At 63.9% G+C, this 113178-nt stretch carries 111 protein-coding genes and 2 riboswitches (2 of these 113 running past the window's edge); of the genes, 58 read left to right on the top strand and 53 right to left on the bottom strand.

Features of this window, described 5'->3' with window-relative positions; translation table 11 throughout:
- The 6 genes from HCR84_RS05240 to HCR84_RS05220 form a co-directional block, all read right to left on the bottom strand.
- Nucleotides 1-1322 carry the 5' portion of an LCP family protein gene (locus HCR84_RS05240; RefSeq protein WP_235940793.1) on the bottom strand. It extends 37 nt beyond the left edge of the window, so only the first 1322 of its 1359 coding nucleotides appear in the window; the start codon lies at nucleotides 1320-1322; its stop codon lies off the left edge, out of view.
- Complete coding sequence (gene purE / locus HCR84_RS05235) at nucleotides 1319-1786, bottom strand: 5-(carboxyamino)imidazole ribonucleotide mutase (RefSeq protein WP_166984151.1); 468 nt, start codon at nucleotides 1784-1786, stop codon at nucleotides 1319-1321. The genes HCR84_RS05240 and purE overlap by 4 nt, the downstream gene beginning before the upstream one ends.
- A gap of 132 nt (nucleotides 1787-1918) precedes the next feature.
- A complete protein-coding gene (locus HCR84_RS05230) occupies nucleotides 1919-2596 on the bottom strand; it encodes a DedA family protein (RefSeq protein ID WP_166983938.1) in 678 nt (225 codons plus the stop codon).
- A 420-nt stretch (nucleotides 2597-3016) separates the two neighbouring features.
- Nucleotides 3017-3259: an addiction module protein gene (locus HCR84_RS05225; protein WP_166983939.1), complete on the bottom strand. Its 243-nt coding sequence runs from the start codon at nucleotides 3257-3259 to the stop codon at nucleotides 3017-3019.
- A gap of 56 nt (nucleotides 3260-3315) precedes the next feature.
- A complete protein-coding gene (locus tag HCR84_RS17730; protein ID WP_276511802.1) occupies nucleotides 3316-3441 on the bottom strand; it encodes a hypothetical protein in 126 nt (41 codons plus the stop codon).
- A complete protein-coding gene (locus HCR84_RS05220; protein ID WP_166983940.1) occupies nucleotides 3416-4114 on the bottom strand; it encodes a helix-turn-helix transcriptional regulator in 699 nt (232 codons plus the stop codon). The genes HCR84_RS17730 and HCR84_RS05220 overlap by 26 nt, the downstream gene beginning before the upstream one ends.
- A 97-nt stretch (nucleotides 4115-4211) precedes the next feature.
- Here HCR84_RS05220 and folE point away from each other — a divergent pair, with 97 nt between their 5' ends.
- The 6 genes from folE to HCR84_RS05190 all read left to right on the top strand — a co-directional run bounded on the left by folE (nucleotide 4212) and on the right by HCR84_RS05190 (nucleotide 9036).
- Nucleotides 4212-4796 (top strand): GTP cyclohydrolase I, encoded by a 585-nt coding sequence (gene folE, locus HCR84_RS05215; RefSeq protein ID WP_166983941.1) that lies wholly within the window; start codon nucleotides 4212-4214, stop codon nucleotides 4794-4796.
- 43 nt (nucleotides 4797-4839) lie between these two features.
- Nucleotides 4840-6054, top strand: a complete 1215-nt coding sequence (locus HCR84_RS05210; RefSeq protein WP_166983942.1) for an NAD(P)/FAD-dependent oxidoreductase — start codon at nucleotides 4840-4842, stop codon at nucleotides 6052-6054.
- 131 nt (nucleotides 6055-6185) lie between these two features.
- On the top strand, nucleotides 6186-7052 hold the full coding sequence (locus HCR84_RS05205; RefSeq protein WP_166983943.1) for a ketopantoate reductase family protein: 867 nt from the start codon (nucleotides 6186-6188) through the stop codon (nucleotides 7050-7052).
- Nucleotides 7053-7117: 65 nt separating this feature from the next.
- Nucleotides 7118-7759 (top strand): TetR/AcrR family transcriptional regulator, encoded by a 642-nt coding sequence (locus HCR84_RS05200; protein WP_166983944.1) that lies wholly within the window; start codon nucleotides 7118-7120, stop codon nucleotides 7757-7759.
- A 225-nt stretch (nucleotides 7760-7984) separates the two neighbouring features.
- Nucleotides 7985-8569, top strand: a complete 585-nt coding sequence (locus HCR84_RS05195; protein ID WP_166983945.1) for a winged helix-turn-helix domain-containing protein — start codon at nucleotides 7985-7987, stop codon at nucleotides 8567-8569.
- Between the two features lie 119 nt (nucleotides 8570-8688).
- On the top strand, nucleotides 8689-9036 hold the full coding sequence (locus tag HCR84_RS05190; protein ID WP_166983946.1) for a hypothetical protein: 348 nt from the start codon (nucleotides 8689-8691) through the stop codon (nucleotides 9034-9036).
- Nucleotides 9037-9133: 97 nt separating this feature from the next.
- On the opposite strand, the gene HCR84_RS05185 is transcribed toward HCR84_RS05190, so the two are convergent.
- On the bottom strand, nucleotides 9134-9604 hold the full coding sequence (locus tag HCR84_RS05185; RefSeq protein ID WP_166983947.1) for a hypothetical protein: 471 nt from the start codon (nucleotides 9602-9604) through the stop codon (nucleotides 9134-9136).
- Between the two features lie 221 nt (nucleotides 9605-9825).
- Between HCR84_RS05185 and HCR84_RS05180 the strand changes: the two genes are divergently transcribed.
- The 8 genes from HCR84_RS05180 to HCR84_RS05145 all read left to right on the top strand — a co-directional run bounded on the left by HCR84_RS05180 (nucleotide 9826) and on the right by HCR84_RS05145 (nucleotide 18494).
- Nucleotides 9826-11046, top strand: a complete 1221-nt coding sequence (locus tag HCR84_RS05180) for a sensor histidine kinase (RefSeq protein WP_218043617.1) — start codon at nucleotides 9826-9828, stop codon at nucleotides 11044-11046.
- A complete protein-coding gene (locus tag HCR84_RS05175; RefSeq protein ID WP_166983949.1) occupies nucleotides 11039-11668 on the top strand; it encodes a response regulator transcription factor in 630 nt (209 codons plus the stop codon). The genes HCR84_RS05180 and HCR84_RS05175 overlap by 8 nt, the downstream gene beginning before the upstream one ends.
- Before the next feature lie 69 nt (nucleotides 11669-11737).
- Nucleotides 11738-12958 carry a YibE/F family protein gene (locus HCR84_RS05170; RefSeq protein ID WP_166983950.1) on the top strand — a complete coding sequence of 407 codons (1221 nt, stop codon included), beginning with the start codon at nucleotides 11738-11740 and terminating at the stop codon, nucleotides 12956-12958.
- A gap of 188 nt (nucleotides 12959-13146) precedes the next feature.
- A complete protein-coding gene (locus HCR84_RS05165; RefSeq protein WP_166983951.1) occupies nucleotides 13147-14631 on the top strand; it encodes an FAD-binding oxidoreductase in 1485 nt (494 codons plus the stop codon).
- Between the two features lie 88 nt (nucleotides 14632-14719).
- Entirely contained in the window at nucleotides 14720-15610 is an 891-nt protein-coding gene (locus tag HCR84_RS05160) for a sugar phosphate isomerase/epimerase family protein (protein ID WP_166983952.1), read from the top strand.
- Between the two features lie 19 nt (nucleotides 15611-15629).
- Nucleotides 15630-16856, top strand: coding sequence for a Tm-1-like ATP-binding domain-containing protein (locus HCR84_RS05155; protein WP_166983953.1), 1227 nt, complete (start codon nucleotides 15630-15632; stop codon nucleotides 16854-16856).
- On the top strand, nucleotides 16853-17770 hold the full coding sequence (locus tag HCR84_RS05150) for a creatininase family protein (RefSeq protein WP_166983954.1): 918 nt from the start codon (nucleotides 16853-16855) through the stop codon (nucleotides 17768-17770). The genes HCR84_RS05155 and HCR84_RS05150 overlap by 4 nt, the downstream gene beginning before the upstream one ends.
- Before the next feature lie 43 nt (nucleotides 17771-17813).
- Nucleotides 17814-18494, top strand: coding sequence for a GntR family transcriptional regulator (locus HCR84_RS05145; RefSeq protein ID WP_276511818.1), 681 nt, complete (start codon nucleotides 17814-17816; stop codon nucleotides 18492-18494).
- A 4-nt stretch (nucleotides 18495-18498) separates the two neighbouring features.
- Here the strand turns inward: HCR84_RS05145 and HCR84_RS05140 are convergent, their stop codons facing one another.
- The 5 genes from HCR84_RS05140 to HCR84_RS05120 all read right to left on the bottom strand — a co-directional run bounded on the left by HCR84_RS05140 (nucleotide 18499) and on the right by HCR84_RS05120 (nucleotide 23275).
- A complete protein-coding gene (locus HCR84_RS05140; protein WP_218043616.1) occupies nucleotides 18499-19239 on the bottom strand; it encodes an ABC transporter ATP-binding protein in 741 nt (246 codons plus the stop codon).
- The gene (locus HCR84_RS05135) at nucleotides 19223-19987 is read right to left on the bottom strand and encodes an ABC transporter ATP-binding protein (protein ID WP_166983957.1); all 765 of its coding nucleotides are present in this window, start codon (nucleotides 19985-19987) and stop codon (nucleotides 19223-19225) included. Before HCR84_RS05135 ends, HCR84_RS05140 begins: the two co-directional genes overlap by 17 nt.
- A 71-nt stretch (nucleotides 19988-20058) precedes the next feature.
- Entirely contained in the window at nucleotides 20059-21333 is a 1275-nt protein-coding gene (locus tag HCR84_RS05130) for an ABC transporter substrate-binding protein (protein ID WP_166983958.1), read from the bottom strand.
- Nucleotides 21330-22418 (bottom strand): branched-chain amino acid ABC transporter permease, encoded by a 1089-nt coding sequence (locus HCR84_RS05125; protein WP_166983959.1) that lies wholly within the window; start codon nucleotides 22416-22418, stop codon nucleotides 21330-21332. Before HCR84_RS05125 ends, HCR84_RS05130 begins: the two co-directional genes overlap by 4 nt.
- On the bottom strand, nucleotides 22415-23275 hold the full coding sequence (locus HCR84_RS05120) for a branched-chain amino acid ABC transporter permease (RefSeq protein WP_166983960.1): 861 nt from the start codon (nucleotides 23273-23275) through the stop codon (nucleotides 22415-22417). The genes HCR84_RS05125 and HCR84_RS05120 overlap by 4 nt, the downstream gene beginning before the upstream one ends.
- A 304-nt stretch (nucleotides 23276-23579) precedes the next feature.
- On the opposite strand from HCR84_RS05120, the gene HCR84_RS05115 reads away from it, so the two are divergent.
- On the top strand, nucleotides 23580-23732 hold the full coding sequence (locus tag HCR84_RS05115) for a hypothetical protein (RefSeq protein WP_195706693.1): 153 nt from the start codon (nucleotides 23580-23582) through the stop codon (nucleotides 23730-23732).
- Between the two features lie 127 nt (nucleotides 23733-23859).
- Here HCR84_RS05115 and HCR84_RS05110 read toward each other — a convergent pair whose 3' ends face one another.
- Nucleotides 23860-24990: a 5-(carboxyamino)imidazole ribonucleotide synthase gene (locus HCR84_RS05110; RefSeq protein ID WP_166983961.1), complete on the bottom strand. Its 1131-nt coding sequence runs from the start codon at nucleotides 24988-24990 to the stop codon at nucleotides 23860-23862.
- A 103-nt stretch (nucleotides 24991-25093) separates the two neighbouring features.
- Here HCR84_RS05110 and HCR84_RS05105 point away from each other — a divergent pair, with 103 nt between their 5' ends.
- Nucleotides 25094-25630: a GtrA family protein gene (locus HCR84_RS05105; RefSeq protein ID WP_235940792.1), complete on the top strand. Its 537-nt coding sequence runs from the start codon at nucleotides 25094-25096 to the stop codon at nucleotides 25628-25630.
- On the opposite strand, the gene HCR84_RS05100 is transcribed toward HCR84_RS05105, so the two are convergent.
- The gene (locus HCR84_RS05100; protein ID WP_166983962.1) at nucleotides 25585-26118 is read right to left on the bottom strand and encodes a PH domain-containing protein; all 534 of its coding nucleotides are present in this window, start codon (nucleotides 26116-26118) and stop codon (nucleotides 25585-25587) included. The genes HCR84_RS05105 and HCR84_RS05100 overlap by 46 nt on opposite strands.
- 278 nt (nucleotides 26119-26396) lie before the next feature.
- Here HCR84_RS05100 and HCR84_RS05095 point away from each other — a divergent pair, with 278 nt between their 5' ends.
- The gene (locus HCR84_RS05095; protein ID WP_166983963.1) at nucleotides 26397-27323 is read left to right on the top strand and encodes a hypothetical protein; all 927 of its coding nucleotides are present in this window, start codon (nucleotides 26397-26399) and stop codon (nucleotides 27321-27323) included.
- A gap of 93 nt (nucleotides 27324-27416) precedes the next feature.
- Here the strand turns inward: HCR84_RS05095 and HCR84_RS05090 are convergent, their stop codons facing one another.
- Nucleotides 27417-28238: a biotin--[acetyl-CoA-carboxylase] ligase gene (locus HCR84_RS05090; RefSeq protein WP_166983964.1), complete on the bottom strand. Its 822-nt coding sequence runs from the start codon at nucleotides 28236-28238 to the stop codon at nucleotides 27417-27419.
- Between the two features lie 130 nt (nucleotides 28239-28368).
- Here HCR84_RS05090 and HCR84_RS05085 point away from each other — a divergent pair, with 130 nt between their 5' ends.
- The 3 genes from HCR84_RS05085 to HCR84_RS05075 all read left to right on the top strand — a co-directional run bounded on the left by HCR84_RS05085 (nucleotide 28369) and on the right by HCR84_RS05075 (nucleotide 32679).
- Nucleotides 28369-29973: an acyl-CoA carboxylase subunit beta gene (locus HCR84_RS05085; RefSeq protein WP_235940791.1), complete on the top strand. Its 1605-nt coding sequence runs from the start codon at nucleotides 28369-28371 to the stop codon at nucleotides 29971-29973.
- Complete coding sequence (locus HCR84_RS05080; protein ID WP_166984153.1) at nucleotides 29973-30233, top strand: acyl-CoA carboxylase subunit epsilon; 261 nt, start codon at nucleotides 29973-29975, stop codon at nucleotides 30231-30233. The genes HCR84_RS05085 and HCR84_RS05080 overlap by 1 nt, the downstream gene beginning before the upstream one ends.
- Before the next feature lie 382 nt (nucleotides 30234-30615).
- Entirely contained in the window at nucleotides 30616-32679 is a 2064-nt protein-coding gene (locus HCR84_RS05075) for a winged-helix domain-containing protein (protein ID WP_166984154.1), read from the top strand.
- A gap of 105 nt (nucleotides 32680-32784) precedes the next feature.
- Here the strand turns inward: HCR84_RS05075 and HCR84_RS05070 are convergent, their stop codons facing one another.
- The 4 genes from HCR84_RS05070 to HCR84_RS05055 are packed head-to-tail and all read right to left on the bottom strand — an operon-like array spanning nucleotide 32785 to nucleotide 37042.
- A complete protein-coding gene (locus HCR84_RS05070; protein ID WP_166983966.1) occupies nucleotides 32785-33792 on the bottom strand; it encodes a DUF8320 family protein in 1008 nt (335 codons plus the stop codon).
- Nucleotides 33789-35081, bottom strand: a complete 1293-nt coding sequence (locus tag HCR84_RS05065; RefSeq protein ID WP_166983967.1) for a sensor histidine kinase — start codon at nucleotides 35079-35081, stop codon at nucleotides 33789-33791. Before HCR84_RS05065 ends, HCR84_RS05070 begins: the two co-directional genes overlap by 4 nt.
- Nucleotides 35071-35742, bottom strand: a complete 672-nt coding sequence (locus tag HCR84_RS05060; RefSeq protein WP_166983968.1) for a response regulator transcription factor — start codon at nucleotides 35740-35742, stop codon at nucleotides 35071-35073. Before HCR84_RS05060 ends, HCR84_RS05065 begins: the two co-directional genes overlap by 11 nt.
- 55 nt (nucleotides 35743-35797) lie before the next feature.
- A complete protein-coding gene (locus HCR84_RS05055; RefSeq protein ID WP_166983969.1) occupies nucleotides 35798-37042 on the bottom strand; it encodes a class I SAM-dependent RNA methyltransferase in 1245 nt (414 codons plus the stop codon).
- A 10-nt stretch (nucleotides 37043-37052) separates the two neighbouring features.
- On the opposite strand from HCR84_RS05055, the gene HCR84_RS05050 reads away from it, so the two are divergent.
- From HCR84_RS05050 to HCR84_RS05040, 3 genes are all read left to right on the top strand, one after another.
- Nucleotides 37053-37739 carry a Maf family protein gene (locus tag HCR84_RS05050; protein WP_244972568.1) on the top strand — a complete coding sequence of 229 codons (687 nt, stop codon included), beginning with the start codon at nucleotides 37053-37055 and terminating at the stop codon, nucleotides 37737-37739.
- A 185-nt stretch (nucleotides 37740-37924) separates the two neighbouring features.
- On the top strand, nucleotides 37925-39694 hold the full coding sequence (locus tag HCR84_RS05045; RefSeq protein ID WP_166983970.1) for an acetyl/propionyl/methylcrotonyl-CoA carboxylase subunit alpha: 1770 nt from the start codon (nucleotides 37925-37927) through the stop codon (nucleotides 39692-39694).
- Between the two features lie 160 nt (nucleotides 39695-39854).
- A complete protein-coding gene (locus HCR84_RS05040; protein ID WP_166983971.1) occupies nucleotides 39855-40814 on the top strand; it encodes a type IV toxin-antitoxin system AbiEi family antitoxin domain-containing protein in 960 nt (319 codons plus the stop codon).
- 66 nt (nucleotides 40815-40880) lie between these two features.
- Here the strand turns inward: HCR84_RS05040 and HCR84_RS05035 are convergent, their stop codons facing one another.
- Entirely contained in the window at nucleotides 40881-42314 is a 1434-nt protein-coding gene (locus tag HCR84_RS05035) for an NAD(P)H-quinone dehydrogenase (RefSeq protein WP_166983972.1), read from the bottom strand.
- Nucleotides 42315-42350: 36 nt separating this feature from the next.
- Here HCR84_RS05035 and HCR84_RS05030 point away from each other — a divergent pair, with 36 nt between their 5' ends.
- Nucleotides 42351-43184: a purine-nucleoside phosphorylase gene (locus HCR84_RS05030; protein WP_166983973.1), complete on the top strand. Its 834-nt coding sequence runs from the start codon at nucleotides 42351-42353 to the stop codon at nucleotides 43182-43184.
- Complete coding sequence (locus HCR84_RS05025) at nucleotides 43184-44872, top strand: phospho-sugar mutase (protein ID WP_166983974.1); 1689 nt, start codon at nucleotides 43184-43186, stop codon at nucleotides 44870-44872. Before HCR84_RS05030 ends, HCR84_RS05025 begins: the two co-directional genes overlap by 1 nt.
- On the opposite strand, the gene HCR84_RS05020 is transcribed toward HCR84_RS05025, so the two are convergent.
- The 3 genes from HCR84_RS05020 to HCR84_RS05010 form a co-directional block, all read right to left on the bottom strand.
- Nucleotides 44869-45144, bottom strand: coding sequence for a PTS sugar transporter subunit IIB (locus HCR84_RS05020; RefSeq protein WP_166983975.1), 276 nt, complete (start codon nucleotides 45142-45144; stop codon nucleotides 44869-44871). The genes HCR84_RS05025 and HCR84_RS05020 overlap by 4 nt on opposite strands.
- The gene (locus HCR84_RS05015) at nucleotides 45141-45599 is read right to left on the bottom strand and encodes a PTS sugar transporter subunit IIA (protein WP_166984156.1); all 459 of its coding nucleotides are present in this window, start codon (nucleotides 45597-45599) and stop codon (nucleotides 45141-45143) included. Before HCR84_RS05015 ends, HCR84_RS05020 begins: the two co-directional genes overlap by 4 nt.
- 104 nt (nucleotides 45600-45703) lie before the next feature.
- On the bottom strand, nucleotides 45704-46834 hold the full coding sequence (locus HCR84_RS05010) for an adenosine deaminase (protein ID WP_166983976.1): 1131 nt from the start codon (nucleotides 46832-46834) through the stop codon (nucleotides 45704-45706).
- A 104-nt stretch (nucleotides 46835-46938) separates the two neighbouring features.
- Here HCR84_RS05010 and HCR84_RS05005 point away from each other — a divergent pair, with 104 nt between their 5' ends.
- Nucleotides 46939-47280, top strand: a complete 342-nt coding sequence (locus HCR84_RS05005) for an L-rhamnose mutarotase (protein ID WP_166983977.1) — start codon at nucleotides 46939-46941, stop codon at nucleotides 47278-47280.
- A 43-nt stretch (nucleotides 47281-47323) separates the two neighbouring features.
- A complete protein-coding gene (locus HCR84_RS05000) occupies nucleotides 47324-48043 on the top strand; it encodes a DUF998 domain-containing protein (protein WP_166983978.1) in 720 nt (239 codons plus the stop codon).
- A gap of 122 nt (nucleotides 48044-48165) precedes the next feature.
- On the opposite strand, the gene HCR84_RS04995 is transcribed toward HCR84_RS05000, so the two are convergent.
- The 8 genes from HCR84_RS04995 to HCR84_RS04960 all read right to left on the bottom strand — a co-directional run bounded on the left by HCR84_RS04995 (nucleotide 48166) and on the right by HCR84_RS04960 (nucleotide 58068).
- Nucleotides 48166-49464: a thymidine phosphorylase gene (locus HCR84_RS04995; protein WP_166983979.1), complete on the bottom strand. Its 1299-nt coding sequence runs from the start codon at nucleotides 49462-49464 to the stop codon at nucleotides 48166-48168.
- Between the two features lie 57 nt (nucleotides 49465-49521).
- Entirely contained in the window at nucleotides 49522-49929 is a 408-nt protein-coding gene (locus HCR84_RS04990) for a cytidine deaminase (protein WP_166983980.1), read from the bottom strand.
- Between the two features lie 8 nt (nucleotides 49930-49937).
- A complete protein-coding gene (locus HCR84_RS04985) occupies nucleotides 49938-51224 on the bottom strand; it encodes an ABC transporter permease (RefSeq protein ID WP_166983981.1) in 1287 nt (428 codons plus the stop codon).
- Entirely contained in the window at nucleotides 51221-52468 is a 1248-nt protein-coding gene (locus HCR84_RS04980; protein ID WP_166983982.1) for an ABC transporter permease, read from the bottom strand. The genes HCR84_RS04985 and HCR84_RS04980 overlap by 4 nt, the downstream gene beginning before the upstream one ends.
- Nucleotides 52465-53979 carry an ABC transporter ATP-binding protein gene (locus HCR84_RS04975; protein ID WP_166983983.1) on the bottom strand — a complete coding sequence of 505 codons (1515 nt, stop codon included), beginning with the start codon at nucleotides 53977-53979 and terminating at the stop codon, nucleotides 52465-52467. The genes HCR84_RS04980 and HCR84_RS04975 overlap by 4 nt, the downstream gene beginning before the upstream one ends.
- A 93-nt stretch (nucleotides 53980-54072) precedes the next feature.
- Complete coding sequence (locus HCR84_RS04970) at nucleotides 54073-55161, bottom strand: BMP family lipoprotein (protein WP_166983984.1); 1089 nt, start codon at nucleotides 55159-55161, stop codon at nucleotides 54073-54075.
- Nucleotides 55162-55422: 261 nt separating this feature from the next.
- Nucleotides 55423-56493: a BMP family lipoprotein gene (locus HCR84_RS04965; protein ID WP_166983985.1), complete on the bottom strand. Its 1071-nt coding sequence runs from the start codon at nucleotides 56491-56493 to the stop codon at nucleotides 55423-55425.
- Between the two features lie 57 nt (nucleotides 56494-56550).
- Nucleotides 56551-58068 (bottom strand): PucR family transcriptional regulator, encoded by a 1518-nt coding sequence (locus tag HCR84_RS04960; protein WP_166983986.1) that lies wholly within the window; start codon nucleotides 58066-58068, stop codon nucleotides 56551-56553.
- A gap of 126 nt (nucleotides 58069-58194) precedes the next feature.
- Between HCR84_RS04960 and HCR84_RS04955 the strand changes: the two genes are divergently transcribed.
- The gene (locus tag HCR84_RS04955; RefSeq protein ID WP_166983987.1) at nucleotides 58195-59082 is read left to right on the top strand and encodes an arginase family protein; all 888 of its coding nucleotides are present in this window, start codon (nucleotides 58195-58197) and stop codon (nucleotides 59080-59082) included.
- A gap of 33 nt (nucleotides 59083-59115) precedes the next feature.
- Complete coding sequence (locus tag HCR84_RS04950) at nucleotides 59116-60537, top strand: MFS transporter (RefSeq protein ID WP_235940790.1); 1422 nt, start codon at nucleotides 59116-59118, stop codon at nucleotides 60535-60537.
- Between the two features lies 1 nt (nucleotide 60538).
- Here HCR84_RS04950 and HCR84_RS04945 read toward each other — a convergent pair whose 3' ends face one another.
- The gene (locus tag HCR84_RS04945; protein ID WP_166983988.1) at nucleotides 60539-61927 is read right to left on the bottom strand and encodes an MFS transporter; all 1389 of its coding nucleotides are present in this window, start codon (nucleotides 61925-61927) and stop codon (nucleotides 60539-60541) included.
- A gap of 4 nt (nucleotides 61928-61931) precedes the next feature.
- The gene (locus HCR84_RS04940) at nucleotides 61932-63587 is read right to left on the bottom strand and encodes an ABC-F family ATP-binding cassette domain-containing protein (RefSeq protein ID WP_166983989.1); all 1656 of its coding nucleotides are present in this window, start codon (nucleotides 63585-63587) and stop codon (nucleotides 61932-61934) included.
- A gap of 320 nt (nucleotides 63588-63907) precedes the next feature.
- Here HCR84_RS04940 and HCR84_RS04935 point away from each other — a divergent pair, with 320 nt between their 5' ends.
- The gene (locus HCR84_RS04935; protein WP_166983990.1) at nucleotides 63908-64531 is read left to right on the top strand and encodes a nucleotidyltransferase domain-containing protein; all 624 of its coding nucleotides are present in this window, start codon (nucleotides 63908-63910) and stop codon (nucleotides 64529-64531) included.
- Nucleotides 64532-64545: 14 nt separating this feature from the next.
- Complete coding sequence (locus tag HCR84_RS04930; protein ID WP_195706692.1) at nucleotides 64546-64947, top strand: hypothetical protein; 402 nt, start codon at nucleotides 64546-64548, stop codon at nucleotides 64945-64947.
- Nucleotides 64948-64961: 14 nt separating this feature from the next.
- On the opposite strand, the gene HCR84_RS04925 is transcribed toward HCR84_RS04930, so the two are convergent.
- On the bottom strand, nucleotides 64962-66077 hold the full coding sequence (locus HCR84_RS04925; protein WP_166983992.1) for a mannose-1-phosphate guanylyltransferase: 1116 nt from the start codon (nucleotides 66075-66077) through the stop codon (nucleotides 64962-64964).
- A gap of 254 nt (nucleotides 66078-66331) precedes the next feature.
- Here HCR84_RS04925 and sdhC point away from each other — a divergent pair, with 254 nt between their 5' ends.
- The 4 genes from sdhC to HCR84_RS04905 are packed head-to-tail and all read left to right on the top strand — an operon-like array spanning nucleotide 66332 to nucleotide 69714.
- Nucleotides 66332-66664 carry a succinate dehydrogenase, cytochrome b556 subunit gene (gene sdhC / locus HCR84_RS04920; protein ID WP_235940870.1) on the top strand — a complete coding sequence of 111 codons (333 nt, stop codon included), beginning with the start codon at nucleotides 66332-66334 and terminating at the stop codon, nucleotides 66662-66664.
- A 14-nt stretch (nucleotides 66665-66678) separates the two neighbouring features.
- Entirely contained in the window at nucleotides 66679-67128 is a 450-nt protein-coding gene (locus HCR84_RS04915; protein WP_166983994.1) for a succinate dehydrogenase hydrophobic membrane anchor subunit, read from the top strand.
- A gap of 7 nt (nucleotides 67129-67135) precedes the next feature.
- Nucleotides 67136-68953: a succinate dehydrogenase flavoprotein subunit gene (sdhA, locus tag HCR84_RS04910; protein ID WP_166983995.1), complete on the top strand. Its 1818-nt coding sequence runs from the start codon at nucleotides 67136-67138 to the stop codon at nucleotides 68951-68953.
- A 2-nt stretch (nucleotides 68954-68955) separates the two neighbouring features.
- Complete coding sequence (locus tag HCR84_RS04905) at nucleotides 68956-69714, top strand: succinate dehydrogenase iron-sulfur subunit (protein ID WP_166983996.1); 759 nt, start codon at nucleotides 68956-68958, stop codon at nucleotides 69712-69714.
- Between the two features lie 108 nt (nucleotides 69715-69822).
- On the opposite strand, the gene HCR84_RS04900 is transcribed toward HCR84_RS04905, so the two are convergent.
- On the bottom strand, nucleotides 69823-70794 hold the full coding sequence (locus HCR84_RS04900; RefSeq protein ID WP_166983997.1) for an FHA domain-containing protein: 972 nt from the start codon (nucleotides 70792-70794) through the stop codon (nucleotides 69823-69825).
- Nucleotides 70795-70949: 155 nt separating this feature from the next.
- On the opposite strand from HCR84_RS04900, the gene HCR84_RS04895 reads away from it, so the two are divergent.
- On the top strand, nucleotides 70950-72092 hold the full coding sequence (locus HCR84_RS04895; RefSeq protein WP_166983998.1) for a YihY/virulence factor BrkB family protein: 1143 nt from the start codon (nucleotides 70950-70952) through the stop codon (nucleotides 72090-72092).
- A gap of 36 nt (nucleotides 72093-72128) precedes the next feature.
- Here the strand turns inward: HCR84_RS04895 and HCR84_RS04890 are convergent, their stop codons facing one another.
- Nucleotides 72129-73277, bottom strand: a complete 1149-nt coding sequence (locus tag HCR84_RS04890) for an epoxide hydrolase family protein (RefSeq protein WP_166983999.1) — start codon at nucleotides 73275-73277, stop codon at nucleotides 72129-72131.
- A 118-nt stretch (nucleotides 73278-73395) separates the two neighbouring features.
- On the opposite strand from HCR84_RS04890, the gene HCR84_RS04885 reads away from it, so the two are divergent.
- The 3 genes from HCR84_RS04885 to HCR84_RS04875 are packed head-to-tail and all read left to right on the top strand — an operon-like array spanning nucleotide 73396 to nucleotide 76044.
- Nucleotides 73396-74247 carry an exodeoxyribonuclease III gene (locus tag HCR84_RS04885; RefSeq protein ID WP_166984000.1) on the top strand — a complete coding sequence of 284 codons (852 nt, stop codon included), beginning with the start codon at nucleotides 73396-73398 and terminating at the stop codon, nucleotides 74245-74247.
- 43 nt (nucleotides 74248-74290) lie between these two features.
- Nucleotides 74291-75295 (top strand): tryptophan--tRNA ligase, encoded by a 1005-nt coding sequence (gene trpS / locus HCR84_RS04880; RefSeq protein ID WP_166984001.1) that lies wholly within the window; start codon nucleotides 74291-74293, stop codon nucleotides 75293-75295.
- Nucleotides 75292-76044: an HAD family hydrolase gene (locus HCR84_RS04875; protein WP_166984002.1), complete on the top strand. Its 753-nt coding sequence runs from the start codon at nucleotides 75292-75294 to the stop codon at nucleotides 76042-76044. The genes trpS and HCR84_RS04875 overlap by 4 nt, the downstream gene beginning before the upstream one ends.
- A 74-nt stretch (nucleotides 76045-76118) precedes the next feature.
- Here HCR84_RS04875 and glpK read toward each other — a convergent pair whose 3' ends face one another.
- The 3 genes from glpK to HCR84_RS04860 all read right to left on the bottom strand — a co-directional run bounded on the left by glpK (nucleotide 76119) and on the right by HCR84_RS04860 (nucleotide 80327).
- Nucleotides 76119-77633: a glycerol kinase GlpK gene (glpK, locus tag HCR84_RS04870; protein WP_166984003.1), complete on the bottom strand. Its 1515-nt coding sequence runs from the start codon at nucleotides 77631-77633 to the stop codon at nucleotides 76119-76121.
- Between the two features lie 67 nt (nucleotides 77634-77700).
- Nucleotides 77701-78459 carry an MIP/aquaporin family protein gene (locus tag HCR84_RS04865; RefSeq protein WP_166984004.1) on the bottom strand — a complete coding sequence of 253 codons (759 nt, stop codon included), beginning with the start codon at nucleotides 78457-78459 and terminating at the stop codon, nucleotides 77701-77703.
- Nucleotides 78460-78596: 137 nt separating this feature from the next.
- Nucleotides 78597-80327 (bottom strand): glycerol-3-phosphate dehydrogenase/oxidase, encoded by a 1731-nt coding sequence (locus HCR84_RS04860; protein ID WP_166984005.1) that lies wholly within the window; start codon nucleotides 80325-80327, stop codon nucleotides 78597-78599.
- Between the two features lie 210 nt (nucleotides 80328-80537).
- On the opposite strand from HCR84_RS04860, the gene HCR84_RS04855 reads away from it, so the two are divergent.
- From HCR84_RS04855 to ribH, 5 genes are all read left to right on the top strand, one after another.
- Entirely contained in the window at nucleotides 80538-81422 is an 885-nt protein-coding gene (locus HCR84_RS04855; RefSeq protein WP_166984158.1) for a sugar-binding transcriptional regulator, read from the top strand.
- A 49-nt stretch (nucleotides 81423-81471) separates the two neighbouring features.
- Nucleotides 81472-81616: riboswitch (FMN riboswitch) on the top strand.
- A gap of 63 nt (nucleotides 81617-81679) precedes the next feature.
- On the top strand, nucleotides 81680-82699 hold the full coding sequence (gene ribD / locus HCR84_RS04850) for a bifunctional diaminohydroxyphosphoribosylaminopyrimidine deaminase/5-amino-6-(5-phosphoribosylamino)uracil reductase RibD (RefSeq protein ID WP_434063552.1): 1020 nt from the start codon (nucleotides 81680-81682) through the stop codon (nucleotides 82697-82699).
- 3 nt (nucleotides 82700-82702) lie between these two features.
- Nucleotides 82703-83329, top strand: coding sequence for a riboflavin synthase (locus HCR84_RS04845; RefSeq protein ID WP_166984006.1), 627 nt, complete (start codon nucleotides 82703-82705; stop codon nucleotides 83327-83329).
- Nucleotides 83326-84612, top strand: coding sequence for a GTP cyclohydrolase II (gene ribA / locus HCR84_RS04840; RefSeq protein ID WP_166984007.1), 1287 nt, complete (start codon nucleotides 83326-83328; stop codon nucleotides 84610-84612). The genes HCR84_RS04845 and ribA overlap by 4 nt, the downstream gene beginning before the upstream one ends.
- Nucleotides 84609-85079, top strand: a complete 471-nt coding sequence (gene ribH / locus HCR84_RS04835; protein WP_166984008.1) for a 6,7-dimethyl-8-ribityllumazine synthase — start codon at nucleotides 84609-84611, stop codon at nucleotides 85077-85079. The genes ribA and ribH overlap by 4 nt, the downstream gene beginning before the upstream one ends.
- A 120-nt stretch (nucleotides 85080-85199) precedes the next feature.
- Here ribH and HCR84_RS04830 read toward each other — a convergent pair whose 3' ends face one another.
- On the bottom strand, nucleotides 85200-85631 hold the full coding sequence (locus HCR84_RS04830; protein WP_166984009.1) for a DUF2269 family protein: 432 nt from the start codon (nucleotides 85629-85631) through the stop codon (nucleotides 85200-85202).
- 237 nt (nucleotides 85632-85868) lie between these two features.
- Here HCR84_RS04830 and HCR84_RS04825 point away from each other — a divergent pair, with 237 nt between their 5' ends.
- Nucleotides 85869-87227 carry an MFS transporter gene (locus HCR84_RS04825; protein WP_166984010.1) on the top strand — a complete coding sequence of 453 codons (1359 nt, stop codon included), beginning with the start codon at nucleotides 85869-85871 and terminating at the stop codon, nucleotides 87225-87227.
- 143 nt (nucleotides 87228-87370) lie between these two features.
- Entirely contained in the window at nucleotides 87371-88246 is an 876-nt protein-coding gene (locus HCR84_RS04820) for a CPBP family intramembrane glutamic endopeptidase (protein WP_166984011.1), read from the top strand.
- Nucleotides 88247-88250: 4 nt separating this feature from the next.
- Here HCR84_RS04820 and HCR84_RS04815 read toward each other — a convergent pair whose 3' ends face one another.
- Nucleotides 88251-88628, bottom strand: a complete 378-nt coding sequence (locus HCR84_RS04815; protein ID WP_166984012.1) for a VOC family protein — start codon at nucleotides 88626-88628, stop codon at nucleotides 88251-88253.
- A gap of 62 nt (nucleotides 88629-88690) precedes the next feature.
- Between HCR84_RS04815 and HCR84_RS04810 the strand changes: the two genes are divergently transcribed.
- Nucleotides 88691-89134, top strand: a complete 444-nt coding sequence (locus tag HCR84_RS04810) for a MarR family winged helix-turn-helix transcriptional regulator (protein ID WP_195706691.1) — start codon at nucleotides 88691-88693, stop codon at nucleotides 89132-89134.
- A 50-nt stretch (nucleotides 89135-89184) separates the two neighbouring features.
- Entirely contained in the window at nucleotides 89185-90426 is a 1242-nt protein-coding gene (locus HCR84_RS04805) for an IS1096 element passenger TnpR family protein (RefSeq protein ID WP_166984014.1), read from the top strand.
- A 22-nt stretch (nucleotides 90427-90448) separates the two neighbouring features.
- On the opposite strand, the gene HCR84_RS04800 is transcribed toward HCR84_RS04805, so the two are convergent.
- From HCR84_RS04800 to HCR84_RS04770, 7 genes are all read right to left on the bottom strand, one after another.
- The gene (locus HCR84_RS04800) at nucleotides 90449-91270 is read right to left on the bottom strand and encodes an ABC transporter permease (RefSeq protein ID WP_166984015.1); all 822 of its coding nucleotides are present in this window, start codon (nucleotides 91268-91270) and stop codon (nucleotides 90449-90451) included.
- Nucleotides 91267-92109, bottom strand: coding sequence for an ABC transporter permease (locus tag HCR84_RS04795; protein ID WP_166984016.1), 843 nt, complete (start codon nucleotides 92107-92109; stop codon nucleotides 91267-91269). The genes HCR84_RS04800 and HCR84_RS04795 overlap by 4 nt, the downstream gene beginning before the upstream one ends.
- A complete protein-coding gene (locus HCR84_RS04790; RefSeq protein ID WP_166984017.1) occupies nucleotides 92106-93032 on the bottom strand; it encodes an ABC transporter ATP-binding protein in 927 nt (308 codons plus the stop codon). The genes HCR84_RS04795 and HCR84_RS04790 overlap by 4 nt, the downstream gene beginning before the upstream one ends.
- A 121-nt stretch (nucleotides 93033-93153) precedes the next feature.
- Nucleotides 93154-93645 carry a GNAT family N-acetyltransferase gene (locus HCR84_RS04785; protein ID WP_166984018.1) on the bottom strand — a complete coding sequence of 164 codons (492 nt, stop codon included), beginning with the start codon at nucleotides 93643-93645 and terminating at the stop codon, nucleotides 93154-93156.
- Nucleotides 93646-93668: 23 nt separating this feature from the next.
- Complete coding sequence (locus HCR84_RS04780) at nucleotides 93669-93986, bottom strand: winged helix-turn-helix domain-containing protein (RefSeq protein ID WP_166984019.1); 318 nt, start codon at nucleotides 93984-93986, stop codon at nucleotides 93669-93671.
- Nucleotides 93983-94414, bottom strand: a complete 432-nt coding sequence (locus HCR84_RS04775; protein WP_166984020.1) for a chemotaxis protein CheY — start codon at nucleotides 94412-94414, stop codon at nucleotides 93983-93985. Before HCR84_RS04775 ends, HCR84_RS04780 begins: the two co-directional genes overlap by 4 nt.
- An 84-nt stretch (nucleotides 94415-94498) precedes the next feature.
- Nucleotides 94499-95296 carry a DeoR/GlpR family DNA-binding transcription regulator gene (locus HCR84_RS04770; protein ID WP_166984021.1) on the bottom strand — a complete coding sequence of 266 codons (798 nt, stop codon included), beginning with the start codon at nucleotides 95294-95296 and terminating at the stop codon, nucleotides 94499-94501.
- A 178-nt stretch (nucleotides 95297-95474) separates the two neighbouring features.
- On the opposite strand from HCR84_RS04770, the gene galT reads away from it, so the two are divergent.
- From galT to HCR84_RS04755, 3 genes are all read left to right on the top strand, one after another.
- Complete coding sequence (galT, locus tag HCR84_RS04765) at nucleotides 95475-96668, top strand: galactose-1-phosphate uridylyltransferase (protein ID WP_166984160.1); 1194 nt, start codon at nucleotides 95475-95477, stop codon at nucleotides 96666-96668.
- Nucleotides 96665-97840: a galactokinase gene (gene galK, locus HCR84_RS04760; protein WP_166984022.1), complete on the top strand. Its 1176-nt coding sequence runs from the start codon at nucleotides 96665-96667 to the stop codon at nucleotides 97838-97840. The genes galT and galK overlap by 4 nt, the downstream gene beginning before the upstream one ends.
- Before the next feature lie 100 nt (nucleotides 97841-97940).
- Nucleotides 97941-100613, top strand: coding sequence for a phosphoenolpyruvate carboxylase (locus HCR84_RS04755; protein ID WP_166984023.1), 2673 nt, complete (start codon nucleotides 97941-97943; stop codon nucleotides 100611-100613).
- Between the two features lie 83 nt (nucleotides 100614-100696).
- Here HCR84_RS04755 and HCR84_RS04750 read toward each other — a convergent pair whose 3' ends face one another.
- The gene (locus HCR84_RS04750; protein ID WP_166984024.1) at nucleotides 100697-101413 is read right to left on the bottom strand and encodes an SDR family oxidoreductase; all 717 of its coding nucleotides are present in this window, start codon (nucleotides 101411-101413) and stop codon (nucleotides 100697-100699) included.
- 91 nt (nucleotides 101414-101504) lie between these two features.
- Here HCR84_RS04750 and HCR84_RS04745 point away from each other — a divergent pair, with 91 nt between their 5' ends.
- From HCR84_RS04745 to HCR84_RS04730, 4 genes are all read left to right on the top strand, one after another.
- Nucleotides 101505-102413, top strand: coding sequence for a LysR family transcriptional regulator (locus HCR84_RS04745; protein ID WP_166984025.1), 909 nt, complete (start codon nucleotides 101505-101507; stop codon nucleotides 102411-102413).
- Between the two features lie 246 nt (nucleotides 102414-102659).
- On the top strand, nucleotides 102660-103913 hold the full coding sequence (locus tag HCR84_RS04740; protein ID WP_166984026.1) for an acylneuraminate cytidylyltransferase: 1254 nt from the start codon (nucleotides 102660-102662) through the stop codon (nucleotides 103911-103913).
- On the top strand, nucleotides 103910-104779 hold the full coding sequence (locus tag HCR84_RS04735; RefSeq protein WP_166984027.1) for an N-acetylneuraminate synthase family protein: 870 nt from the start codon (nucleotides 103910-103912) through the stop codon (nucleotides 104777-104779). The genes HCR84_RS04740 and HCR84_RS04735 overlap by 4 nt, the downstream gene beginning before the upstream one ends.
- A complete protein-coding gene (locus HCR84_RS04730; RefSeq protein ID WP_166984028.1) occupies nucleotides 104776-106134 on the top strand; it encodes a DUF6716 putative glycosyltransferase in 1359 nt (452 codons plus the stop codon). The genes HCR84_RS04735 and HCR84_RS04730 overlap by 4 nt, the downstream gene beginning before the upstream one ends.
- 2 nt (nucleotides 106135-106136) lie before the next feature.
- Here the strand turns inward: HCR84_RS04730 and HCR84_RS04725 are convergent, their stop codons facing one another.
- The 4 genes from HCR84_RS04725 to HCR84_RS04710 all read right to left on the bottom strand — a co-directional run bounded on the left by HCR84_RS04725 (nucleotide 106137) and on the right by HCR84_RS04710 (nucleotide 110193).
- Nucleotides 106137-107018: a bifunctional methylenetetrahydrofolate dehydrogenase/methenyltetrahydrofolate cyclohydrolase gene (locus tag HCR84_RS04725; protein WP_166984029.1), complete on the bottom strand. Its 882-nt coding sequence runs from the start codon at nucleotides 107016-107018 to the stop codon at nucleotides 106137-106139.
- An 11-nt stretch (nucleotides 107019-107029) separates the two neighbouring features.
- The gene (gene glyA / locus HCR84_RS04720; RefSeq protein ID WP_166984030.1) at nucleotides 107030-108301 is read right to left on the bottom strand and encodes a serine hydroxymethyltransferase; all 1272 of its coding nucleotides are present in this window, start codon (nucleotides 108299-108301) and stop codon (nucleotides 107030-107032) included.
- Nucleotides 108302-108336: 35 nt separating this feature from the next.
- A riboswitch (ZMP/ZTP riboswitch) is annotated at nucleotides 108337-108510 on the bottom strand.
- 47 nt (nucleotides 108511-108557) lie between these two features.
- On the bottom strand, nucleotides 108558-109544 hold the full coding sequence (locus HCR84_RS04715) for a DUF2332 domain-containing protein (protein ID WP_218043615.1): 987 nt from the start codon (nucleotides 109542-109544) through the stop codon (nucleotides 108558-108560).
- A 1-nt stretch (nucleotide 109545) separates the two neighbouring features.
- Nucleotides 109546-110193: a pentapeptide repeat-containing protein gene (locus tag HCR84_RS04710; protein ID WP_166984031.1), complete on the bottom strand. Its 648-nt coding sequence runs from the start codon at nucleotides 110191-110193 to the stop codon at nucleotides 109546-109548.
- A 60-nt stretch (nucleotides 110194-110253) separates the two neighbouring features.
- Here HCR84_RS04710 and HCR84_RS04705 point away from each other — a divergent pair, with 60 nt between their 5' ends.
- The 3 genes from HCR84_RS04705 to HCR84_RS04695 form a co-directional block, all read left to right on the top strand.
- Nucleotides 110254-111711 (top strand): beta-N-acetylhexosaminidase, encoded by a 1458-nt coding sequence (locus HCR84_RS04705; RefSeq protein ID WP_166984032.1) that lies wholly within the window; start codon nucleotides 110254-110256, stop codon nucleotides 111709-111711.
- A 273-nt stretch (nucleotides 111712-111984) separates the two neighbouring features.
- Nucleotides 111985-112875, top strand: coding sequence for an SIS domain-containing protein (locus HCR84_RS04700; protein ID WP_166984033.1), 891 nt, complete (start codon nucleotides 111985-111987; stop codon nucleotides 112873-112875).
- Nucleotides 112872-113178 carry the start of an ROK family protein gene (locus HCR84_RS04695; RefSeq protein ID WP_166984034.1) on the top strand. It continues 629 nt past the right edge of the window, so the window shows 307 of its 936 coding nt (coding positions 1-307); its start codon is at nucleotides 112872-112874; its stop codon lies off the right edge, out of view. The genes HCR84_RS04700 and HCR84_RS04695 overlap by 4 nt, the downstream gene beginning before the upstream one ends.

The following is a 113178-nucleotide window of genomic DNA, read 5'->3' as shown; positions in this document are numbered from 1 at the left end:
ACGGCGTCAACGACGAGCTCATGGATGTGCTCGAAGTTGGGGTTGTCTTGGTCGGGCACCGTCGGCGGCGAGAGCTCAAGGTTGGTGATCTCGTGCTCGCGTGTCTTGAGCGCGAGATCGCTGAAGTAGCCGAGCATCGACTGCGGCACGTCGGTCTTGACGACCTGGGTACCCGCATCGGCAATCGCCTGAAACTTCGTGAGCACGTTGCCCGGAGTGAACTGGTGAAGAATCGCCTCTTGCAGCTCATGCTGCCTGCGCATGCGATCCCAGTCGCTCGTTGAGTGGCGCGAGCGCGCGTACCATTCGGCGTGGTAGCCATCGAGTTTCTGTTTTCCTGCCTCGATCCAGCCGTCGACGTTGTTGAGGTGCTCGTCGCCGCCAATGGGCAGGCGCTCCTTGACGTCGATCTCAACGCCGCCGAGCGCGTCGATCATCTGCGAGAACCCGGCCATGTCGATCAGAACGTAGAACTGCACGGTGAGGCCGGTGATGCCTTCGGCAGCGTCGCGCGTCGCCTCGATGCCCGGAGAGCTTCCCTGGCCCTCGGCATCCGGGTACCACTCAGGGTGCCGCAGCTGCGCTTCTGTGTACACCGAGTTGAGCTTGCACGCGCTCACATCGCAGTTCTGGTAACCATCAGGATACGCATCGTGGAAGGGGCCGTCGGAGAACGGAACGCGGAGCAGGTCTCGGGGCAGTCCGATGATGGTGGCCGCTCCGGTGTTCGCGTCGATGCTGACAACGGAGATGCTGTCGGGCCGAAGGCCCTCGCGGTCTTCACCGGCGTCGCCGCCGAGCAGCAGAATGTTGTAGCGCCCGTCGACAGGCGCTACGGGTGCTGAGTTGCCGAAGATGGAGCCGAGCGCGCCGCGCGCGATTCCCGCGTAGTAAGCGGCCCCGCCCGCGCTGCCGACCGACAGCACGAGAAAGATCACTGTCGCGGCGGCGATCCAGAAGCGAGCGCTCGGTGCCGCTTTGATGATCTTCAGCAACCGGAAGGTGTTCAGGGTGAGCACGAGCCAGAGCACGCCGTAGGCGAGGAGGAACGCCTGTGCGGCCAGCAGAAACCAGCCCTGCGTGACAACGCTGATGAACGGGGTGCGCATAAACGAGAAAAGCAGCACGGCGATGATCGCCGTCGTCCACATTCCCAGCGTCGCGCCCAGCCCGAAGCGTCCGAGCTTGCGATTTCCGGCCAGCACTTGTGCTGATCCGGGAATCACGAACCCCAAGATGAGAAGCCACCACGCACGCCGCGTCATCATCGGCGATGAGGCGGTATCCGGGTGCCTGATCGGATTTGCGACCAGTGTGCTCATAGAGAGTTTTTGAGATTCTCGTTCTTGACCTCAACCTGCGCGGCGAGATCGTGTGCATAGTCTTCGAGTCTGCTCTGCAGGTCGGGGTCTGACGTGCCGAGTATTTTTGCGGCGATCAGGCCGGCGTTCTTGGCGCCGCCGATCGAGACGGTGGCGACGGGGACGCCCGCGGGCATCTGCACGATCGACAGCAGCGAATCGAGCCCGTCAAGGGTCGCGAGGGGCACGGGAACGCCGACAACGGGAAGCGTGGTGACCGCGGCGAGCATGCCAGGCAGGTGTGCGGCGCCGCCTGCCCCGGCGATGATCACCTTGAGACCGCGTGACGCAGCATCCTTGCCGTAGGCAATCATCTTCTCTGGCGTGCGGTGCGCGCTGACCACTTCAACCTCATGGTCGATTGCGAAGTCGGTGAGCACCTGGCTCGCATCGCTCATGACGCGCCAGTCGGAATCGCTTCCCATGACAACGCCGACAAGCGGGCGCTCGGAATCGTGGTGTGGCATGCGCATAATGCTACGGCCGCTGCCTGAAAATCCACGGCTACGGCACGCTGTGCTGCAGGTTTTGCACCGACGCACAGCTCCTCGCAAGGATCAGACGTCGGCGGTTCCGCCCGAAGAATCGTCGGAGTTGGCTCGTGCGGAACGCGCGGCACGCACCCGGTAGATAATCCACACGGCGAGCGCGACAACGACTCCGGCAATGACGACGTACTTGAGAATGTCGGCGTACTGCTCGACGATGTGCCAGTTCTCACCGAGGTAGAACCCGGCGAGGATGAACACGGTGTTCCAGATGAGGCTCCCCGCGAGAGTCAGCGCGCCGAACCAGACGATGCTCATGCGCTCGACGCCCGCGGGAATCGAGATGAGGCTGCGAAAGATGGGCAGCATGCGGCCGAAGAAGATTGCCTTCTTGCCGTGTTTGGCGAACCACTTCTCGGCGCTTTCCACCTCGGACACTTTGACGAGCGGCATCCAGTCGGCGATTTTGATCAGCCGCTCTCGGCCCAGCCAGGCGCCCAGCCCGTAGAGCGTGAACGCGCCGACAAGCGAGCCCAGTGTGGTCCAGATGATCGCCTCGGCGAGCGACATGTTGCCCTGGCTCGCTGTGAACCCCGCGAGCGGAAGGATGATCTCGCTGGGAAGCGGCGGAAACAGGTTCTCCAGGGCAATCGCGATTCCCGCCCCCACACCGCCGAGTGCCTCCATGAGAGAGACGGCCCAGGCGGCAACGCCAGAGAGTGCGGTGTCAGAAGCGGAAATCAACATGAGGTTCACCGTAGCCGACGACCCCTGGCGAAATGCCGATTGTCCATCAGGCGGATGACGGCATCCTGTCGAAGATCAGTCGACAGAATGAGCTTATTCACTCGGTGAGATCTGACAGGCGTTTCTTCCAGTACCCAGGGCGACGACGCTCATGAGCGTATGCGACGACGACTATCTCGTCTCCACGCGTGAAGTAGACAATTCTGTACGGAAAGCCATCCAGCCCCTTGCTGCGAACGTTCCTCGCTCGGAGTCGGCCGGAATATGGCGGCGCGGCATCTGGCCACTCTCGTACGAATTAAATTCCTTCTGCGAATTTGTCTGCGAGGCGGTCACCAAGACCGGCCCCTTGGCCCTCATACCAGACGAGCGCATCCAGAAGTTCGGCACGTGCGAGATGATGCTCGCGCCAGCGAAACGTCATTCCTCTCGCTGGGCGGCCAACAGTGCACGCCCCATCGCGAGAGTCTCTTCACCGCTCACGAGTTCTACGTCGCCATTAAGAATTTCATCAATGCGCTCGTCAATGGTTCTGTCCCAGGCATCGTCAACCTCTGATTGCTCAGATTCGTCGACCTGTTGAAGGGCAAGAGCTGCGATTTCACGCTCATCGGCATCGAGCGACTTGCCCTCTTCGATGTAATCTCTCAGCCTCCGCGTCACACCTTGATTGTACGACGGCATACGGACAATCGACAGGGCATCACGGGCACCACCCCTCAGCGCTCGCCCTCGAGCCAGCGGCTGACGGCCTCGAACGAGTAGTGCTCCATCAGGCCGCGCGGGAAGTTGCAGACGAGCGTGCCCTCGCGCAGGTGCTCATTCCACCGCGGAGAGGGTGACACAGCATCGCCCGGGTGCCGGGTCAAGGTCTGCCCGCAGCACACCGGGCGCGACGCTCTCGGTGAAAGCACTCAGCATGTCGTGGTTCATGCCGCACACCAGTTCGGTGTGGGCTCCGGCAAGCCGATGGAACGGGCAGTTGGCCATCACGACGTGGTCGCCCTCGACGCGCGGCTCATACCCGAGGCCGCGCAACGTCGTCACGGCGAGCTCGAACGCCGTTGCGGCATCCGTCCCCGTCTTCTCGAGGCTCGCCGCGAGGCTCACGCCCTTCTCTCGCGCGACGTCGCGAAGCGCCTGCGCGATCTCGTCACCGTCTCGCGACGCCCGCGCAATGGCCTGCGCCATCAGCTCGCCGGCCAGCACGTAGTCTCGAGCGGGAAGTGAGACGTCGCGCTCGACGGCGGAGCGCTCATACAGTTTGGCGCTGCGCCCTGCCCCGGGACCTGACTTTCCGCTTGTGCGGGCGTACGAGGTGACGAGCAGCCCCGCGGCCTCGAGTTTGTCGAGATGAAACTTTGCCGTGTGCACGGCAACCTGAGCGGCTGCCGCTGCCTGATCTCGGGAGACCGGATGCGGCTGAGCGCAGACGTAGAGGTACAGGGAGCGCCTCGTCTCGTCGGCGAGCGCGCTCACCGCGGCGATGTTGCCTGTGAGCTTTGCATTGTTCGACATTGTTTCCTCTTTTCGCCGCCGTCATCTCGCCACCCTTGACGTGCCGACCGCAACGTTCTAACGTAAGCAATACTATCCGTTAGAAAGCAGATGCGCCATGACCCTCACGCAATCGACGACCACGACCGTGGAGCAGTCACTCCCCGATGTCGAGCGAGCGGCGCATCACGCGCGTGGTTTTCTCGAGGCGCTCGGCGTTGATCTGAGCGGGCCCGCTCGCCGGCAGAGCCCGATGCGCATGGCCACGGCATACCTCGAGATGATGTCGAGCGACCCGTTCGAGATGACCACGTTCGACAACGACGAGGGGTATGCGGAGCTCGTGCTCATGACGGATATTCCGGTGCAGTCGCTGTGTGAGCACCACTTTCTTCCGTTCACGGGCGTGGCGCATGTGGGATACGTTCCTGCAGACCGACTGGTCGGGCTCTCGAAGCTTGCACGCACCGTCGAGACGTTCGCGCACAGGCCGCAGACCCAAGAGAATCTCACGCAGCAGATCGCCGACCACCTCACCGCCGCGCTCGCTCCGCGCGGCGTCGGCGTCGTGATCGAAGCCGAGCACACATGCATGTCGCTGCGCGGCGTGCGCACAAGCGGTGCCCGCACCCGAACGTCGGCGTTCACCGGCGACCTGCGTGCAGCGGCCGCTCGCGCGGAGTTTCTGGCCGCACTGAACTGAGCACGGCACACACGCCGTCGACCGCGAAGAAAGAGGATCAGTCATGAGTACAAACGGAACAGTCATCGTTGGAGCAGGCCTCGCCGGCGCGAAGGTCGCAGAGGGACTGCGCACCGGCGGCTACGCCGACCCCATCACGCTCATCGGCGACGAGCCCGAGCGCCCGTACGAGCGGCCAGGGCTGTCGAAGGAGGTTCTGCTCGAAAAAGACGACGCCTCGTCGCTCTATGTGCACGACGCCGACTGGTACGCCGCAAACGACGTGACAACGCTCTTCGGCCGGGCCGCCGCGACGCTCAACCTCGACGACGCGACAGTGAGCCTCGAGAACAACGACGTCATCGGGTACGAGCACCTTGTGCTCGCCACAGGATCACGACCACGGATGCTGCCGCTCGACGGTGCCGACCTTGACGGCGTGCACACACTGCGACGCATGCCAGACACCGCAGCGATCAGGGCGCACTTCGGCGAGGGCAAGAAGCTCGTGATCATTGGCGCAGGGTGGATCGGACTCGAGGTGGCGGCAGCGGCGAAGCTTGCCGGAACCGACGTGACAGTGCTCGAGTACGCGGCCCTCCCCCTGCAGCGCGTGCTGGGCGACACCCTCGCCGCCTACATCTACGACCTGCACACAGACAACGGCGTCGATCTGCGCACCAACGTGAGCGTCACCGGGCTCACCGAAGCGAACGGTCATGTCACGGGCGTCGAGAGCTCGGCCGGGCACTTCGACGCCGACGCCGTCGTCGTCGGAGTGGGCGCCTCTCCGAACACCGCGCTCGCGGCATCCGCTGGCCTGACCGTCGACGGCGGGATCGTCGTTGACGAGCACCTGCGCACGGGCAACCCTGCTGTGCTCGCTGCGGGCGATGTGGCGCTTGCGCAGAACACCGCAACGGGCGGACCGCTGCGCGTCGAGCACTGGGACAACGCGCTGCGGCAGGGAAAGCTTGCCGCGCAGACGATTCTGGGTACGGGCGAGGTCTACGACTGGCAGCCGTACTTCTTCACTGACCAGTTCGACTTCGGCATGGAGTACGTGGGCCACGGCAGCTCCGATGACGACGTGCACATTCGCGGCGAACTCGCCTCGGGTGAGTTCATCGCGTTCTGGACAAACGACGGCCGGGTCACGGCGGCGATGAACGTGAACATCTGGGACGTCAACGACGAGCTGCGCGCGGTGGTGGGGCATGACGTCGCTCCCGCCCGGCTCACAGACGAGAGCGTCGCGCTCGAAGATCTTGTGTCGTGAGCTAAGTGGAATGACTGGTTCCGGTTGATGTAGAGTCTTACCGGAACTATGTGTTCCGCTTAATCGACCAGAGGAGCCCTCGTGCTTATGCTGAACCCGCAATCCGCTGCACCGCACGAAGCGACGCTGCAATGAAAATTCTCGTGTATGGCGCCGGCGTGCTCGGGAGCCTGTACGCCGCGCGCCTCCACGACGCTGGGCACGATGTCTCGCTTCTCGCCCGAGGCGACCGACTGACGTCTCTGCGCGAGCGTGGCGTGCTTCTCGCCGAGAACGACAGCAAAAAGATCACGCAGGTTCCCGTCCGCGCGGTCGAGAGCCCGGCCGGAAAGTACGATTTGATCCTCGTGTTCGTGCGCTCGCACCAGGTGGAGACCGTGCTCGAACAGCTCGTCGGAAACGACGGCGACGTGCTTTTTCTGGTGAACTGGGCCGGCGGCCCAGAGCCGCTTGCAGCAGCGATCGGACGGGAGCGGGTGCTTCTGGGCTTCGGCAATCAGGGCGGCACAATGGACGGGGATATCATCCGCTACGGGCGGAGAACGCTGCTGACGCGTCTCGTCTCGATGCCGATCGGTGAACTCGACGGCCAAACGACGCCACGAGTGCAACGGATTCTGCAGATGCTGCGCTCCGCGGGATTCACGGCGAAGGCGGAACCCCGCATGGATGCCTGGCTGAAGACGCACGCCGCATTCGAGGTGCCGCTCGCCCAAGCCGTGCACACGGCGGGAGGCCCCGACGCCCTTGCCAGCGACCGGGGTGCACTCCGTGGCATGATCGGGCTCATCAGGCAGAATCTCGAGGCCCTGACGACGCGACCGGTTCCGCGCGCTTTCAGCGCGGTGCGCATGCTTCCCGTCGGTGTGCTCGTTGCTCTTTTCCGGCTGCTTCTGCGCAGCACGGCCGCTGCACCGCTGGGCACAACGTCGGCTGCGGCCTCCGGCGAGCTCGAGCTGCTGACCGAGCAGGTGGGCGGCTTCGCGCGAGGCCGTTAGCCGATATGCACACCGACGGCGGCGACGGTCAGGGCGGGCGACCGATCAGAGACGATAATGATGTCATGTCCCTCGACGAACACCGCGTACGGCCGAAGCGAAGAGATGCGGCGCTGAACAACGAGCGTCTTGTGCGGGCGGCGCGCGAGGTGTTTGCGGAGCAGGGGCTCTCTGCGACGCTGGAGGACATCGCCCGGCACGCCGGAATCGGCGTCGGCACCGTCTATCGAAACTTCTCCAGCAAGAAGGCGATCGTCGAGAGCTTGTACGACGCGGCCATCGACTCCGCCTTGGCCGAGGCGCAATCGGCGTTGGAGATCGACGATCCGTGGCTCGCGATCGTCGCCTTCTTCGAGATCACGGCAGCAAATCAGGCCCGAGACCGTGGTCTCTGCGAGACATTTCTCGGAACCGACGGCTTCGGGCCGAACGAGCGCGTCGCCGAGAAACTCGTCGGCGTTCTCTCTCCCCTCTTCGACCGCGCACATGCGGCGGGAGTTCTGCGCGACGGCGTATCGGTCACAGACATCGGCCCGATCTTCGCGATGCTCAACAGCGTTTACCACACGAGCGACGACCATCCCGATCTCTGGCGACGATACCTGGCGCTCATGCTCGACGGCCTTCGCGCCAGCGACCGGCCAGCACTCCCCGTACCCGCAATGGATGCCACTGCGTTCGCCCGTGCGCTCACCACGCGCACCTGACGATCCCGCTCAGATCGGCAAGGACGTATGCTGGCGAGCCTCCTCATTGGAGTCGCCGTCCACAGCGCGGGGCCGCGTGCCAGTTATCCCCACATGGTGATTGCCGATCATTCTCCGCAGCGGGAATGCGTTTTACTCTGAGCATGAGGAACGCATTCTGTATCGTCGCAACCTCGCCATTGAACCAGTGGATATTTTCATATGACCTAATTTATAATAGGCGAAATGAAATCCTCAGCTGCTGTTCTCTCCCCGATCCTTCGCTCAGATACACAAGGACGTATGCTGGCGAGCCTCCTCCTCGATCCAGAGGTCGAGCTGACACTGACCGAGCTGGCTCGGCGGGCAAACGTTGCAGTTCCCACGATCCTTCGAGACGTGGATCGCCTCGTCGCTGGCGAGTATCTGCGCGACCGTCGAATCGGCCGTTCCCGCCTCATTCGCGCGAACACATCACACCCGCTCTTCGCACCGCTTCGGCAAATAATTATGTATGGCTATGGCCCCGCAGTCGTACTCACGAAACTTCTCGCTGATGTCTCATACATCGATGCCGCATATATCTATGGTTCTTGGGCTGAGCGATCCTCAGGAAAATCCGGGCACGACCCTGAAGACATTGACGTTCTCGTCATCGGACATGCTGACCAGAGTGAGGTCTATGCCCTTGCCCGCAAGGCATCTCAGTTGATCGGCAAAGAAGTGAATATTAACCAGATAGCCCCCGAACGATGGGCGTCGGCTGATGATGGGTTCATCACGACAGTTCGGTCACGGCCGCTCGTTCCTCTCACCGCTCATGATCGATGATCGCCCGCTGGGAACGCGGCCGAGCAACCGTTGATGCTTTACTCTCGTCGAGAACGCTTGAACGAGTTCACGCGGATAGAGACCTTGCGGGCCTCTATGTCAAGCAAGCTCGTGCGCACGTGAGCGCTGCGTGGGCAATCGCCGACCAAGATCCACTCAGCAGTTTCCAACTTGCGTATGACGCGGGGCGCAAGGCTCTTGCCGGCATTCTCATTTCAGAGGGGTTACGCCCGACGTCGAAGGGCGGCCACCGTGTCATCGAGGAGACATTGAGAGCGCAACTCGACCCTCCGCTCGGAAAGCTGACAAACGCTTTTGGGTGGATGCGTTCCGTCCGAAACGCGTCGGAGTATCCGAGTTTCGATAGTCCTGTTGCCAACGCGGATGATGCAATGACTGCCCGGAGCTATGCACGTGAAATCATCGACGTCGCCGCCCGCCTGATCGACGAAATGCCCGTCTACTGATCACCCATCCGAACAAAGATTCGGACGTCAAACGTTGCCCCTTCAGCATCAACAGCGTCATTAGCCACCGCGGGGGCCGAGCGAGGCGCGAGCGGCATCACAGAAAGGTGACGCCGAGCGTTGCCAGAATGCCGAACGCGAGACCCCACAAGATGATCGAGATGATCTGCCAGAAAATCACGATGTTTCTCGCCGCACCAAAGGAAACCATTGCCGCAGACGTGATCTGGCTTGGCAGCAGCGCCTGACCGGCAAGACTCACACCCGCAACACCGTAGCGATCGAAGCGCTCACGCAGTTTGCGGCGGCGCGGAGTCTCTTCTTTCTGCACCCCGCTCGCCGTCACCTTCTGACGGACCTTGTGGGCGCTCAGAACGAAGATCAGCATCGACACGATGTTACCGATGACGGCCATTCCGATCGCGACGGCCGGATGCAGCCCGAGCAGCACTCCGATCACTGACCCGAAGTACGATTCGACGAGGGGAATGGCAGCGATAAGAACAATGCCGAGCCAGGTGAGCGGCTCGGGAAGTGATGCGGCGAAGCCCTGAATTGCCTCGATCATGATGGTGCCTCTCTGTGAAGTCGCGTGGTCCGTGTGACGATGCTGAGCAACCGTGTACACCCATCATGTCGCCGCACACGCACCGTGGTAAGTGCCGCATCGTCACCGATCGTCGTGGGTTTTCGCACGAGCATCCGTGACATTTGTCACTGATCTACACTCTGTTCCATGTCCCGATTCACCGACACCGCCAGCGTTTGATAAGCGACACAGCGGCCGCGGTGCCCGAGAAGACACGCCCGACCGTTGCACGCGGCGTGCACGCGACGTGGATTTACACGCTGAGTTCCATCGTGTTCTTCGTCGTCTTCATCGGCGCCGTTCTGATCGTGGTCGGGCTCACGGCATTCACTCGGTCGAACACGATCATCGACGCGGTGATCGTCGTGTTCATGTTCGCGTCCCTTGTGCTGCAGACTCGCTACTGCTGGTTTCTGCGCGTCGGCATCGGCGGCGGTCTGCCATACCCTGCATGGACGCTCTCGGTTGCCGTTGTGCCCGGTATCGTCTGGACGCTCGGGCTCTTCTCCGCCGAACTCTGGCAGTTCACCCCGCTCCCCCTGTGGGTGTCTACGGTCCTCATCGCTTGTCTGGTCTCTCGGCGTGCACGCTGGCTGATGGTCGCGGCGGGAATCATATTGTTCGCCATGCACGCAGTTTCCGCCCACGCGATCCTCGGCGGGGGCGCCGAGACTGGGGGCCCCTCTGCCGGCATTCAGGTGTACATCTATGCGACGATGCTGCCCTTCGCCGTGATCTTCAGCCTGTGGTGGTGGAACATCGTTGTCGAGCTCGACCGCCACCGCCGCTCGGCAGCCGAACTTGCGATCGCAAAGGAACGACTGCGGTTCGCTGCAGACCTGCACGACATTCAAGGTCATCACCTGCAGGTGATCGCCCTCAAGGCCGAGCTGGCGGAGCGGATGCTGGAGCGCGACCCCGTCGCAGCCAGGGAGCAGCTTCAAGAAACTCGCCTCGTAGCCGCCCAGGCACTTCAAGAGACGCGCTCGCTCGTGGCTGGATACCGCGAGGTCGGGCTCGACAACGAGCTTCGGAATGCCCGCGAAGTACTTTCGGCAGCCAGCGCCACGTGCGTTCTGAAGGTCGACGCCCTGCCGGCGTCAGTTGATGCGCGTCGCGCGTTGGCCTTCGTCGTTCGTGAAGCAACGACGAATATTCTGCGCCACAGCAACGCATCGCACGTTGAGATAGCACTGCAGACAGAAAATGGATGCTCGTCGCTGACGATCGTCAATGACGGCGTCGATGCGGTCCCGACGAGCACGGAGGGCACGGGTCTTGCTGGCCTGCGTGCCCGCGTCGCTGACCGGGGCGGCACGCTCTCAATCGCAATGAGCGACGAACGCTTTGAATTAATCGCCTCGGTACCCGACGTCGCCGCGAACGACAGTTTCGATCACGTGGAGCAACCACATGGCTGACCCCGAAACGCCGCAGCGCAGCATCCGCGTGCTTATCGCCGACGACGAGCATATGATCCGCACGGCACTCGTCGCGCTGCTCTCGCTCGAGCCCGACGTTGATGTTGTGGCGAGCGCCGACAACGGTGTCACAGCGGAGGATCTCGCCGTGGCAACGCGGCCCGATGTGTGTCTGCTCGACCTCGAGATGCCGCAGGCCGACGGGCTCGAGGCAGCGGAGCGCATCATCCGCGCCGTGTCGACGCGCGTGGTACTCGTCACTCGCCACGCTCGACCCGGTGTGCTGCGGCGAGCGCTGTCTGCCCGCATCTCGGGGTTCGTGCCGAAGTCGACGCCTGCCGAGCAGATCGCCGACGTCATCCGCGACGTCGCCGCGGGCAAACGCTACATTGACTCCGAGATCGCCGCCGCCGCGCTTGCCGCCGAACGCTGCCCGCTCACCGACCGCGAGCTCGACGCCGTGCGCCTCAGCCGATCGACGCTGAGCGTGCAGCAGATCGCCGGGCGCCTCAACCTCGCGCAGGGAACCGTGCGCAACTACCTCTCGTCTGCCATGACGAAGCTGGGCGTCGACTCCCGTCAGGAGGCCGCAGAGCACGCGTGGCAGCAGGGCTGGATTTAACCGAGCGGATGCCGCGGCGGCGCGTGTGCGACGGCATCCGCTTCACCATCTGCTGATAGGTTTCAGCGGATGAGTCACTCGCACGGCACCGCCCGCCCCGATGCCCCTCGCCCCCGTCTGGCGAGGATTCTGACGATCGTCGTGCTCGCTGTCGCGGCCGCCGTTGCCGTCGGAATGTTCACACTGTGGCCGCAGCCGGGAGCCATTCCGCAGCAGCAAGGCCCCTACGAAGGCGAGGGCGTGAGCCTCGTCGACGCATCTGTGGCCGTCGTCACCGAATTCGACTGCCAAGAAGGCCAGGGCGAGCGCTCGGCGATGGCGGGAATCGAGGGGCCCTGCGCCCGCGTCATCTCGCACCTCGGCGACGGAAAGCGCGCAACGTTCGATATCGACCCGTCGACGTATGCCAGCACAGGCATGGAGTCGGGCGACGCCGTGCGGCTGGTTCGACTTGAGGCGACCGAGGCCGACCCCGTCAACTACGCGTTCTATGACTACCAACGCACGATTCAGCTCGCCATCATCGTCGTCGCGCTCGTGATCATCGTGGCGGCAGTCGGCACCTGGCGCGGCATCCGTGCACTCATCGGCGTCGCCATCGCGATCGGCGTGCTTGCCGTGTTCATCTTTCCCGCGATGCTCACCGGAAAGCCACCCATTCTCGTGGCGATCGTCGGAGCGACGGCCATCATGCTCATCGTGCTGTACCTGGCGCACGGCGTCTCTGTGCGCACGACCGCGGCGTTATTCGGCGCCCTCTTCGGCATTGTGTTCACAGCAATCGCGGGCGTCGTCACCACCGACTGGGCACACCTCACGGGCACCGGAAGCGAAGAAGGGTGGATGCTGTTCTCCAGCGTGCCGGATATGAACATGTCGGCGATCGTCTCGGCGACGATCGTCATCGCCGGGCTCGGGGTGCTCAATGACATCACGATCACTCAGGTGTCTGCGGTGTGGGAGATGCGCGCGCTGAGCCCGACCGCACCCCGACGCCAGATCTTCACCGCGGCGATGCGCATCGGCCGTGACCACGTGGCGTCGAGCATCTACACGCTCGTGTTCGCCTATGCCGGATCGGTGATGATGATGCTTCTGCTCGTCTACACCTATCCGCAGAACATCACGGATCTGCTCACGACCGAGCGCGTCAGTCAGGAGATCGTGCGCACGCTCGTGGGAACTGCCGGCCTCATTCTCGCAATGCCCGTGACAACGTTCTTCGCCATTGCCCTCGCGCCCCGCGAGCAGCAGTACGAGCAGGAGCAGCCGAGGCACGCTCTCGCCTGATCTGCTGGCGCCACCTCCGCGCCCGCGCTTCTCCCTCACCCTTGCGGCTCGAAGCGCCATGAACTGTTGACACCCAGGCCGAAAGACGGCTAGTGTTCTTACTTGTATACAGATATGGATACAAGGTCGACGGCTACAGTTCTTGATGAAGCGCTGCGAGTTCAGAGACCCAAGTCGAAGGAGACTCGGTGACCCAGACACCACCGGCCAACGCCGTGAGCGGGGATCTCTTCCTGCGGGGCCAAATCGTCCGTGAACTCGGTGCAGTCGTCGGGCCCGATAATGTCAGCATCGATGATGCTGACTTGCAATCCGAGGCGTCTGACTGGTCGTGGATGTCCAAATATCTCACGCACAAAGGCCTCCGGCAGCCGGCTGCCGACTTTGTTGTGCGCCCCCGAACAACGCGTGACGTCGAAGGTGTCGTGCGCATCGCGTCTGACTACCAGATCCCTGTGGTTCCCCGTGGCGGTGGCTCCGGCACGCAGAGTGGAACCTTCGCCCCCTACGGTGGCATCGCCCTCGACATGACCCGCATGACCGACATCATCGAGATCGACGATGAGAGCCTCGTCGTCACAGCTCAGGCCGGAATCGACGGCCCCGTCCTTGAGAAGTCGCTCAATGAGAAGGGGTTTACGCTCGCGCACTATCCCGGCTCGTACCATCTCGGCGCGACAATCGGCGGCTTCATCGCGGCTCGCGGCTCCGGTGTCGTCTCCACAAAGTACGGCAAGGCAGAAGATCAGGTGCTGCAGCTTGAGGCCGTTGTCGCACCGGGAACGACGATCAGCACGCTGCCCGTCCCCAGTCACGCAGCCGGATCCGACCTCCTTCAGACGTTCGTCGGCTCCGAGGGAACGCTCGGCGTCATCACGCAAGTCAGCCTGCGCATCGACCCGCTCCCGCAAGCGCGTGCGTTTCTCTCGTTCAGCTTTCCCGATATCTTCGCCGGAATCGAGGCTGGCCGACTGATCATGACAAGCAGGCTGCGCCCCGCTGTCATCCGGCTCTATGACGAGGCCGACAGCAAGAAGCTCAAAGACTGGGTAGGCACACCGTTCACCGGAACTCTCATGGTCGTCATGTGCGATGGAGCTGAGGAGCTGGTCGACTACGAAACACGCGCGATCACCACGCTCGCGGAGAGAGCCAGCGGGGTCTCACTCGGTCCCGACGTCGGACAGACCTGGTGGGACGGCAAGTACGAGCCCTACGCCAAAGGCAAACTCCCCCAACCGCCGCTCCTCTACGGAACGTTCGACACCGTTGCCCGCTTCAGCGATATTCCCGCCATCTATCGCGCGCGCAAGAGCGCTATCGAAGAACAGTTTTCCGAGTACGGCGCCAGATATACGGCGCATCTCTCGCATTGGTACCCGTGGGGAGCCATGATCTACGACCGCTTCTACGTTGACGAACCGCCCGCAGATCCGACCGAGGCGATGGCGCTGCATGATCGACTGTGGGACGTCGGCGTGACTCAGGCGCTGGCACACGGCGGCGTACTCAATGATCACCACGGTGTCGGTCTCAAGCTCGGCCGGTTCATGCGACCCCAGTATGGCGCTGGATTCGAGCTGATGCGTGCGCTCAAGAACGCCTGGGACCCAGACGGGATCATGAACCCGGGCAAACTCGGGTTCGGCCCGCCGAGAAACAGCCGCTGGTGACGACCCCAACAACACCGGCGGATCACAACTGAATACAGAAATGAAGCAACCCGGCACGTAAGCCGTGTCAACCTCAAAGGAGAGTGTCATGCACCTGTCAATGCACAATTGGATGCGCAGCGAACCCATCGAAACAACGATCGCGCGCCTGGCGAAGTATGGGTACAAGAGCATCGAGATCAGTGGTGAGCCAGAGCAGTACGATGCCAAGCACGTGCGCGGACTGCTCGATCATTACAACCTCGATTGCTGGGGTGCGGTCACCCTCATGGTTGACAAGCGCAATATGCAGAGCAGCGATGAGGCAATGCGCGCCTCAAGCGTGCAGTACGTCAAAGACTGCATCCAGCTCGTCCACGACCTGGACGGTCAGATCCTGACGCTTGTTCCGGGCACCGTGGGCAAGGTCGTGCCCGACTCCACGCCGGAAAACGAGTGGACGTGGCTTGTCGAAGGCGTGTCAGAGATCTACGACGTCGCCGAGGCCAAAGGAGTTCGAGTCGGCATCGAGCCTCTCAACCGATTTGAGTCCTACCTCATCACGCGCGCCGAGCAGGCCCTTGCCCTGTGCGACGCGGTCGGGCCGAACCTCGGTGTCGTGCTCGATGCCTTCCACATCAACATCGAGGAGGCAGATATGTTCGCCGCGATCCGCCTCGTCGGAGACCGCCTTGTCGACTTCCACGTCGCTGAAAACAACCGGATGCCCGCGGGCTACGGCGACTACGACTGGGAAAAGGTCATCGGCACTCTGCAGGAGATCGGATACGACGGCGCGCTCACGGCCGAGTTCGTCGCACCCGTCGATCGCACGCCTGCCAACAAGTACCCGAATGCGCTGGAGACGAACTTCGAGGGTCTCGACATCGATCCCGAGCAGCTCAAGTTCATCATCGATCACGGTTCCAGCGTGTTGACGGAAGAATTCTACGACTGGCTCGTCAAGGTAAATTCCGAGACGCTGCTGCCGCTGATTTAGGGATACACGGGATCTCAGCATGAGCAAAGTCGTCATCGTCGCCACGCTCGACACCAAGGGCCCGGAGGTTGCGTACCTCCGGGACCGCATTCACGCGCTCGGGCTCGAGACTCTAGTCGTCGACTCCGGAATCCTCGGTGAGCCACTCGGTATCGAGCCTGACGTGACGCACGCTCAGCTGGCCGAACGCGGGGGGATGACGCTTGCCACGCTGCAGAACTCAGGCTCACGCGGCAAGGCCGTCGAGATGATGCGCATCCTCGTGACCGACGTCATTCGCGAACGGTTCGCGGCGGGCGAGATCATCGGCGGCATCAGCGTCGGCGGCGTCGGCGCTGTGATGGGGGCTGCGGCGATCCAGACTCTGCCGGTCGGAGTTCCGAAGATCGTCGTTGCACCAACCGCATCCGGCCGGCACGAATTCGGCCCCTACGTGGGCACAACGGATGTCATGGTTGTTCACTCTGTGGTCGACATCCTCGGCCTCAACCCCATAGCGACGACGGTGTTCGACAATGTGGCGGCCGCCATGGCCGGCATGCTCGCCAACGGGCATCCTCTCGGCCCGCCCGAGCCAGGGCGTCGATATGTCGCGGCCACAATGCTCGGCAATACGACAACCGCCGTCGGCGCGCTGAAAGACCGTCTCACAGAGTTCGGCTACGAGACCGTCGTGTTTCATTCAAGCGGCGTGGGAGGCCCCGCGATGGAAGAGCTGGCTGCCCACGGACATTTCGTTGGCGTCGTCGATTACACGACAAATGAGATTACCGATCCGCTCACGGGCGGCATTCACGACGGCGGGCCCAATCGCCTGCGCCGCGTCGGCGAGAGCGGGCTCCCTCAGGTCGTGCTCCCCGGATGCATCGACTTCTCGGTGTTCGCTCCCCAAGCGATTCCCGAACGCCTTCGCGGCCGCGTGATGTACGACCACAATCCGGAGTACACGCTGGTGCAGACGAACCACGACGAGAAGAAACAGCTCGGCCGCATCTTCGCCGAGCGGCTGAATGCCTCAACCGGCCCCACGCATGTCATCATGCCGACCGGTGGACTGTCCTTACCCAGCACACCCGACGGCCCATTCTGGGATCCGCGTGGCGATGCGCTCTTCCTCGCCGAGGTTCGCGAACACCTGCGCCCCGACATCCCCATCGATGTCGTCGATCTGCATATCAACGATCCGAAGCTCGGCCAGAAGGCTGCCGAGCTCTTTGTATCCCTGATGCCTAAGGAGGCACCATGAACCCCCGTCCAGAGCGCGTGATCACCAAACTGACTTCGGGTGACGACGATTTCCGCGCAAAATTTCGGTCGTGGAATCACGCGTACCTCTCGTACGTCGACATCGAAGAGTACCTGAAGACGAAAGACACAATTCTCGTGCCGATGGCGAGCACAGAACAGCATGGTCCGCATCTGCCGCTGTACACCGACACGATCACCGCTACCGAGATCGCCGATCGGGTATCCGAGGCCATCGGCGTTCTGCACACGCCGCCGTTGTGGGCAGGGTACTCACCACAGCACATGTACGGCGCCGGCCAGGGCCGAGGCACCGTGACCCTGCGCGCGAGCACGCTGCTGAACCTGATGAACGATGTCGCTCGAAGCCTCATTCATCACGGGTTCAACCGCATCATCTTCATCAACGGCCATGGCTCGAACGTCAAAGTTGTCGATCCCGTGCTGCGTAAGCTCCGTTACGAGACCGGTGCGCTGATCTCGTTCGTCAAGCCATATATGGAGCGCTACACAGGAATCCTCGAAGGCCTCATGGAAAACCCACCAGAAGAAACACCCGGTTGGCACTCGAGTGAACTCGAGACGAGTCAGGATCTTGCGTGGAACCCCGACCTGGTGCGCATGGAGCGCGCCGTCGACACGCGTGCGCACACGCCGGCCTTCCTCCCGAAGGCGTTCAGCAAAGAGGACGGAATGCCCGACACGGATTTCGAGGGGTACCAGTACTTCACCTTCCCCATGGACCACCATGAGTTCGTCGAGAATGGCATCATCGGAAATCCATTGCGCGCGACGGCAGAAAAAGGCGAGGAAGCGTTCAGGCGCCTCTCGGAGCATGTGGCGCGAGGCGTACGTGAACTCGAAAAGGTACCCGTCGACGTACACACGCGTGAATTCACCGATCGCACGTTGTGAACCAGCGTGACTTATAGTGATTCCTGTGACAGATGACGCGACAATGACGGCAACCGAAACATCCGAGAGCCGCGTCGAGCGCGCCTACGAATGGCTTCTCGCCGAGATCACGGGATTTCGCGTGCGCGCCGGCTCCCCCCTGTCGGAGAACAAGGTTGCGGGCCAGCTCGGGATCAGTAGAACGCCGGTGCGCGAAGCTCTGCAGCGTCTCGAAAAAGAAGGACTGGTCAAACGGACCGACAACGCCAGGTTCACGGTCTCCCAGATCAATTCACGCGAAGTCAACGACGCGTGCGATCTGCTCGAAGTGCTCGATACCTATCTCTTTCGCAAAGCGTCGAGCAAACTCACCGACGATGACATCGCTGCTCTGCTGGCGAACGTGGCGCAGATGTCCCAGAGCGCACTGGAAGGCGATCGTGCAAAGTGGGCGGAGGCGGACACCGCGTTTCACCGACTCGTGAATACGGTGGCCGACAACCAGCTCGTGGCGAGCACGGTCAAAGAGGTTCGCCGGCGCATACAGCGTTTCTGGTTGCGGGCTGCCTCGATGGAGCACCGCCTCGAAACCTGTTCCGAGGAGCACCGGGTTCTGGCCGAGGCGATGATCGCCAAGGACTACGATGCGATCGGACCTGCGGTCGTCGAACACATCGAGCACATGCGCACGAGCATGCTCGACATGCTGGCGAGCGCGGCTCTGCTCTTTGGCGACGAGCAGTAGAGGGCTACGAGACTCCCAGGTATTTGCTTTGCACAGCCTTGTCGGATGCGACCTCGTGCGCAGAGAGGTCGGCCGTGATGTGACCGTTGACCATGATGAGAATGCGATCGCAGAGCTCTGTCGCAAACCGCAGGTTCTGCTCGACAAGCAGCACCGATTGCCCCTCACTCACCAGGTCGCGGAAGACGGTGGCGAGATTGTCGACGACGGCCGGCGCGAGACCCTCAGATGGCTCATCCATGATGATCAGGCGCGGGTTGGACAGCAACGCCCTGGCGATCGCGAGCATCTGCTGCTCACCGCCGGAGAGGTCGGCCCCTCCGCTTTTCCTGCGCTCGGCGAGTCGAGGAAAGAGATCGTAGACAGATTCCACGTTCCAGCGCCCGTTCTTTGAGCCTCCCACCATTGTGAGGTGTTCATGAACGCTCAGCGACGGAAAGATTCGCCTCCCTTGTGGCACGTAGGCGATACCCGCTCGATTGATGTGATAGGGCTGCCTGCGGAGGACAGAAACGCCGTCGAACTCCACAGTGCCGCTCTGAGCCGGGATGAAGCCTGCGATGGTGTTCACAAGAGTGGATTTCCCCATACCGTTTCTTCCGAGCATCCCGACCGGCTCGCTGCCCATCTCGAACGAGACGTCTTGAAGCACGTGCACGCGACCGTACGAGACATTCAGATCGGAAACTTTGAGGAGAACGTCAGATGCCTGACCGACATTCTCCTGATCACGCTGCGTTGTCAACGGAACCTCCCAAATAGATCTCGCGAACACGTTCACTCGATCGGATATCTTCTGGCGTACCTTCGAGGATCTTTTCACCGTCATGCATGACGATGACTCGAGACGCAACGGCGAGAGCGATGTCCATGTCGTGTTCGATCAGAAGCAGGCTGATCTCTTCCGGAATGTCGCGCAAGAGCGTCACGAGGTGTTGACGCTCAACCGGCGAGAATCCCGCGGCAGGCTCATCGAGCATCAGAAGCTTGGGTTGAAGCGACAGCGCCATGGCGAGCTCAAGCTGGCGTTGTTCACCGTGCGAGAGGTCAGCGACAACGGCCGCACCTTTCCCACTCAGGCCGACACGCTCGAGAAGTTGGCTGACGCGCTCCCACCGCGCAGAACTGTAACGGGCAGGGCGCAATGACCTCCCGCGAAACTCGCTCCGCCCCAGTGCGACGAAAACATTCTCGGCTGCCGTCAGCTGTTCGAAGAGGCGGGAGGTCTGGAAGGTTCTGGCCAGCCCCCGGCCAGCGCGCTTCGCCGTCGAAAGGTGCGTCAGATTCTCCCCAAAGAGCTCGATGCGACCGCTGCTGACCGGGAAGACACCCGCAATCAGATTGAAGACCGTCGATTTTCCCGCACCGTTGGTGCCGATCATGCTGATCCGCTCACCGCGGGCGACCTCGAGACTTACATCTCGAACGGCGCGCACTCCGCCAAAGCTTTTGGAGACCGCGTCGACTTTCAGCGCGATGTCATCGTCTCGCATTCTCGGTCCTTTCCGGTCAGGGCTGGCGGGCACACCGTCTGCTTGCGCATCGGCGTGCCCGCCGGCGTTGGCTATTGCAGGTCGTCGCAGGAGGAGAAGCGCTCGTACGACTTCGTACTCTCCTGCGTCACGCCCTTCGTCTCACTCACGTTCTTGACTGTGAGCGTGCCGTCATCGCCCGCGACGACTTCAACGATGAAGTTGTCGACGATCGCTTGGTTGTTCTCGTCGACAGTGATCTCCCCGGTTGGACCCATCCATTTCGTTGCGCTCAGTGCATCGCGGAAGGCACTCTGGTTGTCTCCGAGGTCACCCTCTGTCGTTTCGATGGCATTCAGGATCGGCATGACGGAGTTGTAATACAGCATCGAGAAGATCGTCGGTGCATCAAACTCGGCATTCGGCTGGGCAGCGTACGCTTCATTGAATTTCGCCCATTCAGGGTTGTCATAACCTGCGCCGGGAACCGGGCTCCCGCTAATCATTCCCTCTGCAGCGACGGCGATGTCTGCCTTTGCGCCAAGAGCCGTTGTGTCAACGGCGATACTTCCGCCGACGAGAGGCACGTCAAGGCCGGCACTGACAGCCTGCGAGAGGAAGCCTGCCGCATCTGCACCACCGAGACCCGCATACACGGCATCCGTGTTTTCAGGAATCTTGGTCAGCACGGTTGCGTAGTCCGTGGTTCCGAGAGGCACCCAGGACGCGCCGGTGATGGTGCCCCCGGCTGCACAGTATTCCGAGAAGAACCCACCCGCGTTGTCGTACGGGAAGGAGTAGTCATCTGCCAGGAGATAGATGTTCTTGTAGCCGAGCTCGTTGAACGCATAGTCCCCGACCCCTCCCATCCACATCGCAGCGTCGCCATGGAATCGGTAGAAGTTCTCGGCCCCGAGCAATGTCATCGATACGGGGCTGGCCGCACCGTTGACAAAAGTCACCTCGGGAACCGTCGTTGCGTACTGCGCGATCGTCTCCCCCGCGTCACCGGAGAGCGGGCCGAGCTCAATGTCGACAGCCTCGTTCTCGACGAGCTTCTTGACTTTGCTCTGGGCCGATCCCGGCGTCCCGTCGGTTCCTTCGTAGATGAATTTCACAGTGACGTCGCCAACCGTCCCCCCGTTCATATCTCCGTCGAAGTTCGACATCGCCGCGCCGATTGCGGCCTTTGTTTCGTCCATGCCGAAGGCATAGGTGCCGGTGTCTGTCGTGAGCACACCGATCGTGATTTCCTTGTTCCCGCTGTCTCCCCCACCGCCACCGGACGAACATCCGGTGACGAGGAGTAGCGTTGACGCGCTGAGGGCGGCAGCCGCCAGCAGGCCATTTCTCTTCGTGAGCTTCATTGCTGCTTTCCTTTCGAGAGTGCACGATCCGCCGAAGGCTCGGTCGGGGTTCCTTGCCGCAAGGTCTTGTCGGAAGAACGTGGCTTTGTGGTTCGCATTCGATCCGAGACGCGCCGCAGCTGGTGCCCAACGCCCGCGAGACCCGCGGGCGCGAGGTACAGCACGGCGATGAACACGAGGCCGGTGAGGGTCATGTGCCGGTCGGTGAAATCCTGGGCGAAGTTGTCGAGGAAAACGAAGACGATCCCGCCGATGAACGCGCCGCCAAGCGAGCCAATCCCACCGACGACAGCGACGACCAGAATGTCGAGGGTGAATGGGAGATCGACGATGTCGGGCGTTGCCTGACTTCGATCGAGAACCAGAACGATTCCACCGACCGAGGCGATGAAGGCTGCGAATGTGATGCCCGCGATGCGGTAGCGGTTGACGTTGTAGCCCAGAGCGCTCATGCGCTCTGGGCTATCGCGAATGCCCTGGAGCGCCAGCCCGAAGGGTGTCGACACGACGAATCGACACAGGAGATAGCAGCCGATAGCCAGCGCGAGAGCGAAATAGTAGAAGGTTTGCAGGTTACTCAAATCCAGCAGGCCCCAGTCGGGCCGCGGCACGGGGGCCAGTCCGCGCCGAGCATTTGTCACCTCAATGGCCTGCGCGGCCCACGAGTAGAACACCTGCCCGAGGGCGAGGGTGATCATCAGGAAGTAGATCGCCTTCGTTCGAGCCGCGATCAGCGCCGTGAGGAACCCCGCGAGGGTTCCGGTCGCGAGCCCAATCAGAATCGCGCTGAACATCGGAAGCCCAAGTTGCACCGTCGCGTAGGCAACACCGTACGACGAAATGCCGGCGATGGTCATCTGAGCGAGCGAGAGCAGCCCGACGTAGCGGTTGAGAAAGACAAGGCTCATCGCGATCGTCCCGAGCCACAACGTCTTGATGCCAACGTTTGGAAGCCAGAAACGCGGGCGATCGACCAGGTACGGGAAGGCAATGGCAACGATCACAAGCAGCAGGCTGAAGATGAGCGCATATCGCCGCAAGAACGGTACGCGTGACTTGTGATTCAGCACAGGAGTCTGGCTCATGCCGTCCTCCCCAGAATTCCCTGCGGTCTGAAGGCGAGAACCACGACCATCAGAGCGAACGTCAGCACGAGCGCGTAGGTCGGCGCGAGAACGAGTGTGTACTGCGACACAAGCCCGACCAGCACGGCTCCGACCGCCGCGCCCGGAATGCTCCCCATTCCGCCGACGATGACGACCACGAGAGAGTACAGCAGGTACGTACCGTCTTGGCCTGGCTGCAACGGAAACAGCGTGCCGCCGACCACCCCCGCGAATCCGGCAAGGGCCGAGCCGAGAAAGAAGATGACGGTGAACACGACGCGCACGTTGACCCCGGTTGCGGAAGCCATCTGACTGTCGTCTACTCCTGCGCGCACGCGAGATCCGAAACGTGTCCGAGAGATAAACAGAGTCAGGGCGACACCGACGACAATCGCGATGCCGAGAACGAGAAGACGGATGAGCGGGTACTGGCCGATAAAGGGCACGTCGACGCCCTGCTGGACATTGGCTTCGATTGGAACCTGAGTCGCGAGTCCGCCGAAGGACGCCATCATCAGGTCGGTGCCGATAATCGCGACGCCAAGCGTGATCAGGGCAACTCGCATGTCGTCGTGCTGGAAACGGCGGATGAGTCCGTGATAGATGAGCAGTCCGAGAAACCCGACGGCAATGGCTCCACCGAGTGCCCCGATAATCCAATTGCCCGTTGCAGTCGCGATGACGTAGCCGAGATACCCGCCCAGCAAAAAGCTCGTGCCATGAGCGAGCGTGATGACGCGCATCAGGCCAAAGATCAGGGTCAGACCGCTCGCGACAAGGAAATACACACCGGCGAGCGTCAGCCCGTTCAACGTGACCAGCAGAACCTGCTCCATCTCGCCCTGTCCTCACTCCAGTGTGCTTTGGACCATACAGAGCTGGACACCTATTTGTATCCAACCATGTATACAACTAACTATCTGTACCCTAAAGGCACCCACAGGCGGTGTCAACCAGTGACGCCGCGAAAGGCGCAGGAGAGGGAGGAACCTTGGACCGAGCCGGGCGAGAATCCGTCAGAGGGCGCGCCGAGCAGGTCGACCTCAATCTGGTTGGTGACAGGAGTCGATACGGGGAAGGCTGTGAACCATCGCAGCCAAGCTCTTAATCTTCGGTGCTCACCGCAAACCTGAAGCCGTTGTGATCTCGTACGAACTCTCTGCACAACGACTGCCGATGATCGAAGAGATCGACATCGCGCAGCTCGTGCGCGACCGCAATGACGCCGGCGAACCGCAGCCACTGAGCCAGGTGGCTGAGAAGCTCGGACTCGATCCGACCGCCTATCGGTGAGGGCCAGGCGCCTCGCCCTCACGAGCCTTTCCGGTTTCGAGGACGATATCTATGGTGTGCCTGCCCATGCAACGAAGAAGATGGACCTGGAAAAAACGCGCAGCGCCACGCAAGCACATCCGGAATATCACTCGAAGTGCGACGCCGCCTCACGCGCGTCGAACACCACGTCGTCGAGGTTGTCGCCCACCGCGTTGATGTGCCCGATCTTGCGCCCCGGACGCGGCTGCTTGCCATAGTTGTGCACCTTGACGGTTGGATGCTTCGCGAGCGCCTGCGGGTAGCGATCGGCCACCGAGCCCTCGGCTGGACCCCCGAGAATGTTGATCATCACCGACACGTCGTCACGCAGCCCCGTCGCGCCGAGCGGCAGGTCGAGCACCGCGCGCAGGTGCTGTTCGAACTGGCTCGTCGTCGAGCCGTCCTGCGTCCAGTGACCCGAGTTGTGCGGGCGCATCGCGAGCTCATTCACGAGCAGGCGATCGTCTGTCGTCTCGAAGAGCTCAACGGCGAACACACCGGTGACGCCGAGCCCTTCGGCAATGTCGACGGCGATCTGCGCGGCGACCTCGGCCACACGACCTGCCGAACCTGGCGCCGGGGCGAAGACCTCAGCGCACACGCCGTTCTTCTGCACCGTCTCGACGACGGGCCAGACGGCGAGCGGGCCAGACGGGCGCCTCGCCGTGAGCTGCGCGAGCTCGCGGCGAAAGTCGACGAGCTCCTCGACGAGAAGCGCTCCCCCGCGGCCGTCTTCGTTCAGCGCCGTGAACCAGTCGCTCACCTCGTGCGCCGTCGACACCACGCGCACGCCCTTGCCGTCGTAGCCTCCGCGCGGCGTCTTCACGACGGCCGAGCCTCCGTGCTCGTCTATGAAGCTCTGCAGCTCGCTTTCTGTGCGTGCCGTGTTCCAGTCGGGAACCGGCAGGCCCAGCTCTGTGAGCTTCTCGCGCATGGCGATCTTGTCTTGCGCGTAGAGCAGCGCCTCGGGCCCGGGGTGCACCGCGGCACCAGAGTCGACAAGAGCGCGCAGCACGTTCTGAGGCACGTGCTCGTGATCGAAGGTGATCACGTCGACGCCCTTCGCAAATTCGAGCACCGTGTCGACATCGCGATAGTCGCCAACCCGCGTTGCGGCGAGCGACGCCGCCATGTTCTCCTGCTCGGCCAGCACGCGAATCTCGAGCCCCAGATTGATCGCGGGGGGAATCATCATGCGGGCAAGCTGACCTGCGCCAATGACACCGACTACGGGCATGCGTCGCTCCTATCGCCGTGAGGCTGTTTGAATTCTCAGTCGATAGCGAACCAGTGTCGCTAAACTGCTCACTCCTCTATCTTCTCGCATGAAGGACGGATGCATGACGAATCACCGTGCCGCCCGGCTCCGGCAGCTCGGCATGCAGGTGGTCCGCTTCGGACTGGTCGGCGCCGCGGGCTTCGCCGTCGACATCGTCGTCTTCAATGCGCTGCGCCTCACCGTTCTCTCCCCCGAGAGCATCGAGACGGGCCCACTCATTGCCAAGGTGATCTCGACGACGCTCGCGATCATCACCAACTGGGTGGGCAATCGCTTCTGGACGTTCGCCGACACGCGACAGGCAAACACGGTGCGCGAGGCGAGCGAGTTCTTCGCCGTGAGCATTGCCGGCATGGGGTTCGGCCTCGGCAGCCTGTGGGTGTCGCACTACGTTCTCGGCTTCACGAGCGTGCTCGCCGACAACATCTCCTCAAACGTGATCGGCCTCGCGCTCGGCGCCGTGTTTCGGTTTGCGCTGTACCGCTGGTGGGTGTTCTCACCGACGCGCGCTGCCGCGCAGCATCCGGTTCCCGCGTCTGCGGGCCCCGCACGTCAGAGAGCAGAGGTCTCGTCGCGCAGCACCGAACCCGCCGCGTAGCCCCCGTAGCCGAGCTGCCCCTGCGCGCGCTCGATGAGATCGTGCAGCACGTTCTGCACCTGGTTGGCGCCAGGCACGTCCTTGAGAACGAGCGGCTTGTCGACGCCAGACGTGAGCACGATGTCTCCTGAGCGCGACATCGCCTGCAGCGGGCCGCGTTTGACGGTGACGGTGTAGCCGCGCGAGTGCAGCAGCTCGTTGCGCGTGCGCACAAAGAACCCCTGCCGCACGATCACACGGCGCGTCGTGAGCGTGTACCGACGGTTGAGCCAGGTGAAGTACGGCAGCAGCACAAACAGAAGGATCGCCGCGATGCCGCCGAACAGAAAAGTGAGGTTGATCCACTGCTCCCGGAACGACCCGAAGAAGTACGAGACGACACCGACAACGCCGATCAGAAGGACAACGGGAAGAATCAGGATGCGGCCATGGCGATGCATGCGGGCGACGACGCGCTCAGAGGCGTGCTCTCCCGTGCGGTTGTCCATGGCGTCCATTGTGCCGCACAACCGCGTGTCTCCGCTGCCAGCACGCCGAGCGCCGCCCGCGAGCTCCACCCCGCTCCGCTCCGTGCTGAACACCTGCGTTCAGCCATTCGGAGATCGTCCCGGAGCGTGGGCATGTTGGGCCCAACACGCCGTTCAACGCTCAAGATCTCCGAATGGCTGCACCGGACTCTCCGTCCACAAGCATCAACGCCGCATCAAATATCCCCCGTTCGTCGAACTCACTCCACCCGATGCAACTCTCTCGCGAGGGTACTCACATGGACATTTCGGATTTTCTTCACCGACACGGAGAGATCGCCCGGAGTTCAACACTCCTTCGCCACGGAGCGTCTCGCCGCGACATCGCCGCTGCCGCGCAACATAACGAGATCACGCGCGTCATGTCGGGCTGGGTCGCCACGCCGAAAGCCGACGCCGAGCAGATTATCGCGGTTCGCTCAGGGGGCCGTCTCGGCTGCATCTCTGCGTTGCGACGCTGGGGTCTCTGGGGTGCAGACGACACGCGACCGCATCTGGCGATGCCGTTGCACGGTCGAAGTCTGCCCCGCTTCACCGTTCCCATTCGCGCGACGGCGGCTGTGCCGCATCCGCACTCGCCTCTCACAGTTGACACACGCCCCCGGCTCGGCGCACCAGTTCGGCATTGGTCTGCACACCCAGCTGATGAGGAGCTCGACTGGATCGTTGAACCTGTTGAGGCCATCCGCCACGTTCTGCAGTGCCAAGACATCGAGCACGCCGTAGCGTGCGTGGACTCTGCGCTGCATCATGACGCGATCAGCCTCACAGATTGGCTCACTATCGCGCACGACCTTCCGCCGTCACGCAGCGTGTGTCGAAACTTGGTCGATGCGCGGGCAGACTCCGGACTCGAGAGTCGCATCAGGGTGAGACTTGTGCGGCTGGGGCACCGAGTCGATGTGCAGGTTCCTCTACCCGGGGCAAGCGATCTCGACTTGCTCGTCGACGACCGCGTGGGTATAGATCTCGACGGAGACAGTTTTCATTCGACACCGGAGCAACGCAAGCGCGACCTCGCCAAAGGTCTCATCTCGATGAAACAGGGCATTCCCACTGTCAGGGCCGGCTATTCCCATGCGCTCAACAGTTGGGACATCGTGTATGAGGCACTCACCCGGTTGCTCACGCTCACAGCACCGCGCACAGGTGACGTTCGCCGGTGAGCACCGAGCGTTTACGCATTCGGAGACGCGCAAATTCGTACGGCGTGTCGTGCGCGACACGCCGTATGGAGAGCGGGACCTCCGAATGGTTGATCAGGTTCGCGGTGAGGAGTCGGCGACCGGGCGCAGGTGCGTGACGTCGCCAGCCGAGATGCTGCGCAGAACGGCCTCCCCCTCGGGTTGCACGAGGAGGCATCCGTCGGCGTCGAGCCCGCGAGCGACGCCGACAAGGTCGCCGTCGGGAAGCTGCACCTTCACCGCCTGTCCGAGGGTTTCGCACGCGGCGCTCACCTGCGAGACGAGGCCAGCCGCCCGCGCATCGCCGCCCGACGACACGAACGCCTCGTACAGCTCGCGCAGCTGCGTCAGGTAGAGCGACAGCACGGCGTCGACGCTGTAGGTGCGGCGGCACTCGATGGCGAGGGACGTCGCGGTATCCACAGGCAGCTGATCGCGCGTCATCGCCGTGTTGAGCCCCGCGCCGACGACGACGGCGAGCTCATCGCCCGCGACGAGCTCACTGAGGATGCCGCTGATTTTCCGCCCGCGCACGAGAACATCGTTCGGCCACTTCAGCGAGGCATCGGCCGCGCGCATGCCGGCGCCGGCCAACAGCATCTGCACGGTACGCGTCATGGCGAGCCCCGCCATGAGCGGAATCCACCCGAGACGATCGGCAGGCACGGCGGGGCGCAGCAGCACCGTCGTGGCGAGGCTCGACCCCGGAGGGGTCGTCCACACGCGATCGAGGCGGCCTCGTCCCGATGTCTGCGCGTCCGTTGCCACGACAGAGAAGTCCGGCACGGCCGGATCGGCGGCTCGCGCGGCACCTTCGGCATTTGTCGAACCGGCTTCATCGAGCCACGTGATGTGCGACGTGACGTCGAGACTAGAGGAGAGATCGGGGGCGGTCATGCTTACAGAATATGGCGCGGGGCGGCGGCGAGCAGCATCCGAATGTGTCGATAACCACCAACACAACCGAAACGGCTTGTCAGAACCCTCCAAGGGCATCACGGTGGGTTGCCAAGATAGAGTGAACGTCGTGACTCCAGACGACAGCTCGAACGAGCCCGATATCACTACGACGGCCGGAAAGCTCGCCGATCTCAAACTCCGCTATCACGAGGCCGTGACGGCGTCAGGCGAAGCCGCCATCATCAAGCAGCACGCCAAGGGCAAGATGACGGCCCGGGAGCGCATTGAGAAGCTGCTCGACCACGGAAGTTTCGTCGAGCTCGACGAGTTTGTGCGCCACCGCACCTACGCCTTCGGCATGGACGCCAAGCGGCCGTACGGCGATTCCGTCGTCACGGGAACCGGCACGATCGGCGGCCGGCAGGTGGCCGTCTATGCGCAGGACTTCACGATCTTCGGCGGTTCGCTCGGCGAGGTGGCCGGCGAGAAGATCATCAAGGTGATGGACCATGCCATGAAGTGCGGTGTTCCCCTCATCGGCATCCTCGACTCGGGCGGAGCCCGCATTCAAGAGGGCGTCGTCGCCCTCGGCAAGTACGGTGAGATCTTCCGTCGCAACACAGCGGCATCCGGCGTGATTCCGCAGATCTCCATCGTGATGGGCCCGGCGGCCGGCGGTGCCGTGTACTCCCCGGCGCTCACCGATTTCGTGATCATGGTCGACAAGACGAGCCAGATGTTCGTCACGGGGCCCGACGTCATCAAGACGGTGACGGGCGAAGACGTCGGCATGGAAGAGCTCGGCGGCGCCCTCACGCACAACACCCGCTCCGGTGTCGCCCACTACCTCGCCAGCGACGAGGACGACGCACTCGACTACGCGCGCACCCTGATCGGGTATCTCCCCGACAACAACCTCACTGACCCGCCCTCGTACTCCTCGGAGTTCGACTTTGAGACGACGGATGCTGATCAGAAGCTCAACACGATCATTCCCGACTCCCCCAACCAGCCGTACGACATCGTCTCGGTGATCGAGCACCTCGTCGACGACGAAGAGTTTCTCGAGGTTCAGCCGCTGTTCGCGCCGAACATCGTCATCGGCTTCGCGCGCATTGAAGGCACAAGCGTCGGCATCATCGCCAACCAGCCGAACGCCATGGCCGGCACCCTCAACATCGAGGCGGGCGAGAAGGCGTCGCGCTTCGTACGCTTCTGCGATGCGTTCTCGATTCCGATTCTCACACTCGTCGACGTTCCCGGCTACCTGCCCGGAACCGACCAGGAGTGGACGGGCGTCATCCGCCGCGGCGCGAAGCTGCTGTACGCCTACGCCGAAGCGACGGTGCCGCTCGTCACCGTGATTCTGCGCAAGGCCTACGGCGGCGCGTACATCGTGATGGGCTCCAAGCAGCTCGGCGCCGACATCAACCTCGCGTGGCCCACAGCCGAGATCGCCGTGATGGGCGGGCAGGGCGCCGTCAACATCCTCTACCGCAACGAGATCAAGAAAGCCGAAGAGAACGGCGAAGACATCGCGGCGGTTCGCACCCGCCTCGCGAACGAGTACACGTACAACGTCGCCAGTCCGTTCCTCGCCGCCGAGCGCGGCGAGCTCGACGGGGTGATCGAACCCGCGGCGACCCGTGTCTCGATCGCCAAGGCCTTCCGCTCGCTCAAGGGCAAGCGGTCGCAGACTCCGCCGAAAAAGCACGGAAACATTCCGCTGTGATGAACGCCGGACGACACGCCTCCCCCGTCACCGACGGCGAAGAAGCACACCCCGAAAGAGCGTTTCGTTTTGTGCGCGGCAACCCGACAGAAGACGAGGTCGCCGCGGTCAGCGCCGTGATCGCCACAGCCGTCGCTGAGGCGCGCGAGTCTGGTCTCGCCGATGGCGAGGCGATCCCGAGCGAGTGGTCGCGCTCACAGCGGCCCATTCGACACCCTCTGACGCCGGGTCCCGGACGGTGGCGCAACTTTACGGCATAATGTCTCGTGCGCTCTCGGAGCCTCACGGCTTGCGAGAGTGGGGGACCTTGTCCCCTAAAGTGCCGACTAGCGTCGGACGCCCATCCCCACAAGAATAGTAATTGCTAGGTGGCACTCTATGAGTTTCACCATGAGCCGGTTATCCACCTAGGGAATGGATTTCCGGTTTGGGGGCGGATGAGAACGATATTCGGGTTGTCGTTGTCATCCGGGGCTTGAGGGGGACCGGAATTAGGGAGCCGGTCCCCCTTTTTCCATGCCGGCGGATGCTGTCAGCGTCGCTCGCTTCGCGGAATCTCCAGCCACACGTCGACGTCGTCTTCCGTGTCGCCGGCGGCTTGTCGGCATTCTCTCCCCTCTGCCGATACATTTGTGATGTTGGATTGACTCACAGAGGAGCAGAGAGATCGAAGCATCGCAAAATACACTTCTCGGGTTCGCAGTACTTCGCGCGAACTACAACGCAAACGCCCGCACATACTTAGAAGGATTTCAGCCTTTCATTCTCTCAATACTCGCTGAATCGTCACTACCTCATCTTGAGCGAAGTGCAATTTCAGACGCGATCCACCAGAGCTTCGGAATTAGCATCCCGACGCTGGTCGTGCGCAATTTACTTCGCTTGATGAGGAAACAAGGTCTAACGGAGAACATCGGGAATGAAGTCGTTAGAATCACTGACAAAGGTATGGCCTCCGCCCCGGCACTTCAGCAACAGGTTATACAGTACAATCAACGACAAACCGAGTTAGTCTCCTCGTTCGAGAAGTTCGTCAACGAGCGATTTCCAGAACAGGCGGGCCAATTATTAGCCGCTCCGTCGACTACGTTAGCTAGCTATTTCGAGCTACACGCCGCCCCCCTATTAAATCAGGCGCTGCGCGGACAATCTAGTTCACGTGCCCCAAACCCAGGGGCGGACTTTATTATCGCTTCGTTCGTGACCTATCTCTCTTCGAACGATCAGTCTCGGTTCGGGTATGTGGTGGAAGCTGCAAAGGGCGCTATGTTGTCAGCAGTCTTACTTCTGGACACGTCGAGTCTCTCAAATTCATTGAGGGATCTAACACTTGTTCTCGATACGCCAGTCCTGATGGACGCTCTTGGATTCCACGGCAAGCTTGCGCAGGCTGCTACAGCCCAGTTGATATCTCTGGCACTGGATCAGGCGGCGGAGGTAACGACTTTTGACCACAGCGTAAGCGAGCTGAACGGAGTACTCGAGCATGTCAGCCAAGCTCTTCGCAATGGAAGTCGAAGCCGTTCAACTTCCTTGGGATACCTTCACTTCGTTGATATCGGTGCAACTCCAGCAGACATCGCGCTTTTACAAGGTCGGCTCGATGCACGTCTCAACGAAGCACGCATCCAGGTGGTCTCTCGCCCCGACGGTTACTACCAGTACGGTCTCGACGAAGGAAGACTCGAAGACATCATTCAATCCAAAGTCCACTATTTTCAAGACGCAGCCAGAGTAAACGATGTCGTCTCGCTATCTTCGACGCACCGACTCCGCAAGGGACGTCGAAGCAAAGAGCTAGAACATTGCAGAGCAATACTTGTTACCTCCAACACTGGTCTCGTGAGCGGCGCAATCGAATTTGAAAAGGCTAGCTCGAATTTTCCGTTGGCAATAACGACAGACGCCGCCGCCAGCGTCTTGTGGGTGCGTAGCCCTGCTACAGCGCCAGACGCGCCTCGGGAGATGCTTCTGGCCGCGGCCTATGCGGGAATGCAGCCTACCGCAGCTGTGTGGACCAAATATTTGGAAGAAATCGAAACTCTCGAGTCCAATGAAACGGTTAGCGCTGACGAAGCTCTGATACTCAGAACAAGCCGAACAAGCCGACAGTCGCTCATGGAGGAGTCACTTGGTCAGACCGAGGCCATTACATCTGAGTCCCCACTCGCTGCCCTTGATCGGATACGAATGGAAGCTACTGCGCCGTTTGAGAAGCAGATCCGCGAGTTGAAAGAACGAACAACTGAAGCAGTAGCAGTTGCAGACGGAGCGTCCGCAGCTTGGCTCGAACATTTGGAAGCAAGAACGAGCGCCGAGAAAGAGCTCAATACAGTTAAGAGTTCAGAAGCCGCGCTCGCGGCCGAAATATCAATGATACGTTCAGACGAGCAGTCGAAGCTGATTAATATACGGGCGCGATCAAAGGCAGTTGCCCACCAATGGCGGTGGGCCATTTTGGTGACCGTCCGATGCCTCAGTATTCTGCTGATACTAGGTGCTGTGATTTTGTTTCTCGCTTTGCCCGACCCTGCGGGTCACACGGGAGCCCTAATCGTTGGTCTTGTAGGGTTCGCCAGCTTGCTTATCCCGCTTATTCCTCGCCGATTGAGGTACGCAGACACCTTGGAGAGCGCTCTAGCCCGCTGGATCGAGAGACGGCGGCTCGTTAGCCTTGGATACGATCCGGCTCGCGAGATGAATTGATTACCTTTCCACGACACGACGGCGATCTATATTCACCCGAGTGACGCTGTACTCCTCGTCTCCGCGAACTACATGAGCAATTACCGACGCGTGAAGCGGATGCTGTCAGCGTCGCTCGCTTCGCGGAATCTCCAGCCACACGTCGACGTCGTCTTCCGTGTCGCCGCTTCCGGGCTGCGGAGTGCTCACGCCAACGATCGTCACGGCGGCGTCCGACCGCACCGGAGCTGTGCGCACGATGAGCCGCTCCGTTTCTGCGGCGTCGATCGCCTCGGCGACGCGAGCGAGCACCCGGTGCTGCTCTGCGGCATCCAGATCATCGATCGTTCCCTCGTCGAGCAGCTGCACGATGATGCCACGGCGACGGGCGGCGAGCGCGGCGTCGCGAACGCGGTCGTTCACGAGGGCGCGACCGCGAATGTCGTCACGCAGCCGCGCTTCGAGAAGGCGCGCCTGATTTCGCTCGGCATCCGTCAGTCGACCGTTCGCAAGCACCACGTCACGCAGCATGGGGCCGGCGATGCGGCTCGCCGTCTCGAGGCGCTCACGGCGCTCTGATCGGTGCGCGTGCTGCGCTGCCTCCCAGCGCACGGCCTCGCGCTCCGCATCCATCAGCTGCGCGGCGCCAGCCTCGGCCTTCTGCAGCGCGCCGGTCATCACGTAGGCGAGAACCACCCACGCAACGGCGCCCGTCACGCCGATCTGCGCCGAGCCGACGAAGCCGCACCAGACAACCGAGTAGATGACCAGAAACAGCGTTCCCGCCGCGGCCATCATCTTGTGGCCGCGCACCATGATGATCGTGAGAAGCGTGCCCTCGGCGTTTGTGTGCCATGTGGCATAACCGTTGTCTGCCGTCGCGTCGAGCTGGCTCGTGACGAGCAGGGTAATGACGACGGTGCACGAGAACGCGAGCGCGGCTGCCCATGTGGGCAGCCCACGGCCACCAAAGGGCCAGAGCACAAGCACCGTTGTCGCGCTATACACGCACAGGGCGACGACGACGGGCGCTGGATGCGTCGGCACACCCATCGTCAGCACGCCGCGCGCGATGTGGTACACCGAGAACACGGCGGCAAGGGCGATGAGGCTTGACCGCGGGATGCTGTTCACGCCCTCGCCTCCTCTGCAGACCAGCGCAGCACGACGACAGCGCCAGCGCCCGGAGCCGAGCGCACCTGCGCATCGCCACCGACCGCCGTCATGCGCTCGACGATCGACACGCGAACGCCGAGGCGGTCAGTGGGAACGGCGGCGGGATCGAAGCCGACGCCGTCGTCGATCACCTCGATCGTCGCCGTCGTGCGAGTGTTGGAGACGACGACGCGGCGGCTCACCTGGGCGGCTGCCCCCGCGCCTGCCGGGCCCCCAGCATGTTCTGCGCTGTTGACCATCGCCTGCACCGCAGCGAGCCCCATGGCGTTGGCGACCCCCTGCGGAACAACGGCTCCAGCCGCTGCCGTGCTTTCTACCTGAAAATCGTGCTCCATCATCTGGGCAGCGATGCGCAGGCGTCCGCCCATCTCTTTGAGCGTCACAGATGACTCGTCTTCTGCCGGGTCGAAGCCCGCCTCGCGCAGCTCCGTCAAGGCGTGCTGCGCGATCTGCACGGCGGCGCGCTCCGCTTCAGCGCCCGACGCGCGCTCGGCCGCCTGCAGCGCGGCAAGCACGTTGTCGTGCACGAGGGCGTCGACCTCGACGCGTTCCGCCTCGATGGCATGGGCACGAACGGCGCGGTCGTAGCGCACGAGCGCGGCGTCGCGCGCAGCATCCACTCGTCGCGCTGTCTGCCGAAACATCACGACGAGCACGACGATCACCATGCCGAAGATCGCGCCGTACAGGGCGTCAAGAATGCCCACGTCGATGTTGCGGAAGCCGAATGGCCCAATCGAGCGAACGAGTCCGAACAGAATCGGCACGCCGATCGTGTACGCGACGGCCCACACGATGGGAAAGGCGATTGCCGCACACGCCGTCGCGACGGTGAGCAGGTACCAGATCCACGGCTCCCCCGGCTGCCCGCCGAGCTGAAATCCGGTGGACGAGGGCCAGACGACGAGAGCGCCGATGTAGACGACGGCGAAGACCCCGGCTGCGGTGCGCAATCCGCGCCGCAGCAGTCCCGTGACCACGACGACCACGAGGGGAACAAAGGTGAGAACGAGAAGAACGATGCCCGCGTCGACGCTGCCGCCCACAGCGAGCTGCACCGAGCGAGGCGTCGGCAGCTCGGGTGCCATCATCGCGAACACGAGCGCCTGCGCGCCGAACACGAGCACGGCGATGACAAGCACGAGCGAGATCATGTTCTCGACGCGCGTGCTCGTGAAGACCCGCGAGCGGCGGCGCCCGGCCTCGAACGACGCGAGCACAGGCGGTTTGCTGTCGCTACCCGGCATCCGATCCGCCCGGGTTGAGCTCGGGGAGGATGCCGTCTTCGACGGCGCGGCGCAGCAGGTCGACCTTCGTCGGTGCCGGGCGTCCCACCTCGATGTACTTCTTGCGGATGCGGTCGAGATGCTGCTTCACTGTTGACGGCGCAACGCCGAGCTCTGTGGCCACCTGCTTCATCGGCAGCCCCGACGCATAGAGGTGGAGCACGTCGCGCTCGCGCCGACCGAGCTGCACCGACGCGAACTCAGAATCTGCCTCGATCGCGCTTGCCCACTCGAGGTTGTTGAGCACCCCACCCGAGGCGACTTGCTCGATCGACCCGATGACCACGTCGGTGGGAGACGACTTCGGAATCACACCGGCCGCCCCCGCGGCGAGCGCCTGCCGCACGAGCGCCACCCGGTCGGCGATGCTGTGGATGAGCACGGCCGCGCCCGTCGCCTGCACGCGCGTGACGTTTGTCGTGACGTCGCTGCCGTCACCGAGAGACAGGTCGAGAACGGCGATGTCGACGGGAGCCTCACCCCCCGGGGTGTCGCTCACGGCCGAAAGATAGTCGTCGACGCTCGACACGCTGAAGGCGACGGTATGCCCCGCACCCGTGCACGCTGCCTGAAGTCCCAGCCGCACGGACTCGTGATCGTCGATGATCGCCACACTCACCATGGGACTCATCGTATCGGCAAACCACAGCAACCTTGCGGACGTCGGTCAGCTTTCGTCAGGCGCGCACAAACGACGCGACGGCCTCCACGTGGTGGGTGTGCGGAAAAAGGTCGAAGGCCCGCAGGCTGGTGAGCTCGTATCCGGATGCTGCAAAGGCGCCGGCGTCGCGGGCGAGAGCCACGGGATCGCACGCGACGTACACGATCTGAGCCGGTTCGAGTTGGGCGAGCTGCGCGGTGACCTGCGTGCCCGCGCCCGCGCGCGGCGGGTCGAGCACGACTGTCGCGTCGCGAAAAGCGCGACGTTCGACGGGCGAGAGCCGCGTCAGCAGATTGGTGAGATACCGGTCGACGCGCGCCGTCTCGGCCTCAATGTTGCCCGCAATCAGGTTGCGCCGAGCATGACGCGTTGCACCGGCATCCGCTTCAACGCTTGTCATGCGCACGGTGTCGCCGAATCGATCCTGCACCGCCGCGGCAAGCAGCCCGACGCCGCCGTACAGGTCGAGGTTGTCGGCACGCGGCTCGAAGAGCGCACCGTCGATGGCGCGCTGCACGGCCTCGGTCAGGGTTGCCGCAGCGCCGCGGTGCACCTGCCAGAAGCCGCCCGCGTCAACGGCGAACCCTCGGTCACCCACCCGCTCGATGACGGTGCCCGCCGCCGCCAGATCGTCGGGGCCGACGCAGAGCAGAGCATCCGAGCCGCTCGGGTCGATGAGATCGATGGATGCTGCGCCCTCGACGAGCGCGTCGAGTTCGACCAGCTCTGCCAGACGCGGCGTCGCCAGCGGAAGCGACGTGACGGGAACCACCCGATGCGATCGCGCGGCGTAGGGGCCCATTCGACCGTTCTCGTCAACGTGCAGCCGCACGCGCGTGCGCCAGCCGCGGCCTCCCGCCTCGTCATCACCCGCAATCGCCTCCACGGTGAACGCGGGAGCGGGCCCTCCGGCGAACTTCTCGAACGCCTCGCTCAGCACCCGGTGCTTGAGCGTGCGCTGGTGCTCGAGGGCGATGTGCCCAAACTCGGCGCCGCCGGCACGCTCTGTGGGGTCGCGGTCGACGGAGGCCTCGGCCCAGACGTGGTCGCGTCGATGCTCCGACGGCTCGAGAACGGCGACGGTCTCAGCACGCCAGAACGACTTCTTGCGCGCATCCGACACGCGCGCGAGCACCTTCTCGCCTGGGATCGCATCGCTCACGAAGACAACGCGGCCCTCGTGGCGGGCGACGAAGATTCCTCCGTGCGCTACGTTAGAAATGTCGAGCTCGATGGGCTGTTCCGGCGCAGACGTTGGCATGCTTTCGAGCATGTCACACCCCGCGCCCGCCCGAGAGGACCACATGCCCATCTTTCACCTGGCGTCGACGTCACCCGCCCGCCGCATGCTGCTGGCGCAGGCAGGAATCAACGCGCACGCCTTCGCGCCCGACGTCGACGAGCATGCCGCGGTCGAGAGCGCGGAGCGCGAAGCCGGCGTTCCCCTGACTCCGTCGCAGACCGTTGATCTGCTTGCGCGGGCCAAGGCGGAGGCCGGCGCGCGCCTGCTTCGGCAGCGAGGCGAGACGAGCGGCCTGGTGTTCGGCGGCGACTCCGTGTTCGTTCTCGATGGCACGATCTATGGCAAACCGCACACGCCGGAGGAGGCGCGGCGGCGCTGGCTGCTGCAGCGCGGGCGCACGGGAACGCTGTTCTCTGGGCACTGCCTGATCGACCTGGCAGCGAATGCCGACGCACGCAGCGTCTCGGCATCCGATGTCTCGTTCGCCTCCGACATGACAGACGGCGAGATCGACGCCTACATCGCGAGCGGCGAGCCGCTGAGCGTCGCCGGCGCGTTCACCATCGACAGCCTCGGGTCGGCGTTCGTCGATTCCGTGAGCGGCGACCCGTCAACGGTCGTCGGGCTCTCGATTCCGGCGCTGCGTCGGCTGGTGCGCGAACTCGGATTCGAGTGGACGCACCTCTGGCAGCCGGCGCCCGCGCGAGCGGAATGACGGTGGGCTGGCGTGGCGTCCTCACGCGCGCCCCCACGATCGCCACCCGCCCAATGACACGCGCGGGCGTTCGCGCGACAGCATCCGGTCGGCCGTGTGTTTGTGCAGCATATCCACCGTTTCTGCTGCATTTTTGTTGAGGTCGCCCAATTTTGCGGGCCGCTGTCGGTTTAGGCTTGGGAACTGTGCCACGAATAACGAAGGTTCTGATCGCCAATCGCGGCGAGATCGCTGTCCGCATCATTCGCGCTGCTCGTGACTCGGGCCGGTCATCGGTCGCGGTGTACGCCGACCAGGATCGCGACGCCCTGCACGTCAAGCTCGCTGACGAGGCGTACGCCCTCGACGGCACGACGAGCGCCGACACGTACCTCGTGATCGACAAGCTCCTCTCGGTGGCCCGCCGGTCGGGCGCCGACGCCGTGCACCCCGGCTACGGGTTTCTCGCCGAGAACGCCGACTTCGCGCGCGCCGTCATCGACGCCGGCCTCGTCTGGGTCGGCCCCTCCCCCGAGGCGATTGAGCAGCTGGGCGATAAAGTCACCGCACGCCACGTCGCCGAGAAGGTGGGCGCACCACTCGCACCGGGAACGCTCAACCCCGTCGAAAACGCAGACGAGGTGCTCGAGTTCGTCGACGAACACGGGCTGCCCGTCGCCATCAAGGCGGCCTTCGGCGGAGGCGGCCGCGGGCTGAAAGTCGCGCGCACTCGCGACGAGGTAGCCGAGCAGTTCGAGTCGGCGACGCGCGAGGCCGTTGCCGCGTTCGGTCGCGGCGAGTGCTTCGTCGAGAAGTACCTCGACAAACCGCGTCACGTCGAGACCCAGTGCCTCGCGGATGCCGAGGGCACCGTCGCCATCATCTCCACGCGCGACTGCTCTCTGCAGCGCCGCCACCAGAAGCTCGTCGAAGAGGCGCCAGCGCCCTTTCTCACCGATGCGCAGATCACCCAGCTGTACGAGTCGTCGAAGGCGATCCTCGCCGAGGTCGGCTACGTCGGTGCGGGAACCTGCGAGTTCCTCATCGGCACGGATGGCACAGTGTCGTTCCTCGAGGTGAATACGCGACTCCAGGTGGAGCACCCCGTGTCCGAAGAAGTCACGGGCATCGACCTGGTGCGCGAGCAGTTCCGCATCGCCGAGGGGGGCACGATCGATTACGCCGACCCCGTGGCATCCGGTCATTCGTTCGAGTTTCGCATCAACGGCGAAGACCCGGGGCGTAACTTCTTGCCGCAGCCCGGCCCCATTCACGAGTTCCGCACGTTCGGCGGCCCCGGCATCCGCCTCGACTCGGGCGTCACAACGGGCGATGAGATCTCGGGAGCGTTCGACTCGCTGCTCGGCAAGCTGATCGTCACAGGCAACACCCGTGCCGAGGCACTGGAGCGCTCGCGTCGTGCCCTCGAGGAGTTCGAGGTGACCGGCATGCCGACGGTGCTGCCGTTCCACCGCAAGATCGTGAACGACCCGGCATTCACGGCCGAGGACGGCACGTTCGGCGTGTACACACGGTGGATCGAGACGGAGTTCGACAACGACATCGAGCCGTGGGACGGCGAGCTGGGCGACCCGAAGCCCCTCGATGAACGGCACAGCGTCGTCGTCGAGGTGTCGGGCAAACGCCTTGAGGTGAGCCTGCCCTCGCGCATTCTCCCAACGGATGCCGGTTCGCACCGGGTTGCTCCCGCCGCACCGAAGCGCGGAGGCCACGCTCGCGCGACCGCCACGTCGAGCAGCAATGACATTGCCGCGCCGATGCAGGCGACAATCGTGAAGCTCGTCGCTGAGGAGGGGCAGAAGGTCGTCAAGGGCGACCTGCTGCTTGTGCTCGAGGCGATGAAGATGGAGCAGCCGATCGCGGCACCCCGTGATGGCGTCGTCGCTGACATCAATGCCCCGGTGGGGCAGACCGTCTCGTCTGGTCATCGCCTGCTCTCGATCGCGGACGTGTAGCCGACTGAGCCAGAAGGGAATCGGGGAGCCTCACGTTTGAGGCTCCCCGATTCCCTTCTGTAGCATCTCAATATCCGTCCACATGGTGTTCGCGTCGAACGTTATTCACACGCGAGCGCCGTCGGCCGCTGCTGTGCGCGAATCAAGCGATGATCGCGGTATGAACAGAGCCGAGGCCAACGAGATACTTATCCGCCATGCCGATTTCACCGCGAGCGGCCGTTCGCACAACCACCTCGTTCGAGCGGTGCGAGATGGCGAACTTGTGCGGATCGCCCCTGGCGTCTATGTTTCGGCCGACACGTGGACGTCGTCCTACCCAGATGCGCGCCACAAACTGCGTGTTTTCGCGCAACTGCCTCGACTCGGCGATGTTGTTTACTCGCACCACTCGGCCGCGTCCATCCACAAGAGCACGCTTCTCGGCTCTTGGCCTGATCGCGTGTGTGTCACAGTTCCACCGACAGGCAGTAAAAAGGGCGGTCGCTCATCGGGGGCGGTGACGCGCAAGATGGCTAAGCTCAGCGCCGACGACGTCGTCACGATCGACGGTGTCACGGTAACGTCGCTTGCCCGCACGGCTGCGGATCTTGCCCTCATGCTTCCATTTACAGAGCGCGTCGCAATGTTTGATGCTCTACGGAATCGACGTCATCCGATGCTCACACTCGCCGAGCTGACGGCATCTCTCGAGTCGCAGTCGAAACGGCCCGGCTACTGGCGAGCGCTGCAGGCCCTTGCATTTTCGACGGATCTATCCGACTCCGTGCAGGAGTCACGCAGCCGCGTGCTCATTCACGAGCTCGGATTCCCGCCGCCAGAACTCCAGTGCACGCTGACGTGCGACGGCAAGACGTACCGAGCAGACTTCTGGTGGAAAAGATATCGTCACTGGGCGGAGTTCGATGGCAAGGGAAAGTACCTCTCGCCCGAGTATCAGAACGGGCGTTCAGCCAATGAGATCGTCATGGCTGAGAAGCGCCGTGAAGACGCGATCAGGCGCAATGTCGACGCATTCTCTCGCTGGGAGAAGCGCGATCTCGACGACCCTCAGCGTCTGTACCGCATCCTGTCATCGAAGGGGCTCCCCAGCGAAGGGCAACGTCTACTTCCCGAATGACGAGTTCTGTTGGGGCAGGCACGTCACACCAACGTGCAGCACGCCGCGATGCGAGGTGCGCCCGCGTCAGAGCACGATGTGCATTGCCCGCGCAGCATCCGAAATGGAGCCCGTAAGCGACGGGTAGACCGTATAGGCGCTCGCTACCTCATCAACGGTAAGCCGGTGCTCGACAGCAAGCGCAAGCGGGAAGATCAGCTCGGATGCTCGCGGCGCAACAATCACCCCGCCGATCACCGTTCCCGATCCCTGACGCGCAAACAGCTTGACGAAACCGTCGCGCACGCCGATCATCTTTGCGCGTGGGTTGGCCGACAACGGCAGCTTGTAGATCGTGCCCTGCGCGATTCCCTCTTCGATTTCGCGCTGGCTCCAGCCCACCGTGGCGATCTCGGGCTGCGTGAAGATGTTGGAGGTGACGTTGCGCACCTCGATCGGATTGACGACGTCGCCCATCGCGTGGAAGACGGCGGTGCGCCCCGACATCGATGCGACCGAGGCAAGCGGAATCTCTGCCGTGCAGTCCCCGACCGCGTAGATGTTTGGAATCGACGTGCGCGACACACGGTTGACACGAATGTGCCCCGACTCCGTGAGCTGCACGCCCGCCTCTGTGAGACCGATGTTCTCGGTGTTGGGCACCGAGCCGACGGCGACGAGGCAGTGGCTGCCCTCAACGGTGCGTCCGTCTGTGAGCGTCGCGATCACACCGTTCTCTGTGCGCTCCACCTTCTCGGCGCGCGACTTGTTGAGCACGTTCATGCCGTCGCGCTTGAACACGCGCTCGATCACGTTCGCTGCGTCGATGTCTTCGCCAGGCAGAACCCGGTCGCGGCTCGAGATCAGCGTCACCTTCGCACCGAGCACGCAGTAGGCTGACGCAAATTCGGCGCCGGTCACACCGGAGCCAACGACGATGAGATGCTCAGGGATGCTGTCGAGTTCGTACAGCTGCGTCCACGTGAGGATTCTCTCCCCGTCTGGCTTCGCCGTGGGAAGCTCTCGCGGCGATGCGCCGACTGAGACGACGATCGTGTCGGCCTCGACCTGGTCGAAGTCTGTACCGCCAGGCCCCGTCGAGACGATCACCGAGTTGTCGCCCTCAAGTCGCCCCTCGCCCTGCACGATGCGCACTCCGGCGTGCACGAGGTTCGCACGCATATCTTCAGACTGCTGCCGCGCCAACGACGTCAGCCGCTTATTCACCGCAGACAGGTTCACCGTGACCTCGGGCCGGATCGGCTTGCCCGTCGTGTCGTGGCGGGCAAAGAACTGCACGCCCAGATCTGAGGCACCGCTGATCGACTTCGCCGCCTCGGCCGTCGCGATCAGCCCCTTCGACGGCACGACATCGGTGATCACCGCGGACCCGCCGACTCCCGCCCTCTCGATCAGCGTAACCTCGGCCCCGAGCTGTGCGCCCGAAAGTGCTGCCTCATACCCGCCGGGGCCCCCGCCAACAACAGCGATCCGTTGCTTGCGTTCAAACTCATACGCCATATGCACCAGTCTATCTGCACCGCTTAGACTGGTTGGATGCCAGAGACGCACACGAACCCGCTGGATGCTGCGACCGCCGACCCGTTCGAGGTCGCACAGCTCGCAGCAGCAGATATCGCCAAGACCACCGGCGTCGACCACCACGACATTGCACTGACGCTCGGCTCCGGGTGGGGCAAGGCCGCCGATCTCATCGGAGAGACGACGGCGACGGTGCCAGCGACAGAGATCACCGGGTTCTCGAAGCCCGCACTCGACGGCCACGTCGGCACGATTCGGTCAATCGTGCTGCCGAGCGGCAAGCGAGCTCTCGTGATCGGCGCACGCACGCACTATTACGAGGGCCACGGCGTTCGACGCGTCGTCCACTCGGTGCGCACGGCCGCCGCAGCGGGCGCGAAGACGATGATCCTGACCAATGGCGCCGGCGGCATCAAAGAGCACTGGAAGCCCGGAACCCCCGTGCTGATCAACGATCACATCAACCTCACCTCAGACTCGCCGCTCGAGGGGGCCACGTTTGTCGATCTCACCGACCTCTACGCGCAGCGGCTGCGCGACATCGCCCACAGCGTCGACCCGTCGCTCGACGAGGGCGTCTACTGCCAGTTCCGCGGCCCCCACTACGAGACGCCGGCCGAGGTGCAGATGGCGAAAACGCTCGGCGGCCACATCGTCGGAATGTCAACGGCCCTCGAGGCAATCGCCGCCCGCCAGGCCGGAATGGAAGTGCTGGGCATGTCGCTCATCACGAACCTCGCCGCCGGCATTCAGGCAACCCCATTGAGCCACGAAGAGGTGATCGAAGCCGGTCGCGCCGCAGAGGCAGCGATCAGCACCCTTCTTGCACGAATCGTCACGGAGCTGTAATGGCTGAGAACACGCACGACCCCATCATCGATACGGCGAAGGCCTGGCTCGTGCAGGACCCAGATGAGACGACCGGTATCGAGCTCGACACCCTGGTTCGGGATGCAGAGGCCGGAAGCGAGATCGCACTCGACGAGCTTCACGCACGATTCGATTCGCGGCTCTCCTTCGGCACGGCTGGCCTGCGCGGCCGCATCGGCGCCGGGTCGGCGCGCATGAACCGCGTGCTCGTGTCGCAGGCAGCTGCCGGGCTCGCAGCGTTCTTGCGCGCGCGTGAGGACTCGCCCTCCGTCGTGATCGGCTACGACGGCCGCACAAACTCTGACATCTTCGCGCGCGACACCGCGGAGCTCATGGCGGGGGCCGGGGTTCGCGCCATTCTTCTGCCGCGGCTTCTGCCGACGCCCGTTCTCGCCTTCGCCGTTCGCCACCTCGGGGCATCCGCTGGCGTCATGGTGACGGCGAGCCACAACCCGCCTCAAGACAACGGCTACAAGGTCTACCTCGGCGGTGACGACGACGGCTCGCAGATCGTGCCTCCGGTCGATGGCGAGATCGCGGAGCAGATCGCCCGCGTCGCCCGCGACGAGAACGTTCTCACGCTGCCGCGCACCGCGGGGTTCGAAACGGCAGACGAGTCGGTCGTCGACGCGTACGTTGCCGCGGCGGCAGCCCTGCTCCCCCGTGGCGCAGAGCAGCTGAGCATCGTCTACACGGCGATGCACGGCGTCGGCTGGCAGACGTTCTCGAGCGTCATCGAGGCAGCGGGCTACTCCGGTGTCACGTCGGTTGCCGAGCAGCAGGAGCCCGACGCCGATTTTCCCACCGTGTCGTTCCCCAATCCCGAAGAACCGGGCGCCCTCGATCTCTCGTTTGCTCTCGCTCGCGAAGTCGGCGCCGACCTCATCATCGCCAATGATCCCGATGCCGACCGCATGTCTGTGGCGATTCCCGACGCCTCAAGCGCCGAGGGCTACCGTCAGCTCACCGGCAACGAGGTGGGGTGGCTGCTCGGCTGGGATGCCGCACGCAAGGCGAAGGCCGCTGGCGTCACGGACGCGGCGCTCGCGTGCACGATCGTGTCGTCACCCGCGCTGGGCGCGGTGGCAGCCGAGTACGGGCTGACGTTTGTCGAGACGCTCACGGGCTTCAAATGGGTGTCGCGCGTTCCACGACTGGTCTTCGGGTATGAAGAGGCAATTGGGTACCTCGTGAATCCGGATGCCGTCAAAGACAAAGACGGCATCTCGGCAGGCGTCGCGTTTCTTGCCGTGGCCGCCGAGGCCAAGGCCGACGGCCTCAACGTCGCGCAGATGCTCGACGGCTTCACCGAGACGTTCGGCTTCTTCGCGAGCGACCAGCTGTCTGTGCGCGTCACCGATCTCTCGGTGATCGCGGCGATCATGGCCGAGCTGCGCGAGAACGCACCGTCAACGATCGGCGGCGTCTCGGTGACGAGCGTCGACGACCTGCTCGACGGCTCGGGCGAGCTCCCGCCCACCGACGCGCTGCGCTTCACTCTCGCAGACGGGTCGCGGGTCATGGCGCGGCCAAGCGGAACCGAGCCGAAGCTCAAGTACTACATCGACGTCACCGCTCCCGCAGAGCAGAGCGAGCGAGCCCGCGGTGTGCTCACCAGCATCCGCTCTGACCTCGACGCCTTCTCGAAGCGAATCGCCGAGCGCTAGCCCAGGGCTTCGTCGAGTTTGCGTTCGATCTCGTCGAGGTCGACGTAACTGTTGATCTCGACGACGTCGGCGAACGTTGGGCCGATGTGCTTCACGAGCTCGGGCGACGTCAGAATCACTTGGGCGTCGGCGGCATCCTGCTGCACATGAGCGACGTCAGTCGCCGTCACCATCGCGTCAATGCCCAGTCGCGTGAGCACGCGCTCGGCGTTCACCTTCAGAATGCCGGCGGTGCCGACGCCGACGCCGCACAGGGTGACGATGCGCTTCACGATGTCACCTGCTCGGGGATGCCGAGAATGCGCCGCACCTCGTCCGGCGTCGTTGCACCGGCGAGAGCGTCGATCGTCGACGCGTCGTTGAAGGCGTTCGCGAGGGCTGCGACGCCGGCCACGTGCTCCTCCGGCGTGCACACGGCGAGACCGATCACGACAGACACCGGATCGTTGTGCGGATGCCCGAACGGAACCGGGTCAGCGAGCGTCACGACAGCGAGCCCCTCGGCGTGCACGTCTGGCCCTGGGCGAGCGTGAGCGAGGGCCAGACCCGGCGCGATCACGATGTATGCGCCAAATTCCTCGACAACGCGAACCATGCGCTTTGCATACTCGGCGGTCACGGCACCGCTGGTCTCGAGAGCCTTGCCCGCAAGCATCACGGCGTGCTTCCAGTCACGCGCCTGCGCACCAATGTTCAGGGCGGAATCGGGAAGCGGTGGCAACGACATCGGCACTCTCAGAGGCTCAGTGTGGGCACGTGACGCTCGCACTCGGAAATCGAGTGGGCGCGCCCAACACCCTCCATTTTAGGCGAGTCCCTTCGGCGAGAGGGTCACGCGCCGTAACTCTCGGCGTCTTCAAAGCCCTGATTGATGACGTCCACAAGGTCTTCGCGGTCTTCGAGCGGCAAGAACGCCGACTGCGCTGCGTTGAGCTGAAACGTCTCGATGTCGGCAAGGTCGTACGAGAACGCGTCGGCGAGCAGGGCGAGCTCGCGGGTCAGCGTCGTGCCCGACTGCGTGCGGTTGTCGGGGTTCACCGTGACACAGAAGCCCAACTGGTAGAGCACGTCGAACGGATGGTCGACGATCTCTGTTCCCCACGCGTCAATCGCCCCGGTCTGCAAGTTCGACGACGGGCTGAGCTCGAGTGCGATTTCGCGATCTTTCACCCATTCCGCCAGTCGCCCAAGCGAGACGAACGTGTTCTCATCGTCGCTGCGCACGGTCGAGATGTCTTCGGCGAGGCGCACGCCATGCCCGAGCCTCAGCGCGCGCCCGTCAACGAGTGCGCTTTGCATGGACGGCAGGCCGTCTGCCTCGCCCGCGTGCACGGTGACGGGAAGGTAGTTCTGCGCAAGGTAATCGAACGCGAGTCGGTGCCTGCTGGGCAAGAAGCCCGCTTCGGCTCCGGCGATGTCGAACCCGACCACGCCGTTGTCGCGGTGGCGCACCGCGAGCTGCGCAATCTCGAGTCCCCGATCGGCGTGCCGCATCGCGGTGACGAGCTGACCGACCCGGATGCTGCGTCCCAGCCGCTCAATATCGGCGACGCCCGCTTCGAGCCCAGCCTGCACAGCGTCAACCGCCTCGTCGAGGCTGAGCCCCTGCTCGAGGTGCTGCTCGGGCGCCCACCGCACTTCCCCGTAGACGACGCCGTCGTCTGCCAGGTCGTGCACAAACTCACGGGCAACGCGCTCGAGGGCGTTCTCGGTCTGCATCACAGACGTTGTGAGGTCAAACGTCGAGAGGTAGTCGACAAGGTTGCCTGCGTTGCACTGCGACACAAACCAGTCGGCCAGGTCATCAGCATCCGTCTCCGGTACGCTCACGCCCTCGTCGTCGGCGAGGGCGAGAATTGTGGCGGGGCGCAGCCCGCCGTCGAGGTGGTCGTGAAGCGACACCTTGGGCACGTCTCGCAGGTTGACGCGGCCGAGCGAATAGTCCTCATCGAGATCAGTCACGCCCTCAGGCTATCGTGCGCCGACGGCCCTGAACAGCATCGGATGGTGAAACGTATCATGAGTACTGGATGCTGTCGCCCACGACCCGAAGGAGCGTCGAACTGATGCCGCAGAACACCCAGCCCCAGCGTGAGCGTGTGTGCTTTCTCATGCACCTCAAGCCCGAGCGCATCGACGACTACCTCGCCGTGCACGAGCACGTCTGGCCCGAGATGCTCGAGGCGCTGAGCGCTGCGGGCTGGCACAACTACTCGCTCTTTCTGCGGGCAGAAGACGGCCTTGTCGTCGGCTACCTCGAAACAGACGACTACGAGAGGGCGCAGCGAGAGATGGCGGCGACCGTCGTCAATGCGCGATGGCAGGCAACCATGGCGGAGTACTTCGCGTCAGAGTCGAACCCGGATGCCGCGAGCGAACGTCTGACCGAGTACTTCCACCTCGCTTGAGCCACCGAGACCTGACGGATGCTCGTGAATTACACTTTCTCGTATGCCTTCCGACAAGCAGGAATTTGATCGCGGAGCAGCCGTCACCCGCAGCCTTCTGGGCTGGGGCGTCGTGGCAGGCCCCTTCTACGTTGTCGTCGGGCTCGTGCTGGCTCTGACACGACCGGGCTTCGATCTCACGCGAGATGCGCTGAGTCTGCTCATGCTCGGCGAGCACGGCTGGATGCAGCAGTCGACCGCGATCGTGACAGCAGTCATGGTGCTCGCGGCAGCATACGGGGTGCTGCGGACGATCCGCTCGGGCCGCGGGCTCGCGATCGGCTCGCTCACGGCGGTGTACGGCATCTGCCTCGGTCTCAGTTCCGTGTTCTTGCCGGCGCCGACGAAACAGTTCCCCCCAGAGCAGTCAGGTGAGACCGTAGCTGCTGGAGGCATCCTTCACCTCGTTTTCGGCGGTGTCGGATTCGCAGCCCTCGCCGCAGCGGCATTCTCTTATGCACGGTGGGCAGCGTCGCGCGGTGAATCGCGCCACGTGCAGCTCGGCGCCTGGTGCGGCTCGATCATTCTCGTGGGATTCGTCGGGGGCGCCGCACTCTCGCAGTCGCCCGCCGGCGTCGCAGCACTCTGGATCGCTGTTCTCGCCGGATGGCTCTGGCTCGCCCTCGCGTCAGCGCATCTCTACACCGTCGCGCCGCACCCGGTCATCTCCGAGCGGCAGCAGCCGCCCTCCGATCCGTCCGCGAGCGGCAACATTTCCACCTAAAACGTCACGCCCCATGTGAGATGCCAAGGAATGCGCTTGCCCCGCCAGGCATAGGCGACAGTTTACGGCGTGTCACTTTCCAGAGGTGACCTCCAGAGGTGACATCGGGGACGGTTCGAAGGTCAGCCGATGCGAGCCGCCACGCGGGGCGTACGGTCGAACGGCGCCGCATCCGCATCGATCTCGTAGGCACCGTCGAGGGCATCGAACGCACGCGCGAAGCGGGCATCGTCGTCGGCAGACAGCGTGAAGAGCGGCTGCCCTGCACGGACCGCCTCGCCCGGCTTCACGTGCAGGTCGATGCCCGACGCGTGCAGCACAGGGTCTTGCGCACGAGCGCGCCCCGCGCCGAGGCGCCACGCGGCAAGGCCGAAGGGAAGCGCCTCCTGGCGCACGAGTACGCCGTCGCGGTCTGCCGTGACCGTGTGCGACTCGCGAGCGGTCGGCATCGCGGCATCCGGGTCTCCCCCTTGCGCCTGCACGGTGCGACGCCAGATGTCCATGGCGCGACCGTCAGCGAGCGCGGACTCCACGTCGGCATCCGGCTGCCCGGCGAGCGTGAGCATCTCCCGTGCGAGGGCGATCGTGAGCTCGACGGTGTCGGCGGGGCCGCCGCCCGCAAGCACCTCAAGCGACTCCCGCACCTCATTCGCGTTGCCGATCGCCGTCCCGATGGGCACGTTCATATCGGTGAGCAGCGCAGACGTGGCGACGCCGGCGTCTGTGCCGAGCTCCACCATCGTGCGGGCGAGCTCCTCGGCTTTCGCATAGTCGGTCATGAATGCGCCGGAGCCGAACTTGACGTCGAGCACGAGCGACTCGGTGCCCTCGGCGATTTTCTTCGACATGATGCTCGACGCGATCAGCGGAATTGCCTCGACGGTGCCCGTCACGTCGCGCAGCGCGTACAGCCGCTTGTCCGCAGGAGCGAGACCGGAGCCCGCCGCGCAGATGACGCCGCCAAGATCACGCAGCTGCGCGAACATCTCGTCATTCGACAGGTCGGCGCGCCAGCCCGGAATCGACTCGAGCTTGTCGAGCGTGCCGCCCGTGTGGCCGAGACCACGCCCCGACAGCTGCGGCACAGCGACGCCGAACGATGCAACAAGCGGCATGAGGGGAAGCGTGATCTTGTCGCCGACCCCACCGGTTGAGTGCTTGTCGACAGTGCGCTTGCCGAGACCGACAAAGTTCATGCGCTCGCCCGAGGCGATCATCGCGAGCGTCAGATCGCGAATCTCACGGCGCGTCATGCCGTTGAGCAGAATCGCCATCGCGAGGGCGGCCATCTGCTCATTGCCCACGTACTCGCGCGTGTAGGCGTCGACGAGCCAGTTGATCTCGTCCGTCGACAACTCGCCCTTGTCGCGCTTGGTGCGAATGATGTCGACGGCGTCGAACGCTTCAATACGGTCGGTCATGCGTTCCTTTCGTTGCAGGGCGGATGCTGGTGAGCCGCCGCCTGCGCACGTCGCTGGTCAGCGGCTGAAGTCTTCGAGCTGACGCGGCCCGAATGCGTCGGGCAGCACCTCGTCGATTGTGCGGATTCCCGAGACGGTGTCGAGCAGCATCCCTGGCTCTGAGTGTTCGTACAGCAGCTGACGGCAGCGCCCGCACGGCATGAGCTTGTCTGCATTGCCATCGACGCAGGCAAACGCGACGAGCCGGCCTCCGCCGGTCATGGCGAGGTTCGAGACGAGCCCGCACTCGGCGCAGAGGCCGACGCCATAGCTCGCGTTCTCGACGTTGCAGCCCGTGACAATGCGCCCGTCGGAGGCGTACGCTGCCGCCCCGACGGGAAACTTTGAGTACGGGGCGTAAGCCTTGCGCATTGCCTCGGTCGCGGCATCCCGCAGTCGGTCCCAGTCAATCGCGTCGTCTGTCACGGTCTCTCCTACGATTTTATGTATGGACTGCCGCTTGCCGCGGGCGGTCTCGATTGCCCGACAAAGCCGGCGACGGCGAGAATCGTGACGATGTAGGGCAGCATCAGCAGAAACTCGCTCTCCACGGGAGAGCCGAGAGCGCCCAGCAGGTTCTGCAGGTTCGTGGCAAACCCGAACAGCAGCGCTGCAAGCGTTGCCTTGATGGGGTTCCACTGCCCGAAGATCACGGCGGCGAGGGCAATGAAGCCCATGCCGGCGGTCATATCTTTCGTGAACCCGCCGACGGAGCCGAGCGTGAAGTACGCGCCGCCGAAACCGGCGATGGCCCCCGCGAGCGAGACGTTCCAGAACCGCGTGGTGTTCACACGGATGCCGACGGTGTCAGCGGCCTGCGGGTGTTCGCCGACCGCGCGAACGCGCAGGCCCCACTTGGTGTGGAACATGCCCCAGTACACGAGGGCAATCGCGATGTACATCACGTAGATGATGATCGTCTGGCGGAAGAACACCGGCCCGATCAGCGGAATTTCACTGAGGAACGGGATGCTGATGCGCTCGAAGCGCGGCGGGCTGTTGAGCAGCAGCGTGTTCTCGGTGAGCACCTGCGAGTAGAAGAACGAGGTGAGGCCGAGCACGAGCACGTTCACGACGACGCCGACGATGATCTGATCGACGAAGTACTTGATCGAGAACGCCGCGAGAATAAAGCTCACGAGCATTCCGGCGACCATCGCGGCGAGCAGACCGAGGTAGGGGTTCTGCGTCACCGACGCAACGACGGCAGAGCTGAACGCGCCGGCAAGAAGCTGCCCCTCGATCGCGATGTTGACGACACCGGAGCGTTCCGAGATCACACCGCCGAGGGCACCGAAGATCAGCGGCGCAGAGAGCGCGACGGTGCCGAGCAGGAATCCGGGAAGCGGAACGGTTCCGCCCGCGGCGGCCCACCCGAAGAATCCGATGAGAAAGATCACGGCGAACAGCGAAATGAGCCAGAGCCACGTTGCACGGTAGTTGACGGTGCGCCACACCGATACAGCGGTGATCCCAGCGAGCAGAATCGTGACGACGATGCCGCTCACTGCCGCATTCAGCACAAGGGGCGGCAGAACAATGGCATCTGAGTCGTTCGACAGCTTGAACGTCGTGTCGCCCTCGCGAGAGAGCAGCACAAACAGAATGAGCGCAACGATGGTGACGATCGCGAAGGCGATAGGCGCCTTCCAACTGCGCACCCGTGCAACTTCGAGGCTCTCTGAGACAGGAACGTCTGCTGCATTGCTGACGGAGCTCACTTGGCCGTCACCTCCTTCGACACGTTGGGCGTTTTGTCTTTCTTGCCGCGCGCGCCCGGCTTCGGAATGAAGAAGATGGAGCGCACGAGCGGCGGTGCGGCAATGAAGAGAACGATGACCGACTGCACGACGAGAACGATGTCGATCGGGATTCCCTCGCCCGCCTGCATGGCGTAACCGCCAGCCTTGAACGCACCGAACAGGATGCCCGCGGCGAACGTTCCCCACGGGGTGCTGCGGCCGAGCAGGGCAACGGTAATGGCGTCAAAGCCGATGCCGGCGTCGATCCCCGAGCTGAATCCGCTTGTGATCGTGCCGAGCACTTGCGAGACGCCCGCGAGACCCATGAGCCCACCGGCGATGAGCATCGACCAGATGTACATGCTCTTCACGTTGATGCCCGCAGTGCGTGCCGCGTTCGGGTTCTCCCCGACGGCACGGAATTTGAAGCCGAGGTTCGAACGGTTGAGCAGCCACCACACAAACACGGTGGCGAGAATCACGAGAATGAATCCGGCGTGCAGGTTGTAGCGCTCTCCGAAGATCGGGGGCAGAATCGCCGTGGGTAACATTGCCGCTGACTCGGGGTTCACTGTGCCCGGCGCCTGCAGAAGTCCCGGCGTGCGCAGCATCCAGGAAATCAGGTAGAACGCCACGTAGTTGAGCATGATCGTGAGGATCACCTCGTGAGCGCCGGTGCGCGCCTTCAGGTAGCCGACGAGGCCGCCCCACAGCGCGCCGGCGACGATGCCAGCGATGACCGCGAGCGGCAGGTGGATCCAGATCGGCAGGTGGAACGAGAAACCGACCCAGCCAGCTGCGCCGGCAGCGACGAGCATCTGACCGCGACCGCCGATGTTGAACAGGCCGGCCCGGAATGCCAGCGCGACGCCGAGCCCTCCGGCGATCAGCGGCGTGGCGTGATGGAGCGTATCGGTGATCGACTTGATTCCGGCGAGGAACGTGTCGCGGTTCGTGTTGTAGATCGCTCCGTTGAACAAGGCGATGTACGCACCAGACACGGCGTCCCAGATGGCGACGAGCATGTCTGTCGGTCGCGCGAAGAAGTACCCGGCCGTCGCCTGAACCTTGCTGTCGGTGAAGGCGATGAGCACGGCGCCGACGACGAGCGAGATCACGACGGCCAGCACGGTCATCACCGTGCTGCTGTTCATGATCTGCGACGCGAGCTGGTTCGCGCGCGGGGCCTCAGGAGTCTTCTTATCGGTCTCGACGTCGGTCATGCTGCAGCTCCCGTCGGCTTTTCGCCGGCCATCATCAGACCGAGCACGTCACGCGATGTGTTTCCGGGAACGATTCCCACGATCGAACCGCGGTACATGACGGCGATGCGATCGGCGAGGGCGGCAACTTCGTCAAGCTCTGTCGACACGACGACGACGGGGATTCCGGCGTCTCTCGTTTCGACCATGCGTTTGTGCACGAACTCAATCGATCCCACGTCGATGCCGCGCGTCGGTTGCGCAGCGATGAACAGCTTGAGTTCGCGGCTGAGCTCGCGAGCGAGCACCACCTTCTGCTGGTTACCGCCCGACAGGTTTCCCGCGTTCGTCTCGATGGACGGAGCCCTGATATCGAATTCGTCTTTCGTCTTGTGTGCAAAGGTATCGAGATACCCGAGCTGCAGACTCCCCGCCTTGACGAAGGGCGCTCCGTTCGCCCTGTCGAGCATGAGATTCTCGGCGATCGTGAAGTTCTTGATGATGCCGTCTTCGGAGCGGTCCTCGGGAACGTAGCCGACTCCGGAGTCGAGAACCTTGCGCGGATCGAGCCCCGAGAGGTCTTCGCCGTTCAACGAGACGGTCCCCGTGACACGAGGTTGGAGGCCCATGATCGCTTCGGTGAGCTCCGTCTGGCCGTTGCCCTGCACTCCGGCAACCGCGAGAATCTCACCCGCATGAACGTCGAAGCTCACGTCGTTCACCACTTTGATGCCAAGCGGGTCGATCACCGTGAGATTCTTGACCGAGAACGACACGTCTCCGAGCTTCGGCTCATCTTTCTGCACGGTGAGCTCGACGGCGCGCCCCACCATCAACGTGGCAAGTTCGCCGTTGCTCGCCGTTGGCTCGGCCTCACCGACGACCTTGCCCAGACGCACAACCGTGATGCGGTCTGCGACTTCGCGCACCTCACGGAGTTTGTGCGTGATGAAGACGATCGATGTTCCGCCATCCCTCAGTCGCCGCATTGTCTGAATGAGCTCGTCTGTCTCTTGCGGAGTCAGCACGGCAGTGGGCTCGTCGAACACCAGCACCTTGGCGTCTCGCGACAGTGCCTTGATGATCTCAACGCGTTGCTGCACGCCGACGGGAAGATCTTCAACGAGCGCGTCGGGGTCAACATTGAACCCAAATCGCTCGGAGATCTCGATGACCTGTTTGCGGGCGGCCGCGAGGTCAAGCGCACCGCCGAATTTTGTCGACTCGTGGCCGAGCATCACGTTCTCGGCAACGGTGAAGACGGGAATGAGCATGAAGTGCTGGTGCACCATGCCGATGCCGGCGCGCATGGCGTCGCCGGGGCCCGAGAAGCTCTGCACCTCGTCGTCGAGGAGAATCTCGCCCTCGTCGGCCTGGTACAGACCATAGAGCACGTTCATGAGCGTTGATTTTCCGGCGCCGTTCTCTCCGAGGAGACTGTGGATCTCACCCGGTTCGACAACAAGGTCGATGTGATCGTTTGCCGTCAGCGATCCGAATCGCTTGGTGATGCCGCGAAGTTCGAGCTTCATGTTAGGGATCCTACGGTTTGTGCGTCCGTCACGACAGAGGAGGCCAGCTGGGTGGCTGGCCTCCCCCGCAGTGCTGTGTATTGCGAGTAACGACTACTTCGGGCTTGACGGAGACGTGACGTCAATCGAACCGTCGATGATGCCCGCCTTGATCTCGTCGAGCTCACCCTGGAGGCTGTCGCTCACTTTGTCTTCCCAGTCGTGGAACGGGGCAAGTCCGACGCCCTCGTTCTCGAGCGTTCCGACATATGGCGTTGCGTCGAACTCGCCATCCTTCGCGGCTGAGGTGACGATGTTGTAGACACCATCGCTCATCTGCTTCATGATCGACGTCAGGAACATCTCGTTATCTGAATCGGCCGTCTCGTAGAGGTCGGCGTCGACACCGATCATCGCGATGTCCTCACCGGAGTCCTTGATCGCCTCAATGCCGGAGAGGAAGATCGGACCACCGACGGGAAGCAGCACGTCAACACCCTGGTTGATGATGCTTGTCGCCGTCTGCTTCGCTGTCTCGTTTGCATCGAAGCCACCAGTGAACTGTCCCTGCTGGGCGTCAACGTCCCAGCCGACGACCTGCACGTCGGTGTCCTTCTGCTCGTTGTAGTACGCGACGCCGTCTGCGTAGCCGTCCATGAAGATCGTCACGGTCGGAATCTGCATTCCGCCGAAGGTGCCGACCTTGCCGGTCTCCGAGGTGTCTGCGGCCGCGTACCCAGCGAGGAACGCTGCCTGAGCGGTGTCGAAGATCATCGGCTTGACGTTGTCTGCCTCAATTGAGTTGTCGTCGAGAATCAGGAAGTTGACGTCCGGGTTCTTCTCCGCCGCTTCCTTTGTCGCGTCTGCGAGCAGGAATCCGACGGTGATGATCAGGTCGCAGCCCTGGTCGACGAGGCTCGTGATGTTGGGGCCGAAGTCGGCCTCGGACGCCGACTCGACGTGCTTCTCTTCGATGCCGAGGTCGTCTGCTGCCTTGACGAGTCCTTCATAGCTCGACTGGTTGAACGACTTGTCATCGAATCCACCGGAGTCAGAGACGATGCAGGGAAGATAGTCGATGGCTTCGCCGTCCGAGCCGCCGCCTCCAGCGGACTCGGGGGCTTGTCCGCAGCCGGCGAGCAGGGCGACGACGCCCAGGCCAGCAAGGCCGCTCATCACGGCCTTTCGGGTTGTGATTGTCAAGGTGACCTCCAGGTTGCGCAGCCTGCGGTGCCGCAGGGATTCAGGCTCAGGTTACCGAATGTGACACGCTTCATTTGCGCTCTCGGGCACTTCGACCTCGAAGTGTTACACATCGATAACTCAAACCTTGTGGAGCGATCGTAAGCCGCATTTCGCGCACTGCGCACGTTACTGCTCATATGAGCATAACCCTCACGGGACCCTCAACGAATGAGCATAGTTCTGCACTTCAGAGCACCCCAGTATGGGGGCCGGCTGCTGTCAGGCCGTCGGAGAGCTGGGTGACGAGACATCCACATCGCCGTCGATGATCTGCTGGCGAAGCTCGTCGATCTCGGCGGCGAGGTCGTCGCCGACGGCATCCGCCATGTCATGGAACGGGGCGATATCCACTCCCCCGTTCTCAAGGGTTCCGATGAACGGCTCGTTGTCGAGCTCGCCGTCGAGATCGCGCTTCACGATGTCGGTGACGGCATCCTGAGTCTTCTTGAGCACGCTCGTCAGAAGAAGCGGGCGATACTCCGCGGGCAGCGTCTCATAGCCGTCGTTGTCGACCCAGACGATCGACACGTCTCCGGCGTCTGCCGCCGCGGCCGCAGCGCCCTCGCCCACCTGTCCTGCAACGGGCATGATCACGTCTGCGCCCTGCTGAATGAGCGACTCCGCCGTCGCCTTTCCCTTATTGACGTCTTCGAAGTCGCCTGTGAACTGGCCGTCTTGCGCCTCTTTGTCCCACCCGAGCGCCTCAACCTCTGCGTCGTGCACATCGTTGTAGTGCGCAACGCCGTCCACGAAGCCATCCATGAACAGCGTGACGGGCGGCTGGTTTCCGCCGCCGAACGTGCCGACGATTCCGGTCGTCGAGACGCCAGCCGCAACGTACCCGGCGAGAAATGCCGCTTCGGCCGTGTTGAAGACCACAGACGTGATGTTCTCGCCGTCCAGCTGCTCGTCGACGATCGCGAAGTGCCGGTCGGGGTTCTCGGCTGCAGCGGTCTGCGTGTACTCGGCAAGCTCCCACCCGACGGTGACGATCAGGCGGCATCCGGTGTCGACGGCCTGCTCCACGTTGGGCTCGAGGTCGCTCGGCGTCTTCGACACGATCGCCTGGGCGTCAATTCCCAGCTCGTCCTGCGCCTGCTCGAGGCCTTCCCAGCTCGACTGGTTGAACGAACGGTCTTCGAGCCCGCCCGAGTTGGTGACCATGCGCGCGCAGTACTCCGCGGTCGCGCCGTCGTCGGCATCGGGCTCGGGTGCCTGGCCGCATCCGGTCAAGATGAGGGCGGATGCCGCGGCGAGCGCGGCGATGCATGCGAAGTTGCGGCGAATCATGTGGCGGCCCTTTCACAGACAGCAACGGTGGGTGATTCTACCGTAGCGGTCACGCGGCTACATCATGCCCCGATCGCCTGATTCAAGAGCGAGCCAGAGGAGCACGCGGTCGCTCGGAGACTCGAGTGAGACGTCAAGGATCCGCTCTGCTTCGGCAAGACGCGCGTTCACCGTCTGACGATGGATGCCGATGCTCGCAGCCGCGCGTTCCCGCGCGCCGTTGCAGCGCAGGAATGCACGAAGGCTACCTGAGAGTCGCTGTGAGTCACCATCGGCTGCCTCGAGACGGAGACGCCACTCGGCCATGAGTGGTTGTTCAGCCGCCTGCTCTGCGATCCACCCCGCGAGGTTGCCGGCGCCGACCGACGCGTATGCGACCACCCGTGAGCCGTCTGAGTCACGCGGCACCATTCGTCGAGCCGCTGATGCCTCGTTGACGCAGTCCCGTAAGTCACTCAGTGCGTGTTCCCCGCTGATGCCTGCTCTCCACCGCACGTCGGAGCCGATCGCCTGTTGCATCACTCGGGTGACGATTGGCTCAAGGGAACCCATAGCGACATCAGACATGACAGCGACAATGCCGGGGGCACGACGCATCACGAGTCCCTCGATGCGCTGTGCTGAGTACGTGGAACGCAGCTGGGAAGCAGCTTCGTCGAGGGAGCCATCGCTGCACTCACACTCAATCTGAACGACGAGGCACCGGCGCGACCGGGGCAAGAGAATCTGCATCAGCGCATCCTCTGGGGGCACGACATCATCAAGAACGAGCTCGGCAAGTTCTTGGCGCACCGTCAGCGGACTGAGGCTCTCCGAATCCTCTCGGAGCACGGTTGCAACGGATCCGATAATATTCTGCTCGACAGCCGAATACCGTCGTTTGCGCGCCACAGCGAGAAATGACGACGCCGCCCGCGATGTGTAAATGACGAGGTCCCTCACGCCCGCAGTTGCACTCTGCCGTTCCGAGTCGCCGTGAATGCGAATCTCATTCCGGATGCTGTCGAGCTCCTGCCCGTCGAGATCGCCCCCTCCCCGGACGACGACCTCGCTTCCATCAGCCCGCCGAAGAACAACCGTCGCCTCGAGGACACGAGCGACTTTGACAAGGCTGTCATGCACCAGTTCCGCAGTCTGCGTGTTCCGTGCAAGCCGTTGCTGTACATCCAGCATCCGATTGACCTGAGTCAGCTCTTCGGCGGCGATACGTCGCGACACAAACTCGGCGATCGCAATATACGGCGTGCTCAAGGGAACGGCGAGCAAGGGGATGCCGCAGGCGCGGGCCGCGTCTGCCCACATCTGCGGCACCTCATCCGAGACAAAGCCGACGCCGTACCCGACGGCCGCGATGCCCCTGTCTGCAAGTGACCCGAACAACGCGAGCACGTCAGCCTCGCTTCGCTCTATGAGTCCCGTCGTGAGAAGAAGCTCGTTGCCGCTGAGCCAGGGACTGGGATCCCCGATCTCGGATACGTGAACCCACCGGATCGGCCGTCCCGTCCGTTCATGCCCGACGACACAGTTCAACTGCAGAGATCCCTCCGTCAGAAGGTCCGCGACCGTCACACTCATTTCGCCCTCCAGTTATCGCGCACACCGTGAACAGAATGTGTAGCACTCACGATAACCGTGATTGGCCCTCGTTCACACGCACCGCAGACTGGGGGCGTCACATCTCACGACAATCAAGGATTCAGAATGGCAGACTCCCGCTGTTTCGAGATCGTCGGCGCTCCGTTTGATGGAGCATCGACTCTCGGCGTCCCCGGCTCACGCTATGCCCCGGGTTCAATCCGCCGCGCACTCGAGTGGATCACGATGAGGGTCGAGGGCGGCGCTGTGTATTCCCTTGAGACCGGTGAGTTACACGATGCCCCGCGCATCGCTGATGGCGGTGACGCACACGTCGTGGCGCACGATCTCGAGGCGACGCTTGCCAACACGAGTAATCGCATTGCCCAGAGCATCCGCGCCGGACACGTGCCTCTCCTGCTCGGCGGCGACGACTGTTTTCTCTACGCCGGCACACGTGGGCTGCATGACGGAACCGATGCGGGGACCGTCGCGGTGATCCACTTTGATGCACACCTCGATGTGATGGACGAGAACGAGCAGCAGGGGCGGCACAGTCAGTCAAGCGGCATGCGCCGTTCGCTCGAGTTGGAGCGCGCGAGTCGCGATCACAGCGTGCAAGTGGGGCTCCGCCATTTCAACTTCCCGTCGTCACGTGCCTATGTTCTCGCCGACGGTCCTGCTCAGATCACCGCACGCACCGTCGACCGGATCGGCAGCGCGGGGGTTGTGGATCGTGTTCTCGAGAGAATCGCTGGGGCAGATCATGTTCATCTGAGCTTCGATATCGACGCCATCGACCCGGCACACGCGCCGGGGGCCGGTGCATCCGAACCCGGGGGCATCACCTCACGCCAGGCAATCGATATCGTCAGCGCGCTTGCACCGCACTGCGATTCCTTCGCCGTAACCGAGGTCAACCCGATGACCGACCACCGCGATATGACGTCGACCCTCGCCGCGTACCTCTGCTATTACTTCTCAGTTTTCGGGCAGCACGCGGCGCGGGCCTGACGCGAACCTCACCAAGACAATGGAGTTTTCATCGTGACCACGTCGAACCACGCAGATTTCACTGGACCCTATGACACGGGCACGATCAACGTCGTGAAGCGCCGGCAGCTGAGACGAACCGTTCTCGGCACATTCGTCGGCAACGTCATGGAATGGTATGACGTCGGAGTCTTCGGTTACCTCATCGTGACGCTCGGCCCGGTGTTCCTCCCCGAGGCCGACACCGCCGCTCAGGTTGTCTTCATGCTGGGAACGTTCGCGAGCACGTACCTTCTTCGACCGCTCGGCGGCCTGTTCTTCGGGTGGCTCGGTGACAAGATTGGCCGCAAACGCGTCCTGTTCATGACGCTTGCGCTCGTCGCATCGGCGACGTTCGCCATCGGGCTGCTGCCCGTCTATGCCACGGTCGGAATCCTGGGTTCGGTGCTCCTCGTGCTGCTCAAGATGCTGCAGGGATTCTCGGCGGGAGGCGAGTTCACCGGTGCCATCACCTTCATCAGCGAATCGGCACCAGACAAGAAGCGTGGCTTTTACGCAGCGTTCCTCGACGCCGGCAGTTATATGGGGTTTGCCCTCGGAGCCGCCCTAGTAACCGCTCTGCAGGTGTTCTTTGGCCAGCAGGCGATGCTCGATGGACTCTGGCGCGCCCCGTTTCTCGTCGCAGGCCCGATCGGTTTGATCGCCATCTACCTCCGCCTGCGGGTCGAGGAATCACCGCAGTTCAACGCGCTGCTCGAGGCTCGGCGCCACGAAACCGGTGCACGCCGGGATCGGATGAAGCTCAACCCGATTCGCGCGTTTGCCGAGAACTGGCGAGCACTGCTGATGGTGATCGTCCTGGTTGCTGCCGCGAATTCAGCGGGCTACGCATTCACCTCCTACATGCCGACCTATCTGTCGACGGTTCTCGAGCACGACGCCGTGCAGAGCAACCTGATCTCGCTTCCGCTTCTGCTGCTCATGGCCTGCTCGATGCCGCTCGTCGGAATGCTGTCCGATCGAGTTGGCCGCAAGCCTGTGCTCTTTGGAGCATCAATCTGGGTGATCGTTCTGAGTGTCCCGGCGTTTGCGCTGCTCGGCAACGACAGCCTCGCCGGCACGATTCTGGGACTCGCTCTCATCGGCATTCCGGTCGCGCTCTATATGGGAACCCTCGCGTCGACATATCCGGCACTCTTTCCCACGAGCAGCCGCACAACGAACCTCGGCGTTTCATACAACATCTCCATCGCGGTCTTCGGCGGGACAGCACCGCTCGTGATCGACGCGCTCATCCGGGCAACCGGAAACCAGTTCGCTGCCGCGTTCTACCTGATCGGCATGTCCATCATCGGGCTCGTCGCCATCACGCTTCTGCGAGAGAGCGCGGGGCATCCCCTTAAGGGTTCAGAGCCCAACGTCGAAACCGAGCGGGAGGCTCATGCGCTCAATCTGCAGAGAACCGCGCGACAGTGACTCACCGTCTGACGACGCCCGCCCCGGCCTGCGCGGGCAGCCGTGCCGCCTCGATCGCGGGAAACAGCAGCATCGCGGCGACGACGAAGAACGCCCAGCGGTAGCCGAGCCCTGGATCTGAGGGGTCCACGAGGTCGGCGACGCTCGTCGTGAGACGAACGATGAGCGCGGCGACGGCGATGCCGAGCCCCGCCGCCGTCTGCTGCATCGTCGACGCGAGAGTATTCGCCTCGTTCGTCTGCTCGGGGTCGACGTCGGCAAACTGCACAGAGTTATACCCACTGAACCCGATGGAGCGAAAGACGCCGCTCAGAAAGAGGGCAACGGCGATCACCGCGAGCGGCGTCTGTTGGGTGAGAAACGCGCACCACACGTACACGGCGGCGCCGGCAAGATTGCTGCCGACGATCACCGCGCGAAACCCGAAGCGCCGAATCAGCGGGCTCGTCGCCGGTTTGATCACGATGTTTCCGGCGAAGACGGCCACCACAAGGATGCCGGCGAGCGACGCGCTCCAACCGAACCCCTCTTGAAACATCAGCGTGAAGACGAACGGCGCGGCGCTGATCAGCATGCGGTATACCCCGCCGCCTACATTCCCCACGCGGAATGTAGGGATGCGCAGCGCGCTGAAGCGCAGAAGCGGGTGAGCAGCCCGCAGCATCCGCCAGACGCCGAGCGCCCCCGCCAAAACGGCGAGCGCGACCATCAACAGAGCGGCACCGAGGTTCGTTCCGAACTCTTCCATGCCGAGAACGAGGGCTGCGAGCGCGACGCCGAGAAGGGCGAAGCCGATGAGATCAAACGGATGCCGCTGCGCGATCTGCCCGGACGGCACGAGCCTGACGCCTAAGATCATCGCGACGATGCCGATCGGAATGTTGATGAGAAAGATCCAGTGCCAGCCGATCGTGTCGGCGATGATTCCGCCGAGCGCCGGCGCGATCACCGGTGCGAGAAGCGCGGGCCACGTGAGATAGGCGATGGCGTCGAGCAGGTCGCGTTTGTCGACGGCGCGCAGAACGGCGAGGCGCCCGACGGGCACCATCATGGCACCGCCGAGCCCCTGCAGAACGCGGGCGGCGACGAGCAGCGGAAGGCTCGGACTGAGCGCGCACAGCAGTGAGGCAACGGTGAAGACGACGATCGCACTGCAGAAGACGCGCTTGGTTCCGAAGCGATCGGCGAGCCAGCCGCTCGCCGGCACACCGACAGCGAGGGTGAGAAGGTACGCCGTCATCGCCAGGTTGATGTCGACGGCGCGCACACCGAGGTCGACGGCCATGAGGGGCGCTGCCGTCTGAATGATGGTGCCGTCGAGGTTCTCCATGAAGAACGTGGCGGCGACAAGCAGCGCCAGCGGACGATTGAGGGTCTGCGAGCGCGGCATCCTCCTATTCTGCCGTCAGTGCGAGCTCTTCGTCGCGCCAGCGTCGCCGCAGCCAGCGATCGTGGCTGGCGATCACGACGGCGCCAGGGTAGCTGCCCAACGCGTGCTCCAGCTCGGTGGCGAGCGAGAGCGAGAGGTGGTTCGTCGGCTCGTCGAGAAGAAAGAGATGGGGCGGTCTCGCGATGATGAGCGCGAGCGCCACACGTCGCTGCTGCCCCACAGACAGCGCACCGACGGGACGATCCGCATCGCGCGGCGCGACGAGCCCGAGCGACGTGAGCGGAACCTGGGCTGCGCGCTTCTCGCCGAGTGCCTTCTCGTACAGCTGACGGGCAGACGTCTCCGGTTTCGCAAAGCGCACGTCTTGCTCCAGCAGCCGCACACGCAGGCCTCGCCTTCGAGCGACGTCTCCCCTGTCGGGGCGCAGATCTCCGGCCATCACGTGTAGCAGTGTCGACTTGCCCGCTCCGTTCGGCCCCGTCACGAGCAGCTGCGTCTGCGGCTCGATCGTGACGCGCTCGGCGTCCAGCCGCCCGGCAATGCCAACCCCGCGCAGCGCGAGAAGCGCAGAGCCCTCGCCCAGCGCGTGGGACCCGGTCGGGATTCCGCCGAACGACAGAAGCTTTGGCGGTTTGCGCACCTGATTCTCTTGAAGCTCGTCGAGCCGTCCGCGCGCATTCTTGACGCGTCGGCTGATGGCGCCGTCCGTGCGTGCCTGCTTGAACTTGGTGATGAATTTGTCGTTGTCTGTCGGGCCCCTGCCGTGACTCACCTGGCGCGCCCCAACATCCACGGTGTACTTCAACTGCTTCAGTTCGTCTTGCTCAGCGGCGAACTGCGCCTCCCATCGATCGCGGTCCCGTTGCTTCGCCTCGAGGTACTCGGTGAAGCTGCCGCCGAAGACGGTGACGCCGCTGGACTCCCCCAGCGCCGCCCGGCCTGCGTCGAGATCGATGAGCCCTGTCGCCACGTCATCGAGAAACGCGCGGTCATGGCTCGCGAACAGCACGGGGCCATTCCACCCGGTGAGCTCGTCGCGCAGAAACGACACTGCCAAGTCGTCAAGGTGGTTCGTCGGCTCGTCGAGCAGGAGGGCATCGGGGCGCTCAAGCAGCAGAGCGGCGAGCGCGAAGCGGCTGCGCTGGCCCCCACTCACGGCATCAAGCCGTCGCTGGCGCGGGATGCTGTCGAGTCCCAGCCCCGCAAGTACGCGGTCCCTTCGAGCATCCACGCCCCACACGTCACGTCGTTCGGCGTTCTCGAGGGCAGCGGCGTAGTGCTCCGATGCGCTGTCGGAGCCGTCGAGCTGCTCGGCGGCATCCATCAACTCTCTCTCGGCCGCCCGAAACTCGGTGAGCGCACGCTCGATGAGGTCGTCGACAGTGTCGTCGGAGTCGCGCGGCACCTCTTGCCAAAGAAGCCCCGTGCGGGCGGGGCGCGCTACGGTGCCGGAATCGGGTTCATCAACGCCCGCGATGATGCGCAGCAGCGTCGACTTGCCCGCGCCGTTTTCGCCGATCAGGCCGATGCGCGCTCCCCTGGGAACGCTGAAGCCAATGTCCGTCAGAACGCGACGGTCGCCGAACGACTGCGAGATGCCGTCGATGCGGATGTGGTCGAGGCGAGCAGCCGTGTGTTGCTTGAGTGTCTGGTTGTGCATCTGGTCCCCTTGCGGGTCGGCCAGGCGCGCGCACGAAGACAGGGCTGTCTCGCTTTAACGGAGTGAATCCTGCGCGCCCGTCATCGATGTCCGCCGGGCAATGCCACGGGCACGGACTGGACAGGAGTGCGCTAGTTCTTCACGATGGTCGAGCTTAGACGATGGGTGCAGCGATGTAAACCGCGCAGCGCGCCTCAGAAACACGGAGTCGAGTTGCTTCGAGTACGCCCGGAGACCACATGGTTGTCGATGGCCAACAGCTCGAGTATGATTCATAATTGAGTCACATGATGCATATCTGAACCATAGGAGGTCGTTGCGTGGACTTCTCAGACCCGGCATCGTCAGTAATCAGCCCGAACATGAGCCGAGTGCTTCGTCGATTGTCAATTCTCACCGAAGCGACGTCTGGGCGACGCATCCATTCGCTTTCCGGCGCGTCGTCGCTTTCAACAACGCAGCGCATTCTTGACCAGCTCGAGGTAGTCGGGTTGGTTAGCGCGACTCCAATCGCCCGCTCAAAGCTCTACACACTCAATCGCGATCATCTCTTGTGGGAACCACTCGGCCAGTTGCTGTCAGCGAGCATAACTTTTGAGCAAAGGGTCGGCCAGACCATCACCGAGTTAGCACCACCTGACTCTGTTGGCGTGCTCTTCGGATCCGTTGCGCGCGGCACAGCCAACGCAGAAAGCGACGTCGATGTTCTTGTGGTGGTTCCCGACAATACCGCTGCCGATGCCCGATACGACCTGGTCTCCGCGTTGAGCGATTCCATCGAATTGCTCTCCGGCAATCGCGCTCAGGCGATAGCCGTTACGTTCACTGAGCTGAAGAATATGGTCCAGCTTCACGACCCCCTCGTGGACTCCTGGCGCCGGGAAGGGCGGAAAGTCACGCCTGGCCCATCGCTTACGCAACTCATGGGAAGGCAATCAGCATGATGCGCGAAGTACCGATGAGCGCCACAGATGTAAGAACCCGCCGCGACCACGCTCACGCATTTCTCGACGCAGCAATGCTTATCGACACACTCGACGCCGATACCGAGATCGAACACACATCCAACCTCATCGGTTCATTAGCCGTTCTTGCAGGAATTGCCGCATCAGACTCGATCTCAGGCTTCGTGCTTGGTATCCGTTCGGGCGGGGATAACCATGCTGATGCTCTCAAGATTCTCAAGCGCGCAAGCTCCGCAGGTGAGAAGCATGCCAATCATCTGAGGCGACTCATCGACAGCAAGAACGATTCACAGTACAGCGCGCTCTTTCTTACTGATGCACGAGCTCGGGAGTTGTTAACAGCAGCACAGCGACTCGTCGATGCGATGGACGAGCGCATTCGCAATCCCCTCTAAGCGGCAACAGTCGCTCAGAGCACGTCGTCTCGACCCGAGATCTTCAGGGCGTCGACGACGCCCTTCACCCGCTGGGCGTTCTCGCTCGTCGTCACGAGCAGGGCGTCAGGCGTGTCGACGACGACGATGTCTTTCACACCGATGAGGCTCACAATGCGATCGCTGTTCGCCACGACGATGCCGCTCGACGCATCGGCGAGAACACGGGCGTTCTCGCCGAGAATCGCAAGGTCACCGGTTCGGCCGTTGGAGTTCAGTTTGGCGAGAGAGGCGAAGTCGCCCACGTCGTCCCACCCGAAGTGGCCGGGAACGACAGCCATGCGGCCCTTCGCTGCCGACGGCTCGGCAACCGAGTAGTCGATCGCGATCTTCTTCAACGTCGGCCAGAGACGATCAACAGCCGGGCCACGGGTCGCCGGGTCATCCCAGGCCGCTGCAAGCTCGACGATGGTTGCGTGCAACTCTGGTTCATTGCTCGCCAGCTCTTCAAGCAGAACGTCGGCACGCGAGATGAACATTCCCGCGTTCCAGAGGTAGCCGCCATCATCGACATAGCTCTTCGCTCGCTCGAGGTCGGGCTTCTCGACGAACGAGTCGACCGTCAGCACGCCTTCGGTCTCGTCGATGGCGAGCGGCGCACCCGCTTTGATGTACCCGAAGCCAATGGCCGGCTCGGTGGGACGGATGCCAATTGTTGTGATGTACCCAGCCTCGGCCGCGAGCACGGCCTGCTGCACCGCAGAACGGAAAAGCCTGTCACCGCGAATGACGTGATCGGCCGCAAACGAGCCGACGATCACGTCGGGCTCGCGCCGCTCAAGAATCGCAGCCGCGAGGCAGATCGCGACTGAAGAGTCCCGCGGGTCGGCTTCGAGCACGATGTTCGCATCGCTGATCTCGGGAAGCTGTGCTTCGACGGCGGCACGGTGGGCACGGCCCGTCACCACCATGATTCGATCGTCACCGGCAACGGGCGCAAGACGATCCCAGGTGGCGCGCAGCAGAGTCACGCCTGAGCCCGTGAGGTCGTGCAGAAATTTTGGGGCGTCCGCGCGCGAGAGCGGCCACAGCCTCGACCCGATGCCACCGGCGGGAATCACGCTGTAGAAGCGTCGTGAGGGGTTCGTCATGACTCCACGTTACTTGCACCGCGTCGAACAACTATCTCGATATCGAGAGATTTAGGGTCCCCTTAGGGGCAGAGTCTGCTCAGAGCGGCATAGACTGGACACCAGCGCCATGCGCTCGCCGGCCGTCCGGCCGACGCACAATGCGAACCATCAGGGAGGGTCGTTCCGTGTCAGCGAAGACTGCAGGGACTCCGCCAGTGTCAGCGACTACGTCGAAGCGTCCGGCAGGAACTTTGTACCGTGGCCGCGAGGGCATGTGGTCGTGGGTTCTGCACCGGATCACCGGTGTTGCCATCTTCTTCTTCCTCCTCGTGCACATTCTCGACACCGCCCTCGTGCGTGTCTCGCCCGAGGCATACAACGCCGTCATCGGCACATATCAGACGCCGATCATGGGGCTGGGCGAGGTCGCTCTCGTCGGTGCCATCGTGTACCACGCCTTCAACGGCATCCGCATCATTCTGATCGACCTGTGGAAGAAGGGGCCGACCTACCAGCGCGCGATGTTCTACATCGTCGTCGTCGTGTGGGTCATCACCATGCTCGCTTTCGTGCCGAGGCACCTGATGAACGTCTTCGGACACTGAGAAAGGGGAACGACATGTCGCAAACCATTGATGCTCCCCGCACGCCGGCGTATCCGAACCGCTCAAAGGGCACGAACTGGGAGAAGTGGGGCTGGATCTACATGCGCGCCTCCGGCGTGCTTCTCGTCGTGCTGATCTTCGGCCACCTGTTCGTCAACCTCATGGTCGGCGACGGCGTCCACGCAATCGACTTCGCCTTCGTCGGCGGAAAGTGGTCCGATCCGTTCTGGCAGGTCTGGGACGGCCTCATGCTGTGGCTCGCGCTCATTCACGGCGGCAACGGCATGCGAACGCTCGTCAACGACTACGCCCGCAGCCGCGGATTGCGCGGCACACTGAAGATCGCGATTCTCATCGCCGTTGTCGTGCTGATCGTTCTCGGCACGCTCGTAATCTTCACATTCGACCCGTGCCCCGCCGGCGCTCCTGCCGACCTGCTTCCCTCGATCTGTAAGGGGATTTAACCTAGCAATGTCCAACACAGCTGCGAACTCTGCACCTGCCGACTCGACGATCATCGACGGCATCCACTACCACCAGTTCGACGTCGTTATCGTTGGAGCCGGTGGCGCGGGAATGCGTGCCGCCATTGAGGCCGGCCCCGGCGCGAAGACGGCGGTCATCTCGAAGCTCTACCCCACCCGTTCGCACACGGGAGCCGCACAGGGCGGAATGGCCGCGGCGCTCGCGAACGTCGAAGAAGACACCTGGGAGTGGCACACCTTCGACACAGTGAAGGGCGGCGACTACCTCGTCGACCAGGACGCCGCTGAGATTCTCGCGAAAGAGGCGATCGACGCCGTCATCGACCTTGAGAACATGGGCCTGCCGTTCAACCGCACGCCCGAGGGAAAGATCGACCAGCGACGCTTCGGCGGACACACCCGCGACCACGGCAAGTCGGCGGTTCGCCGCGCCTGCTACGCGGCAGACCGCACGGGGCACATGATTCTGCAGACGCTGTTTCAGAACTGCGTCAGACTCGGCATCCACTTCTTCAACGAGTTCTACGTTCTCGACATCATCATGACCGAGGTCGACGGCGAGAAGCAGCCTGCGGGCGTCGTTGCGTACGAACTGGCGACGGGCGAGCTGCACGTGTTCCAGTCGAAGGCGATGATCTTCGCGACGGGTGGCTTCGGCAAGATCTTCAAGACCACATCGAACGCCCACACGCTCACGGGCGACGGCGTCGGCATCGTGTGGCGCAAGGGGCTCCCCCTCGAAGACATGGAGTTCTTCCAGTTTCACCCGACGGGCCTTGCCGGACTCGGCATCCTTCTCACCGAGGGAGCTCGAGGCGAGGGCGCCATTCTGCGCAACGCATCGGGCGAGCGGTTCATGGAACGCTATGCTCCCACCATCAAAGACCTTGCACCGCGCGACATCGTCGCCCGAAGCATGGTTCAAGAGGTGCAGGAGGGCCGCGGGGCCGGGCCCAACAAGGACTACGTGCTTCTTGACTGCACGCACCTTGGCGCCGAAGTGCTCGAGACCAAGCTTCCCGACATTACCGAGTTCGCTCGCACCTACCTCGGCGTCGACCCGGTCACCGAGCCCGTTCCCGTGATGCCGACCGCGCACTATGCAATGGGCGGCATCCCGACGAACAACAATGCTGAGGTGCTCTCGAGCAACGACACTGTTGTTCCCGGCATGTACGCGGCTGGCGAGTGCGCCTGTGTGTCTGTGCACGGCTCGAACCGGCTGGGAACCAACTCGCTGCTCGACATCAACGTCTTCGGCAAGCGCGCGGGAAACAACGCCGTCGAATACGTCAAGACGGCGGAGTTCGTTCCGTTGCCCGACGACCCGGCAAAGGAAGTTCGCGCGACGCTCGACCGCATTCGCACCGGCGACGGCCCCGAGCGCATCGGCGCCCTGCGCAAGACGCTGCAAGATGAGATGGACAAGAACGCTCAGGTGTTCCGCACAGACGAGACTCTCGAAGAGGTGACGCGCACGATCCACGATCTGCGCACGCGGTACATGAACATCTCGATCCAAGACCACGGCAAGCGGTTCAACACCGATCTGCTCGAGGCCGTTGAACTCGGATTCCTTCTCGACCTCGCCGAGGTCGTCGTGTATTCGGCCCGCAACCGCAAAGAATCGCGCGGCGGCCACATGCGTGACGATTACCCGAAGCGCGACGACGAGAACTATATGAAGCACACGATGGCGTACCTGACGGGCGACCCGCATTCGGCGGATGCCTCCGACCACATCAGGTTGGATTGGAAACCCGTCGTGATCACCCGTTACGAGCCGATGGAGAGGAAGTACTAGTCATGGCGCAAGTGGTGGAAGAGGCGCCGGTATCGAACGATCCGACGCAGACATTCACAGTGACGCTGATCATTCGACGTTTCGACCCGGATGCTGACACGGAACCGCACTGGGAAGACTTCGACGTCGAGATGCTTCCGACAGAGCGCGTGCTCGACGCCCTTCACAAGATCAAGTGGGAGACGGACGGTTCGCTGACGTTCCGCCGCTCGTGCGCGCACGGCATCTGCGGTTCAGACGCCATGCGCATCAACGGGCGCAATCGTCTCGCGTGCAAGACGCTCATCAAGGACCTCGACATTTCGAAGCCCATCTACGTTGAGGCGATCAAGGGTCTTCCGCTCGAAAAGGATCTCGTCGTCGACATGGAGCCCTTCTTCGAGTCGTACCGCGAGGTGCAGCCGTTTCTCGTTGCCAACAGCAAGCCGGGCGCGGGCAAGGAGCGCACGCAGTCGGTTGCCGACCGTGCAATCTTCGATGACACAACGAAGTGCATTCTCTGCGCCGCGTGCACGTCGTCGTGCCCCGTGTTCTGGACAGACGGGCAGTACTTCGGGCCGGCAGCCATCGTCAACGCGCACCGCTTCATCTTTGACTCGCGCGACGACAACGCCCAGGTGCGCCTCGACATCCTCAACGACAAAGAGGGCGTGTGGCGCTGCCGTACCACGTTCAACTGCACCGAGGCGTGCCCCCGCGGCATCCAGGTGACCAAGGCAATCGCCGAGGTCAAGCAGGCGATCATGAGCGGCAAGGCGTAGACACCTCACGCTGCACAAGTGGGTCGGCGCTCTCGAATTATCGCGAGCGCCGGCCCTCTTCTGTAGCGCCGTGTGATGCGCACACGATCACAACGGATGCTGTAGCGCTCAGTGCAGCGGCACACCGGGCATGACTTCGATGACGTTGCCGTCGCCCAGGTCGATGAACGTTCCGGCGGCAACCGCAACCGACTCCCCCGGCGCCATGCGACGCCACTGCGTTCCGGGCTCGATGACCGACGTTCCATTCGTCGACCCGAGGTCGGAGACAACGACAGCATCGCCAATCTGACGCACGTCGAGGTGCGTTGCCGACACGGTCTTCGTCGGCGACAGCAGCGGCACCAACCGCGCGTCTCCGCCAGACGCAACGCGGGGGCTTCGCCCGAAGCGGTGCGGAAGATCGAGCCCAAACGCCTGCCCGCCGTTGACGCGGTAGCCGAACATCTTCGTCGGACGCGTGTGGGGAACATTCGCCAGCCGAACGGGCCCAGTCAGCATGACAGCGCCGGGAACCCGAGCAACGGTCTGACCGTCGTGGGCGTCTCCGTGCGCGTCGAGCAGCACGGATGACGAGGTCGCGTTGCCCGATGCAGCAGCGGATGCCGTCGGCTGCGGTGCCGCGCCGATCGACACATCGACGCGCGACGCTGCGACGACGCCCGCGCCGAGGGGGAACTGCGGCGCGGCAGCACCCGCTTTCGCTCCGATGGCCACGTGCGTCACCTGCTGCAGGCGGGTGCGCAGCCAGGGCGAGCTGCCGCTCGGTGCAATGTGCTGTGGCGCTCCGGCTACGGCAACGTCAAAGCCGGTCTGCCCGTTCACAAGAGCCATGAACGACGCTCCGTCTGCGCTCTCGGCAATATCGCCGATCAACACAAACGAGAGGGGGCGCCCTGCTGATTCCGCGGGCATGAAACCCACAAGCGACTCAAAGTCAGCGCCGTTGCTGACGCGCTCCCACAGCTGGTCGACAAGGCGCGGATCAGCGGCAGCATCAAGGGCGATGAGAGTACGGTCGGTGGCGATCACGAGAGAGCCGGGGGATGCCGATGGGGAATAACGCAGGCCCACAGCCACGATGAGTCCCCTTTACTCTCGATTGTCCCGACATCTCTCTGTCGTGTTTCCCCATTGTTTCGCAGTTGGGCCTCTGACGCGAGTTTCGGCAGTCACAATCTCGCAACGCGACGAGGCAGACGGCCGCCACGCCGCCTCACAGCTACGCTGACAACGTGGCAAACCCGTTTTCCTTTCGCGAACCCGACGTGCACACGCCGGGTGAAACGCGGGGTGCCGGCAGGCCGGGGAGCCCCTGGCTTGTGAAGCCCGTGAACACCGTGAACCGCATTGGAACTCGGGTGTCGCACAATCGCATCTACCGCGTCGTGCAGCATTATCTCTGGGAAGACGGCAACCTCATGGCGGCGGGCATGAGCTTCTATGCCGTGTTCGCTGTGTTTGCCGGGCTGTTTGTCGGCTTCTCGATCACCGGCGTGTGGCTGTCGGGCAATGAGGAGCTCGTGGACTCGCTCATTGTGGTCATCAATTCGACGGTGCCGGGGCTCATCGGCTCGGGTGATGCGTACCTGATCGATCCGGCGGCTCTCTTCAACACAACGCTTTACAGCTGGTGGGGTGCCGTCGCGCTGGTCGGCCTGTCTTGGACAGCGACCGGGTGGATGTTCTATACGCGGCAGGCGGTCCGCGCCATCTTCCAGGTGCCACGCGACCCGCGGAACTTCTTCGTCAAGAAGCTCTGGGATCTCGGTATGGCCCTCGGTATCGGGCTTCTGTTGATCATCTCAGCCGCAGCCAGCATCGTCGGAACCCAGCTTCTCGTGTGGTTTGGCCAGCTGCTCGGTCTTGGCCCCAACTCGTTCCTCGTCGGAGCGGGCGGCTCCATTCTCGGCATTGTCCTCTCACTCATCATCAATGCGGCATCCCTCACCGTCATGTTCCGCGTGCTCTCCCGCCTGCCGATCCCCTGGCGCACGCTGTCAACCGGCGTTCTGCTCGGCAGCACTATTCTCGCTGGGCTCTCGATTGCCAGCGGTCTCGTTCTGGGCGGTGCGAGCCGCAACCCCCTGCTCACTGGTTTCACCGTGTTCGTCGCCCTGCTTCTCTGGTTCAACCTCGTGAGCAGGGTGATTCTGATCTCGGCGTCCTGGATCTCCGTTCAGCTCGCCGACAACGACGTCACCCTGCACACGCCAACAGACGAAGAACGCCGCGAAGCCGTCGAACACGCTCGCCGCATTGTCGCCGCTGCCGACGTGCGCGAGGCACGAGAGCAGTTCGATGCCGCCACGGGGTTCTTCGGCAAAGCACGTGCACGCAGACACCTCAAGAAGGTCATCGAGCACGTGAGACGCTGACAGAGCCGCCGAGAAACCCCGGCCGTTTCCGCCCGGTCACACCTCGGCGAGCAGCGCTGTGAGTTCGTTCGCGAAGAACTCGGGATCTTCGGTCGCTCCGAAGTGGCCCCCGCGCGCAGCAACGGTGTATCGGCGGAGGTCGTAGAACCTCTCGGCATACTCTCGCGGTGGGTTCAGAAAGTCCTGTGGGAAGACCGTCACCCCCGTCGGAATTGCTGGCGCAGCGACGCCCCATCCACCCGAAGCCGGTTGGTGAGAGTCGTCGTCGATCGTTCCCGACGGTTCAGCCTCATCACTCCAGGCGCTGGGATCGATCGCCTCCGAGTACAGCCGCAACGCCGAGCGGGCGTCGTTCGTGAACCAGTGAAGGCTGACCTGGGTGAGAAGACCCTCGAGCTCGGGCTCCGTATCGCTCCAGTCGCGCATTTTCGAACCGATCCACGCCAAAAGCGCGACAGGGGAATCGGCGAGCCCTGTGGCCAGCGCGGTCGGTTCGGATGCGTGGATGGCGAAGTACGCCGCCTGCTGGAACCAGGCATCCGCGCTCGTGAGATACGCCTGTTCCGCGGCTGTTGCCGTGGCACGATCGACGGCGAACGACTTCGCGAAGGGGATGTCCGTGAGGTGCAGCGCGGCAACCGCATCAGGATGGGCCGTGGCCAGAGAGTCAACGATGCTCGAGCCCCAGTCACCGCCGGAGACCGCGTAACGTTCGTAACCCACACCGCGCATGAGGCTGTGCAGGTGCTCGGCTACGCCGGTCAGACGCAGAGGGCCGGAAGGCTGCCCGCTGAAGAGAAATCCGGGAAGAGAGGGAACGATGACGTCGTGCCCGGCTGCAACAAGTGGTTCGACGATGTCGCGGTAGCGCACGAACGAGTCGGGCCAGCCGTGCACCAAGAGAACGGGAACACCGTCACCGCCAGAACGGGCGTGGACGAAGTGGAGTGTCGTGCCGTCCACGTCCGCGGTGAACTGCGGCAGCTGGTTCAGTCGAGCCTCAACCCCCCGCCAGTCGAAGCTGTCCAACCAATATTGAGCGGCGCCGCGAAGCCACTCGAGGCTCAGGCCGCGCTCTTCTGCGTGAGCGTCTGCGACGTTCGGCCACCGAACGTCGGAGATGCGGCGGGCGAGCTCGTCAACAGCATCCTGCTCGATGGCGATCTGAAAGGGGGTGATGTTCATTGTGTGCTCCTTCGTCGTGGTTCCCTCAGGATGCCACCGAAAGAGGTCACTTTCTGACCTCGATAGCTCGACGACTCGAGAATCCGCAATGTCGCAGGCTCAACCTAGAATGGTGGGCATGGCGAATCAGACCCCATTCCGCATCGCATCCGTCAATGTCAACGGCATTCGTGCCGCATATCGCAAGGGAATGGGCGAGTGGCTCGCCAACCGAGGCGTCGACATTCTTGCGCTGCAGGAAGTGCGTGCCCAAGACGAGCACGTCGAGCAGCTGCTCGGCGACGGCTGGCACATTTTGCACGACGAAGCGACGGCAAAGGGCCGTGCGGGCGTTGCCATTGTCAGCAGACTCGCACCAACGGCGCACCGCACAGCACTCGGCGCCGACGACTTCGACAGCGCAGGGCGCTGGCTCGAGGCAGACTTCGAGGTCGGAGGACGACCGCTCACCATCGTCTCGTGCTACGTTCACTCCGGCGAGGTCGGCTCGCCGAAGCAGGTCGAGAAGTACACGTTTCTCGATGCCATGACGACACGGCTCGCGGAGTTGGCGCAGCACTCTGAGCTCGCCCTTGTCGTGGGCGACCTCAACGTGGGGCACCGCGAACTCGACATCAAGAACTGGAGGGGAAACCGCAAGAACTCCGGTTTCCTCCCCGAGGAGCGCGCCTACTTCGACAGGTTCTTCGGGCCACAGGGCGAAACTGTTGAAGGCGTCGACGGAACGAAGGCACCGGGACTCGGCTGGGTCGATGTCGGCCGCCAATGGGCAGGCGAGGTCGACGGGCCGTACACCTGGTGGTCGCAGCGAGGCAAGGCATTCGACAACGACACGGGCTGGCGCATCGACTACCACGCGGCAACCCCCGCTCTCGCGAGCACAGTGACGAGCTACGAGATCGATCGCGCTGCATCGTACGACACGCGTTGGTCCGACCACTCGGCCGTGGTCGTCGATTACGCCATCTGATCGCTTCGTTCACACTCATTCTTCGTTCCACAAAGGACACACAATGACAAAGCCACGTCTCTATTCGGGCATGCAACCCACAAATGACTCTCTGCACATCGGCAATTACATCGGCGCACTCGTGCAATGGCGAAAGATGCAGGAGGAGTACGACGCGTTCTTCTCCGTCGTCGACCTGCACGCGATCTCTGTACCGCAAGATCCGAAGGAGCTGCGAGAGAAGACGCGCCGAACGGCCGCGCAGTACATCGCCGCCGGCATCGAGCCAGAGAAATCGACGCTCTACGTGCAGTCGCACGTTCCGGCCCACGCCCAGCTGGCCTGGGTGCTCGGAAGCATCACCGGGTTCGGCGAAGCGAACCGCATGACGCAGTTCAAAGACAAGTCGTCGCGTTACGGCTCCGACGCCACAAACGTCGCCCTCTTCACGTATCCGATTCTGATGGCCTCCGACATTCTGCTGTACCAGACGAACGCGGTCCCGGTCGGAGACGACCAGCGCCAGCACGTCGAGCTCACGCGCACTCTTGCTGAGCGCTTCAACTCGCGCTTCGGCGAGACGTTCATTGTTCCCGAGGCCACCATCCCCGCGGACAGCGCGCGCATCTACGACCTGCAAGAGCCAACGTCGAAGATGTCGAAGTCGGGCGAATCACCGCAGGGAATTCTGTGGCTCTTCGACGAACCGAAGGCAATGCAGAAGAAGATCATGCGCTCGGTCACCGACAATGACGGCGTCGTCGCCTTCGACCGCGAGGCGAAGCCCGGCGTCTCCAACCTCATGGCGATCTATTCGGCGCTCACGGGGAGCACCGCCGCGCAGGTGACCGCCGAGTTCGACGGGCGTGGCTACGGCGACTTCAAGAAGGCCGTTGCCGAGGCTGTCGTCGCCGAGCTCGAGCCGGTGCGCGCACGCGCGCTGGAGCTGCTCGACGACCCGGCCGAACTCGACAGGCTGCTCGCCGTCAACGCCGCTCGCGCCACGGAGGTGGCCGAGGCGACGCTTGCCGACGTGTACGAGAAGATCGGCTTTCTGGCCGGACGATGACTCGCCACGCTCTCGCGCTCTTCGACCTCGACGACACGCTCCTCGACCACCGCGGAGCAGTGGTCCGGGGCATCCGCACGCACATCGCCGAGCTCGGTTCGCCATATTCCGACGCGGGCATCGACTCGCTCACGCTGTGGCACAACCTCGAAGACGCGCACTACCATCGGTATCTCTCTGGAGACGTCACCTATGCGCAGCAGCGCCGTGCTCGAGCCATCGAGTTCGCTGCGGCGCACGGCGTCACGCTTGCTGACACGGCAGCCGATGACTGGTTCGAGGGCTATTCCGCGCATTATCGGGAGAGCTGGACTCTGTTTGACGACACGCGACGGTGTCTCGACGCCACGGTGGCGGCTGGTGCGCAGATCGGCGTGATCACGAACGGCGAACTCGACTTTCAGCGGGTGAAGCTCGAGCGCACGGGGCTTGCGGGCAGCTTCGGCCACGTCATCGCCTCGGGCGCCGAAGGCGTCGCCAAGCCCGACCCGGCCATTTTTCTCACGGCGTGCGAGCGCTTCGGCGTTGACCCCGCCAATGCGATGTATGTCGGCGACAGATTGATGACGGATGCCGTCGGCGCGGCGCGCGCCGGTCTCACCGGTGTGTGGCTCAACCGCTTCGGCGATGACCTCCCGGAGGGCGCGATCGGGCATGGCAGCGGAGCGGACGTGCCGCCAGAACGCCTCGCGGCCGACAACGGTGTCATCACGGTGACATCGCTCGACGACGTGAGCACGCTGCTGTGAGCTGACATCGTTGCGACGGAAACGCAGAATGGCCGGGGCGATCGCCCCGGCCATTCTGCGTTTCTCTGTGGTGACTACTTCACGTCTTCGTCAATCCAGTCGAAGGTCTTCGTCACTGCCTTCTTCCAGAGGCGCAACAGCCGCTCGCGCTCGTCTGCGTCCATCTGCGGCTCCCAGCGCTTGTCTTCAGCCCAGTTCGACGAGAGCTCGCCGAGGTCGTTCCAGAAGCCAACAGCGAGACCCGCAGCATAGGCAGCACCCAGCGCCGTCGTCTCGATGACCTTCGGGCGAATGACCGGAACACCGAGCATGTCGGCTTGGAATTGCATGAGCGCGTCGTTGGCCACCATGCCTCCGTCGACCTTCAGCTCGGTGAGGTCGACGCCGGAGTCCGCGTTCACGGCATCCAGCACCTCCCGGGTCTGGAACGCCGTCGCCTCGAGAGCGGCACGCGCAATGTGACCCTTGTTGGCGAAACGCGTGAGGCCGACGATCGCACCACGGGCGTCGGAACGCCAGTACGGCGCGAACAGGCCGGAGAACGCGGGAACGATGTACACGCCACCGTTGTCGTCGACCGTGTCGGCGAGCGCCTCAACCTCGGGTGCCGAGTTGATGAGCCCCAGGTTGTCACGCAGCCACTGGATGAGCGACCCGGTCACGGCAATCGAGCCCTCGAGAGCGTAGTGCGGATCATTGTCGCCCAGCTTGTAGCCAAGCGTCGTGAGCAGCCCGTTCTCGGAGTGCACGATCTCCTCACCCGTGTTGAAGATGAGGAAGTTTCCGGTGCCGTAGGTGTTCTTCGACTCACCGGCCTGGAACGCAGCCTGACCGAAGGTCGCAGCCTGCTGATCTCCGAGGATGCCTGCGATCGGCGTCTCGCGCAGGAGGCTCGACGTGTGGGCGTGGCCGTAGACCTCGCTCGACGATTTGATCTCGGGCAGCATCGATTTGGGAACGCCGAACGCCTCGAGAATGTCATCGCGCCATTCGAGCGTCTCGAGGTCCATGAACATCGTGCGGCTGGCGTTTGTCACGTCGGTGACGTGCACGCCGCCGTCCGTACCGCCCGTGAGGTTCCACAGCACCCACGTGTCGGTCGTGCCGAAGATCAGATCGCCGGCTTCCGCCTTCTCGCGCGCGCCCTCGACGTTGTCGAGAATCCACTTGATCTTCGTGCCCGCGAAGTACGTGGCGAGCGGAAGTCCGACGATCGGCTTGAATCGCTCGACGCCGCCATCCTTCGCCAGCTCGTCGACGATGTTCTGAGTTCGCGTGTCCTGCCAGACGATGGCGTTGTACACCGGCTTTCCCGTGTTCTTGTCCCACACCACCGTGGTCTCGCGCTGGTTTGTGATGCCGACGGTTGCGATGTCGTGACGTGTAATGCTCGCCGTCGACAGCGCCTGTCCGATCACCTCTCGGGTGTTCTTCCAGATCTCGTCTGCATCGTGCTCGACCCACCCCGCCTTGGGGAAGATCTGCTCGTGCTCGAGCTGACCGCTCGAGACGATTGTGCCTGCCTTGTCGAAGATGATGGCACGAGAGCTTGTCGTGCCCTGATCGATGGCAATTACGTAGTCCGCCATGGGGAACTCCTTTGTTTATGCGACTTCGGGTATCAGGTGGCGGGCCGCATTCCGGCCCGCCGAAACGTTAGATGAGTCCGGGCAGAAGACCGGCGGTGCCGGCCCAGCCGCCGAGGGCTCCACCAATGAGAGGGCCAACGACGGGAACCCAGGCGTAGGACCAGTCGCTCGAACCCTTGCCCTTGATGGGCAGGAGCGCGTGTGCAATACGCGGCGCGAGGTCACGCGCTGGGTTGATCGCGTACCCGGTCGGACCACCGAGAGAGATACCGATCACGAGAACGACGAGGGCGACGGGGAGGGCTCCAAGCGAGGCGAGACCAGCGGCATCCCCGTGCTGGCCAAAGGCGATCACGAGGAAGACGAGAACGAATGTGCCGACGATCTCTGTGACGAGGTTCCAGCCGTAGCTGCGAATCTCCGGGCCCGTCGAGAAGACGGCGAGCTTTGCGCCCGGGTCATCCGACTCGTCGAAGTGCTTCTTGTACACCAGATACACCAGAACGGCTCCGATGAATGCTCCGAGCATCTCAGAGCCGAAGTAGAGGAATATCGTGCCGAGGTTGACCGGCACGCCTTCGGCGAACTCAGTGAGACCGCTTGTGACGAGTCCCAGGGTGACAGCGGGGTTGAGATGTGCGCCCGAGACTGCGGCGGCGACAACACCGACGTAGACCGCGAGGCCCCAGCCGAAGTTGATCAGCAGCCATCCGCCGTTGAACCCCTTCGTCTTTGCGAGAACGACGTTGGCGACGACGCCGCCACCGAGAAGAAGCAGCAGCGCAGTGCCGACTACCTCGGAGATGAATATCGATCCAAGTGCCATGTGTCTTCTTTGACCTTCCAAATAAATGCGACGCCGGGCCAGGTGCCCGGGTCGCTGGTGCAGGTGGGTGTAACTCGTCTCTCACTTCAGAATCTAACCGTGTCTCGGTGCGGTAACAAGAGTGAGAGCACTTCGGGTTATGCGGGAGTCGGGGTCTCCCTTCGTCCAGAGAGCACGACGCCGTGGGCATCGCGCAGTACGCGGGCTGCCTCTGCCCGTTCTGCGGCCGCCTCCGCGTCACTCCAATGGAGCTCCGCGGCGACGATCGGATTGATCTCATCGAGCAGCTCGTCGCTCACCGTACCGGTGAAGGCGAGACTGGTGCGACGCTTGAGCACATCGATGAGGTGAACGACCTGTTCCGTGCGCACGAGATACTCGATCTCTTCACGCGAGTAGTCGGGGGCGTGCACGAGTGGTGAGTCGCCCGTCGCCTCAAGTTCGTCGATGACGGATTCCGCGCGCGTGCCATAGCGCTCGAGCAGCACGTCGGCGCGGTGACGTGAGAGGGAGTCGCTGTGCGCGGCAAGCCACGTCGTGCGCGCGGCATCCGTTGTCGGGTAACCCTTACCTCCGCCGATCGGCATGCCCGCCGTCGAAACGCTGCGCTCTGCTGCGACGTGCCCCAGAACTTCGTCGCCGAGCTGCTCGCCGAGCGCCCTGAATGTCGTCAGCTTGCCTCCGACGAGGCTCAGCATCGGCGTTCCGTCAAGATCCGTCGGAACGATGCGGTAGTCACGCGACACAAACCCAGGCTGTGTGTCACCGTGCCCTGGCAGCGGCCGGATGCCCGAGAAGCGGTAGACGATCTGCGAGCGCTCAACGTTCACATCGGGGAACACGTGCTTCACGAGGTCGAAGAAGTAGTCGACTTCCTCGTCCGTGCACACAGCGGGCTGTGAGGGGTCTGCCTCGATGTCTGTTGTGCCGACCATCACGCGGCCCTTGAGCGGGTAGATGAGCACGATGCGGCCGTCTTCATGCTCGAAGAAGATCTCGTTTCCGCCCGTCGCCTCGAGCAGCTCCGGGTTGTCAAGAACAATGTGCGAGCCTTTGGTTCCGCCCATATACGACGTGCGGTTTCCGAGTGCCTCGTTCGTGAGGTCGGTCCAGGGGCCGCTGGCATTCACGATCACGTCTGCCGTCATCGTGAACGTCTCGCCCGATGCGTTGTCCCGAAGCGTCACGCCGCCGTCGTCGAATCCGACGGCTTCGACGTAGTTGGCCGCCCGGGCATGTGGGCCTGTCGCGATGCCGTCGCGCAGCACATCGAGAGCGAGCCGCTCGGGGTCGTGAACAGAGGCGTCGAAGTAGGTCGCTGTGTATTTGAGATCCTTATTGAAAGCCGGATGCTGTTTCAGCGACGCTGTGCGACCGCGGAACGAGTGCCGGGGCACCGCTCCCCCGTCACGGGAGAACGAGTCGTACATCATCAGGCCGATCTTTATCAGGAAGGCACCTCGCTCGGTCGGCTTTCCCTGCTTGTGCGTCAGGAATCGAAGCGGCGCCGCCAGAATCCCCGAGAACGTCGAGAAGATCGGCACCGTTGTTTCGAGTGGTTTCACGTAGTGGGGGGCGATCTTCACAAGGCTGTTGCGCTCCTGAACCGACTCACGCACGAGGCGGAATTCGCCGTTCTCGAGGTAGCGAACACCGCCGTGGATCATGTGAGATGACGCCGCGGATGCTCCGGAGCACCAGTCGTCGCGCTCGACGATCGTGACATCAACGCCCTGCAGCGCGAGGTCTCGGAATGTGGAGATGCCGTTGATGCCCCCACCGATGATGAGCACACTCGCATGGGGACGATCCGCGATCGCACGCACTGAATCTCGCGTGCTGACGGTGCCGGAATTCTCGCTCGCCATTGTCCACTCCTCATCGGGTAATCGTCGGATGCCGCGGTGCGCTGGCTTATCCGTCTCTGTCCATCCTCGACAGAAGCTACACTGGCGTTCAAACTTGATGCACAAACGTGCAAGGAGAGAACATTGGCCAAACTCCCGTCGAACACTCTGTCGGCGAAGACCCGCGATGCCCTGACCGCGGCACAGCTCTACTACCTGCAAGACCTCACAATGGATGCCATCGCAGACGAGCTTCATACCTCGAGATCCTCGGTATCTCGCCTCTTGAGCCATGCACGCGACAGCGGACTCGTCACGATCAACGTGTCGAGCCCGCTCGACGTTCCGCGGCAGCTCGAGTCAGATATTCGCCGTCGATTCGGGGTCGTCACTCACGTGGTTCCGGTGCCCGAGCAGACAAGCGACGTCGACAGGCTCGACAGAGTTGCGCTCACCGCTGCACGAATTCTCGGAGGCTTCGTCGAGTCGAACATGATGATCGGAGTCGCGTGGGGCGCGACGATGACGGCGGTTTCCCGGCATCTCGTGCCCAAGAACACGCACAATTCGCGCATTGTGCAGCTGAACGGTGCCGCGAACCCCCGCACGACGGGTCTTGTCTATGCGAGTGAGCTGCTGCAGCGGTTTGGTGCCGCCTATGGGGCGGCCGTGCAGCAGTTCGCTGTTCCCGCGCTGTTCGATGACCCCGCCACAAAAGCGGCGATGTGGCGCGAACGCAGTGTGCGCCGCGTTCTCGACATTCAGCGCAGCATGGACATGACGGTCTTCGGGCTGGGCTCGCCGTTCGCCGTCGTGCCGAGCCACGTTTACGTCGGCGGCTACCTCGACGAGCACGACCTCGCGTCGATGCAGGAGGCGAACGTCGTGGGGGACGTCGCTACGGTCTTCTATCGCGAAGATGGCTCCTCAGACGGCATCGAGATCAATACGCGTTCGTCCGGTCCCGATCTCGATGTTCAGCGCCGTGTTGCCCGGCGCGTGTGCATCGTCTCAGGAGAGAGCAAGCTGCAGAGCCTGCGCGGTGCGCTGGCGGCCGGCCTCATCACTGATCTGATCGTCGATGCAACAACGGCGCGGCTGCTGCTTGCGTCATGAAGCGACACACACCGCACCGGGAATACCCGTGACGTAACATGGTTATACGTAACGTGCTCCGGGGTCGGTGAGAGTCCGAACCGGCGGTGAAAGTCCGCGACCCTCCTCTGGGAGGCTGAGCCGGTGAAATTCCGGCACCGACGGTTATGGATCGCCACATGGCGATTCGAGTCCGGAAGGGAGGAAGCACGTGGCGACGCCTCCGCGCGTTGCCATCGCAGCCTTGCGAGCCCCCGGAGCCTCGAGAAAGGGAGCCGGTGGCATCACAACGCGAGCTGCAGTTCATGCGCCGTGCACTCGAACTCGCCGCAAACGGCCCAGAGCGCGGCATCAATCCCCGCGTCGGCTGCGTCATCGTCTCGTCCGACGGGACTGTGCTCGGCGAGGGGTGGCACCGAGGCGCAGGAACGCCGCACGCTGAGATCGCTGCTCTGACGGCGGCGGGCGCGGATGCCGCACGCGGCGCGACAGCCATCGTGACGCTTGAGCCGTGCAATCACACGGGGCGCACCGGCCCGTGCGTCGATGCATTGCTCGACGCCGGAATCGCGCGCGTCGTCTATGCCTCGACCGACCCGGGCACCGTCTCGAGCGGCGGCGGCGATCGGCTTCGCGCGTCGGGCGTCGACGTCGAGGCCGGCGTGCTCGCGGCGGACGTCGACGCCTTTCTCGGAGACTGGATGACGACGGCGACGCTCGGCCGTCCGCTCGTCACACTCAAGTGGGCCTCATCGCTCGATGGCCGCGCCGCGGCGTCCGATGGCTCGAGTCAGTGGATCACCGGACCGGAGTCCCGCGACGACGCACACCTGCTGCGCAGCCAGCACGATGCCATCGCCGTCGGCAGCGGAACGGTTCTCGCTGACGACCCGTCTCTGACCGCGCGCGACGCTCACGGCGAGCTCCTGAGCAATCAGCCCGTTCCCATTGTGTTCGGCGGACGCGAGATCTCAGACGGCGCGAAGCTGCGACAGCATCCTCTCCCTCACATTCAGCTCGACGGCCGTGACCTCGCCGCCGATCTGCACGAGCTGCGAGAGCGCGGCATCCGCTCCCTCTTCATCGAGGGAGGGCCGACCCTCGCGTCGGCTTTCGTGCGCGCGGGCCTCGTGGACAGCTACGTCGCATACCTCGCGCCGACTCTGCTCGGCGGCGACCGCGTCGCACTCACCGACCTTGGCGTGCGCTCCATCGACCATGCGCTTCGCCTCGCCCTCAGCGACGTCGCCCGTGTCGGAGACGACGTCAGACTCACTCTGACCCCGAAGGGACAGTAAACAATGTTCACCGGAATCATCGAAGAGATCGGCACCGTGACGGCCGTCTCCCGCAGCGGGTCGTCTCTGCGCCTCAGCGTGCGGGGTCCGCTCGCGGTCTCTGATGCTCATCACGGCGACTCGATCGCCGTCTCCGGCGTGTGCCTCACCGTCGTCGAGCAGTCAGCCGACGGCTTCGCCGCCGACGTGATGGGCCAAACGCTCGCCATGTCGACGCTCGCGACCGTGGACGTCGGTCGGCGCGTCAACCTCGAGCGCGCCGCCCACGTCGGCGATCGCCTCGGCGGCCACATCGTGCAGGGGCACGTTGATGGAACGTCGCGACTCGAGAGCATCACCGACGACGGCGATTGGCGCGTGCTGCGCTTTTCCCTGCCGGCCGAGCTCGCCCGACTTGTCGTCGACAAAGGCTCCATCGCGGTCGACGGCACATCGCTCACTGTGAGCGACGTCGCCCCGGCAGAGCACGCCGCGCAGTGGTTCGAGGTTTCGCTGATTCCCGAGACGCTCACCGCGACCACGCTGGGAGACCTGAGCGTCGGAGATCACGTGAACATCGAAACCGACATCATTGCACGACACGTCGAACGGATGCTGGCGCTCGGCGCCGCAGAAGGGAGCAACCGATGAGCCTCGCCTCCATTCCCGAGGCCCTCGACGCACTGCGCCAGGGCAAGCCCGTGCTCGTAGCAGATGACGAATCGCGCGAGAACGAGGGCGACGTGATCATGTCTGCCGCCCTCGCGACACAGGAGTGGCTTGCCTGGACCATTCGGCACACAAGCGGCTACATCTGCGCGCCCATGCCGAACGAGATCGCCGATGCGCTGAATCTTCCGATCATGGTTGCCGACAGCGAGGATCCTCGCGGAACGGCATACACAATCTCGGTGGACGCCGCCACCCGCATCTCGACGGGTATCAGCGCCGCCGACCGTTCACACACGCTGCGCACCCTCGGCTCCCCCGATTCGACTCCGGCGAGCCTCATCCGCCCGGGGCACGTTCTTCCGCTGCGCGCACGCGACGGTGGCGTTCGCGAGCGCAACGGGCACACCGAGGCGGCCGTTGATCTGATGAAGCTCGCCGGGCTGCCTCCCGTCGGCGCCATCTGCGAAGTCGTGCACGATGACGGCGAGATGATGCGACTCCCCGGGCTCATCGAACTGGGTGCGCAGACCGACATCCCCGTGATCACGATCGCCGAACTCGTGCGCTACATCGACTCAACGCCCGACGCTTCACGCGCATGCACGACAGAGCAGAGCGTGCCCGAGTCGAGCGAAGTGATCTTCGAGGTGGAGACGACAATCCCCACGACGCACGGCACCTTCCGCGTGAGGGCATACCGCGACCGCGCAACGGGCGCCGATCACGTCGCCGTCATTTCGGGTGAGCTCGAAAGCGGATCGCTCGTGCGCGTGCACTCGGAGTGCCTCACGGGCGAAGCGTTCGGCTCACTCAAGTGCGAGTGCGGTCCGCAGCTCGACGCCGCACTCGACACCGTGCAGCGCCACGGTGGTGTGGTGATCTATCTTCGAGGCCACGAGGGCCGCGGCATTGGCCTCATCAACAAGCTGCGGGCCTACAAGCTGCAAGAAGAAGGACTCGACACGCTCGACGCCAACCTCGCACTCGGACTGCCTGCCGATGCCCGCGATTACACCGCGGCATCCGCCATTCTTTCCGATCTTGGGCTCGACACGGTGCGCGTGCTCACAAACAACCCGACGAAGGTGCAGCAGCTCGAGGCGCACGGCATCACGGTGACCGAGCGTGTGCCGCTCGTCGTCGGGGTCGGTCCGTTCAACTCCAAGTACCTTGCCACCAAGCGCGACCGCATGGGGCACCAGCTTGAGCAGCCGCTCACGACCGACACGGCAACACTGACATCTACCCAAGGAGAGAAATGAGCGGAGCAGGCTCCCCCACGCTGAACGTCGACGGCACGGGCCTCGACATCGTCATCGTCGCTGCCAGCTGGCACGACACAATCATGGGCGGGCTCGTTGACAGCGCCGTGCGCACACTTGAGGAGGCAGGCGCGAACCACACGCTCGTGCGGGTGCCCGGCAGCTTCGAGCTTCCCGTCGTCTCGCGCGCAGCTCTCGAGGCCGGTGCCGATGCCGTCGTCGCCCTCGGCGTGATCATCCGCGGCGGCACGCCGCACTTCGAGTACGTCTCGGATGCCGCCACCTCCGGTCTCACGCAGGTCACCGTCGAGACGGGCAAACCGGTCGGCTTCGGCGTTCTCACACTTGACGACGAGCAGCAGGGGCTCGACCGCGCCGGCCTTCCCGGGTCGAAGGAGGACAAGGGCCGCGAGGCGGCCGAGGCCGCCATCGCCACGGTGCGCGCGCTCACCGCCGTTCGAGCCTGAGCCACCGCACCTCCTGACCGTGCGCGCGACACCGCGTGCGCTACACAAACGGGGCTGCGCTCTCGAACGTTCGAGAGCGCAGCCCCGTTTCTGCGGCTCACTGCGGTGAGCGTGACGTCGTTACGGCTTCCACACCATGAGCACGACGACGGCAATGAGCATGATGGTGGCCAAACCGCTTCCCGCGGCGATCGCAGGGTAGCTGGCGCGGTCGTCAGACGGGCCATCCGCAAGCGCCTTCGCCGCCTTGTTCATCGTCGGCACCACAAGCGCAAGGTTGATGATCGTCGCCACGACCCAGAGAATCAGCGACCAGAGAATCCACGGCGTCGTCATCGAGATGTCGTATTCCGACATGCCCATGACGCCGAACCCGAACACAACGACAAGCAGTGAAAGCCAGCTGAAGATCATCGTCGACTTGGCGAGCACCGCAACCTGGCTGCCGTTTCCCGCCCTGACGGCGCGCATCGCCGTCATCGGAATGATCGCCATGGGGCCGACGATGAAGACCGCCGCGACGACGTGAAGCACTGCGAACAAAGTATCCATGCCTCACAGGTTAGTCGCCAGCCTGCACACGGACATCAACCTTTCGATGGGTCCACCGCGTTCAGGGCCGCTCGGGGGACTCTCGCGGCGGAATATCCAAAAGTTTGGTGACGTTGCCAGCAGGCGTAAAGTAAGCACGTCCCGCCACAAGCAGGCTTCGTCATCGCCGCGACACGACCGCGCATACCCCGCGTGATCCATTCAGCGACACCCGGTTTCTCACGCAAACGAAGGCTCATGTCCAAGGCACCAATCACGACACCCAACGCAACGACAGAAATACCGACACCCGCGAATCCGCGCTCTCGCGTGATCTTCGCGAGCATGATCGGCACGACGATCGAGTTCTACGATTTTTACGTCTACGCCACAGCCGCCGTTCTCGTCTTTCCACACCTCTTCTTTCCCGAGGGCGACCCGACGGTGGCACTGCTCTCGTCGTTCGCCATCTTCGGCGCCGCAATGGTCGCCCGTCCGCTCGGCGCGATCTTCTACGGTCACCTTGGCGATCGCAAGGGCCGCAAGGCCACGCTCGTCGCCTCGCTTCTAACGATGGGAGTCGCGACGTTCCTCATCGGCTTCCTGCCGACCTACCATCAGGTCGGCTGGTGGGCGCCGCTGTTCCTCGTGATCTTCCGCCTCGCACAGGGCTTCGCACTCGGCGGCGAGTGGTCGGGCGCCGCGCTTGTCGCGACAGAGAACGCTCCAAAGGGAAAGCGCGCCTGGTACGGCACGTTCCCGCAGCTCGGAGCGCCTCTCGGCTACATCATCGCCAACGGCATCTTCATCATCATCTCTCTGCTCCAGCCCGCAAACGGCACGATCAACGAACAGTTCCTCGCCTGGGGCTGGCGCGTTCCGTTCTGGTTCTCCATCGTCATGGTCGTCGTCGGCGTCATTGTGCGGCTGAGGCTCGTTGAATCGACAGCGTTCGCGGCGACGGTCGCCAAAGGCACCGTGAGCAAGATGCCGCTCGGCACGGTGTTGCGTAACAATTGGCGCGAGCTCATTCTGGGCACCTTCTTCATGCTCGCCACCTACGTGCTCTTCTATCTGATGACGACGTTCGTGCTGAGCTACGGAACAACACCGACGGATGCCGCCATGGCGGGCCTCGGCTATGGGCGAACCCAGTTCATCCTGATGTCGATCATCGGCGTCGTATTCTTCGGCATCTTCACCCTGCTGTCTGGCCCCTGGGCAGACAAGTGGGGCCGCAGACGCACCCTCACCTGGGTGACTGTCGCGATCGTCATCTTCGGGCTGCTGTTCGTCCCCCTGCTCGACGGCGGGATTGTCGGCGTGATGGCCCTGCTGGTCATCGGATTTTCGCTGATGGGCATGACGTTCGGCCCGATGGGCGCACTGCTTCCCGAGCTCTTCCCCACAAACGTGCGCTACACCGGATCTGGAGTCTCGTACAACGTGTCGTCCATCCTCGGTGCCGCCGTGGCTCCGTTCATCGCGGTCGCCCTCTGGAGCGCCGGCGGCGGAAGCCCATTCTGGGTCGGTGTCTATCTCTCGGTGATGGCGCTGATCACGCTCGTGGCGCTGCTGATCAGCACAGAGACGAAAGACGTCGATATGGAGAAGTAGCGCCCTCCCGGGCAGCCAGCCGGGGATCAACCCACGGTACGAGAACAGGTTGGCTCCCCGGTGTGACGCGCGCGGGAGCGGAGATCCGTAGCGTGAGGGTGCACGACGCGACAGCGTCTGCATCCTCACGCTGAAAGCAGATCATGACTCCATCCGCAGTGCTTCGTCGCATCGTTTCATCTCCCCTCGTCTGGCTCGCAGCGGGCGCGATCGCCATCGGCGGCGCGTATGCCCTCATCACCTCCCCGACCCCCGTTGTCGGCGCGCTCGGCATCGTCGCGCTTCCTCTAATCGGCAGTCTCGTCGGCCTGCTGCTGTACCGACTCGTCATGCACAGAATGGCGGGACGCCCGACGCCGGAGCTCACCCGCACTCGTTCGCTCTTCGAGACGCTGTACGGAATTGAGGTGGGGCTCGTCTTCGTCGCCGTCTCCGTCGCGACGATCTCGCTTCTCGGCGGGTATACCTTCGAGTGGGCTTCGGCCGACGTTCTCTCGGTGATCGCGACGGTCGTTGCCGTCAATGTCGGAGCCGCGGTCATCGAAGAGCTCATCTTCCGCGGTCTGGCACTGCAGGCTCTCGAGAAGCTCGGCGGAAGCTGGGTGGCTCTCGCCGCAACATCACTGATCTTCGGGCTGCTGCACCTGGCGAACCCGGGCGCCACTCTGTGGAGCGCCTGTGCCATCGCGCTCGAAGCGGGTGTGCTTCTCGGCTCTGCGTTCCTCTGGCGCCGCAACCTGTGGTTTGCGATCGGCGTGCACTTCGCCTGGAACACGGCAGAGGGTCTGCTCGGCATCCCCATCTCCGGCCACGCGTACTCTGGCCTCTTCACTGTCACAACCCATGGATCGCCGCTCCTTACGGGAGGCGCGTTCGGGCTCGAGGCATCCATCGTTCCTGTTGTCGTGAGCCTTCTGCTCTCCGTCACCATGCTCGTGCTTGCACACCGCCGCGGAAACCTTGTGCCGCTCTCCCGCGCGGGCCGTCGGGCAACGGCCCACGCTGTCGCCGGCAGCTGACGGGTCAGCGGGCGGGCGCCTGTTCGTGAACCGTCACCGCATACCCATCGAGGTCGGCGAACGTGAAGTTGAGCCCGAACGGACCCTGCTCGGGCGCACGCAGAATCTGCGTGCCCCTCGAGGCAAGATCGTCATGCAGGTTCTGCACGGCATCGCAGCTCATCCACAGCGCAATGCCGAGCCCTGGCCGCGGGGTCGAATCGAGATCGACTCCGGGCAGGGGCTCGCGCACGGCAAACGGGATCGGCTCCGTCATAAAGACGACGGCCCCGGGCGGCGCCTGCGGAGCGCGGCGCAGGCCAAGTTGCGTCTCATAAAATTCAGCCGCGCGCTCAATGTCACGCACCTGCAAGGCAAGAAAGCTGGGTCCGACTACCGTCATGATGTTCCTCCAATGGTCTGGATGTCAGGATGCTGACATTCAGTGTATGTCAGAATACTTACATGTTGCAAGAAGATGATCTCGGAGCACTGGTGGGCTATCGGCTCAAGCAAGCGCAGTCGGTGCTGCGCGCGCGTATGGATGAGACCCTGCGAGAGCTCGGCCTCTCGACTCCCCAGTACATCTGCTTGGAGCTGCTCAGCCGGCAGCCCGGAGCGTCCAATTCCGATCTTGCTCGTGGCGCATTCGTCACCCGACAGACAATGAACACGCTTCTTCGCGGACTCCAGCGTCGCGGTCTCATTGAGCGCGCTGAACAGGCAGCGACCGGTCGGGTCCTCCCGACAAAGCTGACAGAGTCGGGCCGGCAGCTGCTCGACCTCGCCGACGAGAGCGTGCAGCAGATCGAGAACCGCACGATCAGCCTGCTCGATGCAGAGAAGGCACGCGCCCTGCATGAGGCGCTCGGGCTCTGCATCGAAGCATTGAGCGAACCGAACGCCTGATCATGGCGTGACTGCTCGCCGGAGACGAACGCGCGTGGCACTCTTGAGAGATGGCGAAAACCTGGCTCTCGATTTCGGTGGAATTGCTCGGCGGGCGAGACGTCGAGCCGTGGCCCTGGCCGGGGCGCATCTTCGCCGTCGGACCGTCCCACTCGTTCGACGACCTCGCTGATGCCATCAACACGGCTTTCGCGCGATGGGATCGATCGCACCTTTCCGTGTTCACGTTGTCGGACGGTCGGGTTGTCGCCGATGACGAGACCGCCGACGATTTCGCGGCATCCGAATTCGGTCCCCTGACGTCAACACTCGACTCCGAGACAGCAAAGGTCGCACGCACGGTGAAACCGGGAGACGAATTTCGTTTCGTCTTTGATCTGGGCGACGAATGGACCCATCTGTGCACAGTCCATGCAGCGAAGATCGATCCGATGGAAACACTCGGCATTCGTCCGCGCGGTCCCCTGCCCTATTGGGGCTGGGGAAACATTCCCGATCAGTACGGCCGTCGATGGGCAGAGGACCCAGGCGAGGGCCCGGTTCCGCCGGTCCCGCGACGGCCCCACCCGATCATGATGCACGACTGGCCGAGCGTCGAAGACATTCCCACACTTGACATGCGAACGCTCCGCGCAACGATCGTGGCGCAGGATGCCGATCTGTTTCGCTCCACGATCGCAGGCTGTGACGTTGACGACGCCCTGCAGATTGTGGGGTCTGGGGTGCCGATTGCCCTCGACAAGCACGGCGAGGATGCCTCGATGATGGCGTTGTCGATCGTGAACAGGCTCATGATGAGGTCATGGCCCGGCGACGACGTACTGCGCGAAAATCTCCTCGCCCGCCTGCGCGACGAGCAACCTCCGGGCCGGCTGTTGCCTGTCGACCTCGACGTGCTCTCGATGGTGCGGGAAGGCGGTGCCGAGCTGGCATCAGGTGGGTACCTCGACCTGAAGACCGGTGATGTGCACTCCGAGGAGAGCCTCGACGCCTCAGTGGTCGGCGTGGATGCGGCCATCGACGTCGCTGCCGAGCCCGAACGCTGGCTACCCATCGAGCACAGCGGACCACACGAAGCGTGGAACGACATGGCGGCGTTTGCCAAAAAGCAGCGCGATGCCCACCTGAGCGAACAGCTGAAACGCTCGCTCGAGGGAAAAGGCGCATTTCGACGCTTCCGAGATGCCATTCACGACGCGGGGCTCCACCACAGTTGGATCATCTACTCCGACGACCGCCAGTTGGGCCGAAGTCGAGCGTTCCTCGCAGACCACGGCATCAGCGTCGCCTAGCGTCGCATCGGCCGGTGCGAGCTTAGTCGAGGAACAGCGCCCGGAGCCTCCGAGTCGTGAACACGAGGCCGACGAGCGCCATCACCGCGAAATAGAGCGCGTGCCACAGCATCCCGAGCTCGACGGCTCCGGTGGTGAGCCCGCGCACCAGTTCGACACCGTGCCACAGCGGCAGTGCCTGAATGACAATCTGAATGCCCTGTGGGTACACGCTCAGCGGAAAGAACGTGGCAGAGAACAGAAACATGGGCATGAGAATGAAGTTGATCCAGTCCATGTGCTGAAACGTCTTCATGTAGCTGGTGACCGCCATGCCGAAGCTCGCGAAGCCGAAGGCGATGAGCAGGACGGCGGGGAAGGCGAGGAGAGACCACCACGACAGGTTGAGGCCCAGCACCTGCATCACGATCATGAAGCCGAACGCGTACAGTGCGCCGCGAATGAGCGCGAGGGCGATCTCACCCAGCGCGATGTCGAACGGGCCGAGCGATGTCGAGAGCATCCCCTCATAGATTTTCGAGAATTTGATCTTGAAGAACACGTTCCAGGTGGAGTCATAGACGGCACCGTTCATCGCCGCGACGGCGAGGAGGGCCGGAGCGATGAACGCCGCGTACGGAATCTCCGTGCCATCGGGGCCCTCGACATCGCCGACGAGCGCGCCGAGGCCGATGCCCATCGACAGCAGATAGAAGATCGGCTCGAAGAACCCCGAGACCATCACGAGCCAGTTCGTGCTCGCCGTGGCCCGCCAGCCGCGCAGCATCACCGAGCGGGCGTTGCGGGAATAGAGCGCCGACGGGCCGTTCGCACGACGCCGCGCCGGAGCGGTCTGAACGCTCATCGGTTGAGCCTCCTCGCGGCGACGCGGCGCGCCAGCATCCACCCGACGATCAGCAGAAGCAGGAGGTAGACGACATGAAGGATGCTGAGCCACACCGGCTCCGCATGACCATATGAGAGCACGCGACCAAGCTGTGTGCCGTGCCACAGCGGCGAGAGCCAGCCGATCCACTGCAGAAACCATGGCAGCTGGGTCAGCGGAAACACCGTTCCCGAGAAGAGGGTGAGTGGAAGCACAAGAAACCGCATGACCATGGCGATCTGGCCGCTGTCGTTCTCGAGCGTCGCCACATAGGCCATGAGAAGCGTGCCGAAGGCGAGCCCGGTGAGCACGGCGGAGAAGAGCGACAGCCAGCCGAGATCGCCGGGGACGGCACCGAACAGCAGCATGAACACGTAGTAGAGCGCCGTCGTCACGACGATGCGGGCGGTTACGGCGATGACCTGCCCGTCGATGATCTGCCCTGGAGTCACGGGGCTCGCGCCCATTCCGGTGAACGTCGGATTCCATTTGAAGCCGAGCATGATCGGGTAGCTGAATTCCTCGGCGGCCGCCTCGAATGCCGCCATCGCGAGAAGCGCGGGGGCGACGAACACGAGGTAGCTGACGGCGAGGCCATTCTGCTCGACGTTTGCATCGACGAGGCTTGCCAGCCCGACGCCCATCGCGAAGAGGTACATCAGCGGGGACCCGATGCCTGTCGCGATCACCGTCTGCGTGTACGCCTTCATGTTGCGAAAGCGGTGCTCCGCCACGTACCAGGCGCCCCAGCGGCGCGGCGCCCTCGCCGCAGACAGCGCGCGAGCAGCATCCGCCCGTGTCGCGTGGTCTGTGCTCATTCGATCAGGCTCCGCCCGGTGAGGCGCAGAAAGACGTCTTCGAGGCTCGAGCGGCGCACGAGGCTGGTCCTGGGGTTGTGCCCGCGGGCGGTGACCGCCGTGAGCGCCTCTTCGCCGTTCGACGAATAGATCAGGATGCGGTCGGGGAGCACTTCGGCGCGATCACCGACGCCCTCAAGGTCGCGTGCAACCAGCTCGTTGTTCTGCGAGCCGAAGCGCACTTCGAGCACCTCGCGCGACGAGTACTGCCTGATGAGCTGCGACGGGGACCCCTCCGCCATGATGCGGCCGTTGTCGACGACGACGAGGCGGTCGCACAGCTGCTCTGCCTCGTCCATGTAGTGCGTCGTGAGCACGAGCGTCGTGCCTTGCTCTTTGAGTCGGAAGAGACGATCCCAGAGAATGTGCCGCGCCTGCGGATCGAGCCCCGTCGTCGGCTCGTCGAGCAGCAGAATGCGCGGGTCGTTGATGAGCGAGCGAGCGATGGTGAGGCGGCGCTTCATTCCGCCCGAGAGGTCGTCGACCCGTGACTTCACCTTGTCGTCGAGCTGGGCGAACGTCATGAGCTCGTCTGCGCGCTGGGCGACGAGCTTGCGGGGCAGTCCGAAGTAGCGGCCGTAGACGAGCAGATTCTCGCGAGCACGCAGCTCTTCATCGAGGTTGTCTGCCTGCGGTACGACGCCAAGCTGAGAGCGGATCTCGGGCCCGTACTGGTCGGGATCGAGCCCCAGGATGCTCAAGTCCCCTGATGTGCGGGTCGACACAGCGCCGACCATGCGCATCGTCGTTGACTTGCCCGCGCCGTTGGGCCCGAGAAGTCCGAACGACTCCCCCGGCGCCACCTCGAACGAGATGCCGTCGACGGCGGCGAAGTCCTTGTACTTCTTGACGAGGTTTTTCGCTTCAATGACGGGTTCTGGCACGACTGACACTCTATGTCGGGCCTCCGACGCCGGCCAAGCATCCGCGCCAGTTTGAGATGTCGATAAATGCGCTCGGATGGTCGGCTCAGAACCATCTTCGACACACGAATGTCAGGGCACGTCACGCCAGACGCAGCATGCGGATGATGCGGACCGTTGCGTCGCCCAACGTGTGATTCTGTGTTGCTCCGTCGCGACGAAATCCATTGCGTGCGTAAAACGCTTCGGCACGGGCGTTGCCATCGAGCACCCACAGATAGGCGGCGGACTCTCCGATGCTTGCGTCGAGAAGCTGTTGCCCCGCTCCCGATCCGTACATCTGCGCGGTGATGTAGATTCCCTCGAGCTCACGGTCGAGGGGAGCATCCATGTGGCGCCCCGCTCCGGCTGAGGCCCAGCCGACGATAACTCCGTCTGCTTCAGCGACGAAGGCATCGGTGTCGCCGGAGGCAATGATCTCGCGCCACCTTTCGACACGCGCACCCTCGTCGAGACTCGCGAGGTATTCCGCGGAAACGTGCGCGGCATAGGCCTCGCGCCACGCTTGAATATGCACGCGGGCGATGCCGACAGCATCCTCGAGGGCCGCAGGCCTCACGCTGATTTCCACCATGCACCTACGGTATCGGCGGCCGGTCAGTCTTCGTCGATCTCAGCGATTTGTGTGAGTGCGGCCATGTGATGCTGCAATGCGTCTCGTCCCGCGCGGGTGATCGTGAATGTGGTGCGCGGCCGCTTGCCCACAAACGTTTTGCCGACACGCACGTATCGAGTTTGCTCCAGTGCCGAGGCATGCTTGCTCAGGGCCGAATCACTCACCTCGATGAGATCGCGTACTTCAGCAAAGCCGAGTGTCCCTGCGCGGCGAAGCGCAGCGAGGATCGAGAGCCGAATAGGGTTCTGAAGCTCGACGTCGAGCCGATGCCTCGGATGGTGAACGTCGCGCGCAGTCATGACCGGGCCTCCCAGACGGCACACGCCGACGTGGCAAGGAGAATGGCTGCGGATGCGACAGCTGAGAACACGTCAGCGTCGGGCAGCCAGACGATCGTCGCGATGGCGACGGCATACGGAACGAACCAGGCTGCAATGTAGGCGCACCAACGCCGGCTGTATGAGAACGCTAGGTGGTTCTGCACCGCGATGGCGAAGCCGATAATGAGGAACACGACGACGGCGACCATGCCCATGAGTATTGCCGAGTACGCGCGACCAGTCGTCAGGGTCATGGCGAATGTGCCGAGCGCTGTCGCCACTCCGAGTGTCAGAAGAAACGCTATATAGGGAAGCCGCACCGCCCGGTGTGCATCCGTACCGAGTCGCTCCACATTCTCGAGCAGCTGCCGGGCTTCGCTTGGTTCCAGAGTCGCGTGATCAGCCATGATGCCCTCCCTTTATGCTTGCCATACTCGCATGTACTTTCCACTTTGGCAAGTACTTTTTGGAGAGCGCGTGAACAGAACGCGCTAGAGATCACCAGCCAGTTCAACGCGGGCGCCGGCCTGCCGAAGTTCGGCCACCAGCTCAACGTCGGCAGCGGCATCCGTGACGATCGTCTCGACGTCGCTCAGCACGGCGACATGGCCGAGCGTGACCCTGCCGAGCTTTGACGCATCCGCTGTGATCACCACGCGGTCGGATGCCTCGACCATCGCTCGCTTGATCTCAGCCTCTGGCAGATTCACGTTTGTGATGCCAGCCTCGACGTCGACTCCATTGCACCCCAGAATCGCAACGTCGGCATGAACGGAACCGATCAGCTGCTGTCCCATCGGGTTGACGAGAGAGTGCTGCAGCGGGCGAAGTGCCCCGCCCGTCACGTAGACAGTCAAGCGGGGCAGCCCCGGCTCGAGCGCCAGCGCAGTCGAGAGGCCGTTTGTGATGACGACGACGTCGTGCAGCTCCGTGCGCTCGACAAGCGCCTCGGCAACGGCGAGCGCCGTCGAACCGACGTCGAGAAACACACTCTGCCCCGAGTCGACGAGGCTTGCCGCTCGTCGCCCGATGGCGCGCTTCGACTCCATGCCCGTCTGCACCGACTGCTCGACAGGAGACTCGGGAACAGCTCCGGCTGCCACCGCTCCCCCGTGCACGCGCCGCGCGACGCCCGCCTCGACAAGGGCGTCGAGATCGGTGCGCGCCGTGACACTCGACACCGCAAAGTCGCGCGCGATGTCGGCGACGCGAACGTAACCGCGCGAGTCGAGCCGGCCCCGGATGCGGTCGCGGCGAAGCTCGGCGGGAAGAATCTCAGCATCCGTCATGCACTTAGTTTCGTTTACTTGCCTTTACTTTTCAATACGAAAGCGATAGATTCTGAAGAGCTACAGATCGAGAATGCCGCGCCTGAAAGTTCTGTGGCGCAACACCGGAACTGGAGCGCCGGCGAGCGCACTGCGCCAGGCCGGTTTCTCCGCACGATTCGACACCTGGACGACTCCCATGCCTGTTCCCCCCACGATCTCGACTCTCACCGGCGGAATCACAAGCCAAGCACACAAGCTGACCGACGGCCGCGACATCATCTACTTTGACGACCCCGGCTCAACCCTTCCCGCCGAGCGTCGCGCCGATTCTCGCGACGCCGAACCGCGCCCCGCCACGGCGTCGATGCGGCAAGACCCCCTCACGGGAGAGTGGGTCTCGATCGCCGCCGCCCGCCAGAACCGCGCGTTCCTTCCCCCGGCCGAACTCGACCCGCTCGCCCCGCAGACCCCGACAAATCCGTCGGAGGTGCCGAGCAACTATGACGTCGCCGTGTTCGAGAACAAGTCGCCGTCGTTCGGGCCGCTGACACGCGACGAGAACGAACCGCGCGGCCTCTACGACCTCACACGCATCGGCCTCGAGCGCACCCGCACGTCGGTGGGGCGCTGCGAAGTCGTGTGCTTCTCCCCCCAGCGCGAGGGCTCCTTCGGCTCGCTCACCCGCGCACGGGCGCGCACGGTCATCGAAGCGTGGGCCGAGCGCACGCGCGCACTCAGCGCCCTGCCTGGTGTGCGGCAGGTGTTCCCGTTCGAGAACCGCGGCGTCGAGATCGGCGTGACCCTGCAGCATCCTCACGGCCAGATCTACTCGTACCCATACATCACCCCGCGCACCCAGAACCTGCTCCACTCCATCGGTTCATACGGGCCCACGCTGTTCGCCGATATTCTCGCGAGCGAGCAGGCGGGTGAACGGATGCTGCTGCGCGGCGAGCATTGGAGCGCATTCGTTCCGTTTGCCGCCCGCTGGCCCGTCGAGGTGCACATGCTGCCCCACAGGCACGTCGCCGATTTCGCCGAGACCACGCCCGAGGAGCGCGACGAGCTCGCCACCCTGTACCTGCGACTGCTGCGCGGCGTCGACGCTCTCTACGACACGCCGACCCCCTACATCGCGGCGTGGCACCAGGCCCCGGTGAATGTGGCGCGCGACGACGTGCGGCTCATGCTGCAGCTCACCTCGCCGCGCCGCGCCGCAGACAAACTCAAGTACCTCGCCGGCTCTGAAGCGGCGATGGGTGCCTGGATCGGCGACATTCCGCCAGAGAAGTCCGCACAGAATCTGCGCGATGCGATAGCGCGCGCCGATCTGGCGCATCCCGTCGAGCCTGCGGCATCCGTGCCCTCATCTGACAAGGAGACCCGTTGACGACATTACCGCGTTCCACAGCCGACTCCTTTGCCGCCCGCTACGGCCGCGCCCCAGACGGCGTGTGGCAGGGCCCGGGCCGGGTCAACCTCATCGGCGAGCACACCGACTACAACGACGGCTTCGTGCTGCCGTTCGCCATCGACAGAACAACGGCTGTCGCCGTCGGCGCGCGAGACGACCGCACGGTGCGCGTGTCGAGCGATTTCGCGGATGCCGTCGCAACGGTGCGCCTCGATGACCTCGACGCCCCGCAGCTCGCCGCAGGCACGCTGAGCGGATGGTCGGCGTACCCCTTCGGCGTCGTCTGGGCGCTTCGGCATTTCGGCGCTGACCTCTCATCGGTGCCGGGATTCGACGCGCACGTCGCCTCTGACGTGCCAACGGGAGCAGGGCTGTCGTCGTCTGCGGCGCTCATGTGCGCCATCGCCGTCTCGCTGAACGACGAATGGCAGCTCGGCTTCGACGCGCAGACGCTCGCCCGGGTCGGCCAGCTCGCCGAGAACAAGGCGGTTGGCGCGCCGACCGGCATCATGGACGAGAGCGCCTCACTGTTCGGGCGCCGCGACGCCGCTGTGTTTCTCGACTGCCGGTCGCTCGACTCCGAGGTGATCGACTTAGGGCTTGAACGGGCAGGCCTCGAGATCCTTGTCATGAACACGCGGGTCGACCATGCTCACGCAACCGGCGGATATGCGGCTCGGCGAGCCTCGTGCGAAACCGGAGCGACCCTCATGGGCGTCGCGAGCCTGCGCGATCTCGACGTCGACGACCTCCCGCGCGCCGAACGGGAACTCGACGACGAGACGTTCCGCCGCGTGCGGCACATCATCACCGAGAACCAGCGCGTTCTCGACACCGTGCGAACCCTGCGTGCGGAGGGCCCAGGCGCGATCGGCACGCTGTTGAATGCCTCGCACGTGTCGATGCGCGATGACTTCGAGATCTCGGTGCCTGAGCTCGACCTCGCCGTTGAGACCGCGCAAGCGAACGGCGCCGTCGGCGCACGCATGACCGGGGGCGGCTTCGGCGGCGCTGCCGTTGCGCTGATCTCGAGTGATCGCGTCGACACAACGGCGGATGCTGTCATGCGGGCGTTCGCCGACGCCGGCTTTCGCGAGCCGGAGTGCTTCACTGTGCACCCCGCAGACGGCGCGGATCGCGTGCTCTGAGCCGCGGCATCCTGAACTCGGCATTCGAGACGGCCAGGGGACGTCACATACGTACCCTCAATTACGCGATCACCCGAACTCTCGCTAGCCTCGGTAAACGATGACTGATTCTTATCCCCCCACATCTGCAATCTCGATCATCCAGGCCCCACGCAACATGGAGATTCCCGACGCCCTCCGCTCAGACGTACGACAGCTCGGCGAACTACTCGGACGTGTGCTGATCGAGACGGGCGGCTCAGGCCTTCTCGACGACGTTGAGAAGCTGCGCGGCCTGACGATCGATGCCTACGAGAATGAAGACGTGAAGGCGTTCGAAGACGCCGAAGCACTCGTTGCGTCGTTTTCGTCTGAACGCGCCGAGGAGGTGGCGCGCGCCTTCACGTGCTACTTCCACCTGGTGAACCTCGCCGAAGAACGCCACCGCGTGCGCGTGCTTCAGGGCCGCAACCCCGAGCCGAGCGACGACGTCGGAGCATCCTTCACCGACACCATGAACGCACTGGTTCGCGAGCTTGGCGAAGACGGTGCACAGAGGATGCTCGATGGCCTCGAGTTTCGCCCGGTGCTCACCGCGCATCCCACCGAGGCTCGTCGCCGCGCCGTCGCCTCGTCGATTCGCCGCATCAGCGAACTCGTCGCCGAAAACGACGACCCGCGACTCGGCGAGAACGTTCAGGCAGAGAACAAGCGCGAGCTGCTCGCCGAGGTGAACGTGCTCTTCCGCACGGCGCCGCTGCGGTCAACACGGCCGACGCCTCTCGACGAAGTGCGCACGGCGATGAACATCTTCGACCAGACGCTTTTCGAGGCAATGCCGCGCATCTACCGCCTCATCGACGACCGGCTCGCGGGCAAGGCTGCCGGAACGCTGCCACCGCGCTCGCACGCATTCGTTCGCTTCGGGTCGTGGATCGGCGCCGACCGCGACGGCAACCCCAATGTCACAGCGAAGACCACCCGTCAGGCCGCGGCAATTCAGTCGGAGCATGTGCTGCTCGGGCTCGAGCGCGCCGCCGCTCGCGTTGGCCGCATGCTCACGCTCGACGCTGGCGATACTGCCGCGAGCGCTGACCTGCTCTCGCTATGGCAGCGTCAGCGTTCGCTCGCAGACGAGTTGACGAACGAGATCGCCACGCGCTCCCCCAACGAACCCCACCGCCGCGTCGTGCTGGTGATCGCCGAGCGCATTGCCGCAACGCGCGGCCGCAATGCCGACCTCGCCTACGCGCACCCAGACGACCTGCTCGCCGATCTGCGCACGGTGCAGAACTCGCTCGTCGCAGCGGGCGACAAGCGCAGTGCCTACGGCGAGGTTCAGGGTCTCATCTGGCAGGTCGAGACCTTCGGCTTCCATCTCGCCGAGCTTGAGGTTCGCCAGCATTCGAAGGTGCACCGCCAGGCGCTCGACGAGCTCGATCGCGGCGTTCAGCCCAGCGAGATGACCGACGAGGTGCTCGACGTCTTTCGCACGATCGGCGCTCTGCAGACGCGCTACGGAGTGGATGCCGCCCGCCGGTACATCATCTCGTTCACGCAAGAGGTCGCCGACATCGCCAACGTTCATCGCCTCGCGCGCTATGCGTTCGGCGACGGCGAGACGCCGGTGCTCGACGTCATTCCGCTGTTCGAGACCTTCAACGACCTCAAGAACGCTCCCGAGATCCTCGAGAAGATGATCCAGCTGCCCGAGGTGAAACAGCGCCTCGAGGCAACGGATCGTCACCTCGAGGTCATGCTCGGGTACTCCGACTCGTCGAAAGACGTCGGCCCGGTTTCGGCGACGCTCACTCTCTATGAGGCGCAGGACGCCATCGCGCGATGGGCGGAGCGCAACAGCATCCGTCTCACTCTCTTTCATGGTCGCGGCGGCGCAATGGGCCGAGGCGGCGGACCGGCGAACGAGGCTGTACTCTCGCAGCCTCCGGGCTCCGTCGATGGTCGCTTCAAGCTCACGGAGCAGGGTGAGGTCATCTTCGCCCAGTACGGCAACCCGATCATCGCGCTTCGGCACCTCGAGCAGATCGCGTCGGCAACTCTGCTGGCGTCGAGCCCCTCGAACGGCGAGCTCAACGCGAGCGCGGCGACGGCGTTCGCCGACATGGCCGGTGTGATGGATGCTGCGAGCAGGGAGCGCTTCTACGAGCTCGTTCACGCTGACGGCTTCGCTCCGTGGTTTGCCGAGGTCACCCCGCAAGAAGAAGTCGGCCTTCTTCCCCTCGGCTCGCGGCCGGCACGCCGTGGTCTCTCTGTCGAGTCCCTCGAAGACCTGCGCGCGATTCCGTGGGTGTTCTCGTGGTCGCAGGCGCGCATCAACCTCGCCGGCTGGTTCGGTCTCGGCACCGCGCTCAAGGCGGTCGGCGATCGCGACGAGCTGCAGCGGGCCTACCGCGAGTGGCCGCTGTTCACGACGATGATCGACAACGTGCAGATGTCGCTCGCGAAGACGGACGAGCGCATCGCTGCGCGATACCTGCAGCTCGGCGACCGTGACGACCTTGCGGCGCTCGTTCTCGAAGAGATGGAGCGCACACGGGAGTGGGCACTCATCGCAACGGGAACGACGGAGCTTCTCGAGAACCGCGCGGTGCTGCAGCGCGCCGTTCGCTTGCGCAGCCCGTATGTCGACGCGCTGTCGCTGTTGCAGCTGCGCGCGCTGCGCACGCTGCGCGGTGCGGCGACGCAAGAAACCGAGACGACGATCGACCAGGCGCGCAATCTGCTGCTGCTCTCGGTGAACGGCGTCGCGGCGGGCCTGCAGAACACCGGCTGATTTCTCTGCGCTGACTCTCTGCACTGACGACGAACGGCGGCTCCAGCTGGAGCCGCCGTTCGTCGCCGAAAGCTACAGCTCCCCTACCAGGGCACTGCACCGTTGTCATCGAAGAAGCCGCCACGCGGCCCGTCGTCTGGCAGCGTCGCGAGCTGCACCGCAATCGCAGCGCCTTGTTCGGGTATTCGCGGCGAGTTGAAGCCCGTAAAGTCTGTCGCCACATAGCCGGGGCAGACTGAATTCACGACGATGGGGGTGTCGGCGAATTCGCGGGCGTAGAGAGCCGTCATGCTGTTGAGCATCGTCTTCGACGATGAGTATGCCGCGAGCAGCGGTCCGGTCTGAAGTGTCAGCGACCCCATGTTGCTCGACATATTCACGATCCGCGGTGCGTCGGCCTGGCGCAGCAGCGGGAGCATAGCATTCGTCACCCGGACCGCCCCGAACACGTTCGTGTCGAGCACGGTGCTCACGGCATCAAGATCGAGAGTCGACGGAACCTGCGCTCCGTCATCTGTGGGTCCGGCGATGCCCGCGTTGTTGACGAGCACATCGAGTCGGCCAGTGGTCTGCTCGATCGCGGCCGCCGCTGCCGCAACGCTGTGCTCTGATGTGACGTCAAGTGCCACTCCGAAAGCATCGATTCCGGCCGCTCGCAGCTGCTCAACGGCATCCTCTCGCCTCTTGTCATCTCGAGCGCCAACCGCCACGGTGAAATCGATCGCCCCGAGTCCTGCTGCGATGGCGAAACCGATTCCTTTGTTCGCGCCAGTAACGAGCGCTGTCTTCTTTTCGTTCATGCTCTCAATCCTCTGCACGCCCGAACCCCCTGTCCAAGACTGAGTTGGTCATCTCTGATACCTCACGGGTATCAGGGAGTAGGCTCCGTTCGTGGAATATCTTGAGACCCGCGAACTTCGCTATTTCGTCGCCGTCGCCGAGCACCTGAATTTTGGTCGAGCCGCCGACCAGCTGCGCATTGCACAGCCGCCGCTGTCGCGCGCAATTCGCGCACTGGAGAAACGGCTCGGCGTACAGCTTTTCGACCGTGACAGACGTGGCGTCTCGCTCACCGCGGCCGGGGCAACGCTGCTTCGTGACGCAGGGCCGGCGCTTGACTCCGTCGCCGCCGCCGCGCGCCGAACACAGCGTGCCGCAGCTCCGAGACGGAAACTCGTGCTTGCGACAAAAGCGGGGGCCTCTCACGAGCTGCTGCGACGGCTGCTCGACGCGCACGCGCGCGAACAAGATGCCACGCCGATCGACGTACTGCTGTGCGAGGTGGGCGAGCAGGCCAAGTTGCTGCGCAGCGGGCAGGCTGACGTAGCGATTATGCATCGCCCCGTCGATGACCTCGTCGGCTTCCGCGCAGAAAGTCTCGTCGTCGAGGGACAGGTGGCGATCGTACCCGCGAATCATCCGCTCGCCCAGCGCGACGCGGTCACCATGGCAGAGGTCAGCAACGTACCGGACTTGCCGATTGCTCGATGGCCGCGCACCGATGGAACCTATCCAGACGGCCCGGGGCCCGAGGTGCGCACACAGTCGCAGCTCGCCCAGCTCGTTGCGTTAGGCAAGACCCTTCTGGTCATCCCCGCATCCAGCCGTGCCTGGCAGTGGCCGGAGCACGTAGCCGTGCCCGTCACCGACGCACCAGACATCACCACGGTGCTCGCGTGGCCGGCGAACCACTCCACGCCCGAGATTTCAGCGCTCGTGACGACAGCGCTTTCCACGCCACTGGCAACGATGCAGCTCCCAGCCCCTGTGATGGAGTCCACGCCGCCCGGTCAGCGGTGAACGGCCACGCCCCGTCGCTCGCGCATGCTCCTCTGTCATCGACGTAAGCAATCGCCTGAGGGAGGGCACCGCCGTCCCGCAGAAAGTGAGATGCCACGGAATGCGCTTGCCGGGCACAACGGCGGCGACGTTCTTCGGCGCGTCACTGCGAGGCGGCACGGCGCGAGCACGCAGGTTCGCACGCACGTCACGGTGCGTTAACCAGTTCACCACCGCCGGGCAACGTCGCGCATTTACGTTCGCGATATGAACGGTTTTGATGGGGGTGGCCACGACCGGGCGGCAGTCGTCGCCGTGATTCCCGCCCGCGGCGGCTCGAAGGGCATACCTGCCAAGAATCTGCGCCACATCGGCGGTTCGCCGCTCGTCGTGCGCGCCATCGAGGCAGCGGCCGCATCTGCGCGCATTCACCAGGTCGTGGTCTCGACCGACGACGAGCAGATCGCTGCAGCCGCGCGGGCGGCCGGGGCCGATGTCATCGACAGGCCAGCCGAACTCGCCACAGACGAAGCGCCGTCTGAAACAGCGCTTCTACACGCACTCGACGTTGTGAAATCGCGCGCCGATACTCCGCCGATCACCGTCTTCATTCAAGCCACGTCGCCCTTCATCACCCCGGATGACCTGGATGCCGCGATCGACAACGTGGCTGCGGGAACGGCGGACGTTGTCTTCTCTGCCGTTCAGAATCACGCATTCATCTGGCGGCCAGACGAGATCGACCCGGGCAATATGGTGGGCGTCAACCACCGCCGCCTCGTGCGGCAGCGGCGTCAGGATCGAGCGATCGAGTACCGCGAAACCGGCGCGTTCTACGTGATGCGCACTGACGGCTTCCTCGAGGCGAAACATCGTTTCTTCGGCCGGGTCGGCGTGCAGCTTGTCGCGGAAAAGCACGCGATCGAAATCGACGCACCGGACGACCTGGTCGTCGCCGAGGCGATCTCGGCAGAAGGTGACGACGGCAACCCTCACGGCACAGATCCGCAGATTGACGTTGATGCCGTTGTCACCGATTTCGACGGAGTGCACACAGACGACACGGCGCTCATTGGAGCCGATGGCGACGAGCTTGTGCGCGTGAGCAGAAGCGACGGAGCCGGCATCGCGCGGCTGCGTGCCGCCGGCATCCGTGTCTTGATTCTGTCGGCAGAAAAGCATGCAGTTGTGAGTGCGCGGGCGCGCAAGCTCGAGGTTGATGTGCGCCAGGGCATCGACGACAAGGGCGCAGCTCTCACCGCGTGGGCGCGAGAGAACGGCGTGCGGCTCGATCGCATCGCGTACCTGGGCAACGACCTCGGCGATGCCTCTGCTCTGACGATCGTCGGGTGGCCTGTGGCCGTGGCGGATGCTGCGCCTGACGTGCGCGCGGCGGCCCGGCTGGTGCTGACGCGACGTGGCGGCGACGGTGCCGTGCGAGAACTCGCCGATGCCGTGCTCAGCACGGCATCGAGCACCTCTGTTCACACTGCCCGCCGCATCGAAGGAGCACACGCATGACCGTGACAATCGGACGCCACAGCATCGGGATGGGCGAGCCTGTCTACGTGATCGCCGAGATCGGCCTCAATCACAACGGCGATGTTGAGCTTGCAAAGCAGCTCATCGACGTGGCTGCCGATGCCGGTGCGCAGGCTGTGAAGTTTCAGAAGCGCACGCCGGAGATCGCCACGCCCGAGCATATGAAGCAGGTCCCGCGAGAGACGCCGTGGGGCACAATGAGTTATCTCGACTACCGTCGCCGGGTCGAGTTCGGGCGCGCCGAGTACGCGCAGATCGCCGACGACGCTGCCGAGCGAGGACTCGACTGGTTCGCGTCGCCGTGGGACGTTCCGAGCGTCGCGTTTCTCTATGAACTCGACGTTCCCGCATTCAAGGTGGCTTCGGCATCCGTCACCGATCTCGAGCTGCTCGAAGCCATCGCCGAGACGCAGAAACCGGTGATTCTGTCGACAGGAATGTCGACGCTCGACGAGATCGACATGGCCGTCGCCACTCTCGGAACCGACAACCTCGTGATACTGCACGCCACGTCGACATATCCACTCCCTCCCGAGGAAGCCAATCTGCGGGTGATCGCAGAGCTGCAGCAGCGATACGCAGCGCCCATCGGATACTCGGGTCATGAACGTGGCCTGCAGATCTCGCTTGCCGCTGTGACCCTCGGCGCCGTCGCCGTTGAGCGCCACATCACGTTGGATCGCGCCATGTGGGGCTCCGACCACGCAGCATCCCTCGAACCGACGGGCCTCGATCACCTCGTGCGCGACATTCGCATTATCGAACAGGCGATGGGCGAGGGCGTGAAACGTGTCTTCCCCGGCGAAGAAGCACCGAAGGCGAAACTGCGCCGGGTGCTCGCGTGACACAAGGCCCGCGGCGGATGCTCGTCGTCGCCGACTCGGACTCATACATCAAATGGGGCGCAGCGTTCGCCGGGCAGCGAGGCGGCGAGTGGCATTCGTCGCTCGTTCTCGTGAAGACGCCGGTGCTGCCGAGCGCCCGCCAGCTGGATGCTGCTCTGACCGGCACACCTTTCACTGCACGCGATGTGCGCACGATCGACATCGACGACCTCGCAGAACTGATCCAGCGCGAACGCCCTCACATCGTGTTGCTCGCCCTTCGCGGTCCTCTCGTTCGTGTCGTCGCGCCGATCGTCGCGGCGATGCCCGGGCGCCCGGCAATCATCTCGGGGTTTCCCGGGCTCACGATTCCCGCCGAGCCCAAGGCCATCATCTATCGTGAGCAGTGCGACATGATCGTTCTGCACAGCACACGCGAGGTGCGCGAATTCAGCGCCAACGCCGCCCAGCTCGGCATCGGCATGCGATTCGCTCTCGCACGGCTGCCCTTCCTCGACGACGTCGTGCGGCAGCGCACGCGAACCGATGCGAACTCGATCGTGTTCGCCGTGCAAGCAAAGGTGCCGGCCTCTCGCGAGGAGCGCGTGCAGGTGCTCGCGCTTCTGGCGGATGCTGCTCGCGCACACTCGAGCAGGCGCGTCGTCGTCAAAACGCGCGCCCGGCGCGGGGAGGCGCAGACTCATCTCGAGCAGTTCGACCTTGGCCACCTCCTCGATCAGCCCGATGTCAGTGACAGCCTCGGTGGCGTGCCCGAGAACCTCGTGGTCTCAGACGGCCCGATGGCCGCCCACCTCTCGCGGGCCGCGGCGCTGGTGACCGTGAGCTCGACAGCCGCGCTCGAAGCGATTGCCCAGGGTATCCCCGTGCTGCTGCTCGACGATTTCGGCGTCGGTCCCCAGCAGATCAACACGGTGTTCGTTGGCAGCGGGCTTTTCGGCAACGCCGCCGATCTGGCGCGCGGCGACTGGCGGCATCCGGAACCAGCGTGGCTCGACGACAATTACTTCCACCCCGACCAGGCGTCAACCGTCGACGATCGGCTCGCTGATCTCGTGGCACGCCGGGCGGCGCGGGGCCTCCCCGCACTTGAGCGTCGGTTCAACCTCACCGGTGGGTCGCTGCGCCGTGCGTTTGAGCGCAAACGGAGGCTGGGGCACTACGACCGCTCGCTCTCTGGCGCACTGTCGCTCGTTGTCGCACTTCCGGTGCGCGCAGTTGTGCGTCGTGCCCGGCGTATCGCCCGGAGGCTGCAGTTCGCTCGGTCACCGAGTGACACGCCGAAAACTGTCGCGTCGGTCGCCGCCGGTGGCGACGTTTTACGGCGTGTCACTTTGGCAGAGGAAGCCGCCGAGTAACGTCAGCCGGCGACGCGCTCCGCCGCCTCGACCACGTTTGTCATGAGCAGAGCGACGGTCATCGGGCCGACGCCGCCCGGGTTCGGCGACACGTAACCCGCCACGTCGGCGACTCCGGGCTCGACGTCACCGAAGACCTTCGGCTTGCCGCCGTCCGGGCTCTCTTCGCGGGTGACACCCACGTCGAGCACCGCGGCACCGGGTTTGACGTCTTCGGGGCGAATCAGGTGCTTCACGCCAGCAGCCGCGACGATCACGTCGGCCTGGCGCAGATACTTCGGCATGTCGACGGTGCCCGTGTGGGTCAGCGTCACCGTTGCATTGAGCTCGCGACGCGTCAGCAGCAGCCCGATCGTGCGGCCGATCGTCACTCCGCGCCCGACGACGACAACGTGCTTGCCTTTCAGATCGAAGTCGTTGCGCAGCAGCAGCTCGATCACGCCGCGCGGTGTGCACGGCAGCGGTGTGTCGATCGGGCCGTTCACGTTGAGCACCAGCCGGCCGAGGTTTGTGGGGTGCAACCCGTCAGCATCCTTTGCCGGGTCGATTCGTTCGAGGATGCTGTCAGTGTCGATGTGCTTCGGCAATGGCAGCTGCACGATGTAGCCGTGGCACTCGGGGTCGGCGTTGAGCTCGTCGACAAGTGCTTCAACCTGCTCTTGCGTGGCATCGGCCGGCAGCTCGCGCTGCATCGAGTTCATGCCGATCGCCGTCGACTGCCTGTGCTTCATGCCCACGTACAGCTGTGATGCCGGATCGGCGCCGACGAGCACCGTCGCGATGCCGGGTGTGATGCCCGTGGCTGCAAGCGCGGCGACGCGTTCGGCGAGCTCAGCTTTGATGTCGGCGGCTGCGGCCCGCCCGTCCAAGATCTGTGCGGTCATCTGTGCTGGCCTTACTGCTGCAGTCCGGGGTACAGGGGGAACGCCTCGGTCAGCGTCGAGACGCGTCCGCGCAACCCCGCGAGGTCGGCATCCGGTCGCATAGTCAGCGCAATGATGTCGGCGACCTCGGCGAACTCGGCATCGCCGAACCCGCGCGTTGCGAGTGCCGGGGTGCCGATGCGCATGCCGCTCGTGACCATGGGCGGGCGAGGATCGAAGGGCACCGAGTTCTTGTTCACGGTGATTCCGACCTCGTGCAGGCGGTTCTCGGCATCCTGCCCAGACAGCTCGCTCTCACGCAGGTCGGCGAGCACGAGGTGCACGTCGGTTCCTCCGGTGAGCACGTTGACGCCGGCTGCGCGCGACTCGTCTGAGGTGAGTGCTTCGGCAAGCAGCTTCGCGCCCGAGATCGTGCGCTCCTGGCGATCACGGAAATCATCGGATGCTGCCAGCAGAAACGCCGTCGCCTTTGCGGCGATCACGTGCATGAGCGGCCCGCCCTGCTGCCCGGGGAAGACGTTCGAGTTGAGCTTCTTCGCCAGCGCGGTGTCGCGCGAGACGATGAAGCCCGAGCGCGGCCCGCCGATTGTCTTGTGCACGGTCGACGAGACGACGTCGGCGTAGGGAACGGGCGAGGGGTGCAGCCCCGCGGCGACGAGCCCGGCGAAGTGGGCCATGTCGACCCAGAGCGTCGCGCCGACCTCGTCTGCGATTGCACGGAACGCGGCGAAGTCAAGCTGGCGTGGATAGGCGGACCACCCGGCGATGATTACCGTCGGCTTATGCTCGAGCGCCTTGTCGCGCACGACGTTCATGTCGACGAGGCAGGTCTCGGGGTCGACGCCATACGAGACTGCATTGTAGAGCTTGCCCGAGAAGTTGAGCTTCATGCCGTGCGTCAGGTGGCCGCCGTGAGCAAGCTCGAGGCCGAGGATCGTGTCGCCCGGCGTGGCGATCGCCGAAAGCACTGCGGCGTTCGCGCTTGCTCCCGAGTGCGGCTGAACGTTTGCGTATTCGGCGCCGAAGAGCGTCTTCGCACGCTCGATGGCGAGCGACTCTGCGACGTCGACGTACTCGCAACCGCCGTAGTACCGGCGGCCGGGGTAGCCCTCGGCGTACTTGTTGGTGAGCACCGAACCCTGCGACTGCAGCACCGAGACGGGAACGAAGTTCTCGCTCGCGATCATCTCGAGGTAGTCGCGCTGGCGGCCCAGCTCTTGATTGAGCACGGCGGCGATCTCGGGATCGACCTCCGACAGTGGCGCGTTGAACGTATCGGTCATGCTGGCTCCTTCGTGACAGACGGATGGGTGTTACCCGTATCGGCCCAGGCGTGCGGCCGAATCCGACTCAATGCCGAGAAATCCCGGTGCGGAATTTCTCCGCTGAGGATCGCACGTCGCTCCCCGATGGTGCCCCATCTGAGTCGGGTCATCCGCAAGCTGCGAGCTCATCGGAATCGTCCGTCAATACGCCAGTCGCGACGGGTACAGCATAACAGCGGATGCGCTCGAGAAATGCTCGCGCGCGGGCATTCCGTCACAGCCAGTGAAGTCGTTGCCCGTGTGCCGTCGCAAAGGCCTGCGCCTGACCGTCAAGAGCGAGCACGAACCGGTTCTCGTCATGCTGCGTGCTCTCGGGAATTGTCGCGTCGATCTGAGGAAAGACACCGCGCCCCTCAAACGAGATCCACCGCGCAGCAAGGCGCGCCATCTGCCCATAGAAGCGGTCGCGGCCGGCCATGTCGAGGTACGCGAGCACGGCTGTGTGCTGCACGACAGCGGTCACGCCGTCGGGTACGGCGTCGACGAGAGCGTCGATTTGCTCGTTGAGGTCGCCGCACACAATCGTCGGCGGCTCAGCGCGGGCGATCGCCGCCGCGGCATCCAGTCGCTCGTCTCTTTCGGTCTGCCCCGGCCAGATGAGCGCGTGCAACCAGCGCATGTCGTCGTCCGCTGCGACGTCGAGCGGGTTCAGATCGACGCCGGAGCGCGACACAATCTCGGGCAGCGCGCTCGGAATCGGCACGCCGCCCGCTGTCGTGCACCGTGTGACAACCGTCGACGGCCCGCTGGCCGGGTCGATGCGCACGGAGCCGTCGTACTCGTGGCTGTAGCGATCGGGGTACAGGCAGAGGCCAGCGGATGCTCCCACCTCGATGAGAGCGATCGGCCCCTCGATCTGCGCGAGAAGCGGCAGAATCGCTGCCGTGCGCCCCGGCTCGTTCGTCTGCGTCGAGCGGGCGAGAACCTCGTGGCGCACGTCGTCCCACGTCTCGCGCAGCCACTCGAGAAACTGCTCGGGCGGCACCTCGGGAACCCCGAGATAGCGTGTCGCAGCGAGCACGAGGTTCGGCTGCTGCTTGTTCGGGGGAAGCGTCGCGATCTGCGCGCAGATGTCGTTGTCGGCGGCGATGGCCCGGCACCACGTGTCGTAGCGCTCGGAGTTTCCGTACGCCTCGCGGTGCGCAAAGTCGGCAAAACGGGCGGACACGTCCATGCGGTTGTCGACGTCGAGGGGGCGCATGTCACACCACCTCGATTCCCAGCTGCGCCGCAAGTACGGGCGCAAGCTGCAGAAGCTGGCCCTCGTCGATGACCGCGCCTGAAAGCCCCTCGATGCCGACGATGCGCGCGAGATCGAGCCCACGCAAGTCGACGTCTGTGAGGGTGGCGCTGGGCACCTCGAGTGTGCCGATGCGGCATCCGTGAAAGCTCATTCGTTTTGCCCTCGCCGCACCGAGGTCGAGCTCGTCAATCTGGCAGTCCTCGAACACGATGTCGGCGAGCGCGCTGCCGCGAAGGTTGATGTAGCCGAGCTTGCATCCGGTGAAGCGCACGCCGTTCCAGCGGCTGTCGTACCCCTCAAGCGATCCGATGCGCGAGTGGCTCACATCAACGTCACGCACCGTTGACGACGGCGCAGAGACCGTGGCGCCGTCTGCCGAGATGATCGTGCTTTCGGTGACTCGAACGCCGCGGCATACCAGCCCGCCGAGCGCGAGATCGGTGAACGCGCACTCCGAGAACGTGAGGTCGGCGAGATCACGGTCGGCAAGCGATGCGCCGGTGAAACTCTCGCCGTCGCGAAGATCGCCAGCACGAAGATCATGCAGATCTGACTCGCGCAGATCATGCAGAGACGGAGGCTGAAAGCGAGGTGCAGAAACGGTCACTCGGTCACACTATCTCGGTAGACTCGCGGCGAACATCCCCACCGTCTCTGGAGAACATCCGTGTCGTCATTTGTGCTTCTGCCCGAGCCCCGTTCCGTCAGTGAGACCGACGGCGCCTTCACGATCACGACGGGCACGCGCATCGTCACCGATCGCCCCGAGCTGGGCGACTATCTCGCGAGCGTGCTGCGCCCGGCAACCGGCTTCGAACTCGCCGTGTCGACGGGCGCAGCAGCCGAGGGCGACATCGTTCTCGAGATCAATCCGGCCATCGAGGGGGTCGAGGTCGGCAACGCGGCCGAGGCGTACCGCATCACCGTTGACCGCCGCACGATCGTCATCGACGCGCCCGCCGACGCCGGCATCTTCGCCGGAATCCAGACGCTTCGGCAGCTCCTGCCCGCCCAGATCGACGCGCCCGCGCACGCCGCCGGGGAGGTGGCGGCCGTCACGATCGTCGACGCACCGCGCTTCGCCTACCGCGGCGTCATGCTCGACATCTCTCGCCACTTCTTCGGCGTAGACACGATCATGCGAGTGGTCGACCAGATCGCCGCGTTCAAGTTCAACCACCTGCACCTGCACCTCAGCGATGACCAGGGCTGGCGCATTGAGGTTCCCGGCTGGCCCGAGCTCACACGCGCCGGGGCCGCAACGCAGGTGGGCGGCGGCGAGGGCGGGTTTCTCACAACGACCGACTACGAGCAGATCGTGCACTATGCGGCATCCCGATTCATCACCGTCATCCCCGAGATCGACCTGCCTGGCCACACAAACGCCGCTCTCGTCGCCTACCCCGAGCTGGCGCCGGCCGGTGTGACGCCCGAGCCGTATCACGGCATCGACGTTGGCTTCTCAACGCTCGACACCGATTCGGAGCGCGTCTTCGGGTTCATCGACGATGTCGTCGGCCACCTGGCGTCCGTCACGCCTGGACCGTATCTGCACATCGGCGGCGATGAGTCGCACTCGACGCAGCCGGAGGACTATCGCCGGTTTATTGCGCGAGCGACGCGCATCGCGGCCGCCCACGGCAAACTGCCCATCGGCTGGCACGAGATCGGCTCGAGCGATGACCTTGCCGAGGGCACGATCGGCCAATACTGGGGCTCTATCGCCCCCGAGGCCGGCGCCGCCGAGCAGGCGCGCTCGATCGTTCGCCAGGGCGGGCAGCTGATTCTCTCCCCCGCCAATGCCGTGTATCTCGACATCATGCCCGAGCCGAACTTCAGAATCGGCCAGGAGTGGACGGGAAGCCCGACACCGCTCGGAGGCGTCGCCACGTGGAACCCCGCCACGCTCATCTCCGGCGTCGACGAGAGCGTGATTTTGGGGATCGAGGCTGCGCTCTGGACCGAGACTGTCGAAACGTCAGCCGATATCGACACGCTGCTCTTTCCGCGCCTGCTCGCCGTTGCCGATCTGGCGTGGGCGGATGCTGTCAACGACGTCGAGTCGCGGGTGCAAGACCTTCTGCCGCGCCTCGCTGCTGCGGGCATCGCGTACGGCCCGGCGTAGCGCCGGTCGCGCGAGACCGTGTTGACACCCGTGGACGTTTACACCTGCGGACATTGTGCAGACGTGTGCGGGTGCACGTTATCCGCAGGGATGCACATCGAGCGGCCACGCCGACGACACCGCGGCGGGAACCGCCAGGGGCGGGGCTCACACACGACAGGCGTACGCTGGCGAAACAGCGCAGTCGGATGGTTCCCGTCAGCCGAAAGTGATCGATGCTGATTGAAGTAACTGTGCAATAATCATCTTCACGCACAATCGAGAGGATGCGATATGTCTGACGCCGGCGCCTTCATGGCCCAAGAACTTGCCAGCCAGCCCGAAATGTGGTCGCGCGCGATCACACAGACGGACGACGAGCGAAAGCTGCCAGCAGCAGGACAGCGCGTTGCCGTCGTCGGCTGCGGAACATCGTGGTTCATGGCGCAGTCTTACGCGTCGCTGCGGGAAACCGCGGGACTCGGCATCACCGACGCCTACGCCGCGAGCGAGGCATTCGTCGACCGCGATTACGACGCGATCATCGCTCTGACGCGCTCGGGAACGACGACGGAGGTTCTCGAGCTTCTGGAGCACGTGGGCAACCGAGCGCGCACGATCGCAATCATCGGCGACACCGACACTCCCATCGTCGACATGGTGAACGACGTCATCGCCTTCCCCTACGCCGACGAGAAGTCGGTCGTGCAGACGCGCTTCGCCACGACCGCGCTCACCTTCCTTCGCCACTCGACGGGCGCCGACGTCTCAGCGCAGATCGCCGACACCGAGAAGATCGTCACCGAAGAGCTTGCCCCAGAGCTCATCGACGCCGAGCAGTTCTCGTTTCTCGGCCGCGGATGGACGACGGGGCTCGCCCACGAGGCAGCGCTGAAAATGCGCGAGGCCTCGCAGTCGTGGACCGAGTCGTACTCGGCAATGGAGTACCGCCACGGACCCATCTCGATCGCCGCCCCCGGTCGCGTGAGCTGGATGTTCGGTGACGCGCCATCGGGCCTCGCCGACAGCGTCGCCGCCGCCGGTGCTCACTTCGAGAACGCAGATCTCGACCCCGTCGCCGACCTCGTGCGCGCACAGCGCGTTGCCCTGCAGCGGGCGCTGGGCGCCGGGCTCGACCCCGACTCCCCGCGAAACCTCACGCGCTCGGTAGTTCTCGACGCATGACGTCGCTGCTCGGCCCCGGGGCCCCCGCGCTCGCATTCGACGTGGGAGGCACAGATCTCAAGTCCGCCCTCGTCACGGCGGACGGCGAGCTCGTCGGAGTGCGGCGCACGCCGACGCCCGTGCTCGCCGAGCACACAGAGAGGGCGGTGCTCGAGACGATCACCCAGCTGGGCGCGGAGCTGCGTGAGCAGCATCCGACTGTCGTTCCCGAAGCGGTCGGCCTCATCGCCCCCGGCGTCGTCGACGACGAACGCGGAGTCGGCCTGTTCGCCGAGAACCTCAACTGGCGCGACGTGCCGTTCA

The sequence above is a fragment of the Paramicrobacterium fandaimingii genome (assembly GCF_011751745.2).
GTDB lineage: Bacteria > Actinomycetota > Actinomycetes > Actinomycetales > Microbacteriaceae > Paramicrobacterium > Paramicrobacterium fandaimingii.
Note: the sequence above shows the minus strand (reverse complement) of the source record. Positions and strands in the feature narration are given on the sequence as shown.

Excerpts from the sequence above, each read along its gene's own strand:
- purE (WP_166984151.1), bottom strand. The coding sequence starts at position 1,786 with ATGGGAAGCGATTCCGACTGGCGCGTCATGAGCGATGCGAGCCAGGTG.
- HCR84_RS05230 (WP_166983938.1), bottom strand. The coding sequence starts at position 2,596 with ATGTTGATTTCCGCTTCTGACACCGCACTCTCTGGCGTTGCCGCCTGG.
- HCR84_RS05220 (WP_166983940.1), bottom strand. The coding sequence starts at position 4,114 with ATGTCGAACAATGCAAAGCTCACAGGCAACATCGCCGCGGTGAGCGCG.
- folE (WP_166983941.1), top strand. The coding sequence starts at position 4,212 with ATGACCCTCACGCAATCGACGACCACGACCGTGGAGCAGTCACTCCCC.
- HCR84_RS05210 (WP_166983942.1), top strand. The coding sequence starts at position 4,840 with ATGAGTACAAACGGAACAGTCATCGTTGGAGCAGGCCTCGCCGGCGCG.
- HCR84_RS05205 (WP_166983943.1), top strand. The coding sequence starts at position 6,186 with ATGAAAATTCTCGTGTATGGCGCCGGCGTGCTCGGGAGCCTGTACGCC.
- HCR84_RS05200 (WP_166983944.1), top strand. The coding sequence starts at position 7,118 with ATGTCCCTCGACGAACACCGCGTACGGCCGAAGCGAAGAGATGCGGCG.
- HCR84_RS05195 (WP_166983945.1), top strand. The coding sequence starts at position 7,985 with ATGAAATCCTCAGCTGCTGTTCTCTCCCCGATCCTTCGCTCAGATACA.
- HCR84_RS05185 (WP_166983947.1), bottom strand. The coding sequence starts at position 9,604 with ATGATCGAGGCAATTCAGGGCTTCGCCGCATCACTTCCCGAGCCGCTC.
- HCR84_RS05175 (WP_166983949.1), top strand. The coding sequence starts at position 11,039 with ATGGCTGACCCCGAAACGCCGCAGCGCAGCATCCGCGTGCTTATCGCC.
- HCR84_RS05170 (WP_166983950.1), top strand. The coding sequence starts at position 11,738 with ATGAGTCACTCGCACGGCACCGCCCGCCCCGATGCCCCTCGCCCCCGT.
- HCR84_RS05160 (WP_166983952.1), top strand. The coding sequence starts at position 14,720 with ATGCACCTGTCAATGCACAATTGGATGCGCAGCGAACCCATCGAAACA.
- HCR84_RS05155 (WP_166983953.1), top strand. The coding sequence starts at position 15,630 with ATGAGCAAAGTCGTCATCGTCGCCACGCTCGACACCAAGGGCCCGGAG.
- HCR84_RS05150 (WP_166983954.1), top strand. The coding sequence starts at position 16,853 with ATGAACCCCCGTCCAGAGCGCGTGATCACCAAACTGACTTCGGGTGAC.
- HCR84_RS05145 (WP_276511818.1), top strand. The coding sequence starts at position 17,814 with ATGACGGCAACCGAAACATCCGAGAGCCGCGTCGAGCGCGCCTACGAA.
- HCR84_RS05135 (WP_166983957.1), bottom strand. The coding sequence starts at position 19,987 with ATGCGAGACGATGACATCGCGCTGAAAGTCGACGCGGTCTCCAAAAGC.
- HCR84_RS05130 (WP_166983958.1), bottom strand. The coding sequence starts at position 21,333 with ATGAAGCTCACGAAGAGAAATGGCCTGCTGGCGGCTGCCGCCCTCAGC.
- HCR84_RS05125 (WP_166983959.1), bottom strand. The coding sequence starts at position 22,418 with ATGAGCCAGACTCCTGTGCTGAATCACAAGTCACGCGTACCGTTCTTG.
- HCR84_RS05120 (WP_166983960.1), bottom strand. The coding sequence starts at position 23,275 with ATGGAGCAGGTTCTGCTGGTCACGTTGAACGGGCTGACGCTCGCCGGT.
- HCR84_RS05110 (WP_166983961.1), bottom strand. The coding sequence starts at position 24,990 with ATGCCCGTAGTCGGTGTCATTGGCGCAGGTCAGCTTGCCCGCATGATG.
- HCR84_RS05105 (WP_235940792.1), top strand. The coding sequence starts at position 25,094 with ATGACGAATCACCGTGCCGCCCGGCTCCGGCAGCTCGGCATGCAGGTG.
- HCR84_RS05100 (WP_166983962.1), bottom strand. The coding sequence starts at position 26,118 with ATGGACAACCGCACGGGAGAGCACGCCTCTGAGCGCGTCGTCGCCCGC.
- HCR84_RS05095 (WP_166983963.1), top strand. The coding sequence starts at position 26,397 with ATGGACATTTCGGATTTTCTTCACCGACACGGAGAGATCGCCCGGAGT.
- HCR84_RS05090 (WP_166983964.1), bottom strand. The coding sequence starts at position 28,238 with ATGACCGCCCCCGATCTCTCCTCTAGTCTCGACGTCACGTCGCACATC.
- HCR84_RS05080 (WP_166984153.1), top strand. The coding sequence starts at position 29,973 with ATGAACGCCGGACGACACGCCTCCCCCGTCACCGACGGCGAAGAAGCA.
- HCR84_RS05065 (WP_166983967.1), bottom strand. The coding sequence starts at position 35,081 with ATGCCGGGTAGCGACAGCAAACCGCCTGTGCTCGCGTCGTTCGAGGCC.
- HCR84_RS05060 (WP_166983968.1), bottom strand. The coding sequence starts at position 35,742 with ATGGTGAGTGTGGCGATCATCGACGATCACGAGTCCGTGCGGCTGGGA.
- HCR84_RS05055 (WP_166983969.1), bottom strand. The coding sequence starts at position 37,042 with ATGCCAACGTCTGCGCCGGAACAGCCCATCGAGCTCGACATTTCTAAC.
- HCR84_RS05050 (WP_244972568.1), top strand. The coding sequence starts at position 37,053 with ATGTCACACCCCGCGCCCGCCCGAGAGGACCACATGCCCATCTTTCAC.
- HCR84_RS05040 (WP_166983971.1), top strand. The coding sequence starts at position 39,855 with ATGAACAGAGCCGAGGCCAACGAGATACTTATCCGCCATGCCGATTTC.
- HCR84_RS05035 (WP_166983972.1), bottom strand. The coding sequence starts at position 42,314 with ATGGCGTATGAGTTTGAACGCAAGCAACGGATCGCTGTTGTTGGCGGG.
- HCR84_RS05030 (WP_166983973.1), top strand. The coding sequence starts at position 42,351 with ATGCCAGAGACGCACACGAACCCGCTGGATGCTGCGACCGCCGACCCG.
- HCR84_RS05025 (WP_166983974.1), top strand. The coding sequence starts at position 43,184 with ATGGCTGAGAACACGCACGACCCCATCATCGATACGGCGAAGGCCTGG.
- HCR84_RS05015 (WP_166984156.1), bottom strand. The coding sequence starts at position 45,599 with ATGTCGTTGCCACCGCTTCCCGATTCCGCCCTGAACATTGGTGCGCAG.
- HCR84_RS05005 (WP_166983977.1), top strand. The coding sequence starts at position 46,939 with ATGCCGCAGAACACCCAGCCCCAGCGTGAGCGTGTGTGCTTTCTCATG.
- HCR84_RS05000 (WP_166983978.1), top strand. The coding sequence starts at position 47,324 with ATGCCTTCCGACAAGCAGGAATTTGATCGCGGAGCAGCCGTCACCCGC.
- HCR84_RS04995 (WP_166983979.1), bottom strand. The coding sequence starts at position 49,464 with ATGACCGACCGTATTGAAGCGTTCGACGCCGTCGACATCATTCGCACC.
- HCR84_RS04980 (WP_166983982.1), bottom strand. The coding sequence starts at position 52,468 with ATGACCGACGTCGAGACCGATAAGAAGACTCCTGAGGCCCCGCGCGCG.
- HCR84_RS04975 (WP_166983983.1), bottom strand. The coding sequence starts at position 53,979 with ATGAAGCTCGAACTTCGCGGCATCACCAAGCGATTCGGATCGCTGACG.
- HCR84_RS04965 (WP_166983985.1), bottom strand. The coding sequence starts at position 56,493 with ATGATTCGCCGCAACTTCGCATGCATCGCCGCGCTCGCCGCGGCATCC.
- HCR84_RS04960 (WP_166983986.1), bottom strand. The coding sequence starts at position 58,068 with ATGAGTGTGACGGTCGCGGACCTTCTGACGGAGGGATCTCTGCAGTTG.
- HCR84_RS04955 (WP_166983987.1), top strand. The coding sequence starts at position 58,195 with ATGGCAGACTCCCGCTGTTTCGAGATCGTCGGCGCTCCGTTTGATGGA.
- HCR84_RS04945 (WP_166983988.1), bottom strand. The coding sequence starts at position 61,927 with ATGCCGCGCTCGCAGACCCTCAATCGTCCGCTGGCGCTGCTTGTCGCC.
- HCR84_RS04940 (WP_166983989.1), bottom strand. The coding sequence starts at position 63,587 with ATGCACAACCAGACACTCAAGCAACACACGGCTGCTCGCCTCGACCAC.
- HCR84_RS04930 (WP_195706692.1), top strand. The coding sequence starts at position 64,546 with ATGAGCGCCACAGATGTAAGAACCCGCCGCGACCACGCTCACGCATTT.
- HCR84_RS04925 (WP_166983992.1), bottom strand. The coding sequence starts at position 66,077 with ATGACGAACCCCTCACGACGCTTCTACAGCGTGATTCCCGCCGGTGGC.
- sdhC (WP_235940870.1), top strand. The coding sequence starts at position 66,332 with ATGTGGTCGTGGGTTCTGCACCGGATCACCGGTGTTGCCATCTTCTTC.
- HCR84_RS04915 (WP_166983994.1), top strand. The coding sequence starts at position 66,679 with ATGTCGCAAACCATTGATGCTCCCCGCACGCCGGCGTATCCGAACCGC.
- sdhA (WP_166983995.1), top strand. The coding sequence starts at position 67,136 with ATGTCCAACACAGCTGCGAACTCTGCACCTGCCGACTCGACGATCATC.
- HCR84_RS04905 (WP_166983996.1), top strand. The coding sequence starts at position 68,956 with ATGGCGCAAGTGGTGGAAGAGGCGCCGGTATCGAACGATCCGACGCAG.
- HCR84_RS04890 (WP_166983999.1), bottom strand. The coding sequence starts at position 73,277 with ATGAACATCACCCCCTTTCAGATCGCCATCGAGCAGGATGCTGTTGAC.
- HCR84_RS04885 (WP_166984000.1), top strand. The coding sequence starts at position 73,396 with ATGGCGAATCAGACCCCATTCCGCATCGCATCCGTCAATGTCAACGGC.
- trpS (WP_166984001.1), top strand. The coding sequence starts at position 74,291 with ATGACAAAGCCACGTCTCTATTCGGGCATGCAACCCACAAATGACTCT.
- HCR84_RS04875 (WP_166984002.1), top strand. The coding sequence starts at position 75,292 with ATGACTCGCCACGCTCTCGCGCTCTTCGACCTCGACGACACGCTCCTC.
- glpK (WP_166984003.1), bottom strand. The coding sequence starts at position 77,633 with ATGGCGGACTACGTAATTGCCATCGATCAGGGCACGACAAGCTCTCGT.
- HCR84_RS04865 (WP_166984004.1), bottom strand. The coding sequence starts at position 78,459 with ATGGCACTTGGATCGATATTCATCTCCGAGGTAGTCGGCACTGCGCTG.
- HCR84_RS04860 (WP_166984005.1), bottom strand. The coding sequence starts at position 80,327 with ATGGCGAGCGAGAATTCCGGCACCGTCAGCACGCGAGATTCAGTGCGT.
- HCR84_RS04855 (WP_166984158.1), top strand. The coding sequence starts at position 80,538 with ATGGATGCCATCGCAGACGAGCTTCATACCTCGAGATCCTCGGTATCT.
- HCR84_RS04845 (WP_166984006.1), top strand. The coding sequence starts at position 82,703 with ATGTTCACCGGAATCATCGAAGAGATCGGCACCGTGACGGCCGTCTCC.
- ribA (WP_166984007.1), top strand. The coding sequence starts at position 83,326 with ATGAGCCTCGCCTCCATTCCCGAGGCCCTCGACGCACTGCGCCAGGGC.
- ribH (WP_166984008.1), top strand. The coding sequence starts at position 84,609 with ATGAGCGGAGCAGGCTCCCCCACGCTGAACGTCGACGGCACGGGCCTC.
- HCR84_RS04830 (WP_166984009.1), bottom strand. The coding sequence starts at position 85,631 with ATGGATACTTTGTTCGCAGTGCTTCACGTCGTCGCGGCGGTCTTCATC.
- HCR84_RS04825 (WP_166984010.1), top strand. The coding sequence starts at position 85,869 with ATGTCCAAGGCACCAATCACGACACCCAACGCAACGACAGAAATACCG.
- HCR84_RS04820 (WP_166984011.1), top strand. The coding sequence starts at position 87,371 with ATGACTCCATCCGCAGTGCTTCGTCGCATCGTTTCATCTCCCCTCGTC.
- HCR84_RS04815 (WP_166984012.1), bottom strand. The coding sequence starts at position 88,628 with ATGACGGTAGTCGGACCCAGCTTTCTTGCCTTGCAGGTGCGTGACATT.
- HCR84_RS04810 (WP_195706691.1), top strand. The coding sequence starts at position 88,691 with ATGTTGCAAGAAGATGATCTCGGAGCACTGGTGGGCTATCGGCTCAAG.
- HCR84_RS04805 (WP_166984014.1), top strand. The coding sequence starts at position 89,185 with ATGGCGAAAACCTGGCTCTCGATTTCGGTGGAATTGCTCGGCGGGCGA.
- HCR84_RS04800 (WP_166984015.1), bottom strand. The coding sequence starts at position 91,270 with ATGAGCGTTCAGACCGCTCCGGCGCGGCGTCGTGCGAACGGCCCGTCG.
- HCR84_RS04795 (WP_166984016.1), bottom strand. The coding sequence starts at position 92,109 with ATGAGCACAGACCACGCGACACGGGCGGATGCTGCTCGCGCGCTGTCT.
- HCR84_RS04785 (WP_166984018.1), bottom strand. The coding sequence starts at position 93,645 with ATGGTGGAAATCAGCGTGAGGCCTGCGGCCCTCGAGGATGCTGTCGGC.
- HCR84_RS04780 (WP_166984019.1), bottom strand. The coding sequence starts at position 93,986 with ATGACTGCGCGCGACGTTCACCATCCGAGGCATCGGCTCGACGTCGAG.
- HCR84_RS04775 (WP_166984020.1), bottom strand. The coding sequence starts at position 94,414 with ATGGCTGATCACGCGACTCTGGAACCAAGCGAAGCCCGGCAGCTGCTC.
- HCR84_RS04770 (WP_166984021.1), bottom strand. The coding sequence starts at position 95,296 with ATGACGGATGCTGAGATTCTTCCCGCCGAGCTTCGCCGCGACCGCATC.
- galT (WP_166984160.1), top strand. The coding sequence starts at position 95,475 with ATGCCTGTTCCCCCCACGATCTCGACTCTCACCGGCGGAATCACAAGC.
- HCR84_RS04755 (WP_166984023.1), top strand. The coding sequence starts at position 97,941 with ATGACTGATTCTTATCCCCCCACATCTGCAATCTCGATCATCCAGGCC.
- HCR84_RS04750 (WP_166984024.1), bottom strand. The coding sequence starts at position 101,413 with ATGAACGAAAAGAAGACAGCGCTCGTTACTGGCGCGAACAAAGGAATC.
- HCR84_RS04740 (WP_166984026.1), top strand. The coding sequence starts at position 102,660 with ATGAACGGTTTTGATGGGGGTGGCCACGACCGGGCGGCAGTCGTCGCC.
- HCR84_RS04735 (WP_166984027.1), top strand. The coding sequence starts at position 103,910 with ATGACCGTGACAATCGGACGCCACAGCATCGGGATGGGCGAGCCTGTC.
- HCR84_RS04725 (WP_166984029.1), bottom strand. The coding sequence starts at position 107,018 with ATGACCGCACAGATCTTGGACGGGCGGGCCGCAGCCGCCGACATCAAA.
- glyA (WP_166984030.1), bottom strand. The coding sequence starts at position 108,301 with ATGACCGATACGTTCAACGCGCCACTGTCGGAGGTCGATCCCGAGATC.
- HCR84_RS04715 (WP_218043615.1), bottom strand. The coding sequence starts at position 109,544 with ATGCGCCCCCTCGACGTCGACAACCGCATGGACGTGTCCGCCCGTTTT.
- HCR84_RS04700 (WP_166984033.1), top strand. The coding sequence starts at position 111,985 with ATGTCTGACGCCGGCGCCTTCATGGCCCAAGAACTTGCCAGCCAGCCC.